Origin of the sequence: Azospirillum canadense (genome assembly GCF_025961225.1) — a bacterium.
GTDB classification, from domain to species: domain Bacteria; phylum Pseudomonadota; class Alphaproteobacteria; order Azospirillales; family Azospirillaceae; genus Azospirillum; species Azospirillum canadense.
In genome coordinates, this window is record NZ_JAOQNG010000001.1 from 1 (window position 1) to 112467 (window position 112467).

The 112467-nt window shown below is 68.8% G+C and carries 100 protein-coding genes and 1 riboswitch (1 of these 101 only partly in view); of the genes, 55 read left to right on the plus strand and 45 right to left on the minus strand.

Annotated elements, in window-relative coordinates; translation table 11 throughout:
• The 3 genes from M2351_RS00005 to M2351_RS00015 all read left to right on the plus strand — a co-directional run.
• On the plus strand, positions 1-1407 hold a 1407-nt coding region (locus M2351_RS00005; protein ID WP_264654134.1), incomplete at its 5' end, for an oligopeptide/dipeptide ABC transporter ATP-binding protein.
• Positions 1408-1538: 131 nt separating this feature from the next.
• Positions 1539-3530, plus strand: coding sequence for a methyl-accepting chemotaxis protein (locus M2351_RS00010; protein ID WP_264654135.1), 1992 nt, complete (start codon positions 1539-1541; stop codon positions 3528-3530).
• Between the two features lie 148 nt (positions 3531-3678).
• Positions 3679-5592 (plus strand): sensor histidine kinase, encoded by a 1914-nt coding sequence (locus M2351_RS00015; protein ID WP_264654136.1) that lies wholly within the window; start codon positions 3679-3681, stop codon positions 5590-5592.
• 229 nt (positions 5593-5821) lie between these two features.
• Here M2351_RS00015 and M2351_RS00020 read toward each other — a convergent pair whose 3' ends face one another.
• Positions 5822-6319, minus strand: coding sequence for a DJ-1/PfpI family protein (locus M2351_RS00020; protein ID WP_406567349.1), 498 nt, complete (start codon positions 6317-6319; stop codon positions 5822-5824).
• 685 nt (positions 6320-7004) lie between these two features.
• Entirely contained in the window at positions 7005-8282 is a 1278-nt protein-coding gene (aceA, locus tag M2351_RS00025) for an isocitrate lyase (RefSeq protein ID WP_264654137.1), read from the minus strand.
• A 196-nt stretch (positions 8283-8478) separates the two neighbouring features.
• Here aceA and M2351_RS00030 point away from each other — a divergent pair, with 196 nt between their 5' ends.
• The 3 genes from M2351_RS00030 (at position 8479) to M2351_RS00040 (ending at position 12955) form a co-directional block, all read left to right on the plus strand.
• Positions 8479-9921, plus strand: a complete 1443-nt coding sequence (locus tag M2351_RS00030) for a helix-turn-helix domain-containing protein (protein ID WP_264654138.1) — start codon at positions 8479-8481, stop codon at positions 9919-9921.
• A gap of 231 nt (positions 9922-10152) precedes the next feature.
• Complete coding sequence (locus tag M2351_RS00035; RefSeq protein WP_264654139.1) at positions 10153-10926, plus strand: ferredoxin--NADP reductase; 774 nt, start codon at positions 10153-10155, stop codon at positions 10924-10926.
• A gap of 220 nt (positions 10927-11146) precedes the next feature.
• Positions 11147-12955 carry a glycoside hydrolase family 17 protein gene (locus M2351_RS00040; protein WP_264654140.1) on the plus strand — a complete coding sequence of 603 codons (1809 nt, stop codon included), beginning with the start codon at positions 11147-11149 and terminating at the stop codon, positions 12953-12955.
• 75 nt (positions 12956-13030) lie between these two features.
• Here M2351_RS00040 and M2351_RS00045 read toward each other — a convergent pair whose 3' ends face one another.
• Positions 13031-13741, minus strand: a complete 711-nt coding sequence (locus M2351_RS00045) for an orotate phosphoribosyltransferase (RefSeq protein ID WP_264654141.1) — start codon at positions 13739-13741, stop codon at positions 13031-13033.
• 337 nt (positions 13742-14078) lie between these two features.
• On the opposite strand from M2351_RS00045, the gene M2351_RS00050 reads away from it, so the two are divergent.
• Positions 14079-15608, plus strand: a complete 1530-nt coding sequence (locus tag M2351_RS00050) for a response regulator (protein ID WP_264654142.1) — start codon at positions 14079-14081, stop codon at positions 15606-15608.
• An 81-nt stretch (positions 15609-15689) separates the two neighbouring features.
• Here M2351_RS00050 and M2351_RS00055 read toward each other — a convergent pair whose 3' ends face one another.
• On the minus strand, positions 15690-16772 hold the full coding sequence (locus M2351_RS00055; RefSeq protein WP_264654143.1) for a COX15/CtaA family protein: 1083 nt from the start codon (positions 16770-16772) through the stop codon (positions 15690-15692).
• Positions 16773-16946: 174 nt separating this feature from the next.
• Between M2351_RS00055 and M2351_RS00060 the strand changes: the two genes are divergently transcribed.
• Positions 16947-20441 (plus strand): FAD-dependent oxidoreductase, encoded by a 3495-nt coding sequence (locus tag M2351_RS00060; protein WP_264654144.1) that lies wholly within the window; start codon positions 16947-16949, stop codon positions 20439-20441.
• Positions 20442-20521: 80 nt separating this feature from the next.
• Here the strand turns inward: M2351_RS00060 and M2351_RS00065 are convergent, their stop codons facing one another.
• Positions 20522-20716, minus strand: coding sequence for a hypothetical protein (locus M2351_RS00065; RefSeq protein WP_264654145.1), 195 nt, complete (start codon positions 20714-20716; stop codon positions 20522-20524).
• Positions 20717-20819: 103 nt separating this feature from the next.
• Positions 20820-21248: an STAS domain-containing protein gene (locus M2351_RS00070; RefSeq protein ID WP_264654146.1), complete on the minus strand. Its 429-nt coding sequence runs from the start codon at positions 21246-21248 to the stop codon at positions 20820-20822.
• Between the two features lie 168 nt (positions 21249-21416).
• A riboswitch (SAM riboswitch) is annotated at positions 21417-21496 on the plus strand.
• Positions 21497-21573: 77 nt separating this feature from the next.
• On the opposite strand from M2351_RS00070, the gene metZ reads away from it, so the two are divergent.
• Together metZ and M2351_RS00080 are read left to right on the plus strand one after the other, a co-directional pair.
• Positions 21574-22782, plus strand: a complete 1209-nt coding sequence (metZ, locus tag M2351_RS00075) for an O-succinylhomoserine sulfhydrylase (protein WP_264654147.1) — start codon at positions 21574-21576, stop codon at positions 22780-22782.
• 131 nt (positions 22783-22913) lie between these two features.
• A complete protein-coding gene (locus M2351_RS00080; RefSeq protein ID WP_264654148.1) occupies positions 22914-23429 on the plus strand; it encodes a phasin family protein in 516 nt (171 codons plus the stop codon).
• Positions 23430-23471: 42 nt separating this feature from the next.
• On the opposite strand, the gene M2351_RS00085 is transcribed toward M2351_RS00080, so the two are convergent.
• Positions 23472-24488 carry a penicillin-binding protein activator gene (locus tag M2351_RS00085; protein WP_264654149.1) on the minus strand — a complete coding sequence of 339 codons (1017 nt, stop codon included), beginning with the start codon at positions 24486-24488 and terminating at the stop codon, positions 23472-23474.
• Positions 24489-24652: 164 nt separating this feature from the next.
• Here M2351_RS00085 and rsmI point away from each other — a divergent pair, with 164 nt between their 5' ends.
• From rsmI to gshB, 4 genes are read left to right on the plus strand one after another with little or no spacing between them, the layout of a single operon-like run.
• Positions 24653-25615 (plus strand): 16S rRNA (cytidine(1402)-2'-O)-methyltransferase, encoded by a 963-nt coding sequence (rsmI, locus tag M2351_RS00090; RefSeq protein ID WP_264654150.1) that lies wholly within the window; start codon positions 24653-24655, stop codon positions 25613-25615.
• On the plus strand, positions 25612-25980 hold the full coding sequence (locus M2351_RS00095) for a YraN family protein (protein WP_264654151.1): 369 nt from the start codon (positions 25612-25614) through the stop codon (positions 25978-25980). The genes rsmI and M2351_RS00095 overlap by 4 nt, the downstream gene beginning before the upstream one ends.
• 51 nt (positions 25981-26031) lie before the next feature.
• Complete coding sequence (locus M2351_RS00100; RefSeq protein WP_264654152.1) at positions 26032-26865, plus strand: SirB1 family protein; 834 nt, start codon at positions 26032-26034, stop codon at positions 26863-26865.
• Between the two features lie 33 nt (positions 26866-26898).
• On the plus strand, positions 26899-27855 hold the full coding sequence (gene gshB, locus M2351_RS00105; RefSeq protein WP_264654153.1) for a glutathione synthase: 957 nt from the start codon (positions 26899-26901) through the stop codon (positions 27853-27855).
• Positions 27856-27919: 64 nt separating this feature from the next.
• Here gshB and M2351_RS00110 read toward each other — a convergent pair whose 3' ends face one another.
• From M2351_RS00110 to rph, 5 genes are all read right to left on the minus strand, one after another.
• A complete protein-coding gene (locus M2351_RS00110) occupies positions 27920-28423 on the minus strand; it encodes a dihydrofolate reductase (protein WP_264654154.1) in 504 nt (167 codons plus the stop codon).
• A 30-nt stretch (positions 28424-28453) separates the two neighbouring features.
• The gene (locus tag M2351_RS00115; RefSeq protein ID WP_264654155.1) at positions 28454-30145 is read right to left on the minus strand and encodes a methyl-accepting chemotaxis protein; all 1692 of its coding nucleotides are present in this window, start codon (positions 30143-30145) and stop codon (positions 28454-28456) included.
• 195 nt (positions 30146-30340) lie between these two features.
• Positions 30341-31507, minus strand: a complete 1167-nt coding sequence (gene hemW, locus M2351_RS00120) for a radical SAM family heme chaperone HemW (RefSeq protein ID WP_264654156.1) — start codon at positions 31505-31507, stop codon at positions 30341-30343.
• A complete protein-coding gene (gene rdgB / locus M2351_RS00125) occupies positions 31495-32094 on the minus strand; it encodes an RdgB/HAM1 family non-canonical purine NTP pyrophosphatase (protein ID WP_264654157.1) in 600 nt (199 codons plus the stop codon). The genes hemW and rdgB overlap by 13 nt, the downstream gene beginning before the upstream one ends.
• Positions 32095-32251: 157 nt before the next feature.
• A complete protein-coding gene (gene rph / locus M2351_RS00130; RefSeq protein WP_264654158.1) occupies positions 32252-32971 on the minus strand; it encodes a ribonuclease PH in 720 nt (239 codons plus the stop codon).
• Between the two features lie 157 nt (positions 32972-33128).
• Between rph and hrcA the strand changes: the two genes are divergently transcribed.
• From hrcA to M2351_RS00145, 3 genes are all read left to right on the plus strand, one after another.
• Complete coding sequence (gene hrcA, locus M2351_RS00135) at positions 33129-34169, plus strand: heat-inducible transcriptional repressor HrcA (protein ID WP_209767870.1); 1041 nt, start codon at positions 33129-33131, stop codon at positions 34167-34169.
• Between the two features lie 76 nt (positions 34170-34245).
• Entirely contained in the window at positions 34246-34854 is a 609-nt protein-coding gene (gene grpE, locus M2351_RS00140; protein WP_264654159.1) for a nucleotide exchange factor GrpE, read from the plus strand.
• Between the two features lie 176 nt (positions 34855-35030).
• Positions 35031-35396 (plus strand): response regulator, encoded by a 366-nt coding sequence (locus tag M2351_RS00145; protein ID WP_264654160.1) that lies wholly within the window; start codon positions 35031-35033, stop codon positions 35394-35396.
• Positions 35397-35538: 142 nt separating this feature from the next.
• Here M2351_RS00145 and M2351_RS00150 read toward each other — a convergent pair whose 3' ends face one another.
• The gene (locus M2351_RS00150; RefSeq protein WP_264656807.1) at positions 35539-36429 is read right to left on the minus strand and encodes a DUF1848 domain-containing protein; all 891 of its coding nucleotides are present in this window, start codon (positions 36427-36429) and stop codon (positions 35539-35541) included.
• A gap of 95 nt (positions 36430-36524) precedes the next feature.
• Between M2351_RS00150 and M2351_RS00155 the strand changes: the two genes are divergently transcribed.
• Positions 36525-37013, plus strand: a complete 489-nt coding sequence (locus tag M2351_RS00155) for a hypothetical protein (RefSeq protein ID WP_264654161.1) — start codon at positions 36525-36527, stop codon at positions 37011-37013.
• Positions 37014-37070: 57 nt separating this feature from the next.
• On the opposite strand, the gene M2351_RS00160 is transcribed toward M2351_RS00155, so the two are convergent.
• On the minus strand, positions 37071-37274 hold the full coding sequence (locus M2351_RS00160; RefSeq protein ID WP_209767864.1) for a hypothetical protein: 204 nt from the start codon (positions 37272-37274) through the stop codon (positions 37071-37073).
• Between the two features lie 549 nt (positions 37275-37823).
• Between M2351_RS00160 and dnaK the strand changes: the two genes are divergently transcribed.
• The 3 genes from dnaK (at position 37824) to M2351_RS00175 (ending at position 42430) form a co-directional block, all read left to right on the plus strand.
• Positions 37824-39749 carry a molecular chaperone DnaK gene (gene dnaK / locus M2351_RS00165; RefSeq protein ID WP_264654162.1) on the plus strand — a complete coding sequence of 642 codons (1926 nt, stop codon included), beginning with the start codon at positions 37824-37826 and terminating at the stop codon, positions 39747-39749.
• A 193-nt stretch (positions 39750-39942) separates the two neighbouring features.
• On the plus strand, positions 39943-41103 hold the full coding sequence (dnaJ, locus tag M2351_RS00170; RefSeq protein WP_264654163.1) for a molecular chaperone DnaJ: 1161 nt from the start codon (positions 39943-39945) through the stop codon (positions 41101-41103).
• Positions 41104-41296: 193 nt separating this feature from the next.
• Positions 41297-42430 (plus strand): GGDEF domain-containing protein, encoded by a 1134-nt coding sequence (locus M2351_RS00175; protein ID WP_264654164.1) that lies wholly within the window; start codon positions 41297-41299, stop codon positions 42428-42430.
• 240 nt (positions 42431-42670) lie between these two features.
• On the opposite strand, the gene M2351_RS00180 is transcribed toward M2351_RS00175, so the two are convergent.
• The 3 genes from M2351_RS00180 to M2351_RS00190 all read right to left on the minus strand — a co-directional run bounded on the left by M2351_RS00180 (position 42671) and on the right by M2351_RS00190 (position 47004).
• Entirely contained in the window at positions 42671-43393 is a 723-nt protein-coding gene (locus M2351_RS00180) for a Bax inhibitor-1/YccA family protein (protein ID WP_264654165.1), read from the minus strand.
• A 158-nt stretch (positions 43394-43551) separates the two neighbouring features.
• Positions 43552-46077 (minus strand): ABC transporter permease, encoded by a 2526-nt coding sequence (locus M2351_RS00185; protein ID WP_264654166.1) that lies wholly within the window; start codon positions 46075-46077, stop codon positions 43552-43554.
• A gap of 168 nt (positions 46078-46245) precedes the next feature.
• Complete coding sequence (locus M2351_RS00190) at positions 46246-47004, minus strand: ABC transporter ATP-binding protein (RefSeq protein WP_264654167.1); 759 nt, start codon at positions 47002-47004, stop codon at positions 46246-46248.
• Positions 47005-47008: 4 nt separating this feature from the next.
• Here M2351_RS00190 and M2351_RS00195 point away from each other — a divergent pair, with 4 nt between their 5' ends.
• The 5 genes from M2351_RS00195 to M2351_RS00215 are packed head-to-tail and all read left to right on the plus strand — an operon-like array spanning position 47009 to position 51805.
• Positions 47009-47719 (plus strand): arylesterase, encoded by a 711-nt coding sequence (locus tag M2351_RS00195; protein ID WP_319801858.1) that lies wholly within the window; start codon positions 47009-47011, stop codon positions 47717-47719.
• Between the two features lies 1 nt (position 47720).
• Positions 47721-48938, plus strand: a complete 1218-nt coding sequence (locus tag M2351_RS00200) for an FIST signal transduction protein (protein WP_264654168.1) — start codon at positions 47721-47723, stop codon at positions 48936-48938.
• Between the two features lie 28 nt (positions 48939-48966).
• Positions 48967-50010, plus strand: a complete 1044-nt coding sequence (locus M2351_RS00205) for an NADP(H)-dependent aldo-keto reductase (RefSeq protein ID WP_264654169.1) — start codon at positions 48967-48969, stop codon at positions 50008-50010.
• A gap of 15 nt (positions 50011-50025) precedes the next feature.
• Positions 50026-50568 (plus strand): RNA 2',3'-cyclic phosphodiesterase, encoded by a 543-nt coding sequence (gene thpR, locus M2351_RS00210; RefSeq protein WP_264654170.1) that lies wholly within the window; start codon positions 50026-50028, stop codon positions 50566-50568.
• 43 nt (positions 50569-50611) lie between these two features.
• Positions 50612-51805, plus strand: a complete 1194-nt coding sequence (locus tag M2351_RS00215) for a sensor histidine kinase (RefSeq protein WP_264654171.1) — start codon at positions 50612-50614, stop codon at positions 51803-51805.
• 198 nt (positions 51806-52003) lie between these two features.
• Here the strand turns inward: M2351_RS00215 and M2351_RS00220 are convergent, their stop codons facing one another.
• Complete coding sequence (locus M2351_RS00220) at positions 52004-53254, minus strand: UbiH/UbiF/VisC/COQ6 family ubiquinone biosynthesis hydroxylase (protein ID WP_264654172.1); 1251 nt, start codon at positions 53252-53254, stop codon at positions 52004-52006.
• 312 nt (positions 53255-53566) lie between these two features.
• Here M2351_RS00220 and glnK point away from each other — a divergent pair, with 312 nt between their 5' ends.
• The 4 genes from glnK (at position 53567) to M2351_RS00240 (ending at position 59063) form a co-directional block, all read left to right on the plus strand.
• Positions 53567-53905, plus strand: a complete 339-nt coding sequence (glnK, locus tag M2351_RS00225; protein ID WP_209767847.1) for a P-II family nitrogen regulator — start codon at positions 53567-53569, stop codon at positions 53903-53905.
• A 385-nt stretch (positions 53906-54290) separates the two neighbouring features.
• The gene (locus tag M2351_RS00230; protein WP_264654173.1) at positions 54291-55523 is read left to right on the plus strand and encodes an aminotransferase class I/II-fold pyridoxal phosphate-dependent enzyme; all 1233 of its coding nucleotides are present in this window, start codon (positions 54291-54293) and stop codon (positions 55521-55523) included.
• A 193-nt stretch (positions 55524-55716) separates the two neighbouring features.
• Positions 55717-58263: a DNA translocase FtsK gene (locus tag M2351_RS00235; RefSeq protein ID WP_264654174.1), complete on the plus strand. Its 2547-nt coding sequence runs from the start codon at positions 55717-55719 to the stop codon at positions 58261-58263.
• 110 nt (positions 58264-58373) lie between these two features.
• The gene (locus M2351_RS00240) at positions 58374-59063 is read left to right on the plus strand and encodes a LolA family protein (protein ID WP_264654175.1); all 690 of its coding nucleotides are present in this window, start codon (positions 58374-58376) and stop codon (positions 59061-59063) included.
• A gap of 17 nt (positions 59064-59080) precedes the next feature.
• Here the strand turns inward: M2351_RS00240 and M2351_RS00245 are convergent, their stop codons facing one another.
• Positions 59081-59413 (minus strand): GYD domain-containing protein, encoded by a 333-nt coding sequence (locus tag M2351_RS00245; RefSeq protein WP_264654176.1) that lies wholly within the window; start codon positions 59411-59413, stop codon positions 59081-59083.
• Between the two features lie 209 nt (positions 59414-59622).
• Here M2351_RS00245 and M2351_RS00250 point away from each other — a divergent pair, with 209 nt between their 5' ends.
• The gene (locus M2351_RS00250) at positions 59623-60240 is read left to right on the plus strand and encodes an HdeD family acid-resistance protein (RefSeq protein WP_264654177.1); all 618 of its coding nucleotides are present in this window, start codon (positions 59623-59625) and stop codon (positions 60238-60240) included.
• Between the two features lie 35 nt (positions 60241-60275).
• Here the strand turns inward: M2351_RS00250 and speE are convergent, their stop codons facing one another.
• The gene (gene speE, locus M2351_RS00255) at positions 60276-61127 is read right to left on the minus strand and encodes a polyamine aminopropyltransferase (RefSeq protein WP_264654178.1); all 852 of its coding nucleotides are present in this window, start codon (positions 61125-61127) and stop codon (positions 60276-60278) included.
• Positions 61124-61633 carry an adenosylmethionine decarboxylase gene (speD, locus tag M2351_RS00260; RefSeq protein ID WP_264654179.1) on the minus strand — a complete coding sequence of 170 codons (510 nt, stop codon included), beginning with the start codon at positions 61631-61633 and terminating at the stop codon, positions 61124-61126. Before speD ends, speE begins: the two co-directional genes overlap by 4 nt.
• A gap of 210 nt (positions 61634-61843) precedes the next feature.
• Between speD and M2351_RS00265 the strand changes: the two genes are divergently transcribed.
• Positions 61844-62605, plus strand: a complete 762-nt coding sequence (locus M2351_RS00265) for a gamma-glutamyl-gamma-aminobutyrate hydrolase family protein (RefSeq protein ID WP_264654180.1) — start codon at positions 61844-61846, stop codon at positions 62603-62605.
• 106 nt (positions 62606-62711) lie between these two features.
• On the opposite strand, the gene M2351_RS00270 is transcribed toward M2351_RS00265, so the two are convergent.
• Positions 62712-63206: a MarR family winged helix-turn-helix transcriptional regulator gene (locus M2351_RS00270; protein ID WP_264654181.1), complete on the minus strand. Its 495-nt coding sequence runs from the start codon at positions 63204-63206 to the stop codon at positions 62712-62714.
• Between the two features lie 443 nt (positions 63207-63649).
• On the opposite strand from M2351_RS00270, the gene M2351_RS00275 reads away from it, so the two are divergent.
• The gene (locus M2351_RS00275; protein WP_264654182.1) at positions 63650-64333 is read left to right on the plus strand and encodes a fumarylacetoacetate hydrolase family protein; all 684 of its coding nucleotides are present in this window, start codon (positions 63650-63652) and stop codon (positions 64331-64333) included.
• A gap of 10 nt (positions 64334-64343) precedes the next feature.
• Complete coding sequence (gene xth / locus M2351_RS00280; RefSeq protein WP_264654183.1) at positions 64344-65138, plus strand: exodeoxyribonuclease III; 795 nt, start codon at positions 64344-64346, stop codon at positions 65136-65138.
• A gap of 151 nt (positions 65139-65289) precedes the next feature.
• Here the strand turns inward: xth and M2351_RS00285 are convergent, their stop codons facing one another.
• From M2351_RS00285 to M2351_RS00305, 5 genes are read right to left on the minus strand one after another with little or no spacing between them, the layout of a single operon-like run.
• Complete coding sequence (locus tag M2351_RS00285; RefSeq protein ID WP_264654184.1) at positions 65290-65874, minus strand: histidine phosphatase family protein; 585 nt, start codon at positions 65872-65874, stop codon at positions 65290-65292.
• Positions 65871-67007, minus strand: a complete 1137-nt coding sequence (locus M2351_RS00290; RefSeq protein WP_264654185.1) for a glycosyltransferase family 4 protein — start codon at positions 67005-67007, stop codon at positions 65871-65873. Before M2351_RS00290 ends, M2351_RS00285 begins: the two co-directional genes overlap by 4 nt.
• A gap of 40 nt (positions 67008-67047) precedes the next feature.
• On the minus strand, positions 67048-68052 hold the full coding sequence (locus M2351_RS00295; protein WP_264654186.1) for a GGDEF domain-containing protein: 1005 nt from the start codon (positions 68050-68052) through the stop codon (positions 67048-67050).
• Positions 68053-68097: 45 nt separating this feature from the next.
• Entirely contained in the window at positions 68098-69393 is a 1296-nt protein-coding gene (locus tag M2351_RS00300; protein ID WP_264654187.1) for a glycosyltransferase family 4 protein, read from the minus strand.
• 19 nt (positions 69394-69412) lie between these two features.
• On the minus strand, positions 69413-70657 hold the full coding sequence (locus M2351_RS00305) for a glycosyltransferase family protein (RefSeq protein ID WP_264654188.1): 1245 nt from the start codon (positions 70655-70657) through the stop codon (positions 69413-69415).
• A 247-nt stretch (positions 70658-70904) separates the two neighbouring features.
• Here M2351_RS00305 and M2351_RS00310 point away from each other — a divergent pair, with 247 nt between their 5' ends.
• From M2351_RS00310 to M2351_RS00350, 9 genes are all read left to right on the plus strand, one after another.
• Complete coding sequence (locus M2351_RS00310; protein WP_264654189.1) at positions 70905-73541, plus strand: ABC transporter ATP-binding protein; 2637 nt, start codon at positions 70905-70907, stop codon at positions 73539-73541.
• 90 nt (positions 73542-73631) lie between these two features.
• On the plus strand, positions 73632-74084 hold the full coding sequence (locus M2351_RS00315; protein ID WP_264654190.1) for a cyclic nucleotide-binding domain-containing protein: 453 nt from the start codon (positions 73632-73634) through the stop codon (positions 74082-74084).
• Between the two features lie 165 nt (positions 74085-74249).
• Positions 74250-75383 carry a glycosyltransferase family protein gene (locus M2351_RS00320; protein ID WP_264654191.1) on the plus strand — a complete coding sequence of 378 codons (1134 nt, stop codon included), beginning with the start codon at positions 74250-74252 and terminating at the stop codon, positions 75381-75383.
• Positions 75384-75646: 263 nt separating this feature from the next.
• On the plus strand, positions 75647-76459 hold the full coding sequence (locus tag M2351_RS00325) for a polysaccharide deacetylase family protein (protein ID WP_264654192.1): 813 nt from the start codon (positions 75647-75649) through the stop codon (positions 76457-76459).
• A complete protein-coding gene (locus tag M2351_RS00330) occupies positions 76460-76969 on the plus strand; it encodes a hypothetical protein (RefSeq protein ID WP_264654193.1) in 510 nt (169 codons plus the stop codon).
• Positions 76966-78876 (plus strand): ABC transporter ATP-binding protein, encoded by a 1911-nt coding sequence (locus M2351_RS00335; protein WP_264654194.1) that lies wholly within the window; start codon positions 76966-76968, stop codon positions 78874-78876. Before M2351_RS00330 ends, M2351_RS00335 begins: the two co-directional genes overlap by 4 nt.
• Positions 78876-80777 (plus strand): ABC transporter substrate-binding protein, encoded by a 1902-nt coding sequence (locus M2351_RS00340; RefSeq protein ID WP_264654195.1) that lies wholly within the window; start codon positions 78876-78878, stop codon positions 80775-80777. Before M2351_RS00335 ends, M2351_RS00340 begins: the two co-directional genes overlap by 1 nt.
• Before the next feature lie 193 nt (positions 80778-80970).
• Entirely contained in the window at positions 80971-81969 is a 999-nt protein-coding gene (locus M2351_RS00345; protein WP_264654196.1) for an ABC transporter permease, read from the plus strand.
• Positions 81966-83147, plus strand: coding sequence for an ABC transporter permease (locus M2351_RS00350; protein WP_264654197.1), 1182 nt, complete (start codon positions 81966-81968; stop codon positions 83145-83147). Before M2351_RS00345 ends, M2351_RS00350 begins: the two co-directional genes overlap by 4 nt.
• Before the next feature lie 15 nt (positions 83148-83162).
• Here M2351_RS00350 and M2351_RS00355 read toward each other — a convergent pair whose 3' ends face one another.
• Positions 83163-84191 (minus strand): DUF882 domain-containing protein, encoded by a 1029-nt coding sequence (locus tag M2351_RS00355; protein WP_264654198.1) that lies wholly within the window; start codon positions 84189-84191, stop codon positions 83163-83165.
• A 164-nt stretch (positions 84192-84355) separates the two neighbouring features.
• The gene (locus M2351_RS00360; RefSeq protein ID WP_264654199.1) at positions 84356-85240 is read right to left on the minus strand and encodes an MBL fold metallo-hydrolase; all 885 of its coding nucleotides are present in this window, start codon (positions 85238-85240) and stop codon (positions 84356-84358) included.
• Between the two features lie 301 nt (positions 85241-85541).
• On the opposite strand from M2351_RS00360, the gene M2351_RS00365 reads away from it, so the two are divergent.
• Complete coding sequence (locus M2351_RS00365; protein WP_264654200.1) at positions 85542-86318, plus strand: hypothetical protein; 777 nt, start codon at positions 85542-85544, stop codon at positions 86316-86318.
• On the opposite strand, the gene M2351_RS00370 is transcribed toward M2351_RS00365, so the two are convergent.
• Together M2351_RS00370 and M2351_RS00375 are read right to left on the minus strand one after the other, a co-directional pair.
• Complete coding sequence (locus tag M2351_RS00370; protein ID WP_264654201.1) at positions 86300-86989, minus strand: response regulator transcription factor; 690 nt, start codon at positions 86987-86989, stop codon at positions 86300-86302. The two genes, M2351_RS00365 and M2351_RS00370, sit on opposite strands and share 19 nt — an antisense overlap.
• 63 nt (positions 86990-87052) lie before the next feature.
• Positions 87053-87568, minus strand: a complete 516-nt coding sequence (locus M2351_RS00375; RefSeq protein WP_264654202.1) for a glycosyl transferase — start codon at positions 87566-87568, stop codon at positions 87053-87055.
• Between the two features lie 227 nt (positions 87569-87795).
• Between M2351_RS00375 and ribA the strand changes: the two genes are divergently transcribed.
• From ribA to M2351_RS00390, 3 genes are all read left to right on the plus strand, one after another.
• Complete coding sequence (gene ribA / locus M2351_RS00380; protein ID WP_264654203.1) at positions 87796-88941, plus strand: GTP cyclohydrolase II; 1146 nt, start codon at positions 87796-87798, stop codon at positions 88939-88941.
• Positions 88942-89222: 281 nt separating this feature from the next.
• Positions 89223-90266: a hypothetical protein gene (locus M2351_RS00385; protein WP_264654204.1), complete on the plus strand. Its 1044-nt coding sequence runs from the start codon at positions 89223-89225 to the stop codon at positions 90264-90266.
• Positions 90267-90328: 62 nt separating this feature from the next.
• Positions 90329-90844: a L,D-transpeptidase family protein gene (locus M2351_RS00390; protein WP_264654205.1), complete on the plus strand. Its 516-nt coding sequence runs from the start codon at positions 90329-90331 to the stop codon at positions 90842-90844.
• A 33-nt stretch (positions 90845-90877) separates the two neighbouring features.
• Here the strand turns inward: M2351_RS00390 and M2351_RS00395 are convergent, their stop codons facing one another.
• Entirely contained in the window at positions 90878-91606 is a 729-nt protein-coding gene (locus M2351_RS00395) for a YggS family pyridoxal phosphate-dependent enzyme (RefSeq protein WP_264654206.1), read from the minus strand.
• Positions 91607-91740: 134 nt separating this feature from the next.
• Between M2351_RS00395 and M2351_RS00400 the strand changes: the two genes are divergently transcribed.
• Positions 91741-92310 carry a hypothetical protein gene (locus tag M2351_RS00400; RefSeq protein WP_264654207.1) on the plus strand — a complete coding sequence of 190 codons (570 nt, stop codon included), beginning with the start codon at positions 91741-91743 and terminating at the stop codon, positions 92308-92310.
• Between the two features lie 94 nt (positions 92311-92404).
• On the opposite strand, the gene M2351_RS00405 is transcribed toward M2351_RS00400, so the two are convergent.
• Both M2351_RS00405 and M2351_RS00410 read right to left on the minus strand, forming a co-directional pair.
• On the minus strand, positions 92405-93553 hold the full coding sequence (locus tag M2351_RS00405) for a porin (RefSeq protein WP_264654208.1): 1149 nt from the start codon (positions 93551-93553) through the stop codon (positions 92405-92407).
• A gap of 316 nt (positions 93554-93869) precedes the next feature.
• On the minus strand, positions 93870-95090 hold the full coding sequence (locus M2351_RS00410) for a porin (protein WP_264654209.1): 1221 nt from the start codon (positions 95088-95090) through the stop codon (positions 93870-93872).
• 400 nt (positions 95091-95490) lie between these two features.
• Between M2351_RS00410 and M2351_RS00415 the strand changes: the two genes are divergently transcribed.
• From M2351_RS00415 to holA, 4 genes are all read left to right on the plus strand, one after another.
• Positions 95491-96033, plus strand: a complete 543-nt coding sequence (locus M2351_RS00415; RefSeq protein ID WP_209767811.1) for a DUF3576 domain-containing protein — start codon at positions 95491-95493, stop codon at positions 96031-96033.
• 103 nt (positions 96034-96136) lie between these two features.
• Positions 96137-98707: a leucine--tRNA ligase gene (gene leuS / locus M2351_RS00420; RefSeq protein ID WP_264654210.1), complete on the plus strand. Its 2571-nt coding sequence runs from the start codon at positions 96137-96139 to the stop codon at positions 98705-98707.
• Positions 98694-99275, plus strand: a complete 582-nt coding sequence (lptE, locus tag M2351_RS00425; RefSeq protein ID WP_264654211.1) for an LPS assembly lipoprotein LptE — start codon at positions 98694-98696, stop codon at positions 99273-99275. The genes leuS and lptE overlap by 14 nt, the downstream gene beginning before the upstream one ends.
• Before the next feature lie 36 nt (positions 99276-99311).
• Positions 99312-100334, plus strand: a complete 1023-nt coding sequence (gene holA, locus M2351_RS00430) for a DNA polymerase III subunit delta (protein ID WP_264654212.1) — start codon at positions 99312-99314, stop codon at positions 100332-100334.
• 9 nt (positions 100335-100343) lie between these two features.
• Here holA and M2351_RS00435 read toward each other — a convergent pair whose 3' ends face one another.
• The 8 genes from M2351_RS00435 to M2351_RS00470 all read right to left on the minus strand — a co-directional run bounded on the left by M2351_RS00435 (position 100344) and on the right by M2351_RS00470 (position 107323).
• Entirely contained in the window at positions 100344-101006 is a 663-nt protein-coding gene (locus tag M2351_RS00435) for a class I SAM-dependent methyltransferase (protein ID WP_264654213.1), read from the minus strand.
• Between the two features lie 3 nt (positions 101007-101009).
• Positions 101010-101927 (minus strand): ParB/RepB/Spo0J family partition protein, encoded by a 918-nt coding sequence (locus M2351_RS00440; protein ID WP_264654214.1) that lies wholly within the window; start codon positions 101925-101927, stop codon positions 101010-101012.
• On the minus strand, positions 101927-102721 hold the full coding sequence (locus M2351_RS00445) for a ParA family protein (protein WP_209767805.1): 795 nt from the start codon (positions 102719-102721) through the stop codon (positions 101927-101929). The genes M2351_RS00440 and M2351_RS00445 overlap by 1 nt, the downstream gene beginning before the upstream one ends.
• Positions 102722-102770: 49 nt before the next feature.
• The gene (gene rsmG / locus M2351_RS00450) at positions 102771-103385 is read right to left on the minus strand and encodes a 16S rRNA (guanine(527)-N(7))-methyltransferase RsmG (protein ID WP_264654215.1); all 615 of its coding nucleotides are present in this window, start codon (positions 103383-103385) and stop codon (positions 102771-102773) included.
• The gene (mnmG, locus tag M2351_RS00455) at positions 103385-105253 is read right to left on the minus strand and encodes a tRNA uridine-5-carboxymethylaminomethyl(34) synthesis enzyme MnmG (protein WP_264654216.1); all 1869 of its coding nucleotides are present in this window, start codon (positions 105251-105253) and stop codon (positions 103385-103387) included. The genes rsmG and mnmG overlap by 1 nt, the downstream gene beginning before the upstream one ends.
• Positions 105254-105347: 94 nt before the next feature.
• Complete coding sequence (gene mnmE, locus M2351_RS00460; RefSeq protein WP_264654217.1) at positions 105348-106682, minus strand: tRNA uridine-5-carboxymethylaminomethyl(34) synthesis GTPase MnmE; 1335 nt, start codon at positions 106680-106682, stop codon at positions 105348-105350.
• 33 nt (positions 106683-106715) lie between these two features.
• Positions 106716-107075: a (2Fe-2S) ferredoxin domain-containing protein gene (locus tag M2351_RS00465; protein ID WP_264654218.1), complete on the minus strand. Its 360-nt coding sequence runs from the start codon at positions 107073-107075 to the stop codon at positions 106716-106718.
• Entirely contained in the window at positions 107072-107323 is a 252-nt protein-coding gene (locus tag M2351_RS00470; protein ID WP_209767800.1) for a DUF6489 family protein, read from the minus strand. Before M2351_RS00470 ends, M2351_RS00465 begins: the two co-directional genes overlap by 4 nt.
• Before the next feature lie 153 nt (positions 107324-107476).
• Here M2351_RS00470 and M2351_RS00475 point away from each other — a divergent pair, with 153 nt between their 5' ends.
• Genes M2351_RS00475 through M2351_RS00485 form a run of 3 tightly spaced genes read left to right on the plus strand, consistent with a single transcriptional unit; the run spans position 107477 to position 111022 of the window.
• Positions 107477-109498: a thioredoxin domain-containing protein gene (locus tag M2351_RS00475; RefSeq protein WP_264654219.1), complete on the plus strand. Its 2022-nt coding sequence runs from the start codon at positions 107477-107479 to the stop codon at positions 109496-109498.
• A 4-nt stretch (positions 109499-109502) separates the two neighbouring features.
• Entirely contained in the window at positions 109503-110027 is a 525-nt protein-coding gene (locus M2351_RS00480; RefSeq protein WP_264654220.1) for a methylated-DNA--[protein]-cysteine S-methyltransferase, read from the plus strand.
• Positions 110028-110047: 20 nt separating this feature from the next.
• Positions 110048-111022, plus strand: coding sequence for a quinone oxidoreductase family protein (locus M2351_RS00485; RefSeq protein WP_264654221.1), 975 nt, complete (start codon positions 110048-110050; stop codon positions 111020-111022).
• Positions 111023-111067: 45 nt separating this feature from the next.
• On the opposite strand, the gene dnaQ is transcribed toward M2351_RS00485, so the two are convergent.
• The 3 genes in view from dnaQ to M2351_RS00500 are tightly spaced (at most 6 nt apart) and all read right to left on the minus strand, a layout consistent with a single transcriptional unit that may run on beyond the window.
• The gene (gene dnaQ, locus M2351_RS00490; protein WP_264654222.1) at positions 111068-111745 is read right to left on the minus strand and encodes a DNA polymerase III subunit epsilon; all 678 of its coding nucleotides are present in this window, start codon (positions 111743-111745) and stop codon (positions 111068-111070) included.
• Positions 111738-112382: a dephospho-CoA kinase gene (coaE, locus tag M2351_RS00495; protein ID WP_264654223.1), complete on the minus strand. Its 645-nt coding sequence runs from the start codon at positions 112380-112382 to the stop codon at positions 111738-111740. Before coaE ends, dnaQ begins: the two co-directional genes overlap by 8 nt.
• A 6-nt stretch (positions 112383-112388) precedes the next feature.
• Positions 112389-112467, minus strand: partial view of a shikimate dehydrogenase gene (locus M2351_RS00500; RefSeq protein WP_264654224.1) — the end only. Its footprint extends 761 nt past the window's final position; only the last 79 of its 840 coding nucleotides appear in the window; its start codon lies beyond the right edge, outside the window — the gene reads right to left on this strand; the stop codon is at positions 112389-112391.

Sequence of the window (112467 nt, forward strand, 5' to 3'; positions counted from 1 at the left end):
GCGCAGTTCGTCGAGCTGCTGCACCATCATCTGGGCGTCGACGAGCACACGGCCCTGCGCCGGGCGGTGGAGGCGCTGGAGTGGTTCCGGATGCCCGCCGCCACGCGCCGCCTTTCGCTCTACCCCCACGAACTGCCGGAGGCGCAACGCTGGCGCGCCGTGCTGGCGCTGGCGGTGGCGGCGCAGCCGGCGGTGCTGCTGGCCGACGCCCCGGCCGCGGCGCTGGACCCCACCCAGCGCGCCTGGATGCTGGACCGCCTGGCCGGCTGGGCGCGGGAACACGGGACGGCCCTGGTGCTCGCCGGGCGGACGGAGAAAGTCGTCGCCGGCCCCGCCGACCGCGCGCTGCTGCTGGAGGCGGAGCGGCTGCGTGCGGCGTCGCCGAGCCCAGCCACCGACGGGGCCGTGAACCGCGAACCACCGCCGGCCGGGGCTCCGGCCCTGTCGGTGCGGGACCTGCGCGTCGCCTTCCGGCTGGGCCGGACCTGGAAGGGGGAGGACCGCTGGCTGACCGTGGTGGACGGCGTCGGCTTCGATCTGGCCGAGGGCGACACGCTGGCCCTGATCGGCGAGTCGGGCAGCGGCAAGTCGGTGCTGGCGCGCGCCCTGCTGCGGCTGGTGCCACCGTCCGGCGGGCAGGTCGCGTGGCTCGGCCGCGACCTCGCCGGCGCGCCGCCGGACGCGATGCGCCGGGCGCGCCGCGATCTGCAGATCCTCTTCCCCGACCCTGCTGCCGCGTTCGACCCGGGCATGACCGTGGGCGCCCAGATGGCCGAGCTTCTGGAGACGCTGCGCCCGGACATCCCCGCTGCCGACCGCGGCCCGCGCATCGCCGACGCCCTGCGCGAGGTGGGGCTGCACGAGGCCGTCGCGGCCCTGTACCCCGCCGCCCTGGATACCGCGGAGGCCGCGCACGCCGGGCTGGCCCGCGCCCTGCTGTCGGAACCTCGCCTGCTGGTCTGCGACGAGCCCGCGGCGACGCTGGCCGGCGCGGACCGCGCGACCTTTCTGGCGCGGCTGATGGAGGTGCGCCGCCGCCGCCGGCTCGCCCTGGTCTACGCCACCGAAGACGCGGCCGACGCGCTGAAGGTGGGGCGGCGCGCGCTGGTCCTGCTTCTCGGCCGGATCGTGGAGGCTGCGGACAGCGCCTCCCTTATTGACGACGGGGCCGACGGGGCGCGCCACCCCCTCACCCGCGCGATGCTGGCGGTGGCGGGGGGCGGCGGGTCCGGGCTGCCGGGCGATCCGCCCTCCGCCCTCGCCCCGCCGTCCGGCTGCGCGTTGCGGCTCCGCTGCCCGCTGGCGCGCGATCACTGCGCCCAGGTCGCCCCTGCGCTTGATGGGGCGGCGGCCGGCCACCGGATCGCCTGTCACTACTGGGAGACAAACAGTCAGGGTGCGTCATAGGAGCGCATCGGCCTGCCGATATATTTCATTCGGTTTGACGCTTCGCGTCTGCACAATTTATTCATGCGCTTCGACGCTCCGGCTCGGCCCTTTATCGCCGTCCGCGGAGACTTTTGCTCCTCGGAGGTTGCATGACCACGCTTCTTTCACGGTTTTCCGTCCGTTTCCAGATCATGACCATCGCGGCGCTGGGCATGGTCGGGTTGCTGGTCGTGCTGGCGGTGTTCTGGGAAAGCCGAACGGTGCAGAACCGCATGGCGGCCATCGACCATGCGACCAGCGCCGCGTCCGACGCCTCGGAGAAGGTGGGCGACCATCTCGCCTCGGCGCGGGTCCAGACGAACATCTTCCTGGACAGCCGCACCAAGGACCCGCTCGACCGCCGCAACCGCGACGTGGCGAACGCGCTGGCCGGCATCGACGCGCTGACCGGGACGCTGACGAGCGACAACGCGCGCGCCAAGCTGGCCGCGTTGAAGCAGGCGGTCGTCGCCTGGAACGGCCAGTTCGACACGCTGGTCGCCACCATGCGCAAGATCGGGCTGACGGAGGGCGAGGGCCTGCACGCCGCGCTGAACTCTGCGGCGATAAACCTGGAGCAACGGCTTCAGGAGAATTACGAGCTGGATCCGGACGAAGCCACCCTGTCCCGCCTGCAGGTGCTGATCCTGCAGGTGCGGCGGTACGAGAGCGACCTGCTGCGGCGTTCCAAGCCGATCGACCGCGACGCGCTGCTGCGGAACCTGAAGGATTTCGGCGTGCAGCTGGCCGCGGCGAAGCTCGACTCGGCGGAACTGAAGGTCGTGGAGCGGCTGCGCGCCCAGTATGAGCAAGCCTTCGTCGCCTTCGCCGACACCTACCTGTCGCAGGTTCCGCAGAAGGAAGCGGTCCGCGCCGGCGGGGCCGCGATGGTGCCGCCGCTGGAGGCGCTGGTGGCCCTGCTGAACGCGGAGGCCGAGAGCGCCCGCGACGCCATGGCGGCCAACCGCGACGAGACGGTCACGCTGATGGTCTGGTCCATCATCGCCACGGCCGTGCTGGCCGGCCTGGCCAGCGTCGTGCTGGGGCAGAGCATCGCCGGGCCGCTCGGCCGGATGAGCGTCGCCATGCAGGCGATCGCCGCCAACGACCTGAATGCCGTCGTGCCGGCGCTGGAACGCCGCGACGAGATCGGCCGCATGGCCCGCACGCTGGAGGTCTTCAAGGCGGGTGCGGCCGACAACGAACGCCTTCGCGCCGAGCAGGAGAAGAGCCGCGCCGCCGCCGAGGTGGAGAAGCGCCGGATGCTGACCCGGCTGGCCGACGACTTCGAGGAGAGCGTCAACGCCATCGTGGAGGGCGTCGTCAACGCGGCGACGCAGACGCGCAGTTCGGCCGAGCAGATGACCGCCACCGCCATCCGCGCCAGCGAGCGCGCCGCCACCGTGTCCGCCGCGTCGGCCCAGGCGACCAGCAACGTCCAGACGGTGGCGACCGCGGCGGAGCAGCTGAGCGCCTCCATCCACGACATCGCCCGGCAGGTCTCGACCTCCGCGAACATCGCCGCGCAGGCCGAGCAGGAGGCCGAACTCGTCTCCGTCACCATCCGCAACCTGGCCGAGGCGGCGCGGCGCATCGGCGAGGTGGTGCAGCTGATCAACGCCATCGCCGCCCAGACCAACCTGCTGGCGCTCAACGCCACCATCGAGGCCGCGCGCGCCGGCGAAGCGGGCAAGGGCTTCGCGGTGGTCGCCAACGAGGTGAAGAGCCTCGCCAACCAGACCGCCAAGGCCACCGACGACATCGCGACCCAGGTCGGTGCGGTGCAGACGGCGACCGAGGCGGCCGTCTCCGCCATCGACGGGATCACCGGGATCATCGGCCAGATCAACGGCATCGCCGCCGGCATCAGCAGCGCGGTGGAGGAGCAGGGCTCCGCCACGCGGGAGATCGCCCGCAACGTCCAGGAAGCGGCCAGCGGCACCCAGGAGGTGTCGAGCAACATCGCCGGGGTCGAGGACGCGGCCAGCGAAACCGGCCGCACCGCGGAGCAGGTGCTGTCGGCCGCCGAGGATCTGATGAGCCAGTCCCGCACGCTGCGCGACCGGGTGGACGGCTTCCTCGGCACCGTCCGGGCGGCGTGACCGACAGACCGGCGGCGCGACAACCGGGGGCTTGCGGGGAGACGGATGGGACAACCGGGCGCAGGGGCGTGGACGCGGGCGCCCCTGTTCAGGCCGCCCCCATCTCTGGTAGATTGCTTGTCATGCCATCAACCGCGCTTCCTTCCCCATGACCGCCCTTCCGCTCGCCGAAGCGGAGATTGCCGGGCTGGAATTCCTGGAAGGGCTAGCCACGCCGTTGTGGCTCATCCGCCAGGACGGCGGGACGGTCTGGCTGAACGCGTCGGCCCGCGCGGCGCTCGACCTGCCGCCGGAGGGCCCGGCGTCCTTGCTGCATTTGGTTGAAACGGCGGAGTTGCGGCGCGCGATGGACGCCGTCGCGGCCGGCCATCGCGCCTCGGCGCGCATCCGTTTCCGGTGCGGCGGGCGATGGGAGGACGGCATCCCGGCGGAGGTGGACGTCCTGCTGGCCCCGGCGCCCTGTCGCGGCGGCCTGGTGCTGGTGGAGGCACCGGCCGACGGCGGCGCGAGGCGCGAGGCGATGCGGCTGAACGAACAGCTGGTCGCCCTCTCCTACGCCTACCCGGACATCCGGTTCGAGCTGCGGCGCGACGGCACCATCCTGGACTTCGCCGCGGCCAGCCCAGGCGACCTGAACGTCCCGGCCGAGCGCTTCCTGAACCAGCGCGTGCAGGAGGTTCTGCCCGAACCCGCGGCCGGCCTGATGGTCGCGGCGCTGGACCGGCTGAACGGGGGCGACCTGGTCACCGCGCTGGACTTCACCTTGCCGGCGCTGCCCAACAGCCGCGAGTCCGGCGACAAGTCCTTCGAGGCGCAGCTGGTCGCGCTGATGGACGGCGACCGCATCCTGTGCAGCATCCGCAACGTCACCGAGCGCGTGCGGGCCGAGCGCGAGGCGCGGCGCGCCCACGACCGGCTGCTGGACGCCATCGAGTGCATCACCGAGGGCTTCGTCCTCTACGACCCGGACGACCGGCTGGTGCTCTGCAACTCGCGCTACCGGGACCTGTTTTCCGACAACACGGACCTGATGACCCCCGGCACACCCTTCGAAACGGTGCTGCGCGTCGGTGCTGCGCGCGGCGTTTACCGGATCGCGCCCGAGGAGTTGGAGGGCTGGATCGCGCGGCGCATCAACCAGCACCGCACCGGCGGGCCGCCGATGGAGGTGCAGCTGGTGTCCGGCCGCTGGATCCGCATCGAGGAGTGGCGAACCAAGGAGGACGGCACCGTCGGCATCCGCGCCGACATCACCGACCTGAAGGCGCGCGAGGCGGATCTGCGCGCCGCCCGCGACGAGGCGGAGCGCGCCAACCGTCGCAAGTCCGACTATGTCCACCACCTGAGCCACGAGCTGCGCACGCCGCTGAACGCCGTGCTGGGCTTTTCCGAGATCATCCGCGACGAGATGATGGGGCCGAACAACCCACGCTACCGGGACTATGCGGGGCAGATCACGGCGGCCGGCGTCTACATGCTGGATCTCATCAACAATCTGCTTGACCTCGCGAAGATTGAGGCCGGCCGGATGGACCTGCACGAGGAGGCCTGCAACCTCGCCCTGCTGGTGGACCTGACCTTCGGCATGATGCACCCCCGGGCGGCCGAGGCGGCGGTCCGGCTGGTCATGGACATCCCCGACGACCTGCCGGGCGTGCACGGCGACGCATCGCTGATCCGGCAGATGCTGACCAACCTGGTCGGCAACGCCATCAAGTTCGCCCGGCCGCCCGGCAAGGGCCCTGAGCGGACCGCGCCCGAGCGCTGCGTCACGGTGCGCGCCGCGCGGACCGGCGACGGCGGGATTCTGTTGAGCGTCGCCGACAACGGCATCGGCATGCGGCCGGAGCAGATTCCGGCGGCACTCGACTCCTTCCGCCAGGTGCACCAAAGGGACATCGCGACGGAGCGCGGATCCGGCCTGGGCCTGCCGCTCACCCGCGCCCTGATCGCGCTGCATGGCGGCTCCTTCCGGATCGACAGCGCGCTGGGGATCGGGACGACGGTGTTCCTGGAATTTCCGGCGTCGCGGGTGTGCGAGAGCGACGGATTTTTCCAATAAGCCGTGTGTCGGTGGGCAGTGATTCACACGGATTATTTTATTGATATTATTATTGCTGGATTACGCTGTTCAAACAGTCGCCCAGAAAATATATCCGTGTAATCCGTGGAGATCTTGTGCTCCACGCCACGACTCTCCCCCATAACGCGAAACGGCCGCGCGCACGGGGAGTGCGGCGGCCGTCCACCCGCAGGAAAGACGGGTTCCTCAAAGGCGAGGCGCGGACCGGTCAGGCGGCCTTGCGAACGGCAGCGGCGTCCGAGAAGACCTTCACCACCTGCTCGACGAAATCGGCCAGCTGGTCGTGGCCGAGCGCCGTGATCGTCACGTTGTCCACCACCAGCGGCTCGTCGCTCAACTGGGCGCCGGCGGCTTCCAACTCGGCGCGGACGGCTTCCGGAGCGGCCAGTTGGCGGCCCTTCAGCTTGCCAGGAATGGCGAGGAGCTGGATGCCCTGGTCGATCGCGGCGATCGGCTTGCCGGCGTCCAGGAAGTGACCGACGATGCGGCGGGTGTGGGCGCTCTGCTGGAGCTTGGCGACGCTGCGCTCGCCACCCGGCAGCAGCAGCATGTCGTAGTCCGCGCCCAGAACTTCGCCGACCTGCTTGTCAACCGGGAAGTAATGGCCCCAGGACTTGCCGTGCCAGCCGTTCACCAGACCCTGTTCGGGAGAAATCGTACGCAGCGCAGCCCCGGTCTTGAGCAGAGCACGCTGCGGCTCCGTCATCTCAAGTTCCTCAAAACCGTTGGCCACGAGAATGGCAATGCTCTTTCCTGCGAGGGGTTGATCCATACTGTCGAGTCCTTTCATCGTTCAACCTGGATGTGCGGGCCGCCGGGGGAAAAAGAAACGGCGCTCGCCGCGCAAGGGTTTGCGCGGCGACGGGACCCGCAGCCGGTCCTCAAAGCTGAGAAGTCCGGCGCTGGGGCGTTCAGGCCCCTGATCGGTTTGTTGTGAGCATGGAACACAAGTGGCCCCAAAGAGGTCCCAAGTCAATGCCTTATTCCGCACCGCAACCAACGCCCAGCCGCCCGGGGCCACGTCGGCGCGCAAGGCGTTTTTGCGGCTGCGCTCAAGACTTAAGCAAGGATTTCCCGATGTGAGGAGCGGCACGGCGCAGATCAGCCATGCCGCGGCGGCGCGGCTTGAGGCTGTGTCATGGCCGGTGACAAAAACCGGGAACGAAAAAACGGCCGGGGAAGAGCCCCCGGCCGGTTGAAAGTCGATAGCGTCAGCCGTTCGAAGAGATCCGGCTCGCACACCGGATCGGGAACCAACCGGTCGTCGTGGCGGGCTCGGGGCGCCGCCACGGCGTCCGGGCAACAGCCGGTCGGGTGGGCGGCCGGCGTGAAACGGCCGCCCGGTGACCGGCGAACGCCGACCGATCAGGCGATCGGCCGGCGTGAACCGATCAATGGAACTGGTCGGCCTCCGTGGAGTCCTTGTAGGCGGTGGTGGAGGACTGGCCGCCCGACACCGCGGTCGCCACCAGGTCGAAGTAACCGGTGCCGACCTCGCGCTGGTGCTTGGTCGCGGTGTAGCCCTCGGCCTCGGCCGCGAATTCCGCCTGCTGCAGCTCCGAGTAGGCGGCCATGCCGCGCGCCGCGTAGCCCTTGGCCAGCTTGAAGGCCGAGTAGTTCAGCGAGTGGAAGCCCGCCAGCGTGACGAACTGGAACTTGTAGCCCATGGCGCCCAGTTCCTGCTGGTACTTCGCGATGGTCGCGTCGTCCAGGTTGGCCTTCCAGTTGAAGGACGGCGAGCAGTTATAGGCCAGCAGCTTGTTCGGGAACTCCTTGCGGATGGCCTCGGCGAACTTGCGGGCGTCGTCCAGGTTCGGCTTGGAGGTCTCCCACCACAGCAGGTCGGAGTACGGCGCGTAGGACAGGCCGCGGGCGATGCAATGCTCGACGCCCATGCCGGTCTTCAGGCGGTAGAAGCCTTCCGAGGTGCGGCCGGAGTCAAAGTCGATGAAGGGATGGTCACGCTCGTCGATGTCCGAGGTGATGAGCTGCGCCGACTCCGCGTCGGTGCGGGCGATCACCAGGGTCGAGGTGCCGCAGACGTCGGCGCCCATGCGGGCGGCGTTCAGCGTGCGGATGTGCTGCTGCGTCGGGATCAGCACCTTGCCGCCGAGGTGGCCGCACTTCTTCTCGGACGCCAGCTGGTCTTCCCAGTGCACGCCGGCCGCACCGGCCTTGATCATGGCCTTCATCAGCTCGAAGGCGTTCAGCGGGCCGCCGAAGCCGGCTTCCGCGTCGGCGATGATCGGCGCGAACCAGTAGGTGTCGCCCTTGCCCTCGGCCGTCTGGATCTCGTCGGCGCGCTTGAAGGTGTTGTTGATGCGCTCGACCACCGCCGGCACCGAGTTGGCCGGGTACAGGCTCTGGTCCGGGTACATCTGGCCGGCCAGGTTGGCATCGCCGGCGACCTGCCAGCCCGACAGGTAGATGGCCTTCAGGCCTGCCTTCACCGCCTGCATGGCCTGGTTGCCGGTCAGCGCGCCCAGCGTGTTGATGTACGGCTCGGTGTTCAGCAGCTCCCACAGGCGCTGCGCGCCCAGCTCGGCCAGCGTGTACTCGATCTTGACCGAACCGCTGAGACGCTTCACGTCGTCCATGGTGTAGTCGCGCTTGATGCCTTCGTAGCGAGAGGCGCGGAGGGCGGCCTTGGTCTTTTCGTCGAGCGACATGGTCCGATTCCTTGTTTGGTCGTCGTATGGCGCTGCTTTACAGCGCGTCCATGCCTTGACAGTTAAAACGGCCTTCGCTGCCTTGCAACAAGCCCTTGTTTGTAAAAGGGTCACCTTGTAAACTGCCGTTCAAAAATCTCTGTAAATCAGTAAATTTTGTAAATTTTCCGATGCTGTAAAACGGGGCTCGGGCACGATGGACAAGAAGGCGATGCTGGGCCCGAAGGTGCGGCGCCTGCGGCGCGACCACGGCCTGACCCAGGCCCAGATGGCCGAGCAGCTGGGCATCTCCCCCAGCTACCTGAACCTGATCGAGCACAACCAGCGCCCGGTCACCGTGCCGCTGCTGCTGAAGCTGGGCCAGAACTTCGGCGTCGATCTCCAGTCCTTCGCCGAGGACGAGGAGAGCCGGCTGGTCGCCGGCCTGCGGGAGGTCTTCGCCGACCCTCTGTTCGACGGTTCCGACATCAAGAACCAGGATTTCCGGGAACTGGCGGCGGTCGCCCCGACGCTGGGGCAGGCGGTGGTGGCGCTCTACCGCTCCTTCCGCACCAGCCGCGACGACCTGCAGGCGCTGGCCGAGAAGATGGCCGACCGCGAGAAGCTGCACCTTGTCCAGGGCGCCTCCTTCCCGCAGGAGGAGGTGCGCGACCTCTTCCAGGCCAACAACAACCATTTCGCCGAGTTGGAGGCCGCCGCGGAGGAGCTGTGGCAGGAAGGCCGGCTGGAGAAGGGCGACCTCTACCGCGGGCTGGTCGACTACCTGTCGAACAACCACAGCGTCCGCGTCCGGCTGCTGCCGTCGGACGTCATGGGCTACGCGGTGCGCCGATTCGACCGGCACGGCCGGCGCATCCTGCTGTCGGAGATGCTGGCCCCGTCGGGCCGCAACTTCCAGCTCGCCTGCCAGATCGCCCTGCTGCGCCACCGCGACCTGCTGAACCAAATCCTGGACGGGTCGAGCCTGTCGGGCGACGAAGCGCGACGGCTGGCCCGCATCGGGTTAGCCAACTATTTCGCGGCGGCGGTGCTGATGCCCTACGACCGCTTCTGGGACGCGGCAAAGCAAATCCGTTACGACATCGAAATATTGCGGCGCCGGTTCGACGCCTCGTTCGAGCAGGTCTGCCAGCGGCTGACCACCTTGCAGCGTTCCGGGGCCAAGGGCGTGCCCTTCTTCCTGATGCGGGTGGACAGCGCGGGCAACGTGTCGAAGCGTTTCTCCGGCGCCGGCTTCCACTTCGCGCGCTTCGGCGGCGGCTGCCCGCGTTGGATCGTCTACGACGCCTTCCGCACACCCGGAAAAATCCACAGCCAGCTCGCGCAGATGCCCGACGGCACGACCTATTTCTCCATCGCGCGGACGGTGGTGAAGGCCGGCGGCGGCTTCCGCAGCCCGCCGCAGCAGTTCGCCATCGCGCTTGGCTGCGATGTGCAGCACGCAGGGCAAATCACTTACGCCGACGGATTCGACCTGGAAAACACCGAGGCGGCGACGCCGATTGGTGTGAATTGCCGGCTCTGCCCGCGTCTGGACTGCTCGCAACGGGCCTTCCCGCCCTTGAACCACCGGCTGATCGTGGACGAAAACCTGCGCGGCCTGTCCCCTTACCTGTTCGCCCCGCCGGCCGGCGAATGAAGGCGCTTATTCCGCAATAACGCTTTGTGGTTAGGGAAAAACCACAACATTTTTGTAGGTATAAATTAGTGGCTTGTTGACTATTTCCCTGTTAATGACGCATGCCGCATTGCGGCACGGCTTGGCTTCTGAACACCGGCCCCTGACAGCAACGGACTGACAGCCACGGACGAGCCGGCCACCAAAACGGTTTTGGCGAAACGGATCTGGCGAAACGGACCTGCGGATCACATGAGCAACATTCTTCACGAACGCGTGCTGCGCGTTCACCACTGGACGGACACGCTGTTCAGCTTCACCACCACGCGCGATCCCTCGTTCCGTTTCGATCCCGGACAGTTCACCATGATCGGCCTGGAGGTGAACGGCCGGCCTCTGCTGCGCGCCTACAGCATGGTCAGCGCCAGCTATGAGGAGACGCTGGAGTTCTTCTCCATCAAGGTGCAGGACGGCCCGCTGACCTCGCGCCTCCAGCACCTGAAGGAAGGCGACACGCTGCTGGTCAACCGCAAGGCGACGGGCACGCTGGTCACCGACAACCTGCTGCCGGGCCGCAACCTGTATCTGCTCAGCACCGGCACGGGCCTCGCCCCGTTCCTCAGCATCATCAAGGACCCGGAGATGTACGCCCGGTTCGACAAGGTGGTGCTGACCCACACGACCCGCACGGTGGGCGAGCTGGCCTACAATGACCTGTTCACCAGCGTGCTGCCGGAGAACGAGTTCTTCGGCGAAGACGTGAAGCAGAAGCTGGTCTATTACCCGACCGTGACTCGCGAGCCCTTCCGCAACCAGGGCCGCATCACCGACCTGATCCGCAGCGGCAAGCTTTTCAGCGACGTCGGCCTGACGCCCTTCGACCGCGAGGTCGACCGCGTGATGATCTGCGGCAGCCCGGCGATGCTGGACGAGACCGCGTCGATCATGGACGGCATGGGCTTCAAGATGGGCCACAACGGCGAGCCCGGTCATTACGTGATCGAAAAGGCCTTTGTGGAGCGTTGATCCAATCCCCTCGCCCCTCTGGGGAGAAGGGCTTGCAGAATCCTCGGAATAAGCCGGAGCGGGATGGTGTTGGTGTCGACGTGACGATGGCACGTCATCAATCCTTGACCGGACCTTGACGGGCGCGCCTCCCACCGGGGGCGCGCCCTTTTCGTGTCATCGCACGGGCTACGGCCCACGCTGTTCCGCCACACCGCACTTTCGTGTAGACATCCCCCCCATGCGAATCATCAAGCTCCTCGCCGTGCTCGTGCTGGCCGGCCTCGCGAACTTTGCCGTCTGGTCGCTGTCCAACCAGCCGGTCCCGCTCGACCCGCCGCCCGGCGGCAAGCTGAAGAGCGTGTCCTTCGCGCCCTTCCGCGACGGGCAAAGCCCGCTGACCCACGTCTTCCCAACGACGGAGCAGATCGACGAGGATCTGGCGGCGCTCGCCCCGCAGGTGGCGGGCGTGCGCACCTACACCTCGTTGGAAGGGCTGGAGGTGGTGCCGGAGCTGGCGCGCAAGCACGGCATGACCGTCACCATGGGCGCCTGGCTGTCGTCCAAGCTGGACAAGAACGAGGCGGAGGTCGCGTCCCTCATCGACCTCGCCAACCGCTACCCGGACGTCATCACCCGCGTGATCGTCGGCAACGAGGTGCTGCTGCGCCGCGAGCTGACGGCGGAGCAGGTCGCCGGCTACATCGACCGCGTGAAGGCGGCGGTGAAGCAGCCCGTGTCCTACGCCGACGTGTGGGAATGGTGGCTGAAATACCCGCTGATCGCGGACCACGTCGATTACCTGACCATCCACCTGCTGCCCTATTGGGAGGACGTGCCGACCGACGTCGCCGGCGCGCAGGAGCGCATCCGCAGCAGCTACCGCACCATCGCGCAGCGCTTCCCCGGCAAGCCGATCCTCGTCGGCGAGACGGGCTGGCCGACCGCCGGCCGGTCGCGCGGGGCCGCGGTCACCGGGCTGGTCAACAAGGCGAAGTTTGTCAACGGCTTCGTCCGCCTCGCCCAGCAGGAGGGCTTCGACTACAACGTGATCGAGGCCTTCGACCAGGGCTGGAAGGCCAAGCTGGAGGGCACGGTCGGCGGCCATTGGGGCCTCTACACCGCCGACCGCGAGGCCAAGTTCTCGCTGGCCGGGCCGGTGGTGGAGAACAAGCGCTGGCCGCTGCTGTTCGGCATCTCCACGGCGCTGGCGGTCGTGCTGGTCGCCGGGTTGGGCGCGCGCGGGCGTACGCTGACCCTCGGGGCGTACGCGGCGTTCGCCTTCCTGGCGCAGGCGTTGTCCGGCCTGTACGTCCACGCGGTGTACGCGGCCATGCACGGCAAGCATTATTGGCAGGACGTGACGCTGGCCGGCGGCATGCTGGCGCTGACCGGCCTGTTGTCGCTGACGGTGTTGCTGGCCGTGCGGCGCACGCTGAACAGCGGGGAGCTGGCGCTGGAGCCGCTGGCGTCCTTGCGTGGCCGTCCGACCTTGACGCGTACGGAGTGGCTGGGCCGCGCCACGACCCTGGCGCTGACCGCGGCGGCGCTGGTCTGGTCCTTCCTGATTGTGTTCGACGGCCGCTACCGCGACTTCCCCAACCCGTACTTCGCGCTGCCGGCGCTCGGCTTGCTGGCGCTGGGGGCCACGCGGACCGTGCGCCGGCCGCCGGGCACCGGGGGGCTCACCGCCTGGGGCATCGGCGCGCTGTTCCGGCCGGCCGTTCCGGTCGCGGACATCCCGGCCCGCAGTCTGTGCGCCGCCGTCCGCCGCATGCCGGTGGAAGCCGCGCTGGCCGGCCTGCTGGTGCTGGGCGCGGTCCTGACAGTGATCGCCGAGGGCTTCGTCCCACTGGAGTCGCTGATCTACGGGCAGCTGCCCTTCCTGGAGGCGCTGCACGAGGTGGACTGGGCGCAGCCGAACCTGGAGGCGCTGGCCTGGGCCGGCTTGCAGCTTCTGCTGGCGATCCCCTACGGCGCGGCGGTCCTGTCCGCCCGCGTCCGCGAACCGGCCCGCGCCGGCCAGTGGGTGCGGGTCGCCGGGGAGTGACGACCAAACCCTCTCCCGCCACCGGCGGGAGAGGGTGTCTTCCCGGTCACGCCACCCCAATCACGCCACCCCCAATCACGCCACCTTGTGGCGGCCCCGTTTTTCCTGGTGTTCGGCGGTCCAGCGCTTGGGGTCGTGAAGGAAGGCGTGGATCTCGCCCTGGGCCTCGCCGTCCAGGTAATGGCCGCGGTTCGCCACCTCCAGCACATCCCACCAAGTCGCCAGTGCGTGCATGGTGATGCCGAGCGGGGCGAGGTGTTCGTGGATCTCGTCGAAGATCCCGTACTGGAACAGCACGAACACATCGCGCACGTCGCAGCCGGCTTCCTTCAGCGGCTGGGCGAAGCGGGCCTTGCGGTGGCCGTCGGCGGCCAGCTGTTCCACCAGCAGGACGCGCCAGCCGGGCTCTACCCGTCCTTCGATGCGGTGCTTGTATTCCTGCTGCCCCTCCGGCGCTTCCTTGCGCACGAAGACGAAGGGCAGGTCGAGACGGTCGGCGATCAGCGTCGCCCAGGGCACGCCGGCCCCTTCCCCCGCCGCGACGGCGTCCAGCTCGCGCCCGCCGATCTCCTGCTCGATCATGCGCACAGCGAAATCCAGGATCTCGTTGCGCGCCAAGGGGTAGGAAAGCAGGCGGCGGCCTTCCAGGTGGATCGGGCTGACCAGCCCCGAGCCGTGGCGGCAGAGATGGTGCGGATCGTACCGGACGCAGCCGGTCTCGATGAGATGGCGGGCCACGGTGCAGGCCCCTTCGCGCAGTTCGATGTCCCAGGCATCCGGTATCATGGCGTCCCCCTTCGCTGACGGTTGCGTGCCCCCCGATTTGTTCCCGATTGACTGCCCATTGCCGGTGGGCTGCAACCCCCCAACCCGCATCCCGGCGCGGGCGTTCGCGGTACCCCGAATCGGTGGTTCGGGGTCGCCCCAGACTCGCCCGCCCGTTGAGGTTCCGCTGTGTCGCACCCCGGCGCGGTTGACAAGGCCCGCTTAGCAAGCGGAGAAATGGCTCTTGAGACAAATTGTGTGTTTTCGGCGGATTTTGCGGGAGCGACGGCGATGGCGGACCCCCTGGACGACGGCGCCTTGGACGGCGACGACCTGCTGTTCGCCGACGAAGATCCTTATGGACGTCGCCGCCGCCCGCGCCGCGCGGGCGGTGAAGCCCTGGAAAATCCTGATTGTCGACGACGATACGGAGGTGCACGCGATCACGCGCGTGGTGCTCAGCGACGTGATGTTCGACGACCGGCCGCTGCATTTCCTGTCCGCCCATTCCGGGGCGGAGGCGCGGTCGATCCTGAGCGACCACGACGACATCGCCGCCGTGCTGCTGGACGTGGTGATGGAGACGGACGACGCCGGCCTGAAGCTCGTCCGCTTCATACGGGAGGAGATGGGCAACCGCCAGGTGCGCATCATCCTGCGCACCGGCCAGCCCGGCCAAGCGCCCGAGCGGCAGGTGATCGTCGCCTACGACATCAACGACTACAAGGCGAAGAGCGAGCTGACCGCGCAGAAGCTGTTCACCACCACGGTGGCGGCGCTCCGCTCCTTCCAGCACATCTCGACCATCGAGCAAAGCCGCCGCGGCCTGGAAACGGTGGTGCAGGCCGCCGACACGCTGTTCAAGCAGCGCTCCCTGCCGGGGCTGGCCGAGGGGATCGTGCAGGAGGTGGGCGGCCTGTTGCCGAACATTGACGGGGCGATCCTGTGCGTCCTGTCAGGCGAAAGCGGGGAGGCCGAAGTCCTCACCGGTTCCGGCCGCTTTGCCGACATGGCCGGCCATCCGGTTGGCGGGGTGGTGGAGGCGGCCGTGACCGCCGATGTCGCGACGGCGTTGCGGGACGGGACCAGCGTCTTCGACGCCCGGCACAGCGTGATCGCGCTGCGCACGCACGACCATGCGGCCGGCGCGCTGTGCCTGTGCGGCCACGTTCCCCTGTCGGACTTCGAGCGGCGGATGATCGAGATCTTCTGCAAGAAGGCCGCGATCGGCTTCGACAACGTCTTCCTGTACGAGCAGCTGCGGCTGGCCCAGCTGGCGACCGTGCACGCGCTCGGCAAGCTGGCGGAGTACAAGGACGAGGTCACCGGCGACCACGTCAAGCGCATCGGCCGATGGGCCACCGCCATCGCGCGGGAGCTTCAGCAGCGCGACAGCTACCCCGGCCTCGTCGACGATCGGTTCTGCGAGCTGATCGGCATGGCCAGCATGCTGCACGACGTGGGCAAGGTGGGCATCCCCGACAGCATCCTGGGCAAGCCGGGCAAGTTGGACGCCGAGGAGATGCGGCAGATGCGCGAGCACGCCGCCATGGGCGGGCGCATCCTGCGCGACGCCTCCGGCCTTGTCGGCGGGCGCAGCTACCTGACGCTGGGGGCGGAGATCGCGGAGACCCACCACGAGAAATTCGACGGCACCGGCTATCCCGGCGGGCTGGCCGGCGACGCCATCCCGCTGTCCGGCCGCATCGTCGCGGTGGCCGACGTCTACGACGCCCTGCTCCACCGCCGCCCCTACAAGGAGGCGTGGGAGCTGGCCGCGGTGCTGGACCTGATCCGCAACGAGTCGGGCAAGCACTTCGATCCGCGCGTGGTGGACGCCTTCGTCACCGTGCTGGAGCGCGAAGGCGTGCTGGCTGTGTCCCAGTAGGATTTTTTCACCACAGAGACACGGAGACACGGAGAAATCATTCCCTCTGTGTCTCCGTGCCTCTGTGGTTATCGCTTCCCCTCAGCGCCAGCGCGGCGGATTGGCGATGATGGGGCGAAGTTCGTGCAGCAGCCAGACCAGCCCCGACACCACCAGGATCGCGCCGGCCTGGTGGGCGGCGGCGACGGGGATCCACACGACGCTGAGCAGCGTGGCGATGCCCATGGCGATCTGCACCAGCACCATGCCGCCGGTCAGCAGCCCCGCCCGAGTCGCCCGCCCCGGCAGCCGGGCCAGCCACACGCGAAGCGCCAGCGCCAGCACCACCAGCCCGGTCAGCAGCGCCACCGCCCGGTGGGTCAGCTGGATCGCCGCGGTGTTCTCCAGCGGGTTGATCCACCAGGGCGACAGGTTGCCGACCTCCGGCGGGATCAGGTGGCCGTCCATCAACGGGAAGGTGTTGTAGGCGAAGCCCGCGTCCGTCCCGGCGACGAAGGCGCCCCAGACGATGGTCACGCCGACCAGCCCCAGCGCGACCCGCGCGTGACGGCGCAAGCGCCGCGACTCGGTGGCCCAGCCGGCGAGCGGCAGCGGGTCGAGGATGCCCAGCGCCGTGCGCAGCAGCAGCCCGTAGATCAGGATCGCGGTCGACAGGTGCAGGGCCAGCCGATAGTGGCTGACCGCCGGGCTGTTCACCAAGCCGCTCTTCACCATGTACCAACCGATCACGCCCTGGAGCCCGCCGAGCAGGAACAGCCCGGCCAGTTTCGGCCACAGGTCCTTCGGAATGCGCCCCTGCACCCAGAAGCGCAGGAAGGGGATCAGGAACACGAAGCCGATCAGCTGGCCCCAGAGACGGTGGAACCATTCCCACCAGAAGATGCTCTTGAAGGCCGCGAGATCCATGCCGGAATTGTAGACCCGGAATTCGGGTGTGGCCTTGTAGAGGTCGAAGACCCGGTTCCACTCCGTCTCCGACAGGGGCGGCAGGATGCCGATCAGCGGCTTCCATTCGACCATCGACAGGCCGGATTCGGTCAGGCGCGTGATGGCCCCGATCACCGCCATGGCCAGCACCATGGCGCAGCAGACCAGCAACCAATAGGCGATGGGCCGGGTTGAGGCGGAAGAACGGACGTCGTCAGAAGCGGTGATGGCGGTCAAGACGGGGTATTCCGGATGAAGGGGCGGGCGTCTTCCGGAATGTGGGGAAGGTCGCCGTCTGCGTCAAACGGACACGGGGTACCACCGGCACCACAAGCCCGGATTCGGGTGAAGGGCGGTGGTCCCGGTGTTACAAATGTCAGTGTGCCCAACAGCTTCCGAAGCGGAGCGGCGATGGCGGACCTTTCCCTGCCCTTTGGTTTGGTCTTCGAGGATCTGTACGACCACGGTGGTTTGGCGCGACTCGACCGCGCCTTCCTGGACTGTCTGGCGGAGGCCGACCGGGAGCTGGCCAACCGCCTGCTCGCCGCCCGCGCGGAGCCCGGCGCGCTGGACGGCAAGGCCGAAAGCGACCTGCTGATCGCGCTCGGCCCCCATCTGGAGGATTTCCTCGCCGCCCTCTTTGGCATCCGGGCCGAGTTGGAGGAGCTGCGCGGGCGCCACACAGCCCTGGCGCCGCTCTACACCGCCAAGCGCCTGTTCGTGCAGCGCCGCGCCGCGAAGGCGGTGAAGCCGGACGCGGTCGCCGGGCTGGATGGCGCGGAGCTGGCCGCAAGGCTGGAGGACTGGCTGGGCGCTCCCCTGACGGAGATCGGACTCGCCCGCCGGCTGAACGCCTGGATGGAGAACGAGGCGGCGCACGCCGCCCAGTTGGACACCGCCGCCCGCTACGCCGCCTGGGCGCTGTTCACCGAGGCCGGGCGCGCCAAGCACGGGGCCGGTGTGCTGTTCCAGCTGCCGCACAAGACCGACCCGCAGCACCTCGTGCCCGTGGAAACGGTGGAGCTGCACGGCGTCACCATGATGCGGCTGCCGGAGCAGGTCCAACGTGAACGGCAGGGGTTCGGGCTCACCGACCCCGGCACCGATCTGGCCGGGGCGCTGGACGAGGCCAACTACTGCATCTGGTGCCACAACCAGGGCAAGGACAGTTGCTCCAAGGGGCTGCGCGACCGCAAGACCGGGGAGTTCCAGAAGAGCGCCTTCGGCGTGCCGCTGAACGGCTGCCCGCTGGAGGAAAAGATTTCGGAGATGCACACCCTCAAGGCGGAAGGTGTGCCGATCGGCGCACTGGCCATGGTGGTGGTGGACAACCCCATGTGCGCCGGCACCGGCCACCGCATCTGCAACGACTGCATGAAGGCCTGCATCTACCAGCGGCAGGAGCCGGTGGACATCCCGCAGGCGGAAACCCGCACGCTGAAAGACGTGCTGGAACTGCCTTGGGGCTTCGAGATCTACAGCCTGCTGACGCGCTGGAACCCGTTGGACCTGCGCCGCCCGCTGATGCGGCCGGACAGCGGGTACAAGGTTCTGGTGGTCGGGCTGGGGCCGGCCGGCTTCACACTGGCGCACCACCTGATGAACGACGGCCACACGGTGGTGGGCGTCGACGGCTTGAAGATCGAGCCGCTGCCCGCGGGCCTGTCCGGCGTGCTGCCCGGCGGCAAGCGCGTGCCCTTCCGCCCGATCCACGACGTGCACGACCTGTTCGACCGGCTGGACGAGCGGGTGATGGCGGGATTCGGTGGGGTGGCCGAGTACGGCATCACCGTGCGCTGGAACAAGAACTTCCTGAAGGTCATCCGGCTGCTGCTGGAGCGGCGGTCGCGCATGTCCATCATCGGCGGCGTGCGGTTCGGCGGCACCTTGACCATCGACGACGCGCTAGATCTCGGGTTCGACCACATCGCCCTGTGCATGGGAGCCGGCAAGCCGACCGTCATTCCCATGGCGAACGGGTTGGCCCGCGGGGTGCGGCAGGCGTCGGACTTCCTGATGGCCTTGCAGCTGACCGGGGCGGCCAAGGCGGACAGCATCGCCAACCTGCAGGTCCGGCTGCCCATCGTCGTCATCGGCGGTGGCCTGACCGCCATCGACACGGCGACGGAGGCGCTGGCCTACTACCCCGTGCAGATCGAGAAGTTCCTGGCCCGCTTCGAGGCCCTGGCGGCCGAAAAGGGCGAAGCCGCCGCTCGCGCCCGCTGGACCCCGGCCGAGGCGGAACTGGCCGACGAGTTCCTGGCCCACGCCCGCGCCATCCGCGCCGAGCGCGCCGCCGCCCTGGAGGAAGGGCGGGAGTCGCGCGTGCTGGCGCTACTGCAAGGCTGGGGCGGCTCGACCATCGCCTACCGCCGCCGCCTGATCGACAGCCCCAGCTACACCCTGAACCACGAGGAGGTCGCGCACGGGCTGGCCGAGGGCATCCGCTTCCTGGAATGCGCGACCCCGCGCGGTGTGGAGATCGACGAGACGGGGGCGGCCCAGGCCATCCACCTGGCGATCAACCCGGTCGGGCCAGACGGGGTGGTAGCGCCGGCCGCGCTGGACGCGCGCATCCCCGCCCGCACCATCCTGGTCGCCGCCGGCACCCAGCCCAACACCGTGCTGGCCCGCGAGGAACCGGAGTGGGTGGAACTGGACGGCCGCACCTTCCGCGCCATCGACGAGGACGGCCACCCGGTGACGCCGGAACGGCTGTGCAAGCCGGCCGAAGCCCGCGTGCTGATGGCCCGTGCGCCGGACGGCCGCTACCTCAGCTTCTTCGGCGACCTGCACCCCTCCTTCTCCGGCAACGTGGTGAAGGCGATGGGCGGGGCGAAGCAGGGCTACCCGGTGGTCAGCCGCGCGCTGGCCCGCCGCGCGCCCTCCCCCGTGCCGGCGACGGAGTTGGTCCGGCGGCTGAACGCCGACCTACGGCCGACCGTGCACACCGTTGCCCGCCTGACCCCGACCATCGTGGAGGTGGTGGTGAAGGCCCCGGCCGCCGCACGTCGTTTCGAACCCGGACAGTTCTACCGCCTGCAAAACTTCGAAACGCTGTCGCAACGGGTCGACGGGACTACGCTGGCGATGGAAGGACTCGCCCTGACGGGCGCCTGGGTGGACAAGGAGGCCGGGCTCCTGTCGATGATCGTGCTGGAGATGGGCGGCTCGTCCGACCTCTGCGCCGTGCTGAAGCCTGGCGACCCGGTGGTCGTGATGGGGCCGACCGGTACACCGACCGAGATCCCGGAGGGGGAAACCGTCTGCCTCGTCGGCGGCGGACTCGGCAACGCGGTGCTGTTCTCCATCGGGCAGGCCTGCCGGGCACGCGGCAGCAAGGTCGTCTATTTCGCCGGCTACAAGCGGATCGAGGACCGCTACAAGGTGGACCAGATCGAGGCCGCCGCCGACCGCGTGGTCTGGTGCTGCGACGAGGCCCCGGGCTTCATCCCCACCCGCCCCGGCGACAAGGCTTTTGTCGGTAACATCGTGGAAGCCATGCGCGCCTTTGCGGTCGGCGAGCTGGGGCCGGTTGATTTGCGGCTGGAGGATGTGGACCGCATCGTCGCCATCGGCTCCGACCGCATGATGGCGGCGGTGGGGTCGGCGCGGCACGGGGTGCTGAAACCCTTCCTGAAGCCGGGCCATGTCGGCATCGGCTCCATCAACTCCCCCATGCAATGCATGATGAAGGAGATCTGCGCCCAGTGCCTGCAACGGCACACCGACCCGGCGACGGGGAAGGAGACGGTGGTCTTCTCCTGCTTCAACCAGGACCAGAGCCTTGACCGGGTGGATTTCGCGAACCTGAACCAGCGGCTTCAGCAGAACGCCGTGCAGGAAAAGCTGACCGCGCAATGGATCGACCGCTGCCTGCGCCACGCCGGGCTGCGGAAGGGGTGACGCGGGGATTTCACCACAGAGACACGGAGACACGGAGGCATCCACCCCTCTGTGTCTCCGTGTCTCTGTGGTGATGTCTGTTATCGCGCCGCTTCGACGCCACCGTCTTCCCGGGCGTCCTCCACGGGCGCGCCGCGGTCCTGGATGGTGGTGACGTGGCGCGCGTGGCGCAGCTTTTCCTCGACGGCCTCGTTCACGAACTGGTCGAGCGAACGGCCCTCGCGCGCGGCAGCCTTCGCGGCCTCAGACTTCAGCGTGTCCCGAAGATGAACCATCCTATGCCTCCCCCACATGGAACGGACATGTCCGAATTCCGGACGAATTCCGCACATGGGGACCGTGCCGACACGGCGCGAGTCCCCTATCCGGAAGCCCCGGCTACCGTGCGGCGGTGACCTTCAGCGCGCGGGCGGCGACGGCCAGCGGGTCCTCGCCGGGGGCGCAGGGGTGGGCCTTGGCCAGCGCGGCTTCCGGCACGTTGACGGCGATGTAGTCCCCGACCGTCTCGAAGACCGGGATGATCATGGCGATCCGCGTCAGCTCGATGGTTTTCCGCACCTGCCCGCCCGCCGATAGCATGGCGAGGTGCTTGCCGGCCGAGGCGGCCTCCCCGTTGATGACCAGCAGCATGCCGATGCCGGCGCTGTCGATGAACTCCAGCCCCGTGAGGTCGAGCAGGCAATGGCGCGCCTGTCCCTGCTTCAGGTCGGCGATCACCCGGCGCACCGGGTCGGCGTCCAGGCCGGTGAAGCGGCCGGTCAGCACGAGGCGGGCGAAATGCTCCTCGTTGTCCAGGCGATACTGCATCGTTGCACTCATCCTGGTCGGTGAGCCCCGGTCGGTAGGTCCTATGATCCCGCCGCAACCCGCAGCGGGCAAGGGACGCCGGGCGCATACGCCTGCGGGTTGTTGACGCAGCCCCGCGCAACAAACCCCGCGCTTCGGTCTTGACGGCGGGACGCCCCCGGTCCTAAAAGCGATGCACGTGGTGATTTGGTCGACCGGCTTGCGGGCCACGTAAAACAATCCGCTAAAAAGGTCCGAGCCGCATCCGCGCCTCGACCCGAACGGTCGGGGCGTTTTTTGTTTTGGCCGGTCGGCCCCGCCGGCGGACAAAGGGAATCAAGCGGTCATGGCACGCACCGATCATCGCACTCCGAACGTCGCCGGGCTCCGTCCCCGTTCCAAGCTGGTCCACGGCGGCATCCGCCGGTCCGGCTTCGACGAGACCTCCGAGGCGCTGTTCCAGACCTCCGGCTACGTCTACGGCTCGGCCGAGGAGGCGGAGCACGCCTTCGCCAACGACGGCAGCCGCCACGTCTATTCGCGCTTCCGCAACCCGACCACCGCCATGTTCGAGGACCGGCTGGCCGAGTACGAGGGCGCGGAATGGGCCTACGCCACCACCACCGGCATGGCCGCGGTGCACGCCGCGCTCTGGTGCAACCTGCGCCACGGCGACCGCATCGTGGCGCCGCGCTCGCTGTTCATCTCCTGCTATTGGGTGATCAAGGAGCTGTCGGCCCGCTTCGGGGTGGAGGCCGTGTTCGTCGACGGCACCGACCTCGCCCAGTGGGAGACCGCCCTGTCCAAGCCGACCCAGGCCGTGTTCCTGGAAACGCCGAGCAACCCGGGCCTTGAGGTCGTGGATCTCCGCGCCGTCAGCGCGCTGGCGCACAAGGCCGGGGCCAAGGTGGTGGTGGACAATGCCTTCGCCACGCCCGTGCTCCAGCGCCCGTTCGAGATGGGCGCCGACGTGGTCGTCTATTCGGCCACCAAGCACATCGACGGCCAGGGCCGCTGTCTGGGCGGCGTCATCCTGACCAACGACAAGAAGTACGGGGCGGAGGTGATCCATCCTTACCTGCGCCACACCGGCCCGACCATTTCGCCCTTCAACGCCTGGATCCTGCTGAAGGGGCTGGAGACGCTGGAACTGCGCGTCGCGGCGCAGAGCGCGTCCGCCCTGAAGGTGGCGGAGTTCCTGGAAGGCCACGCGAAGGTGGAGCGCGTGCTCTATCCGGGCCTGGTCAGCCATCCGCAGCACGACCTCGTCCGCAGCCAGATGACCGGCGGCGGCACGATGCTGTCGATCTTCCTGAAGGGCGGCAAGGCGGAGGCGTTCCGCGCGCTGAACGACCTGGGCATGGTGATGATCTCCAACAACCTGGGCGACGCGAAGAGCCTGATCACCCACCCGGACACCACCACCCACTCCAAGCTGACGCCGGAAGAGAAGGTGGCGGCGAACATCACGCCGAACCTGCTGCGCCTGTCCGTCGGGCTGGAGGACGCCCAGGACATAATCGAGGACCTGGACCGCGCGCTCGCCGCGATCTGACGCCGACCGCGCGCTGCCCAACCGCGCGCTGGACGCGCGGGCGCATATCATTGTAAGGATCGACCCGGAACCAAATGCTGCAGTGCAGCGTTGGCTCCGGGTCTTTTCTTTTCCGGATGAGGTGCAGGGTTATGGCGAGACGCAAGGCCGGCAACGGCGAACCGACGGAACGCCTGCTCGCGGTGGCGGGGGACTTGACCCGCACCAGCGTCAAGACCGGGGAAATGGGCGTCGCCGCCGCCCAGACCATCGGCTATCGCACCGCCATGATGGCCGCGGCGCTCGGCAACCCCATCGATTTCGCCAACCCGGAGTTCGTCCGCATGGGCTCGGAGAAGGTGGAGGCGATGGTGGAGGCCACCCACGCGGTCGCCACGGGCGTGGGCGAGGCGCATCAGGCCTGGTTCGCCCTGGTCCAGGGACAGTTGCAGACGGCGATGCACCTGGTCACCGGGCTCGGCCAGTGCCGTTCCCCAGCGGATTTTGTCGAGCTTCAGCGCCGCGCCCTGACCGAGTCCTTCGAGGCCGGCCTGCACGCCGCCATCTACATGGTCGAGTCGGCGGCCGCCCTGACCCACGCCGGCATGACCCCGGCCTACCGCACCGTACGCGCCAACGCCCGGCGGCTCGCGCGGGTGAACTCCTAGCAAGCCCAGCCCTTCTCCTCCGGAGAGGAGAAGGGCTTTCCCTTACTGCCCCAGCAGCTCGAAGCTGGACGGCGCCGGGTCGAGGACGCGGGCGCCGTTGGGGGCGACCTCCAGCACGGCCAGCGCGCGCTCCACCTGCCCGTTCGGGCGCAGGCGGAACAGGCCGTCCATGCCTTCGAAGCCGCTGGGGTTGGTCAGCGCCGTGCGGTCGAATGGGGCCGCGGCGTTCATCTTGGTCAGCACCGCGGCGATCGCCGTCGCGTCGTAGGACAGCGTCGCGATGCGCGGCGGCTTGTGCCCGTAGGTCTGCTCGAAGCGCTGTTCGAAGTCGGCGCGGGTCTGCGGCGCCGGGGCGGCGAACCAGGCACCGTTCAGCGCCGGCTCCTGCCCGAGCGTCGGGTCGTCCCACAGGCCGGTGCCGAGCAGCCGCACCTGCTGCGGGTTGACGCCGTTGGCGGCCAACGCGTTGGCCAGCCCCTGGGCGCGCGGGCCGCCTTCGGCCAGCATCACCGCCTGCGGCTGCACGCCCGCCTGGGTCACCTGCTTCGCCGGCAGGCTGAGGTCGGTCACCGCCGGGTCGTAGCGTTCCACCTGCGCCACCTGCCCGCCGAGCTGCCGGGTCGTGTTCTGGAGCGCGGTGACCACCGCGTCGCCGTAGGCGTTGCGCGGGGCGAGCGCCACGTAGCGGGTGACCCCGCGGGAGCGGGCGAAGCCAACCACGCGGTTCACCTGGTCGCCGGGCACGAAGCCCATGACGTAGGTGCCGTTGCCGGCCTGGGTCCAGTCGTTGGTGAAGGCCAGGACCTCCACGCCCGCGTTCTGCGCGATGGGCCGCACCGCCGCCACGTCGGCGGCGAACAGCGGGCCGAGGATCAGGCGGGCACCCTCCGCCACCGCCTGCCGGGCGGCGTCGGCGGCGCCGTTCGGCGTTCCCTTGGTGTCGCGGGGCAGCAGCTCGAACCGGTCGCCGGCGAGGTCGAACAGCGCCATCTGCGCCGCTTCCAGCAGGGACTGGCCGATCTGCGCGTTGGGGCCGGACAGCGGCAGCAGGATCGCCACTTTGGCGACCTGCGGTTCAACGGGAAGCACCGGGGCGGCTGGAGGCGCTTGAGTCACCGGCGCCGGGGCCTTTACATTCGACGAGCAAGCCGAAAGCATGCCAACAACCAACAGTGCGGCGGCAGCGTGCCGCCCCCGAGCGCGCGAGAAAGGTGTTGTCAAGCGTGCCACCGACGATCTCCACATCCGGTCCGGCGCAGGATCCCGCCAAGGGACCCCAGGCCTCTAGTGACGCTGAAGGTAGCGAGCCGAGGGCCGCAAGTAAACTCGGCGCCGGCCTTTATGTCGTCGCGACCCCCATCGGCAACGCCGCCGACATCACGCTGCGCGCGCTCGATGTCCTGAAGCGCGCCGACGCCATCGCCTGCGAGGACACGCGGGTGACGGCCAAGCTGATGGGCATCCACGGCATCCACACGCCCTTCGTCTCCTACCATGAACACAACGCGGCCAAGATGCGTCCGGTCCTGATCGGTCGCATGAAGGCGGGCGAATCCATCGCGCTGGTCACCGACGCGGGCACGCCGCTGGTCTCCGACCCCGGCTACAAGCTGGTGCGGGAGTGCGTGGCGGAAGGCGTGGCGGTCACCACCCTGCCCGGCGCCTCGGCCCCGCTGGCGGCGCTGGTGCTGTCGGGCCTGCCGACCGACCGCTTCCTGTTCGCGGGCTTCCTGCCCAACAAGAGCAGCGCCCGCCGCGCCGCCGCGGGGGAGCTGAAGGGCGTGCCGGCCACGCTGGTCTTCTTCGAGTCGCCGCAGCGGCTGCCCGAATCGCTGGCCGACCTCGCCGACATCCTGGGCCCGCGCGAGGCCGCCGTGGCCCGCGAGCTGACCAAGCTGTACGAGGAGGTGCGGCGCGGCCCCCTGCCCGAGCTGGCCGCCCACTACGCGGAGCATGGCCCGCCCAAGGGGGAGGTCGTGCTGGTCATCGGCCCGCCCGGCGAGGAGGCCACCCCGACCGAGGCCGACGTCGACGCCCTGCTGCGCGAGGCGTTGACCCGCCTGTCCGTCCGCGACGCCGCCGCCGACGTTGCCGCCCGCACCGGCCAGCACAAGCGCGCCGTGTACGCCCGCGCGCTGGAGCTGGCGCGGGCAGGGAAAGAGGAGAAGAAGGGGGAGACGCCGTGACCGCCCCCACCGCGCTGCGCCGCCGGGCCGAGGGCTACGGGCGCTTCGCCGAGCAGCTGTGCCGGCTGGCCCTGCGGCTGAAGGGATACCGCATCCTGGACAGCCGCCTGCGCACGCCCATGGGCGAGATCGACATCGTGGCCCGGCGCGGCAAGACGCTGGCCGTGGTGGAGGTGAAGGCGCGCGCCGACTGGGCCAGCGCCAGCGAGGCGGTGAGCGCCCGGCAGCGCGGCAGGCTTGCGCGCGCCGCGCATGTCTATCTGGCGGCGCACCCCCAATATGCGGGCTATGCCTTGCGCTTCGACGTCATGCTCGTTACCCCTTGGTCCTGGCCGCGCCACCTTGAGGACGCCTGGCGCGTTTAGGACCGGAATGCCCACCCTTTCTGGCCCCGTTTGATCGAGAAGGACGCTCCTTTGACCAGCCGCGCCGAAGCCCGCGAGATCCTACGCCGCGTGGGGCAGCAGCCGGACGACGAGATCGACCTGGCGGAGGCCGCCCTGGCGCTCGGCAGCCTGGAGCTGCCCAACGTTGCGCTGGAGGATTACCGCCGGCACATCGCGGTCCTCGTGGACGACCTGGCCCAGCGCAACAACCCCGCCGCCGACAGCCTGGAGACGCGCATCGCCCTGCTGCACGAGGTGATCGTGGAGCGGCACGGCTACGGCGGCGACCACGACACCTACGACGATTTGCAGAACGCCAACCTGCTGCGCGTCATCGACCGCCGCCGCGGCCTGCCGGTGGCTCTGGGCATCCTGTTCATGCACGCCGCCCGGTCGCAGGGCTGGCCGATTCTGGGCCTGAACTTCCCCGGCCATTTCCTGGTGCGCATGGACGCCGACGGCGCCCGCGCCATCCTGGACCCCTTCAACGAGGGGCAGGTGCGCACCGCCGTGGACCTGCGCGACCTGCTGAAGGCCACCGCCGGCAGCGCGGCGGAGCTGGAGCCCGGCCATTACCAGCCCGTGTCGAACCGCGACGTGCTGCTGCGGCTTCAGAACAACATCAAGCTGCGCCATCTCTCCGCCCACGACGTCCCCAAGGCGCTGGAGGTGCTGGAGGCCATGCGCCTGTTCGCGCCCAGGGAGCCGTCGCTGTGGCGCGAGACCGGCCTGCTGGAGGCGCACAGCAACAACCTTGGCGCCGCCATCGCGGCGCTGGAAACCTTCATGGAGCTGACCGACAGCGACCGGCACCGCCACCAGACCGCCGCGCTGATTCAGCAGCTGAAGAACCGCCTGAACTGATTCCCTAATACGTCCGTTTCGGAGATTGCCCGCATGAGCCTTGCCGTCGCCTTCCAGATGGACCCCATCGAGTCCATCAATATCGACACGGACTCGAGCTTCATGATGGCGCTGGAGGCGCAGAAGCGCGGGCACACGCTGTACCACTACCACCCGCGCGACCTCAGCCTGACCGGCAACAAGCTCACGGCCCGCGTGCGGGAGATGAGCGTCGTCCGCCAGAAGGGCGCCCACTACACGCTGGGTGAGTCCAAGCTGGTGGACCTGTCGACCATGGACGTGGTGCTGATGCGCCAGGACCCGCCCTTCGACATGGCCTACATCACCGCGACGCACCTGCTGGAGCACATCCAGCCCAAGGTGCTGGTGCTGAACGACCCGGCCGAGGTGCGCAACGCGCCGGAGAAACTGTTCGTCACCCACTTCCCCGACCTGATGCCGCCGACGCTGATCACCAGCGACAAGCAGGCCATCCTGGACTTCCGCGCCCAATACAAGGACATCATCGTCAAGCCGCTGTTCGGCAACGGCGGCGCCGGCGTCTTCCACCTGAAGCCGGACGACGAGAACCTGGGCTCGCTGCTGGAACTCTTCACCCAGCTCTACCGCGAGCCGGTGATCGTGCAGAAGTACCTGCCGGAGATCCGCCAGGGCGACAAGCGCATCATCCTGATCGACGGCGAGCCGGCCGGCGCCGTCAGCCGCATGCCCCAGGACGGCGAGGCCCGCGCCAACTTCCACGCCGGCGGCAGCGCCAAGAAAACCGACCTGACCCCGCGCGAGCAGGAGATCTGCAAGGCCATCGGCCCGGTCCTGCGCAAGAAGGGCCTGCTGTTCGTCGGCATCGACGTGATCGGCGACTACATGACCGAGATCAACGTAACCTCGCCCACGGGCATCCAGGAGATCAACCGCCTGAACGGCTCAGCGCTGGAAGCCACGCTGTGGGACGCCATCGAGCGGCGGCATCGCGAGAACAAGGCCGCGTAAGGGCCTTCTCCCTCGATCCCCCATCCCAACAGGCGTTTTCCCTCTCCCCGGAGGGGAGAGGGGACTATTGGGCGGGGTTTGGTCTGCGCACGCAGTCCACGTAGCGGTAGGGGAGGCCGTTTTCGGTCTGGAGTGGGCCGGAGTGCATTTCCGTCCAATCCGGGCCGAGGGGGGGCATGTGGGTGTCGCCTTCCACGTCCTGTTCGACGCGGGTCAGGTGGATGAGGTCGGCGAGCGGCAGGGTTTCGCGGAAGAGTTCGGCGCCGCCGATCACGCTGACCTCGGGGACGCCGCGGTCGCGGCACCAGGACAGCGCCGAGTCGAGATCGCCGAACCAGACGGCGCCGTCGTGCTCCCCCGCCGGGTGGCTGCGGCTGACAACGAGGTTGTCGCGGCCGGGGAGCGGTTTGCGGGGGAGCGAGTCCCAGGTGCGGCGGCCCATCAGGATGGGCTTGCCCATGGTCAGTTCCCGGAAGCGCTTCAGGTCGCCGGGCAGGTGCCAGGGCAGGGTGCCGTTGCGGCCGATCACGCCGTTGCGCGCCACCGCCACCACGAGACTGATTCTCATCCCTGCCCTCTCCTTCTTCTCAAACCCACCTTACGCCGCGCGCAGCTGCTCCAGGAAGCCGCCAACTTGGCGGTGCAGCGTGTCCAGTTGATGGCCGAGCTGGCGCGACATCTCCAGCACGTCGCGGGCGGTTTCGCCGCTCTGGGTGGCGGCGCCGGTGACGCCGGAGATGTTGGCCGAGACCTCCTGCGTGCCGCTGGCCGCTTCCTGAACGCTGCGGCTGATCTCGCGGGTCGCCGCCCCCTGCTCCTCAACAGCGGAGGCGATGGAGGTCGCGATCTCGTTCACGCGGACGATCACCTGGGTGACGCCCTGGATCTCGCCGACCGCCTCGCCGGTCACCGTCTGGATGTTGGAGACCTGGGCGGCGATCTCCTCCGTCGCCTTGGCGGTCTGGTTGGCAAGCGCCTTCACCTCCGACGCGACGACGGCGAAGCCCTTGCCGGCCTCCCCGGCCCGCGCCGCCTCGATGGTGGCGTTGAGCGCCAGGAGGTTGGTCTGGCTGGCGATGTCGTTGATCAGCTGCACCACCGCGCCGATCTTCTGCACCGCCTCGGCCAGACCGCCGACCTTGTCGTTGGCGCGGCCGCTGAGCCCGACCGCCTCCGCCGCGATGCGCGACGACTCGGCGACCTGGCGGCTGATCTCGTGGATGGAGCTGGACAGCTCCTCCGACGCGGCGGCCACGGTCTGGACGTTGGCGGAGGTCTGCTCGGTCGCCGCGGCGACGGTCGTCGCCAGCTGGTCGGTCTGGCTGGCGGCGCGGGACATCTCCGCCGCACGGGCCTCCATGGTCGCCGCCGAGTCGGAAACGGTGCGGACCACCGCGCCGACGCTCTGCTCGAAGCGGGCGGCCAGCGACAGCATGGACTGGCGCTTCTCCTCCTCCGCGCGGCGGGTGGCTTCGGCCTGCCCGGCCTCCAGCCGCTCCTTGTCTTGCGCGTTGCGCTGGAAGACCAGGGCCGCCTGAGCCATGGCGCCGATCTCGTCACCGCGCTCGGCCTCCGGGAAGCGGGTGGTGAGGTCGCCGTCGGCGAGCGTGCGCATCTTGGCGCCCAGGGCGCGCAGCACGCGGCTGAGGTCCGCGCCGACCCAGGCGATCAGGCCGATGGCCGGCAGCGCCAGCACCGCGATGACCGCCGCCAGCGTCCAGAGCTGGTCGAGAAAGGCTGTCCGGATGTCGTCGACGAAGATGCCGCTGCCGATGAAGACATTCCACGGCGCGAAGCCACGGACGTAGCCGACCTTCAGCGCCAGGTCGGTGCCGCCGACCGTGCGCGGCCAATCGTATTCCAGCACGCCTTCGCCGGTCGCGCGGACCAGGCGGATGAACTCCTCGATCATGTGGACGCCGTTGGCCGACTTCAGCGGCTTGACGTCGGCGCCGACCATCTTCGGGTTGATGTGGGCGAAGCCGAAGCCGTCCATCGTGTGGGCGAAGATGTATTCCTTTCCGCCCGCGTAACGGATGCCGGCCGCCGCGGCGCGGAAGCGCGCCTGCGCCTCGTCGCGGGTGATCTTGCCGGACGCGGCGTCGGCCTCCAGCGTGGTGGCCAAGGTGACGCCCAGTTCCACGACCGCCTTCAGCGTGTCCAGCCGGTCCTGGTACATCCGGTGATAGTTGAGGTAGAGGCCGGCGCCGGCGATGGCAAAGGCGGCGACGGAGGCTGCGGCCACGAGGCCCCACAGCTTGGCCCGGATGGAAAGCTTGGTCAGGATCATGGGTTTTGCTCTGTCTTTTCCCGCGGCCGGCTTCTCGGCCGGACGACGTCACAAGTCAGAGCTTTTGCGTACAAACTTTAAACGTATGTTGACGAAGCGTAGCCGGATACCGCACCGGACACAATGTCACAGGCGGCGCGGGGTCACAGGCGGCGTCCGGTTTTGTCGCTTGGGCTCGTCTTTCGGCGGCGCCCCTCAGGCCAGCAAGGTCCCCAGCACCGCGTTCAGCCGCTGCCGCCCGTCGTGCGTGGCGCGCAGGGTGGTGTCGGTCACCTCCAGGAAGCCGCCGAAAACCAACCGGTCGAGCGCGCGGGCGTCCACGAGGTCTGGCAGGTCGCGGCCCGTCTCCTCCACCAGACGGGCGCGGGCAACGCCCTCGCTGAGGCGCAGCCCCATCATCAGAAGCTCCGACCCGCGGGCGTCGCGACCGATGGGGTCGGGGGTGGCGGCGCCGTGGCCGTCGCGTTCCACGCGCTCCAGCCAGATCTCCGGGGCGCGGTGGGCGCGGGTGGCGAATTTGGCGCCATCCAGCGTCAGCCGGCCGTGCGCGCCGGGGCCGACGCCGACGTAATCGCCATAGCGCCAATAGGTTAGGTTGTGGCGGCTCTCCTCGCCTGGACGGGCGTGGTTGGAGATCTCGTAGGCCGGCAGGCCGGCGCGGTTCAACAGGCTGTGGGTCGCCTCGTACAGGTCGCCGGCCAGATCCTCGTCGGGCAGGACCAGCTCGCCCCGCGCGTGCAGGGGGAAGAAGGCGGTGCCCTCCTCGATGGTCAACTGGTAGACGGAGAGGTGGCCGACGGCGTAATCGAGCGCGCGGGTCAGCTCCGCCTCCCACGCCGCGACGGTCTGGCCGGGGCGGGCGTAGATCAGATCGAAACTGAAACGATCGAAGGTCTTCGCGGCCAGCGCGATGGCGCCGGTGGCCTCCGCCGCGTTGTGCTGGCGGCCGAGGAACTTCAGCGAAGCGTCGTCCAGCGCCTGGATGCCCAGCGAGACGCGGTTGATCCCGGCGGAGCGGAAGGCGCGGAACTTGTCGGCCTCCACGGAGGTCGGGTTGGCCTCCAGCGTCACTTCCAATCCGTCGGCGACCGGCCAGCGCGCGGCGATGCGCTCCAGCACCGCGGCCACCGTCGTCGGCTCCATCAGCGAGGGCGTGCCGCCGCCGAAGAAGACGGAGGTTACCTTGCGACCGGCCGTTGCGTCCGCGTAATGGTCAAGCTCCCGCAGCAGCGCGCTGCGCCAGCGGTCGTGCTCGATCCGCTCGCGGACATGGCTGTTGAAGTCGCAATAGGGGCACTTCGACTTGCAGAAGGGCCAGTGGATGTAGATCCCGAACCCAGGATCAGCTGTCACTTGAAGCATCGCTCCACAAGCTGGCGGAAGGCGTCGGCCCGGTGGCTCATCTCGTGCTTCTTGGCCGGGTCCATCTCGCCGAATGTGATGCCGTGCCCGTCCGGTTTAAACATCGGATCGTAGCCGAACCCTTTTTCGCCCTGCGGCGGCCAGACCAGCGTGCCGGTGCAGCGGCCCTCCACCGTCTCCACATGGCCGTCCGGCCAAGCGAGCGACAGCGCGCAGACGAAATAGGCGGAGCGGTCGGCGTTTCCCGCAAGACCGTCCTCCACCTTTTGCATCGCCATCGCGAAGTCCTTGGACGGGCCGGCCCAGCGGGCGGAGTAGATGCCGGGGTCGCCGTTCAGCGCCGGGACCACCAGCCCACTGTCGTCGGCCAGCGCCACATGACCGGCCCCGGCCGCGGCCAGCGCCTTCAGCTCCGCGTTCGCGACGAAGCTCGTGCCCGTCTCCTCCGGCTCCGGCAGGCCGAGGTCGCCGGCGGAGGTGAAGGTGGCGACATAGGGGCCGAGCAGGTCGGCGATCTCGCGCACCTTGCCCTTGTTGTGGCTGGCGATCACGAGCGTGTCGCCGGTGAAGCGGCGGGGGGTGGTCATTGGGGGGATGTCCTTACGTATCGCGGGCGCTTGCCCCCACCCTAGCCCTCCCCCGCTGGGCGGGGGAGGGGACTGCCGCCGGCTTCGCAAACAGGCCCTCCCCCGCCCAGCGGGGAGGGAGGGACCCGCGAAGCGGGAGGGTGGGGAAAACGGAGCCTTACTTCTTCCGGACGGCGTCCTTCTGCAGGGCGACCAGCTCGTCGATGCCCTTGCGGGCGAGCGCCAGCAGCTCCATGAACTGCGGCTCGGCGAAGGGCTTCTCCTCGGCGGTGCCCTGGACCTCGACGATGCCGCCGTTGCCGGTCAGCACGAAGTTGGCGTCGGCCTGGGCGTTGGAATCCTCGGCGTAGTCGAGGTCGAGCACGCTGGTGCCCTTGTAGATGCCGCAGGACACGGCCGCGACATGGTCGGTCAGCGGCATGGTCTTGATGGCGCCGATCTCCAGCAGGTGCTGGAAGGCCAGGTGCAGGGCGACGAAGCTGCCGGTGATCGCCGCGGTGCGGGTGCCGCCGTCGGCCTGGATGACGTCGCAGTCGACCTTGATCTGCTTCTCGCCCATGGCGGCGCGGTCGGTGACGGCGCGCAGCGCGCGGCCGATCAGGCGCTGGATTTCCTGCGTGCGGCCGGACTGCTTGCCCTTGGCCGCCTCGCGGTCGGTGCGGCTGTGGGTGGAGCGCGGCAGCATGCCATATTCGGCGGTAACCCAGCCGAGACCCGTGTTCTTCAGGAAGCGCGGCACGCCCTCGTCCACGCTGGCGGTGCAGAGCACGTGCGTGTCGCCGAAGCGCACCAGGCAGGAGCCCTCGGCGTATTTGCTGAAGTGGGGCTCAAGGGACACGGTGCGCAGCTGGTCGTGGGCGCGGCCGGAGGGACGCATCGGGCATATCCGCAGGTCTGTTGAAAACGGCCGGCAAGCTAACGCCCGAAGCGCCGTCCGTCCAGCGCGCAACCGGGGCGCACGTTGATTCGGGGGGAATACCTGCCTAAATTCGGGACGCCGCAACCCTTCATGCCGTCCGGTTACAATCCGACCCATGATCACCGAGCTGAACCAACGGTCCCGCGAGATCTTCCGGCTGATCGTCGACGCCTATGTGGCGACCGGCGAGCCGGTGGGCTCGCGCACGATCTCGCGGAGGCTCGGCATGGCCCTGTCCCCCGCGACCATCCGCAACGTCATGGCCGACCTGGAGGAGCAGGGGCTGCTGTACGCCCCCCACACCTCCGCCGGCCGCATCCCGACGGAGGCTGGCCTGCGCCTGTTCGTCAACGGCCTGCTGGAGATCGGCAGCCTGACGGAGGACGAGCGCGAGTCGATCGAGGCGAAGGTCTCCTCCTCCGGCCGGTCCCTGCAGGACGTGATGCGGGAGGCGTCCGGCATGCTGTCGGGCCTGTCGCACTGCGCCGGGCTGGTGCTGGCGCCGAAGACCGACCGGCCGCTGAAGCACATCGAGTTCGTGTCGCTGGCTCCCGGCCGGGCGCTGGTCGTGCTGGTCAACGAGGACGGGCTGGTCGAGAACCGCGTCATCGAGGTGCCGGTCGGCGTCCCCGCCTCCACCCTGCAGATGGTGTCCAACTTCCTCAGCGCGAAGCTGGTCGGCCGCACGCTGGACGAGGCGCGCCAAGCCGTCCTGCGCGAGATTGAGGAGCAGAAGACCGAGCTGGACGAATTGTCGCGCCGGGTGGTCGCCGCCGGGCTCGCCACCTGGGCCGGCAGCAGCAGCCAGGACGGCGGCCACCTGATCGTGCGCGGCCAGGCCAAGCTGCTGGAGGATGTCACGGCGCTGTCGGACCTGGAGCGCGTGCGCTCCCTGTTCGAGGCGCTGGAGACCAAGGAGACCATGCTGCGCCTGCTGGACGCCACCGGCCAGGGCGATGGCGTGCAGATCTTCATCGGTGCGGAGAACGTGCTGTTCAACCACTCCGGCTGTTCGCTGATCATCTCGCCGTTCCAGAACAGCCGCGAGCAGGTCATCGGCGCCATCGGCGTGATCGGCCCGACCCGCATCAATTATGCCCGCATCATCCCGCTGGTGGATTATACAGCGAAGGTCATCAGCCGCCTCGTCGGATAGACGGGGTTCCGCTGACGGCCGCTTCCCCACGCTTCGAATGACCAGACGATCCATAAGAGACGATTGCGAGAGAGCCATGAGCGAAGAGCAGAACAAGCCCGCCGAAGCCGAGGTGGATACGACCGAGACCGCCAACCAGGGTCCCGAAGGTGCCGCCCAAGCCGCCGGCGATGCCGGTGACCGCGTCGCCAAGCTGGAGGCCGAGGTCGCCAGCCTGAAGGACCAGCTGCTGCGCCAGATGGCCGAGGTGGAGAACACCCGCCGCCGCGCCCAGCGCGACCGCGAGGACGCCAGCAAGTTCGCCGTGTCCAGCTTCGCCAAGGAGTTGGTCACCGTGGCCGACAACCTGCGCCGCGCGCTCGACGCCGTGCCGGCGGAGGGCCGCGAGAAGGACGAGATGCTGAAGGGCCTGGCCGTCGGCGTCGAGGCGACCGAGCGCCAGCTGTTCGCCGCCTTCGACCGCGCCGGCATCAAGAAGATCGACCCGACCGGGGAGCTGTTCGACCCGAACTTCCATCAGGTGATGTTCGAGATCGAGCACACCGGCAAGCCGGCCGGCACGGTCGTTCAGGTGCTGCAGCCCGGCTACACCATCCACGGCCGCCTGCTGCGCGAGGCCATGGTCGGCGTCGCCAAGGGCGGCCCGAACGAGGCCGGCGGCCAGCACGTCGACACGAAGGCCTGATTCGGGGCCTGATTGCACGACGATCCATCCGAGGGCCCGCCATCATGGCGGGCCCTTTGCGTTTCAGGGCTTGGCGCGGCGCATTGCCGCGGTTCGTCCTTCCCCGAGTTGACGCAACGGCGCAACATGCCTAAGGCATCCTTACGCACCGCACGCGCGAACAGGGAACCGGAACCGTGCCCAAGAGCATCCTGACCGTCGACGATTCCAAGACCATCCGCGACATGGTCTCCTTCACGCTGCAGAAGGCCGGCTACGCCGTCACGGAGGCGGCGGACGGCGCGGCGGGACTGGCGCAGGTCAACAAGCAGAAGTTCGACTGCATCATCACCGACCTGAACATGCCGGGCCTGGACGGGCTGGCCCTGACCAAGGCGATCCGCACCAGCGCGCTGAACCGCGCCACCCCGGTGCTGCTGCTGACGACCGAAGCCGACCCCGCCAAGAAGACCGCGGGCCGCGAAGCCGGCGCCACCGGCTGGCTGGTCAAGCCCTTCAACCCCGACAAGCTGGTCGAGACGGTGAAGAAGGTTTGCCCGTAACTCCACCCCGTTGGAGAAGCACTCAATCTTCACGGATTTCGCGGATTTTGCCGCGGATGACCGGATTTTTCATGAGCTTTGGGCGCGATCATCAATCTTTATTCCTGAAATCCGCGCTCAAATCCGCGAAATCCGTGAAGAATTAGTACGTCCCACTCGCCCCTCCCCGTGCCACCAGGAATTCCCCCTCAGGATCATGCGCCGTGAACCGCTTCTGCGCCGTGGCGCGGTTGGCGACGGCGTAGCAGTAGACGCAGCCGTGCGGGCAGCTGTCGTAATCGCCGATGTCCCGGCTTTCGGCGCAGAAGCAGCCGGGCCGGTTGCCCTTTTCCCGGGCCGCGATCGGACGTCCGGCGACGTCGGACAGGCGTTGCGCGTCGACGCAGCGCGTGGGTGCCACGCCGGGCACGCCCGCCAACTCCGGCTGGGTGCAGAGCGTCAGCGCCATGCCTTGGTCGGCGGCGATCGCCGCGAGCGTGCTCAGCAGGGCGCGCTTCTCCTCCGGGTCCGGGTCGCGCCAGGGCTGGCCGGCGGCGTCCAGGTTGCGGGCGGTCTTGCGGTAGGGCTGGAGGAAGGACACCACCGCCTCGTCCGTCACGCCGCGCAGGCGGGCGGCCATGCGGGCGAAGGTGTCACGGTGCCAGGACGGTGGCGTCGAGTCGCTGGTGAGGATGGGATCGTAGCGCCAGACCACGGCGCGCGGCCCCCAGCGGTCGCGCACCCGCGCCATATGCTCCGCCGCCCGCTCCCAGTCGGGGACGGAGCGTTCCAGCGCCCTGGGCAGGCCGGTCGCGCTGTGCTGCACGACGAAGGGGAAGCCACGCTCCGCCACCACGTCGAGCGCGTCGAGGAAGGGGCCGACGTTCTTCGTCCAGAAGACGAAGCCATCTACGGCCGGACGCGTCAGGTCGATCCGGTAGGTCTGCCCGCCGTAAGGATTCACCATGCGGCAATATCCGGCCTCCAGACGATTGAGGAACCAGCGGCCGTAGAAGGCGGGGATGTCGGTCTTGTAGCTGGCGGAGATGATCATCGCCGAAACGATGGGGTGGTGCGTGATTCCGATCAAGGCTGGATTCGGGCCCGACTCGGCCTAAAGTGCCGGGCAATGGACAACAGGAGGACGCCGTGACCGGCGAACAGGATCGCGTGTTCGAATGGAACGAGGTGGTGCGCTTCCGGCTGCCCACCGATTGGCGCCCGGACGTGGAGGAGCATGAGGGACACCCCGTGGCCGCCTTCCACCCGCCGGCCCCGGCTGGCGGAACGCTGCGGCTCGTCACCGACCGGGTCGCGCCCAAGGAGGGTCCGGACGGGGTGACGGCGGTGCTGCGCGAGATGGCGCTGCGATTCGTGCGCCCGGACGACCAGCGCGCCAGCGACCGCACGGTGGAACCGTGGGGCGAGGACGGCGTGCTCGCCCAGGCGGTGATGCTGACGGAGGAGGACGGCCGGACCGACGCCCACTACCTGTGGTTGGTCGGTGCCGAGCGCGCGGGAATGGCGGCCGTCGCCATGTTTAGCTATGGCCTGCCGGTGATTATGGATGGCGACGAATCCTGCGCCGCGACCTTGGCGTTGCTGGACAAGGCCATCAAGTCGGCCGAGATTCTGTAGGAAACACGCCCCATGAAACGGCAAAGCCGCCCGGCGGGGGCGGCTTTGCGGGGGCCGTCAGCAGTGGCCGGCGCCGCCGGCCATCAGCGCCTTCAGCTGCATGGCCTTCGGGTCGAAGGTCATGGCCGCTTCCTCGGCCGCCATGGCCGCCAGGCTGATGAAGCGGGCGAGATCATCCAGATCGCACTTCGTCGCATCGTCCATCAGGCTGTCGAGGCAAGACTTGATGGCCAAGGCCACGTCGCGACGGTCGTCCATCATGTTGATCCCCCTTGAAATACCGGTGTGAGTCCCCGCGATTGGCCGCTCCGCCTGCGAACAAGAACGGCGGCCTACTCCGAACGGATATAGCATAGTCCTTCGGCTTGTTCACTATTAGATTCTTGCGACATCAAATAAAAGGAGCAACCGCAAATTGATCGGCGCGATAAATGCACACCGTTACTTGTTAATGAAAAGTTAACAGCCCAGTCGACTCCAGCAAACCCCTGTTAAAGTCTTGTAACACAACGGCATGCGCCAGCGAGGCGGGGTGAATATCCGGGTATATACGTCGGAGTTCTTTGATTACGAATGTATTCTCTTGCGACGCGAGTGGACCGGCGCGACAATATGCCCTGGCGTGCCGGACACGAATTCTCCTTTTGACGGTTGAGTGGACGACCGGGGCGTTGCAGCCCGAAACGCACCTGCCTATATCTCCGGCGACAGTCGTGATCTGACCCACCCGTATCCACTGACCCCATGGGGATCGCGGCGGTGCCGGAACAGACGGGCCGCCACGAATCTGCCGAACAACAGAGGCTGAACATGAGCAAAGTCATTGGCATCGACCTCGGCACCACGAACTCCTGCGTGGCCGTCATGGAAGGCTCCGCCGCCAAGGTGATCGAAAACGCCGAGGGCGCCCGGACCACCCCGTCCATGGTCGCCTTCGCGCAGAATGGTGAGCGCCTGGTCGGCCAGCCGGCCAAGCGTCAGGCGGTGACGAACCCCGAGAACACCCTCTTCGCGATCAAGCGTCTGATCGGCCGTCGCTACGACGATCCGCTGACCAAGAAGGACCAGGGCCTCGTCCCGTACAAGATCATCTCCGGCGACAACGGCGACGCCTGGGTGGAAGCCGTCGGGAAGAAGTACAGCCCGTCGCAGATCAGCGCCTTCATCCTGCAGAAGATGAAGGAGACGGCCGAGAACTATCTGGGCGAGAAGGTGACCCAGGCGGTCATCACCGTCCCGGCCTACTTCAACGACAGCCAGCGCCAGGCCACCAAGGACGCCGGCAAGATCGCCGGCCTGGAAGTCCTGCGCATCATCAACGAGCCGACGGCGGCAGCGCTCGCCTACGGCATGGAGAAGAAGGGTGCGGGCACCATCGCGGTCTACGACCTCGGCGGCGGCACCTTCGACATCTCCGTGCTGGAGATTGGCGACGGCGTGTTCGAGGTGAAGTCGACCAACGGCGACACCTTCCTCGGCGGTGAGGACTTCGACGCCCGCATCATCGACTACCTCGCCGACGAGTTCCAGAAGGAGCAGGGCATCGACCTGCGCAAGGACCGTCTGGCCCTGCAGCGCCTGAAGGAAGCGGCGGAGAAGGCGAAGATCGAGCTGTCCTCGGCCATGCAGACCGAGGTCAACCTGCCCTTCATCACCGCCGACCAGTCCGGCCCGAAGCACCTGAACGTCAAGCTGACCCGCGCCAAGCTGGAAGCCCTGGTCGACGAGCTGGTCGCCCGCACGATCGAGCCCTGCAAGGCCGCGCTCAAGGACGCCGGCCTGAAGGCCAACGAGATCGACGAGGTGATCCTGGTCGGCGGCATGACCCGCATGCCCAAGGTCATCGAGGCGGTGAAGCAGTTCTTCGGCCGTGAGCCGCACCGCGGCGTGAACCCGGACGAGGTGGTCGCCATCGGCGCCGCCATCCAGGGCGGTGTGCTGAAGGGCGAGGTGAAGGACGTCCTGCTGCTCGACGTGACCCCGCTGTCGCTGGGCATCGAGACGCTGGGCGGCGTGTTCACCCGCCTGATCGACCGCAACACCACGATCCCGACCAAGAAGTCCCAGACCTTCTCGACCGCCGAAGACAACCAGAACGCGGTGACCATCCGCGTCTTCCAGGGCGAGCGCGAGATGGCCGCGGACAACAAGCTGCTCGGCCAGTTCGACCTGGTCGGCATCCCGCCGGCCCCGCGCGGCGTGCCGCAGGTGGAGGTGACCTTCGACATCGACGCCAACGGCATCGTCAGCGTCACGGCGAAGGACAAGGCCACCGGCAAGGAGCAGCAGATCCGCATCCAGGCCTCCGGCGGCCTGTCGGACGCCGACATCAACAAGATGGTGAAGGACGCCGAGTCGCACGCCGCCGAGGACAAGAAGCGGCGCGAGCTGGTCGACGCCCGCAACCACGCGGACGCGCTGATCCACACGACCGAGCGGACCATCAAGGAGAACGGCGACAAGATCCCGGCCGCGGACAAGACCGCCGCCGAGACCGCCGTCGCCGAGCTGAAGTCCGTCCTGGACGGCGACAATCTTGAGGCCGTGAAGGCGAAGACCGAGGCGCTGGCCCAGGTCTCCATGAAGCTGGGCGAGGCCATGTACAAGGCCGGCCAGGGCGAGGCCCCGGGTGCCGGTGCCGCCGGCGCCGCGGGTGCCGGTGCGGCCCCGAACGAGCCGGGCGTGGTCGACGCCGACTTCGAGGAAGTGGACGACGACAAGAAGAAGTCGGCGTAAGCGTTCGAAGCTTGTGTCCATCGATGCCTTGTGTCCATTGAAGGGCAGCCATCGGTGGACACAGGTGTCACAGCCGGGGAAACCCGGCCCCAGGCAGTATCGTCCGGCCCGTCATCCTTTCAGCGGTGGCGGGCCGGAGATATGCTGGGTTGGTTGTTGGTTTTCTTGGTGCATGTGAAGGCGGTCGGGGCCCATGGCGAAACAGGACTATTACGAGCTGCTCGGGGTGGCAAAGGGCGCCAGCGCGGACGAGATCAAAAAAGCGTACCGCAAGATGGCGATGCAGTATCACCCGGACCGCAACCAGGGTGACAAGGACGCCGAGCACAAGTTCAAGGAAGTCAGCGAAGCCTACGAGATTCTGAAGGACGAGCAGAAGCGTGCGGCCTACGACCGCTTCGGCCACGCCGCCTTCGAGAACGGGCGCGGTGGCGGCGGCGGCTTCGGCGGCGGCGGAGGCTTCGGCGGCTTCGACTTCGGCGGCGGTGGCGGCGGCTTCGCCGACATCTTCGACGAGATGTTCGGGGAGTTCATGGGCGGCCGGCGCGGCGGCGGCGCGGCCTCCGGCCGCGGCCAGGACCTGCGCTACAACCTGGAGATCAGCCTGGAGGAGGCCTTCAAGGGCACCCAGGCCACGGTCCGGGTTCCCACCACGGTCGCCTGCGACGGCTGCAACGGCTCCGGCGCCGCGGCGGGCACCCAGCCCGTCACCTGCCCGACCTGCCAGGGCCACGGCAAGGTGCGCGCGCAGCAGGGCTTCTTCACCATCGAACGCACCTGCCCCGGCTGCCATGGCCAGGGCCGCGTGATCAAGGACGCCTGCAAGACCTGCGGCGGCCAGGGCCGCCTGCGCAAGGAAAAGACCCTCCAGGTCAACATCCCCGCGGGTGTCGAGGACGGCACGCGCATCCGTCTGGCCGGCGAGGGCGAGGCGGGCCTGCGCGGCGCGCCGCCGGGCGACCTGTACATCTTCCTGGCGATTGCCCCGCACCCGATCTTCCAGCGCGACACCGCCAACATCCACTGCCGCGTGCCGATTCCCATGGCCACGGCGGCGCTGGGCGGCACGGTGGAGGTGCCGACCATCGAGGGCAGCCGCACCAAGGTGACGGTCCCGCCCGGCACCCAGTCCGGCCACCAGTTCCGCATCAAGGGCAAGGGCATGTCGGTGCTGCGCAGCCAGCAACGCGGCGACATGTACATCCAGGCCGTCGTCGAAACCCCGGTCAACCTAACCAAGAAGCAGCAGGAATTGCTGCGCGAGTTCGACAAGGCCGGCAAGGAAGGCTCCCACCCGCAGTCCGAAGGCTTCTTCGCCAAGGTCAAGGAGCTGTGGGAGGACCTGAAGGACTGAGGGCGCGCCTCTGCCACGCCCTGCGGTTTCCGAAAAGGCCCGGCGATCTCCGCCGGGCCTTTTTCATGCCCGCCTGCCACATACGGACGCACCGTGGGTCCTCAAAGGAATTGGCGTTGCCCGGGAGCACCCCCGCGTGCAACAAAAGGCCCTTGATCCCCTGAGGCAAGGTGTAAGGCGGGCGGTCCAGGCCGTGAGTGGCGAATTCTCCCTCGAGCAGTTGCGCGACTTGATGCATCCGGCTCGTCACACGCCGATCATCCAGCGCCGCCGCGCCATCCTGATCCATTCGCGCGTGCGCATGGTGGCGGCGGCCTTCGCCGTGCTGACGCCGCTGTGGGTGGCGATCGACGTGGTGATCTTCCCCTGGCCCCTGTGGGGCTGGCTGGCCGGCCTGCGCTTCGTGGCGAGCGCGGCCTTCGGCGCGCTGGCCCTGCGCTACCGTGTCAGCGACGAGATCAGCAGCGCGTGGCGGGGGCTGGCGCTGCTGCTGGCGGTGCCCACGGTCTTCTTCCTCGCCTCACACCCCATGCTGAACGACGGGGTGATCGCCGGCAGCGCCGCCGCGGTGGCGGCCGGCTACGCCTTCCTGCCCTTCGTCATGGTGGCGGGGCTCAGCGTCTTTCCGCTGACGGCGGTGGAGGGCATCCTGTTCGCCCTGCCTCTGTTGTCGGCCCATATGGTGGCGGGCGTCTACGGGTCGCTGGTATTCCCCTTCCCCTCATACCTCGGGGCGCTGTGGCTGCTGCTGCTGATCATGGCGGTGGCGGCGCTGGCGGCGATGAGCCAGCTGCATTTCATGATGGCCCTGGTCGACCAGGCCTCGCACGACGGGTTGACCGGCGCCTTCTCCCGCCGCATCGGGGAGGAGCTTCTGCGCGTGCAGTTCGCCCACGCCCAGCGGGCGGACCTGCCGCTGTCGTTGGTCTTCGTCGACCTGGACAACTTCAAGGCCATCAACGACCGGCACGGCCACGACCAGGGCGACAAGGTGCTGGGCCGCGCCGCCGAGTCGATCCGCGGCATGCTGCGCCAGTCCGACGTTCTGGTGCGCTGGGGCGGGGAGGAGTTCCTGGTCATCATGCCGAACACCCCACGGGACGGCGCCCTGATCGCGGTGGAGCGGCTGCGCATCAAGGGCTTCGGCGCCCGCCCGGACGGCTCCACCCAGACGGCCAGCGTCGGCATCGCCGAATACACCGCCGACCGCCGCCCCACGGACTGGGGGGATCTGGTCGAATTGGCCGACCACCGCATGTACATGGCCAAGCAGAACGGCAAGGACCGCATCGTCGCGTCGGACCGGGTGCTGGAACCGGCGGAGTGATCCGAGCCTGGGGATGAGTGCCGGGGGAAGCACTGATTCTTCACGGATTTCGCGGATTTGAACGCGGATTTTCCGGATTTCGATTGTCTGGATTTCGAAATCGGCGGATCCGCGTCATCCGTGCCAAAATCCGTGAAATCCGTGAAGACTTGGTTCTTATCCAATGCCACCGACGCCCAAAACAAAACCGCCCGGAAGCGAAAGCCTCCGGGCGGTTCGTTGTTTCAAGCGACGGTGTGGTTACTCGTCGCGCTGACCCAGGAACTGCAGCAGGAACTGGAACAGGTTGATAAAGTCCAGGTACAGCGTCAGGGCGCCCATCAGGGCCAGCTTGCCCTGGCTCTCGCGGTCGTAGCCTTCGGCGTACTGCTCCTTGATCGCCTGGGTGTCGTAGGCGGTCAGGCCGGTGAAGATCACCACGCCCAGCACCGAGATGGCGAACTGCAGGGCCGACGACTGGAAGAACAGGTTCGCCAAGCCCGCGATGATGATGCCGAACACGCCCATCATCAGGAAGGAGCCCATCTTCGTCAGGTCGGTCTTCGTGGTGTAGCCGTAGAGGCTCATCGCCAGGAAGGTCGCGGACGTCACGAAGAAGGTCAGCGCGATGCTGGACCCGGTGAAGACCAGGAAGATCGCCGACATCGACAGGCCCATCGCCGCGCAGTAGGCCCAGAAGACCGCCTGTGCCGACGCGAAGGACAGCCGGTTGATGCCGAAGGACAGCACCATCACGAAGGCCAGCGGCGCCAGCATGACCACCCACTTCAGCGGGGTCATGAAGATCGTCTGCATCAGCGCCGGGCTGGTGGACACCATGAAGGCGACCAAGCCCGTCAGCACCAAGCCGGCGCCCATGTAGTTGAACACGCGCAGCATGTGCTGGCGCAGGCCCTCGTCGAAGTAACCCCGGTCGAACGCGCGGTCCGCGTTTGCGTACCGGTTAAAGGTCGGATCAGCCATGGGTCGTCCTCGAACCAATGTTATTCCCTTTGGCTGAACATATTGGCGAAAGACCCCGTCCGTTCAACAGGAATCGGAAGCGGGGCCGTTGCGTGACAAAGCTTTCACGCGACTGTCACCCTACTTTTTCGGCCAGCCGGAATTCTGCGAATTGGTCCCTATTCGTTGCGCAGAAGGGGTGCGGCCGGTTGTCCCAGCGCGCGCCACGTCCCGAAGAAGCCGAAGGCCAGCGTGATCGCGGTGCTGAGCAGCGCCGTGGTGACCACCGCCGACGGGATGAAGGTCCACTCCCAATGCATCAGCCGGGTCAGCACCGCCCAGGCGGTCACTGTACCGATGATCCCGGCGATGACGGCGGTCAGGATGCCCAGCAGCCCGTATTCCAGCAGGAATGCCTTCAGCACGTCGCCCCGCGTGGCGCCCAGCACCTTCAGCACCACGGCGTCGTAGACGCGGCGGCGGTGCCCGGCGGCCACGGCCCCGGCCAGCACCAGCGTGCCGGCGGCCAGCGTGATGCCGGCGGTCAGGCGCACCGCGGTGCCGATGTTGGTCAGCATGCCGTTCACCGTGTCCAGCGCGTCCTTCACCCGCACCAGCGTGACGTTGGGAAAGCGCTGGAGCACCGCGCGCTGCACCTCCGCCTCTGCCGCGGGGGTGCTGCGGACGGTGGCGATCCAGGTCTGCGGCGCCTTTTCCAGAGTGCCCGGCGCGAAGACCAGCGTGAAGTTGATGGCCAGCGTGGAGAAGTCGGCGGCCCGCACGTTGGCGACGGTCGCCTCGATGGTGCGGCCCAGGATGTTGACGCCCATCTTGGCGCCTGGCCCGATGCCGAAGGCGTTCGCCACGCTCTGGTGGATGGAGATCAGGGGCGGACCCTGATAGTCCGGCGCCCACCAGGAACCGGCGACGATCTCCGAATGCTCCGGCAGCTTGGCGGAGTAGGTCAGGCCGCGGTCGCCGGACAGCACCCAGGCCTGGTCGGGGTTGGACAGCGCCTGCTCCGCCGGCTTGCCGTTCACCGTCTCGATCCGGCCGCGCAAACTCGGCACCGCCTCGAAGTCACGGGTGCCGGGCACGCCGGTGACCAGCTGTTTCAGCGGGTCGAACTGGTCGGGCTGGATGTCCACGAAGAAGAAGCTGGGCGCGTCCTTCGGGATCGTCTCGTTGACCCGGCGGGAGAAGTTGCCCTCGATCAGCGCGATGGCGACCAGAACGGTAAGGCCGAGGCCGAGCGACAGCACCACTGTCCCCGTCGGGTTGCCCGGCCGGTGCAGGTTGGACAGGGCCAGCCGGATGCCCGGACGCTTCGGGCGCCCGGCCGCCGCGGCCCCCTTGGTCACCAGCCAGGCCGCCGCGCGGAAGGCCATGAAGGTGGCGATGGAGCCGCCGACGAACCACGCTGCGAAGCCGCGGTTGTCCGCCGTCAGAATGGCGAGCGCGGCCAGCGCCGCGACGGTCAGCGCGGTGGCGAGGATGTAGACCGCGCGCGGACGGCCGCCGGCCGGGGCCACCACGTCGCGGAACTGAGCCGCCGCCGGCACCTCCCGCGCGCGGCCCAGCGGCCAGAGCGAGAAGGCCAGCGCGGTCAGCACGCCGTACAGCGCCGCCAGCGCCAGCGCGCCGGGATAGACGCCGATGCGCGCCGAGACGGGCAGCAGATCCTCCAGCAGCTTGCCGAGCCCGATCGGCGCCACCGCCCCCAGCACCAGCCCGAACAAGATGCCCAGCGCGGCCAGCGCCAGGATTTGCAGCAGATAGACCTGGAAGACCAGCGGCCCCGGCGCGCCCAGGCATTTCAGCGTGGCGACCGTGCGCGCCCGCGAATCGAGATGGCTGCGCACCGCGTTGCCCACCCCGACGCCGCCGACCAGAAGCGCGGTCAGTCCAACCAGCGTCAGGAACAGGGTCATGCGCTCGATGAAGCGCTCCACCTGGGGCGAGGCGTTGGTGTAGTCGCGCACCCGCCAGCCCGCGTCGGGGAAGCGCGCCTTCAGCGCCGCCTGCCACGCCGTGGCGTCGGTGCCCGCTTTCAAGGCAACCTTGTCGGTCCAATAGACGATGCTGCCGGGCTGGAGCAGGCCGGTGCCCTCCAGCGCCGGCAGGGCAACCATCAGCCGCGGCCCCAGCGTGAAAGCGCCGGAGGCGGCGCGGTCCGGCTCCCGCGCCAGGACGCCGCGGATGGTGACGGTCCCGTCGCCGAGTCGCACCTGGTCGCCAACCTTGGCGCCCAGCCGGTCGAGCACGCTTTCCTCAACCACCGCGCCCCACTGCCCGTCCTTGTTGGCGAGCGCGTCCTGGAGGTCGCCCGGCGGCCGCACCGTCGCCTCCCCATAGAGCGGGTAGAGCCCGTCCACCGCCTTCAACTCGATCAGGGTGGAGCGCTGGTCGTCAGCGGAGCGCGCCATCGCGCGCATCTCCACGGAGCGGGAGACCCGGCCGGACTGGTCCAGGAAGGCGCGCTGCTCGGCCGTGGGCGGCGCGTAGATCTGCCGCACCGACACGTCCCCACCGAGGATCGCGCGCCCGTCGGACCGCAAGCCGTCCAGGATGCCGCCGGACACCGACTGCACCGCAGCGATGGCCGCAACGCCCAGCGTCAGGCAGGCCAGGAAGATCCAAAAGCCCTTCAGCCCCCCGCGCAGCTCGCGGCGGGCAAGGCGGATGGCGAGGGAAAGGTTGGTCATGTTTGCTTTGTGCTGAAGTGCGGGAGCAGGGCCCCCCTCCCAACCTCCCCCCACTTCGCGGGGGGAGGGGCTTAGCGTCGAAGCGGCGGCAGTTCCCTCCCCCGTCGAAGATGGGGGAGGGTTAGGGTGGGGGCCCAACTCCCGCACTCACCCCACCCCAAACCACCCTCAATCCCCCGCAACCCTCACCCGCTCGGCGCGGGCGGCGTGGCCGCCATCAACGCCGCCTTCAACGCCATCGTCGGCGATGCGGCCGTCCATCAGGCGCACCGTGCGGTCGCAGCGCTGGGCCAGAGCGGGGTCGTGGGTGATCAGGACCAGCGTCGTGCCGCGCCGCTCCGCCAGATCGAACAAAAGCTCCACGATGGTGGAGCCGGTGTCGATGTCCAGGTTGCCGGTAGGCTCGTCGGCCAGGAGGAGCGACGGCTCGGCGACGAAGGCGCGGGCCAGCGCCACGCGCTGCTGCTCGCCGCCCGACAGCTGGCCGGGGTAGTGGGTGAGGCGGTGGCCGAGCCCGACCGCCACCAGCCCGTCCCGCGCGCGGTCGAAGGCGTCGGCGGCCCCTGCGAACTCCAGCGGGATCGCCACGTTTTCCAGCGCCGTCATGGTCGGGACGAGGTGGAAGGCCTGGAAGACGATGCCGACATGGTCGCGGCGAAAGCGCGCAAGCCCGTCCTCGTCCAGGGCGCCGAGGTCCTGGCCGGCGACCCGGACGGACCCGCCCGTGGGCCGTTCCAGCCCGGCCATCACCATCATCATTGTCGACTTGCCGGAGCCCGACGGCCCGACGACGCCGACCCGCTCCCCGGCCTCGACGCGGAGATTCAGTCCCCTCAGGATGTTGACGGGTCCGGCCGCGCTGTCCAATCTCAAGTGCACATCGTCGAGTGCGACGATGGGAGTGGCCACGGAATCGGGTCGGGACATTGGCATGCGTCTCACAATCAAGCGGGGAAGCGGGCGGGACAGCCTTTCGCCATATGGCATGGGCCGTCGCAGTTTCAACGCGGCGCTGGCGGCGCTCATCGTCGCAGCGGGGCTGGGCATGACGGGTTCGGCCCAGGCCGCGAACGGCCCGCTGAAGCTGCTGGCGTTGGGCGATAGCCTGACCGCGGGGTATGGCCTGCCGGAACCGCTGGGCTTCGTCCCCCAGCTGCAAGGCGCGCTGCGCGCCAAGGGTTACGACGTCACGATCATCAACGCCGGCGTGTCGGGCGACACCACGGCGGGCGGGCTGTCGCGACTCGACTGGGCGCTGGCCGACAAGCCGGACGCCGTGCTGGTGGAACTGGGCGCCAACGACATGCTGCGCGGGCTCGACCCCGCGGCGGCGCGCAACAACCTGGACGGCATCCTGAAGCGGCTGACGGCGGCAAAGCTGCCCGTGCTGCTCGCCGGGATGGTCGCGTCGCCCAGCCTGGGACGCGCGTACGGCGAGAAGTTCAACGCCATCTACCCGGACCTCGCCCACGCGTACGACGTACAGCTCTATCCCTTCTTCCTGGACGGCGTGGCGGCCGACGCCGCGCTGAACCAGGGCGACGGCATCCATCCCAACCCGGCCGGGGTGAAGGCGATCGTGGAGCGCATCACGCCCTACGTCGCCCGTCTCCTGGACACCGCATCGAAACCCGGAGGCTGACATGGCGACCCTGGCCGGCCCAAACCCGCCCGACACCACACCACCCAACACCACCTTGCCTGATGTCTTCTTCAAGGCCGCCTCGGCCACCGGCAGCGACCCCACGGGCGCTGACTGGGGGCAGCTGGTCAAGGCGTGCCTGGACGAGTTGGGGCCGGTGGAGGGCTGCAACCTCGGTTTCCTCTACATAACCGACGCGCTCGCGGAGCACGCGACCAGCATCGTCACACTGCTGCGCGGCGTGACCGGCATCCGCGACTGGGCCGGAACGGTGGGCATCGGCGTCTGTGCCAACGACGAGGAGTTCTTCGACCAGCCGGCGATATCCGTGATGGCTGCCCGCCTGCCGCCGGACAGCTTCCGCCTGTTCCCGGTGGTCAGCGGCGACCTGGAGCCGCTGCGCCGCATGGCCGGCGGCTGGCTGGACAAGCACGGCGCGTCGCTGGCGTTGGTCCACGCCGACCCGCGCCACCAGGATCTCGCCGGCCTGGTCACCACGCTCGCCGACTCGACCTCCGGCTTCCTGGTCGGCGGGCTCAGCGCGTCGCGGTCGGAGTTCCCCCAGTTCACCATCCCCGGCAACACCGCCACCATGACCAGCGGGCCGGTCGGGGACGGCGGCGTGTCCGGCGTGCTGTTCGCGCCGACGCTGGCGGTTGCCACCGGGCTCAGCCAGGGCTGCACGCCCATCGGCCCGATCCGCACCATCACCGCGGCCGAGGACAACGTGATCCTGGAGATCGACGGCCGCCCGGCCCTGGACGTCTTCAAGGAGGACATCGGGGAGATCCTGGCCCGCGACCTGCGCCGGGTGTCCGGCTATATCTTCGCCGGCCTGCCCATCCGCGGGTCGGACACCGCCGACTATTTGGTCCGCGACCTGATCGCCATCGACCCGCGCGCGGGCTGGATTTCCGTCGCCCACCGGGTGCAGAGCGGACAGCCCATCCTGTTCACCCGCCGCGACCAGCAGAGCGCCGAGGCCGACATGCGGCGCATGCTTGCCAATCTGAAAAAACGCGTGAAGACCACGCCCAAGGGAGCCATCTACGTCAGCTGCATCGCCCGCGGCCCAAGCCTGTTCGGCGACGGCAGCCAGGAGTTGGCGATGATCCGCGAGACCTTCGGCGACATCCCCTTGGCCGGCTTCTTCGCCAGCGGCGAGATTTCCCACAACCGCCTGTACGGATACACGGGCGTGCTGACCCTGTTCCTTTAAGCCCTAATTCCTTGAGGACTTCACACTGATGCAATACCGTCCGCTCGGCCGCACCGGCCTGTCGGTCAGCGCCATCGGCCTGGGCACCATGACCTGGGGCCGCCAGAACACCGAGGCCGAAGGCCACGAACAGATGGACTACGCGCTCGACCAGGGCGTGAATTTCTGGGACACGGCGGAGATGTACGCCATCCCCCCGACCGCCGACACGTACGGACGTACGGAGGCGGTGATCGGCAACTGGTTCCAGGCGCGCGGCAAGCGCGACAAGGTCATTCTGGCGACCAAGATCATCGGAGGCGCCGACGGCGGCTTCGCCTGGATCCGCGGCGGCCAGTCCAAGCTGGACCGCGCCAACATCTTCGCCGCCGCCGAAGCGAGCCTGCGCCGGCTGAAGACCGACTACATCGACCTGTACCAGCTGCACTGGCCCGACCGCGCCACCAACCGCTTCGGCACCCGCAACTACGTCCACCGGCCGGAGAAGGACGGCACGCCGATCGAGGAGACGCTGTCGGCGCTGGACGAGCTGGTGAAGTCCGGCAAGGTGCGCCACGTCGGCCTGTCCAACGAGTCGCCCTGGGGCGTGATGCAATTCCTGAAGCTGTCCGAGCAGAAGGGTCTGCCACGCGTCGCCTCCATCCAGAACGCCTACAACCTGCTGAACCGGACCTTCGAGCAGGGCTTGGCCGAGGTGTCGATGCGCGAGGATGTCGGGCTGCTCGCCTATTCCCCGCTGGGTGCGGCGACGCTGACCGGCAAGTACCTGGACGGCGCCGTACCGCCGGGCACGCGGCGCGCCATCGACCACCGCAAGTCGCGCTACGCCACCGTCAACGCCGACGCGGCGACCCGCGAATACCTGGAGGTCGCGCGGCGCCATGGCCTGTCGCCGACGCAGATGGCCATCGCCTTCACGCTGCACCAGCCCTTCGTGGCCTCCTCGCTGGTCGGCGCGACCACGCTGGATGACCTGAAGTCCAACATCGCCGCCATCGACGTCACGCTGTCGGAGGAGGTGCTGAAGGACCTGAACGCCGTGAACGAGCGTTACCCCGACCCCTGCCCGTAAAGGCACGCTGATCCCATGATCCGCCTCTTCGTCGCGCTCGATTTTCCGGAGGATGTCCGCCAACGGCTCACAGGCCTTGGCGGCGGCGTCCCCGGCGCGCGCTGGACCGAGGCGGAGAACCTTCACCTGACCCTGCGCTTCATCGGCGAGGTGCCGGAGGACCAGGCGGCCGAGATCGACAACTCCCTGTCGCAGATCTCGGCCCCGGCCTTCGACGTGACCCTGGACGGGGTGGGCGTGTTCGGCAGCGGCCGCAACGCCCGCGTCCTCTGGGCCGGGGTGGAGCGCAGCGACGCCTTGTCGCACCTCCAGTCCAAGGTTGAATCGGCGCTGGTCCGCTGCGGCCTGCCGGTGGAGGAGCGCCGATTCTCCCCCCACATCACGCTGGCCCGGCTGAAGGACGCGCCCAAGGACCGCATCGGCCGCTTCATTGAGGAACGCGGCCTGTTCCGCGCCGGCCCGATCCGGATGGGCCACTTCACGCTGTACCGCAGCCACTTGGGCAAGGGGGCCGCGGTGTACGAGGCGTTGCGCGAGTATCCGCTCGCCAGGGGGTAGCCCACCGCGGAACCGGGGGCACCGGTCCGGGTTGTACAGCACCATGACCACACCGGACGACACAGCCCAGGACCGGGATTCCGCGCCCAAGGAATCGGACATCGCGCGGATCCGGCGTTATCAGGGCATCCTGAACGATTTCAGCCGTATGGCGGGCGAGACACGGGAACTCAACGCCCTGCTCCAGGTGGCGTGCGTCCAGGCGGCGCGCGGGATCGGGATCGGGCACAGCAAGGTGATGCGCTACCGCCTGACCAAGGGCGACCTGCTGGTCGAGGCCGGCATCGGCTGGAAGCCGGGGGTGGTCGGCCGGCTGGCCCTGGGGGCCGACATCGCGTCGCCGGCCGGGCGCTCGCTCCAGTCCCGCCAGCCCGTGCGCATCGACGACATGCCCTCCAGCACGGAATTCCGCTACCTGCACGTCTTGCAGGAGCACGGCATCGTGTCGCTGCTGAACGTCCCCGTCTCGCTGGACGGTGTCGTCTGGGGTGTGCTGGAGGTGGACAGCGCGACTCCGCGCCACTTCAGCGAGGACGACGTCACCTTCCTCGGCACGATGGCGAACATGCTCGGCCTTGCCCTGCGGGACAAGCTGCGCGAACGGCAGCTCACCGAGACTATGGCGAAGGCGTCGGCGGACCTGGAGCAGCAGAAGATGCTGATGCGCGAGTTGGCGCACCGGGACAAGAACGACTTCCAGATGATCATGTCCATCCTGCTGCTGCAGAAGAACAAGCAGCAGGATGCCGACGCCATCCGCGGGTTCAAGCACGCCCTGGACCGGGTCGCCGCCATCAGCATGGCGCACGACCAGCTGACCATGCGCCCCGACCGCGGGACGCTCGACGTCGCGGCCTACCTGGGGGCGCTGTGCGGCAACCTGGGGCACCGGGGGGACGGCGTTGCCATCGAGACGCAGTTCGACAAGGCCGAACTGTCGCACGAACGCGCCGTGTCGCTGGGCCTGATCACGAACGAGTTGGTGACGAACGCCCTGAAATACGCTTTCCCCAACGGCAGCAAGGGCACCGTGCGGGTCGAGTTCACCGCCGACCCGGCGACCGGCCAGGCCTGCCTGACCGTCGCCGACAACGGCGCCGGCATGGGACCGATGCGGCCGGGCGGCTCCGGCCTGCAATTGGTCGACGCCCTGGCCCGCCAGATCGGCGCCAACGTCGACCGGCCGCCGACCGACCAGGGAACGACCTTCCAAGTGTGTTTCCTGATCGTGCGGTGAGGTTCCTGCCCATTCGGTGGGCAATGTTTCACACGGATTTCACGGATTTAGACACGGATAACACAGATTTTTTCCGACTTGCCCAGTCATTGCTGATCGAGAAGCACAAGGCTACGCACGATCAAAAAGATCCGTGAAATCCGCGCCCAAATCCGTGAAATCCGTGAAGACTGTGTTGTCCCCCAAGAATCCCGAACCTTACAGCGGCACGCCTTTGATCATGCGCGGCAGTTCGCCGACCACGCCCATGGCGTGGCGCATGAAGAAGCGCTTCAGCGGCGGCAGGCGGTTGACCACGGCCATGCCGATGTCGCGGGCCAGCCGGATCGGCGGGATGTTGTTGGAGAACAGGTGCACCAGCCCGTCGCACACCGCGGCCAGCAGCACCGTGTCGAAGCGGCGCCAGCGCTGGAAGCGGGCCAGCACCTCCGGCGAGCCGACGTCGAGGCCGAGGCGGTGGGCGTCCACGATCACCTCCGCCAGCGCCGCCACGTCGCGCAGGCCCAGGTTCAGCCCTTGGCCGGCGATGGGGTGGATGGCGTGGGCCGATTCGCCGACCAGCGCCAGACGCTCCGCGATGAAGCTCTCGGCCAGCAGGACCGACAGAGGCCAGGCCTCCCGCCGGGTCAGGATCTCGATGTCGCCGAGATAGCCGCCGGAGCGGCGGGTCAGTTCGTCGATGAACTGGTTCTCGGGCAGCTTCACGTACATGTCGGCCAGGGACGACTTCTCGCTCCACACGATGGAGGAGCGGTTCTCCGTCATCGGCAGCACGGCGAAGGGGCCGTTCGGCATGAAATGCTCCACCGCCACGCCGTTGTGCGGCTCCGAATGCCGGATGGTGCAGATGATGGCGGTCTGGTCGTAGGCCCAGCGCCGCACCCGGATGCCGGCGCTCTCCCGCGCCAGCGAGCGGCGGCCGTCGGCGCCGACCACCAGCCGCGCCTTCACCACCCGCCCATCGGCCAGCGTGATCGCGGCACCGCTGCGCGACCGCTCGACCTTCACGGCCTGCGCGGGAGCGAGGTGCACCAATCCCGGCAGTTCCGCCGCGCGGGCGAACAGGGCGCGGCGCATGTCCTTGTTGTCGAGGATCCAGCCGAAGGGCTGGTTCTTGCCGTCCACCATCACGTCAGTGTGGTCGTAATGCACGAACAGCGGCGAGAACTGGTCGGCGACACGGATGTCCAGGATCGGGCCGGCGTGCTGTTCCATGTGCTGCCACACGCCCGCCCCTTCCAGCACCTTCATGGAGGCGTAGGCGATCGCCGTGGTGCGGATGTCGAAGCCGTCGGCCGCGTGATGGTCGGGGCTGTCGCGGTCGATGCAGACCACCGGCACACCCGCGGTGGCGAGTGCCGCCGCCATGCTGAGCCCGGCGAGCCCCCCGCCCAGCACCACAACCTCGGTCGTGATCTCCTGCGCTGCGGTGCTGCCCGAATCGGTCATGATGACGCTGCCTTCCGTAAGTGTACGCGGACCGGAACAATCGTCCCCCCGCGGGCGGATGTCCAGTGGCGGGTCGTCGCGGCCCTCTGAATGCCTATATTTTCATCACGATCTGCCCAAGGCCGCGCCGTTGGACGCGGATTTGTCCGCAAAGCGCGGCTTCTGCAACCGGCACGGTTTTTGAAACCGTTGATTTTTGCGGTCGGGGCGAACACGCTCGATGCATGTTCGGGCTGTTCCTCCCGCCGGGCGGAACAACCAACCAAACGAGCGACCGTCAAGGCCGGCACACACGCTTTAAGGGGAAGCGACATGAAACTGGTTATGGCCATCATCAAGCCGTTCAAGCTCGACGAAGTGCGCGAGGCGCTGACGTCGCTCGGGATCCAGGGCCTGACGGTGAGCGAGGTTAAGGGCTTCGGCCGCCAGAAGGGTCAGACCGAGATCTACCGCGGCGCCGAGTACTCCGTGAGCTTCCTTCCCAAGGTGAAGGTCGAGGTCGCCGTCTCCGACGACCAGTACGAGCAGGTGGTCGAGGCGATCCAGAAGGCCGCCAACACCGGCCGCATCGGTGACGGCAAGATCTTCGTCATGGAGATCGCCCAGGCCGTCCGCATCCGCACCGGCGAGACCAACGCCGAAGCGCTGTAAGGAGCTTCGCCCTTCGTTCCGGGTCCGTCCGTCCGGCGGACCCCGAACGCGCGGCCATGCCCGCACCTATGCCCGCTGGGGGCGAAGGGGCTGCCACTTCTTCTTGGGCCGGCTGGTCTTCTTGGACAGGGCGGACGGCAACTTCGTTCGGGCACCGCCAATCACGGCCAATGCTTGATCCACCGCCGCGAACCCGCCGGTTTGCGCGGCCTTTGCTTTTCCCATTGCTTCTCATTGTCCGGTTTTGTTCCCTTGTGCGGGGAGTCCACCGCCGGTAGGATCGTTTCCGATTCGTACGGGTCACGCCGTATGGGTGCAGTTGCCCGTTCGGCCGGGCGTGATGCCCGCAAATTGGGCCAAACTGATGGGAAGGATTCTCGGCGGCATGTCCATTCCGGACCTCGGCACCTTCGCACTCGTCAACGACCGGCTCGACCGGCTGTCCGACTATCCCTTCACCCGGCTGGCGACCCTGCTGTCCGGCGTGACGCCGCGCGCCAACGTCGAGCCGATCCTGATGTCGGTGGGCGAGCCGCAGCACCAGCCGCCGGCCATCATTGACGAGACGCTGCGCGCCAACGCGCACCTGTGGGGCAAGTACCCGCCGGTCGGCGGCACGCCGGAGTTCCGGGCCGCGGTCGGCGACTGGCTGACGCGCCGCTACGCCCTGCCCGCTGGGCTGTTCCACGCCGACAGCTCCGTCCTGCCCGTCTCCGGCACGCGGGAGGCGCTGTTCCTGCTGGCCCTGCTGGCCGTGCCGACCTCCAAGGCGGGCCGGCAGCCGGCCGTGCTGATGCCCAACCCCTTCTACGCCCCGTACGAGGGCGCCGCCCTGCTGGCCGGGGCGGAGCCGGTGTTCCTGTCGGCAACGCGGGAGAGCGGCTTCCTGCCCGACCTCGACGCCCTGACGCCGGAGTTGCTGGAGCGCACCGCGCTGTTCTACCTGTGCACCCCGGCCAATCCGCAGGGGGCCGCCGCCGACGCCGCCTACCTGAAAAAAGCCATCGGGCTGGCGCGCGAGTACGGCTTCATCCTGGCGGTCGACGAGTGCTACGCCGAGATCTACCTGGACACGCCGCCGGTCGGCGCGTTGCAGGTCGCGTCCGGGCTGGACCATGGCGGGAAGCCTTGGGCGAACCTGCTGGTCTTCCATTCCCTGTCCAAGCGGTCGAGCGCCGCCGGCCTGCGCTCCGGCTTCGTGGCCGGCGACCCGGAGTTGGTGTCGCGCTTCTCCCGCGTGCGCAGCTACTCCAACGCCGGCATGCCGCTGCCCGTCCTGGCGGCCAGCGCCGCCCTGTGGCGGGACAAGGCGCATGTGGAGGAGAACCGCGCGCTCTACCGCGCCAAGTTCGACGCGGCGGAGGCCGCGCTGAAGGGGCGCTTCGGCTATTACCGGCCGGCCGGCGGCTTCTTCCTGTGGCTGGACGTCGGCGACGGCGAGGAAGCGACGCGCCGCCTGTGGGCGGAGGGCGCCATCCGCGTGCTGCCCGGCGCCTACCTGTCGCGCAGCAATCCGGGCGAGCCGAACCCCGGCGACCGCTTCATCCGCGTGGCGCTGGTGAACGACACCGAGACCGTCGCCAACGCCTGCGCCGCCATCGCGCGGATTCTGGGGTAGAAGGATTTACACCACCAAGGCACCAAGACACCAAGAGTCCACGCCGTGCCGGGCACGATGATTCTTGGTGCCTTGGTGTCTTGGTGTCTTGGTGGTGAATTCCCTTCGGTTTCCGACCGCCTTCTTGTCTCAACCCTTCTCCCATTTTCCGGGGGAGAAGGGGCCTTGTTCAGCACATCAGGACCCCTCGCCCATGGCACGACCCGCAAGCTCCCGCAGCGGAAGCGGCAAGACCTCCGGACGGTCGGAGAAGCCGCCCTTCTTCTCGCCCGCCACGCGCGCCTTCGTGGTGGCGCGGGCGCGCGAGCTGGCGGGCTTCGCGTTCGGGATGGTCGGACTGGTCCTGATGGTCATCCTGGGCAGCTACAGCGAGCACGACCCGTCCTGGAACTCGGTGCCCGCCGCCGGGGCCAAGGTGCAGAACCTGTTCGGCCTGTTCGGCGCCTATCTGGCCGACCTGATGATCCAGTCGCTAGGCTGGGCCGCCTATCTGCTGGCGTTGGCGCCGATGGCCTGGGGCTGGCGCCTCAGCCTCCAGAAGAACATCCGCCACCCGCTGTTCCGCTGCGTGCTGCTGGTCTGGGGCGTGCTGCTGATGGCCATGCTGCTGGCCGGCTGGGCGGTGCCGGACGACATGGACCCGCTGCACATCCGCCCCGGCGGCAGCTTCGGCAAGGTGCTGCTGGACGGGGTCAGCAACATGCTGTTCGGCGGCGGCCAGCCGGTGGTCGCCACCACCGCCGGCGCCTTCGGCGGGCTGATCCTGTTCATCGCCATGGGCCTGTCGATCAGCGAGTGGGCGGCCAGCCTGCGCCAGCTCGGCGGGACGGTCGGCCGCCTGTTCGGCGGCCTGTCCCGCGGCGCCCGCGCCGGCGCCTCGCTGATGCGGACGCGCGGCGATGCAGCTGTTTCAGGGGCCGTGAAGGGCGCGGCGCGGCGCATCGGCGACGCCGCCCGGCGCGAGCCGAACCTCGCCGACGGCAAGGACGCGGAGCGCGGCAACCGACGCGCGCCGGCCTTCGAGGAGGACGAGGATGAGGGCGCCTCCCTGCGCGCTCCCTCGCGCGGCCGTGCCGCCGGGCGCACCGAGCCGGCGATCGAGCCGCGCTTCGACGACAAGTCGCGCTCCGTCTCCGTGGTGACGCCCGGCACCGCCAAGGCGAAGACGGCGGAGCCGAAGCAGCGCGAAGTGCCGCGCCAGGCCGCGCTGCACCTGGAGGAGGACGACGGCTACGAACTGCCGCCGCTCGACCTGCTCCAGGTCGTCCCCACCGGCAGCCGCGGCGAGAAGGTGGACGAGGCCGCCCTGCGCGAGAACGCGGTGAAGCTGGAAGGCGTGCTGTCCGACTTCGGCGTGCGCGGCGAGGTGCAGAAGGTCCACCCCGGCCCGGTCGTCACGCTGTACGAGCTGGAACCGGCGCCCGGCACCAAGTCGTCCCGCGTCATCGGGCTGGCCGACGACATCGCGCGGTCGATGAGCGCCGTGTCGGTGCGCGTCGCCGTGGTGCCCGGCCGCAACGTCATCGGCATCGAGCTGCCCAACGCCAAGCGCGAGACCGTGCTGCTGCGCGAGCTTCTGGCCGCCGACGCCTTCGACAAGAACGCCGGCAAGCTGGCGCTGGCGCTGGGCAAGGACATCGGCGGCCAGCCGATCGTCGCCGACCTCGCCCGCTTCCCCCACCTGCTGGTCGCCGGCACGACGGGCTCGGGCAAGTCGGTGGCGATCAACACGATGATCCTGTCGCTGCTCTACCGCTTGGCCCCCGACCGCTGCCGCTTCATCATGATCGACCCCAAGATGCTGGAGCTGTCGGTCTATGAGGGCATCCCGCACCTGCTGTCGCCGGTGGTGACCGACCCAAAGAAGGCGGTCGTCGCGCTGAAGTGGACGGTGCGGGAGATGGAGGACCGCTACCGCAACATGTCCAAGCTGGGCGTGCGCAACATCGAGGGCTACAACGCCCGCCTGCGCGAGGCCCGTGCGGACGGCGAGTCGCTGACCCGGCGCGTGCAGACCGGCTTCGACCCCGACACCGGCAAGCCGATCTTCGAGGAGCAGCCGCTCGACCTGAAGGAGCTGCCCTACATCGTGGTCATCGTGGACGAGATGGCCGACCTGATGCTGGTGGCCGGCAAGGACATCGAGGCGGCGATCCAGCGCTTGGCCCAGATGGCGCGCGCGGCCGGCATCCACCTGATCATGGCGACGCAGCGCCCGTCGGTGGACGTCATCACCGGCACCATCAAGGCCAACTTCCCGACCCGCATCAGCTTCCAGGTCACCTCCAAGATCGACAGCCGCACCATCCTGGGCGAGCAGGGCGCGGAGCAGCTTCTCGGCCAGGGCGACATGCTCTACATGGCCGGCGGCGGCCGCGTGACCCGCGTGCACGGCCCCTTCGTCTCCGACCAGGAGGTGGAGCATGTCGTGAAGTACCTGAAGACCCAGGGCGAGCCCGCCTACGTCGACGCCATCACCGAGGAGGACGACGAGGATCTGTCCGCCCTTGACGACGGCGGGTCGGGGGCCGGCGGCGGGTCGGGCGACGACCTGTACGACAAGGCGGTGGCGGTGGTCTGCCGCGAGCGCAAGGCGTCGACCAGCTTCATCCAGCGCCAGCTGCGCATCGGCTACAACTCCGCCGCCCGCCTGATCGAGCGCATGGAGGTGGAGGGCGTCGTCAGCAAGCCCAACCACGCCGGCAAGCGCGACGTGCTCGCGCGGAACATCGAGGAGTAGCGGTTCCAAGCCCCTCCCCTAGCGAGGCTGGGAGAGGGAAATTTCGGCGAGCTTGGATCCGCTCCCCGTCCGCCCCATTTCCGCCCGGAACGTTCCGTAGAAGCTGGACCATGACCATCCTTCGCACCCTCAGCCGCCGCACCCTGGGCCGCCGCATCCTCGCCGCTTCCGTCCTGTCCGTCGCCCTCGTCGGGGGCGTCACGGCCATCCCGGCGCAGGCCGCCGCGCCGCGCGCCGCCGCGCTGTCGCCGCAGGAGCAGTCCATTGTCGCGCGCGTCGAGGAGTACCTGAACGGCGTCCGCACGCTGCAGTCCAAGTTCGTGCAGATCAGCCCCAACGGCCAGCAGACGACCGGCACCTTCTACCTGTCGCGGCCGGGCCGCATGCGGCTGGAATACGACCCGCCGGTGAAGGACTTCGTCGTCGCCGACGGCAGCTTCATCTTCTACTGGGACGGCGAGATGCGGCAGCAGTCGAGCGCGCCCATCGGCTCCACGCTCGCCGACTTCATCCTGCGCAAGGACATCCACCTCAGCGGCGACGTCACGGTCACCGGCATCTATCAGGCACCGGGCGTGGTGGAGGTCAGCCTGACTGAGAGCAAGGACCCCGGCAAGGGCACACTGACGCTGGTCTTCGAGGACCGGCCCTTCCAGCTTCGCAAGTGGCGGGTCCTGGACGCCCAGGGGCTGACGACGGAGGTGGCCTTGCTCAACCCCCACAGCGACGTCCAGTTCGACCGCAACCTGTTCTACTTCGTCGAGCCCAAGAAGGGGTCGGAGTTCGGGCGCGGGAACTGATCCCTTCCCGGCTCAATTCACGTGACCGCGGGCCGGTAGTTCGACGAGGTCCGGCCGGCCCGCTCGAAGGCGCGCTTGCCTTCCTCGGGTTCGATCAGCGGAGTCGTTCGGAACGCCGTCGCGCCGCCCTTCGCCGCGACCATCGACAGGAAGGCCACACAGGATTCCTGGTCGGGGAATTCCGCGATCAGGACTCCGTCATACTCCCCGAAGGCGAAATAATAGTGGTGGAGCGTGCCGCCGAAGGGCTCCATGCCGCTCCGCACCGTGTCGACCCGTGAGTCCGGGTTCTGCACCAGACTTTTGAAGTTGTTGGGCGTAAACCGCCATTGGACCATGTAGTGTGGCATTGTCGGATCCTCCCTGTGCCACCCCACCGGTTAAGATAAATCCTTTCGTCCAGAGAGTTCAGCGAGCAAAGGGCGCATCATCGGCGCATTTCGCGGAGCCTATCCCCCTTCTTCCCGCCAGGACGCCGGGCCGGCCTGTTGTAGCCTGCGTGCGGTGCACCGGAATCCTTTCACGCGTCACTCGACGACTGGGAAGAAGGAGACGAACCATGGCCGAAGCACGGGTTTACGACGCCCAGCGTATCCAGGACATGAACGATCGGTTGGCGAGCAACTGGTGGGCGCTGGCCCTGCGCGGGGCCGTCGCGGTGCTGCTGGGACTGCTCGGCTTCCTGATGCCTGGGGTGACGGTGGCGACGCTGGCAATTCTGCTGGCGGCTTATCTGCTGGTGGACGGCGTCTTCGCCATCGTCGGCGGCATCCGCGCCGCCCGCGCGAACGAGCGCTGGTTGCCCTTCATCCTGGAAGGCGTGGTCAGCCTGATCGCCGGCGTGATCGCCGTGGCATGGCCGGCGGCGAGCCTGTTCGCCCTGGTCTGGCTGGTCGCCGCCTGGTCGGTCGTCACCGGCTTCGCCGAGATCATGAGCGCCTGGCGCATGCACCGCAGCCACGGCAAATGGGCCTGGGGCATCGCCGGCGCCTTGTCGGTGCTGTTCGGGCTGGGCATGTGGGTCATGCCGGCCTTCGGCCTGCTGGCCATCGCCTGGAGCGTGGCGGGCTACATGATCGCCTTCGGCGTGCTGGCGCTGGTCACCGCCTTCCGTCTGCGCCGCTGCCACCAGGACCACATGCACCACGGCGACCACGGCACCGCCGTCCCGGCATAGCCCCGACGTACGAAACACCGGGCCGCATCACTGGGTCAGCGCAGGGCGTCCTGCATGAAGGCCGGCAAGGCGAAGCTGGCGGCGTGGATGTCGGGGGTGTAGTAGCGGGTCTTCAGCCCCGCCGCGGCGAAGCGCGGGCGGATGGCGTCGGCCGTCTGGCGGCGCAGCGCCGGGTCGTCGGTCGCCCAGCCGAAGGCCATGAAGCCGCCGTAGTAGCTGGGCACCGGCGCCACGAAGAAGCTGGCGTCGGCGAACAGGCGCCCGAGTCGCCGGTGGCTGGTCTTCAGCTCGTCGGGCTGGAGGAACGGCACGCCATTCTGCGTGACCAGCACGCCGCCGGGCGTCAGGCGCGCCCTGCAGTCGGCGTAGAACGCTTCGGTAAACAGCACCGCCCCCGGCCCATGCGGGTCGGTCGAATCGACGATGATGACGTCGAAGCGCTGGTCGGCGTCCTTCACGAAGGCGCAGCCGTCGGCGATCACCAGATCGGCGCGCGGGTCGTCGAACGCCCCGGCGCTGATCGACGGCAGGTGTTGGATGGAGAGGTCGACCACCGACCGGTCGATCTCCACCATCGTGACGCGCTCGACGTCCCGGTGCTCCAGGCAGCGGCGCAGCATCCCGCCGTCGCCGCCGCCGACGATCAGCACGCGGCGGACGCGCCCATGCGCCAGGATCGGCACATGGGTCAGCATCTCGTGATAGACGAACTCGTCCCCCTCCGTGGTCTGGACAACCCCGTCCAGCGCCATGACGCGCCCCAGGACCGGGTTTTCGAAGATCACCAGATCCTGGAGGGCGGTCTTGTCGCGGTACAGGACGCGGCCCATGCGGAACCGTTGGGCGACGTCCGGATAGAGGGTCTCGTCGTACCACGGGTCGGTCATGGCGCGGTCTCGCCGCGCAGCAGCTCGTCGCACTTCACCGTCGCGGGGCGGAAGGCGCGCTCCAGCACCGGGATGGCCTTCATGGGCTGGGCGTCGCCGCACATGAAGATGTCGAGCGCCGCGTAGCCGCGCTCCGGCCAGGTGTGAATGCTGATGTGCGACTCGGCCAGCACCGCCACGCCGGAGATGCCGCCGTTCGGCGTGAAATGGTGCAGGTGGATGTGCAGAAGGGTCGCCCCAGCAACCTCCACCGACTCGACCAGTGCAGCGCGGACATGGTCCAGCTCGTCCAGCCGCTCCGCCCCCCAGAGATCGACGATCAGGTGCGTGCCGGCATAGACCTTGCCATCGCGCGCGATGAAATGGTCCTTGCGGTCGTCCTGGACATCCTTCCAAGGTCCCGTCGTGACGTTTGTCTTGTCGGCGGTTTGGCCTTCCGTTTGGGCTTTCCTTGGAGCGTTTCCCAAGTCCATCCCCAATTGGAAGAGAGAAGCGGTCTTCGCCATCGTCCTCCCCCATCAGCAGATGTTCCGCAAGGTCCGCGGAGAGGGGCGGCATATGAGGCAAAGCGCCCCCCGATTCAATGCAAATCTCCCATTTGCCTCTGTTTTGCCGCTCCCTTTTTTGCCGCGGGCCCGGTCTCTGGCGGAACCCTCTTCTCCCGCGCATAATCCTTTGGTGAACCGTCCCGTTCCCGTGCTGGAGTCAGACCGCACATGAACCGCAAACCCCTGATCGGCGTTCCCGCCTGTGCCCGCATGATGGGCGAGCATCCCTTCCACGTCGTCGGCGACAAGTATGTGCGGGCCGTGTCCGACGGGGCCGGCGGCATGCCGCTGCTGATCCCCGCGCTGGGCACGGCGCTGGACATGGAAGAGGTGACGGCGCGGCTCGACGGCCTGCTGGTGACCGGCAGCAAGTCCAACGTGGAGCCGCACCGCTACGGCGGCGCGCCGAGCGAGCCCGGCACGATGCACGACCCGGACCGCGACGACACCACCCTGCCGCTGATCCGCGCGGCGCTGGAGATGGGGGTGCCGCTGCTGGGCATCTGCCGCGGCTTCCAGGAGCTGAACGTCGCGCTGGGCGGCACGCTGCACCAGTCCGTGCACAGCATCCCTGGCTACGACGACCACCGCGAGGACAAGCAGGCGCCGTTGACCGTCCAGTATGGGCCGGCGCACACCGTGCGGCTGGCGCCCGGCGGCGTGCTCGCTGGTCTTGCCGGCGGGGCGGCGGAGGTGCGCGTCAACTCCCTGCACGGGCAGGGCATCGACCGGCTGGCGGACGGGCTGCTGGTGGAGGCGACCGCCCAGGACGGGCTGGTCGAGGCCGTGCGGGTGGCCGGGGCGCCGGCCTTCGCGCTGGCGGTGCAGTGGCACCCGGAATGGCGCTTCTGGGAGAACCCGCTATCGGCGGCGCTGCTGCGGACCTTCGGCGCGGCCGCGGCCGAGCGGGCGCACCGCCGCGTCGTGTGATCGCCTGGGCGACCGAGTCGGCAAGCGCAAAAAGGCCGGCGCGCCCGCGCGTGGGCGGGCACGCCGGCACAAGCAGCGCGGCACGGGCAAACTGGACGCGGACGGGTCAGCCGGCGCGCGAGATGCGGCGCAGGAAGTCGATGAGCTGGCCCTGCTCCTCCTCGGAGAGGTCCTTCACCATCGCCTTGTCGTGGGCCTCAATCCGCGGGATCAGCTCGTCCAGCAGCTTCTCGCCTTCCGGCGACAGGCGCAGGGCGTAGGACCGGCGGTCGTTCGGCGACGGCGCGCGGATCACGAGGCCGCGCGACTCGAGCCGGTCGATCACCGCGACCATGGTGGAACGGTCGATGCCCACCGCAGCGCCGAGGTCGGACTGCGACAGACCCTCGTTCTCCTTGATCATGATCAGCACGCCGAACTGGCCCGGCGTGATGTCGTGCGGCGCAACGGCGTTCTGGAAGCTTTGGAAGACGGCCACCTGCGCCTTGCGCAGGTTGTAGCCGACCAGCTCCGGCAACGGGCCGAGAGCCATCCTTCCGGACTTGCCGGGGCGCTGGCGGCTGCGCCGGTCCCCGGAGGTGGAGCGGTCGATGTCTGTCAACGGGGGGCCATGCTTTATTGAATTGTCTATTGGTCGGATAAAATGAAGGCAGGTGCTACTTTTGTCAGCAAGAACAACTCAATCCGCCTCATTTGCATAGCACATATTCGCTCTACGCATTGGTGGCGCCCCAAACCGGGGCCACCTCTACCTCTAAGAAGTGACCGCGTCCCCCTCCCGCAGGGCTATGCCTGACGCGGTTGCCCGTCCTTGGTTTTCCCCTGCCATCGGCGGGATCCCAAAAGGAGCTTCCGACGCCCGGTCCCCCCCAGACCGGGCGTCTTCGCGTCTGCGCTCCGCTCATATCAGACCCGCTTCCGCGCGAATCGTCCGCGGGGTCAACCAAGCTTTATGGCGGGGCTTGGTGGCCGGCCCGGATTCCTATAGGTGTTGGCGCATCGCTGTCGGAATGCCCAAGCCCCAACCCTGACAAGAGGCGCGCCATGGCCTACGCCATTCCCCTGTGGACCCAGCCCACCGTTCCGGTCGTCGGTGGCGATCCCTTCCCGGTCCGCCGCATCTACTGCGTCGGCCGCAACTACGCCGCCCACGCGCGCGAGATGGGCGCCGATCCGGACCGCGAGCCGCCCTTTTTCTTCATGAAGCCGGCCGACGCCATCGTCCCGGACGGCAGCACCATCCCCTACCCGCCCAAGACCGCCAACCTGCACCACGAGATCGAGCTGGTCGCCGCCATCGGCACGGGCGGCCGCGACATCCCGGTGGAGTCGGCGCTCGAGCACGTCTACGGCTACGCCGTCGGGCTGGACATGACGCGCCGCGACCTGCAGAACGCGGCCAAGAAAGAAGGCAAGCCCTGGGACATGGGCAAGGGCTTCGACCAGTCCGCCCCCTGCGGCCCGATCCGCCGCGCCGCCGACATCGGCCATCCCGACAAAGGTGCGGTGACGCTGTCCGTGAACGGTGCGGAGCGCCAGCGGGGCGACCTGTCCGACCTGATCTGGTCCGTGGCCGAAACGATCAGCTACCTGTCTGGCCTCGTAGAGCTTCAGCCCGGTGACCTGATCTACACCGGCACGCCGGAGGGCGTTGGCGCCGTGGTGTCCGGCGACAAGCTGGAGGGCGCCGTGGAGGGCGTCGGCACCATCACCATCACGATCGGCTGAGGCGGGGCGGATGCGCATCGCCACCTGGAACATCAACTCCGTCCGCATGCGGATGGAGTTGCTGCTGCGCCTGATCGACGAGGCGCAGCCCGACGTGATCTGCCTGCAGGAAACCAAGGTCGTGGACGCGGATTTCCCGTTCGCGCCGCTGGCCGAGAAGGGTTTCACCCACGCCCACGTGCACGGGATGAAGAGCTACAACGGCGTCGCCATCCTGGCGAAGCGGCCGTTCGTCTCGCGCGACGTGCAGCACTGGTGCAAGAAGCAGGACTGCCGCCACGCCATCGCCGAGCTGCCGGGCGGCATCGAGCTGCACAGCGTCTACATCCCGGCGGGCGGGGACATTCCGGACCCGGAACAGAACGACAAGTTCGCCCACAAGCTTCAGTTCGTGGACGAAATGACCGAGTGGTGGGCCACGAAGCGCGGCCCCGACCGGCGGATGGTGATGGTCGGCGACCTGAATATCGCGCCGCTGGAGCACGACGTCTGGAGCCACAAGGAACTGCTGAAGATCGTCTCGCACACGCCCATTGAGGTGGAGAAGCTGACGGCCATGCAGAACTCCATCGGCTGGGTGGACGCGGTGCGCCACTTCGTTCCGCCCAACGAGAAGCTTTACACTTGGTGGAGCTACCGCGCGAAGGACTGGGCGGCGTCGGACCGCGGCCGGCGGCTGGACCATGTCTGGGTGACGCCGCCGCTGAAGGACAGCCTGAAAGGCCACCAAGTCCTCCGGGATGCCCGCGGCTGGGACCCGAAGCCGTCCGACCATGTGCCGGTGATCGTGGATTTGGATGTGTAAGGGTTGAAATAGGGAAGCGATTCACCACAAAGACACTAAGACACAAAGAATTTCACGAAGGGGCGCCGGCTTCGTCGTAGATTATCGGATAAGCCGAACCTTCTTTGTGAAAATCTTTGTGTCTTAGTGTCTTTGTGGTGAATAGTTTTTCTTATTCTCCCACCATCGGCACGTTCATCGCAACTACGCTCGGCGTGCCGTCCGCGGCGATGCGGAAGCGGTGGAAGCAGCCGTCGGTCAGGCGGTGCGCCGGCTTGGCGACCATGTCCCAGCCGGTGGCCAGCGCGTAGAGCGCGCGCATCACCCCGTTGTGGGCCACCGCCCCGGTCGGCCGGCCGTCCACCGCGATCTCCGCCAACCAGGGCTTCAGGCGGTTCTGGACGTCGCGCGGGCTCTCCCCGCCCGGCGCGTGGAAGTCGAGGCCGAGTCGTTCCCGCTCCGCGGTCAGGGCGCCGCTGGCCCGCAGCTCGTCCAGCAGGCGGCCTTCCCAGTCCCCCCAATTCATCTCCACCAGCCGGGGTTCCGGTTCGGGGGCGAGGCCGAGCAATTGCGCCGTCTCCCAGGCTCGGCGCTTCGGGCTGGCAACCCAGCGGTAGGCCGGGGCGTCCGCCGGCAAACGCCAAGTTGCGACTCGGACGCGGCCGGCGTCGGACAGCGGCTCGTCGACGCTGCCCTGGATGCGGCCGGCGGCGTTCCAGGCCGTGGGCCCGTGGCGCAGGATGATCAGGTCGGTCATGGTGCTCCCGTGCGTGCGACGCGGCGGACCAGATGGTCCAGGTCCCGCACCGCGGTGGCGAAATCATGCTCCTCGGCGGCGACTCGGCGTGCGGCCTCCCCCATGGCCCGGCGGCGGTCGGGGTCGCGAAGCAGCGACTCGACCGCGGCGGCGAAGGCCGCGGCGTCGCCGACCGGCGGCAGCAACCCGCCGACGCCCTCGCGCACCACGTCCGGCACGCCGCCCGTCCGCCCGGCGACCACCGGCAGCCCGGCCGCCTGCGCCTCCAGCAGCGCCATGCCATAGGCCTCGTTCACCGCCGGCCAGACCATCAGGTCGGCCGCGGCGTACAGCGCGGCAAGGTCGGGGAGGGATTGCTGGCCGAGGACGTGGACGGGCATCTCGGCGAATAGCGACTCGACTCGGGGGCGCGCGGGGCCGTCGCCGACGATGAGGAGGTGCGGCTGGAGCATAGTCAGCAACGCCATCGCTTCCGACAGAATCCCGTACGACCGCTCCTTGTCGCCGTTGCGCATCATGCCGACGGCGAGCAGCCAGGGGGCGTCGAGGGGAAGGCCGTACCGCGCGGCGAGGGCGGCGCGGTGGCGGTCGCGCGCATCGGCCGCGGCGGCGAAGGGGACGGTGTCGACGAAGGGGCGCAGGCGGACGAGGCGATCCGGCGCCTCGAGAAGGGGCAACACGCCCTCCGCATCGTGGCCGGCGAGGGTGACGACCGCGGCGGCTTGGCGGATCGCCGCCTCCGCCGCGCGGTGGCCGGCGGCGAAGGGGCCGGTCGCCCGCTTGGCCGCGAAGGAGGCCTCCGCCACCACGTAAGGAAGGCCGAAGCGCCGGCACAGCGCCGGGCCGATCCAGTCCGGGGCCTTGTGGTAGAGGTGGTAGGTGAACCAGAGGTCCGGCGGCCCCTCCCGGTCCCAGCGCGCGGCCAGCCGGTCGGCGCAGCGCGCGCCGAGCGCGGCCAGCCGTTCCGCCCGGCCGGGGGTGCGGCCGTCGTCCCAGCTGCGCAGGGTGGATGCCAGCGTCACCTCGTGCCCGGCGGCCTCCAGCGCCGCCATCAGCAGCCGGGCCATGCGGCGGTCGCCCGAGGGCACCGGGTGGGTCGGCGCCTTCAAGGGCGCGTAGAAGGCGATGCGCATGCCCGCCCAGGCACTCCGTTCCGCGACGACAGGGCGGCGCTCAAAGAGCCAGCGCGTCCGCCGCGGCGATCACGCGGTTCCGGCCCGCCGCCTTCGCAAGATACAGCGCCTCGTCCGCGCAGGACAGCATGGCGTCGACCGACCGCTCGCCCGACCGGCAGGAGGACACGCCGATGGACACGGTTATGCAGACGTCACCTGTGCCCGCACTGGTCCCTGGGGCGACCGCCAGCTCTGCCGTGCGGCCGCGGATGCGCTCCGCCACCATGTGGGCGCCGGCCATGTCGGTTTCCGGCAGCAGGATGGCGAACTCCTCCCCGCCCATGCGGCCCAGCAGGTCGTTGCTGCGCAGGATGCCGCGGCAGGTGTCGGCGAACAGGCGCAGCGCCTCGTCCCCCACGGCGTGGCCGTGGGTGTCGTTGATGCGCTTGAAGTGGTCGATGTCCAACGCCAGCAGGCTGGTCGCCCGGCCATAGCGGCGGGCGCGCGCCAGTTCCTGCTCCGCCACCTCGAAATAGTGGCGGCGGTTGAACACGCCGGTCAGCGGGTCGGTGATGGACAGCTGGCGCAGCCGCTCCTCGCTCTCCTTCAGGGCGGTGACGTCGTTGATCAGCACGTAGATGACCGGCAGCCCGTCCCAGGGCAGCGGCGACATGCTGACCTGCGCGCTGGTGCGCCGCCCGTCCACGGCCAGGATCACACCGTCCTGCGAGCGGACCAGTTCCCGCCCCTTCAGGCAGCGCAGGAAGGCGTCGCGCTGCGCGTCGGCGTCCGCCTCCTCCACGAAGTCGAGGAAATGGCGCCCGATCAGCGCATCGCCGCCCAGGCCCAGGATGCGCCCGGCCTCCTGGTTGGCGAAGACGATGCCCATCTCCTGGTGGATCAGCAGGCCGGCCGGCAGCAGGTCGAGAAGGTCGCCGAGCTTACTGCGCGTGTCCGACAGCTCATGGCTGGTGACGACGGCGTCGGTGTCGGCGTCGGTGCCGGTGTCCAACTCGAAAAAGTTGAGGGGGGCCGGAGCGCCGGTGTCGGAGGTGAGAGCCATGATGTCGCGTAGGTGGCGCAGCGGCCACACACTATCGCGCGGCGGTCAGCCGTGCAACGCGCAACAGGCCGCAGCCCCTACAAAAGACATACGCCCATAGTCGAAACTATCCCCGCCGGTGAAGCGGGCGAACAGCCGGTCGATGCCCGAGTCGCAGCCGAAATCCCGCCGCACACGTTCCGCACCGGCGTTGCCCAAGGCCATGCGCTCGGCCGGATCGCGGATCAGCCGTTCCAGCGCCGCGGCCAGCGCCGGGACGTCGTCGGGCGGCACCAGCCGGCCGGTGGCGCCGTCCTCGATCAGCTCCGCGACCGCGGCGGCGCGGGTGGACAGGCAGGCCAGCGCCTGCGACTGCGCCTCCATCAGCACGTTGGGCAGCCCGTCGCGGTCGCCGTCGCGCGCGGTCCGGCAGGGCAGCACGAACAGGTCGGCGCGACGGTACTGGGCGATGACCGCGTCCTGCGCCCGCGCCCCAAGCCAGTCGATCCGGTCGGAGAGGCCGAGCCGGGCCGCCTGCTCCTTCAGCGCCGCCAGCCGGTCGCCGCCGCCGACGTGGACCCAGCGCCAGTGCAGCCCGGCCGGCAGCCGGGCCAGCGCGTCGACCAGCAGGTCGAAGCCCTTCTTCTCCACCGCCCGCCCGACCGACAGCAGGACCACCGGGTCGGCGGGGTCGGACCCGTCGCGCGCCGGCCGGGACGCCGGCGGGTCGGGGAAGCGGGAGAAGTCCAGGCCATGATAGAGCAATTCCACATGTCCCCGTCCTTTGCCAGGCTCCGGCGCCAGCGCCTGGAGATGGGCGTGGCCCAGCGCGGTGCAGGTGACGCCCCAGCGCGCCTCGGCCAGCTTCTCGCGCAACTCCCACTCCGGCGAGGTCCAGATGTCCTTGGCGTGGGCGGAGAAGCTCCAGGGCAGGCCGGTCAGCAGGGCGGCGTAGCGGGCCACGCTGGCCGGGGTGTGCAGGAAATGGGTGTGCAGCCAGGTAACGTCGGCCGGCAGCTCCGCCGCCAGCACGCAGGCCTGGCCGAAGCGGCGCGCCCGGTTGCGGGTCGGGTCGCGGCGCAGGTCGGCGATCCAGGCGGCCCGCGCCGCCCGCCAGCCCGGAAGGCGCCGCGCGACGGCCAGCGCGCGCAGCACCCGCGCCGGTTCCTGGTGCAGGTATTCCGGCAGGTAGGTCACGGGGGCGGCGACGTGGCGGTTCAGGTCGTGCACCGCCTTGTCCGTCGGTTGACGCAGGCTGACGATGACTTGACGCAACCCGCGCTGCTCCAGCCCCAGGATCTCCTGCGCGATGAAGGTTTCCGACAGGCGCGGCCAGCCCTTCACGATGACCGCGACAGTCATGGGACGATCACCGCGACGGTCACGCCCACTCCCCAGCGGCCAAGCGGCGGATCGGCTCCACATTGGCGGGGACGCAGGTCGCCTTGTGGACCGGCAGATGCCGGCCGGCAAGGCGGTTGACGCTCTCCAGCCCGTCCAGCAGGCCCGGCACCACCACCGCGGAGGGCGGCGCCTGCCAGGGCAGCCGGCGCAACGCGGCGGCCATGGCCCCGGCGTCGCGTACGCCGTCGTCCATCAGGACGGAGACGAGCCCCAGTTCCTCCGCCCGGGCGGCGCGGATGGTCTGCTCCCGCCGCGGCGTTTCACGTGGAACGATCAGCGCCTTCTTGTCGAAGGACAGAATCTCGCAGAAGGTGTTGTAGCCGCCCATGGCGACCACGCCGACCGCGCCTTGCATCAGCCGCTCCATCCGCGACTCGAAGGCGGTGGCCTCCACCTTGCCCAGCGCCTCGGCGCGCGCCATGAACTCCGCCTGCAGGTCCGGCTGCATGAAGGGGCCGAAGACCAGCACCGCGCGGTAAGGGATGCCGGGGTCGCTCTCGTAGGCGCGCAGCACCCAGTCGACCAACGCCTCCCCGTCGCCGCCGCCGCCGGCGGTGACCAGGATGTAGGGCTCCTCCGGCAGGCCGGCGCCGTGTGGCAATGCTGCCGGCACGGTGCGGTGCAGATAGCCGGTGTAGACCATCTTGTCGCGCACCGACTGCGGCACCTCGATGCCCTCCAGCGGGTCGCAGACCTGCGGCAGGCCGTACACCCAGATCTCGTCGTACAGGTTCTCCAGCGCCGGCAGGACCTTCTTGCGCTCCCATTCCGGTGCGAGCAGGGCCGGCTCGTCCATGACGTCGCGCAGGCCCAACACCAGCGGCACGCCGCGGCGCTTCAGATCCTCCAGCGTTTCGCGCACCTCGCCGCGCAGGCCCAGCGGCTCCTTGTCCACGATGAACAGGTCGGGCTGGTAGATCTCCGCCGTGTGGCGGATCAGCGAGGCACGCATGGACAGGATCTCGTCGATGTCCAGGTGCAGGTTCAGCGCGGTGTATTCCCCGTTGCGCAGCTTGATCACACCGGGGATGCGCACGAAGTCCACGCGCGTCCGGAAGTCGAAGCTGCCCACGATGGGCGATCCGGAGAGGATCAACACGGACAGGTTATTGTATCGTTCCACCAACGCGTGCGCGATGGCGCGGCAGCGCCGCAGGTGGCCAAGCCCGAACGTGTCGTGGCTGTAGATGAGCACGCGGCCCGAGGTCGGACGTTCACTCATGAGCTTCCTTCCTCTTTTGATTGACCGCTGGGGTCTAGACCGGGTGTGCTCGAAGGACGGGAACGCGTCATGCTGCCCTTACGGTTCTAGCAGATGGGGGACATATGAACCATGCGGATAGAAGGCATACGAACCCTGACCTTGGTGGTTAAGGCCTTTCCGGCCATCTTCTTGGCAGCCGTGCCGCGGAGGGGGTAAGGTTTCTGCCTCCACCGCGCATTGGCGCCCCCTTGCGTAGAATGGCGCCATGGAATCCAGCATCTTTCAGTTCATCCTTCGCCACAGCACGCGCCATCAGGTCGTCCTGACCATCATGACGCTGGCGTCGTTCCCGTTCTTGTACGCTTCTCTGGATTTGCCGAAGCGGATCGTCAACGAAGCCATCGCCGGCAAGAAGCTGCCGGAGACGTTCCTCGGCTTCCACCTCGATCAGGTTTCCTATCTGTGGGTGCTGTGCGGCCTGTTCCTGATCCTGGTGGTCCTGAACGGCTGGTTCAAGTACATCATCAACACCTACAAGGGCCGGCTGGGCGAGCGGATGCTGCGCCGGCTGCGGTACGAGCTGTATGTGCGGGTCCTGCGGTTCCCGCTGCCGCGTTTCCGCAAGATGTCGCCGGGCGAGATCATCCCGATGATCACCGCGGAGGTGGAGCCGCTGGGCGGCTTCATCGGGGACGCCATCGCCATCCCGGTCTTCCAGGGCGGCACGCTGCTGGTCTACATCGCCTTCATCTTCATCCAGGACCCGGTGCTGGGGGCGGCTGCGGTATCGCTCTACCCCTTCCAAGGGTGGCTCATTCCACGGTTGCAGCGCAAGGTCAACCAGCTTGGCAAGCAGCGCGTACGTGCCATGCGCCAAATCGCCGACCGCATCGGCGAGACGGTGTCCGGCATCCAGGAGGTGCACACCCACGACACCGCCGCCTGGCATCTGGCCGACCTCAGCCACCGGCTGGGCGACGTCTACGACATTCGTTTCGAAATCTACCAGCGCAAGTTCTTCGTCAAGTTCCTCAACAATTTCATCAACCAGCTGACGCCCTTCTTCTTCTACGCGATCGGCGGCTATCTGGTGATCCACGGCCGGTTGTCCTTCGGCGCGCTGGTGGCGGTGCTGGCCGCCTACAAGGACCTGGCCGCCCCCTGGAAGGAGCTGCTGGACTGGTACCAGCAGAAGGAAGACAACCGGATCAAGTACGAGCAGGTGGTGGAGCAGTTCCACGTCCCCGACCTGCTGGAGGACCGGCTGCTGAGCGCGGAGGAGGACCTCCCCCTGCGCGGCACGCTGACCTTCCAGAACGTCGGCTTCGGCGAGGACGGCGGCAGCCGGGTGCTGGAGGCGGTCAGCTGCGACATCCCGCTGGACGGCCACACGGCGGTGATCGGCATCGGGTCCGGCCGGGACGAACTGGCGCAGCTGGCCGCCCGGGTGCTGCTGCCCAGCTCCGGCCAAATCCGGCTGGGCGAGACCGACTACACCAGCCTGCCGGAAAGCGTGACCGGGCGGCGCGCCACCTATGTGGGGGCGACGCCCTACCTGTTCTCCGCTTCGCTCTACGACAACCTGGTCTACGGCCTGCGCCACCGCCCCATGCGCGCCGGGGAGCATGAGGAACCGCCGGAGCGCCGCCGCAGGCGCCTGTCGGAATCGATGCTGTCCGGCAACGCCACCTACGACACGCGTGCGGATTGGATCGACTACGCCGCCGCCGGCTGCGACGGTCCGGCCGACCTGAAGGCGCGCATCCTGAAGGTGCTGACGCTGGTGAACCTGGACGACGACGTCTACGCCATGGGCCTCAGCCGCACCGTGGATCCGGAGCAGCGGCCGGAGGTCGCCTCCGCCGTGATGGAGGCGCGCGAGGCGATGCGCGCCATGCTGGAGGAGAACCCGGACCTCGGCCGGCTGGTCGAACGGTTCGACCCCGCCCGCTTCACCATGAACTCCAGCGTGGCGGAGAACCTGCTGTTCGGGACGCCGGTCGGTCCGATCTTCCAGCCGGACGCGCTGGCCTCCAATCCTTACGTGCTGCACGTGCTGGACAAGGTCGGGCTGACCGACCGCTTCCTGGAGATCGGCCACAAGGTGGCGGAGACCATGGTCGAGCTGTTCGCCGGCCTGCCGCCGGGGCACGAGTTCTTCGAGCGCTTCTCCTTCATCGGCTTCGCCGAGCTGCCGGAATACCAGGCGCTTCTGGCGCGCACCGCCAAGGACGGGCTGGGCGCCTTGCGGCCGGCGGAGCGCACGCGGCTGATGTCCCTGCCCTTCCGCCTGATCCCGGCCCGCCACCGCCTGGGCCTGATCACGCCGGAGGGCGAGAAGCGGCTGCTGGAGGCGCGGCGCGTCTTCGCCGAGGATCTGCCGGCGGACCTGCGCGGCGCCGTCGCCTTCTTCGAGCCGGACACCTACAACGCCGCAGCCAGCATCCAGGACAACATCCTGTTCGGGAAGCTGGTCTACGGGCAGGCCCAGGTCCATTCCAAGGTCGGGCGCATCCTGGCGGATCTTGTGAACCGGCTGCACCTGCGCGATATCGTGATGGAGGTCGGGCTGGACCACCCCGTGGGCGTGGCAGGCTCCCGCCTGTCCGCCGCCCAGCGGCAGAAGGCGGCGCTGGCCCGCGCCATGCTGAAGCGGCCCGACGTGCTGATCCTCAGCGAGGCGACCAGCGGCCTGGACACCGCCAGCCAGAACAAGGTGCACAGCGCGATCATGGAAGACCGGAAAGGCTGTGGACTAATCTGGGTTCTGCACCGCGCCGCCTTGGCACGCGCCTTCGACCGCGTCATTGTGCTGAAGGACGGACGAATCGCCGAACAGGGACGCTTCGAGGACTTGAGCAAACCGGGCACTGTTCTTCATGAGATGATGGCCGCCGAGTAGCGCGGCTTGGACGAGATGATCGCCGCCGGGTGGCGGCTTGGGCGTGATGATCGCCGCCTGGCGGCGGCGTGGACGATGGAGACCGATGGCATGAGCATCGCCGAAGAAGTGGAATGCCTGCGGAGGATTCCGCTGTTCGCCAACATCGACACCTCCAAGCTGAAGCTGCTGGCCTTCACGAGCGAGCGGATGTCCTTCCGCGCCGGCGACGTGCTGTTCCACCAGGATGACACCGGCACCTGCGCTTACATCCTGATGAGCGGCGAGGCGGAGGTGATGGTCAACGGCCCCGGCGGCCCGGTTCCGGTCGCCACCCTGGCCTCCAACGAGATCGTCGGGGAGATCGCCATCCTCTGCGACGTGCCGCGCACCGCCACCGTCCGCGCCGCGACGGACCTGGAGACGCTGTGCGTGCCGAAGGACCACTTCTTCCAGCTGATCACCGAGTTCCCGCAGATGGGCCTGGAAATCATGCGCGTCCTGGCCCACCGCCTGGAACAGACCACACTGCGCCTGCGCGAGGTGCTGAGCGGGCAGAGGTAAAGCCCTTGCATTGGGCCTCCACCCTAACCCTCCCCCACTGACGCGGGGGAGGGAACTCCGCCGCCCGATGCCTAAAGCCCTCCCCCGTCGAAGATGGAGGAGGGTTGGGTGGGGGCCCAAAGCGACCACTTAAGTCGCCACCCACCCTCCACCACCCGGGTTCCCATGCGCGTCCTCTTCCACGTCCAGCATCTGCTCGGCATTGGGCACGACCGGCGCGCGGCGCTGATCGCGCGGGGGCTGTCAGCGGCCGGGATGGCGGTGACGGTGCTGCGCGGCGGGCATCCGGTGCCGGGCATCGACTACGGCCCGGCCGAGATCGTCCAGCTTCCCCCCGCCCGCGCCGCCGACGAGACATTCAAGACCCTGCTGGACGAGCATGACCGGCCCATCGACGAGGCGTGGCGCGCCCGGCGGCGCGCGGCGGTGCTGGAGGCGTTCGCACGCGTCCGGCCCGACGCGCTGCTGGTCGAGTCCTTCCCCTTCGGCCGCCGCGCCTTCCGGTTCGAGCTGCTGCCCCTTTTGGAAGCCGCACGCACCGCCGGCGTTGCCACCGCCTGTTCCGTCCGCGACATCCTGGTCACCAAGACCAACCCGGAGCGGCTGGAGGAGACCGTGTCCACGGTGGAGCGGCTGTTCGACCGCGTCCTCGTGCACGGCGACCCGGCGCTGATCCCCTTCGAGGCCACCTTCCCCGCAGCCGGGCGCATTGCCGACCGCATCCGCTACACCGGCTACGTCGCCGCCCCACTTTCCCCAGATGTCGAGTCGGCGGACGGCAAGGGCGAGGTGATCGTCTCGGTCGGTGGCGGAGCGGTCGGGCTGCCTCTGCTGCGGGCGGCACTGGGCGCCCGCGCGCTCGGTCCGCTGGCCGGCACCCCTTGGCGCCTGCTCGCCGGGCCGGACGTACCGGAGGACGCCTTCCGCGCCCTGTCCGCCGAAGCGCCGCCGGGCGTGGTCGTGGAGCGCGCGCGGCCGGACTTCCCTGCCCTGCTCCGCCGCTGCCGCCTGTCGATCAGCCAAGCCGGCTACAACACGGTACTGGACCTGCTGCAAGCCGGCTGCCGCGCCGTGGTCGTTCCCTTCGCCGCGGGCAGCGAGACCGAGCAAGCCACCCGCGCCCGCCTGCTGGAAGGCCGCGGCCGGCTGGTCGTCGTGGAGGAAGCGGGGCTCACCCCGCACACCCTTGCCGACGGCGTGGCGCGGGCGCTGGCCCTGCCCCCGCCCCCCGCTGTCCCCATCCGTCTGGACGGCGCCGCCACGATCGCCTGCCTGTTGACCGAAGCTGTGCGCCGATAGGGCCGGCATTCTTGTGGAGCAACTACTTTCACAGGGATTTCACGGATGTTTTTGATCGTGCGCAGGTCGCGCCCTGACTGATCAGCAATTGCTGAGCAAGCCAAAAAATCCGTGTCATCCGTGCTCAAATCCGTGAAATCCGTGTGAAAGTGGTTGCCCGACGAGAATCCTGCACGCCCACCGCTAAACCAATCGAGACGCTTGGATTTGTCACAGTCGCGCGCCATGCTGGGGTTCGACTCACGTCTCGGCAGGCCTTCGCGATGACGACCACCGCTCCTGTCCGCCCCAGGGTCGTCCCTCCGCGCGCCACATGGCACGATTTGGACGGGGAGCTGGACGCCTGGGCCGACTCCGGCCTCGCCGCCACCTTCTGGTGGCGCGACGACGACGCCGCCGCCACGACGCCCGCGCTGGCGCGGATGGCCGGCTTGTCCCAGTCCATGGCTGTGCCATTGGCGCTGGCGGTCGTCCCGGCGGAGGCCCACACGGACCTCGCCGCCACCCTGGACCGTCACCCCACCGTCACCGTGCTCCAGCACGGATGGTCGCACGTCAACCACGCGGCACCGCCCGCCAAGAAGTGCGAGTTGGGTCTCGACCGTCCCGCCGACGCCGTGCTGGCGGAGTTGGCCGAAGGGCGGCGGCGGCTGGAGCGGCTGTTCGGGCCGCGCGCCCTGCCCGCCCTGGTGCCGCCCTGGAACCGCATCGCGCCGGAGGTCGCCGGACGGCTGGCGGAGGTCGGCATCCGCGGCCTGTCCACCTTCGGACCGCGCCACTTGACACACCCCAACGTCGCTTGTGTCAACACGCACGTCGATCCCATCGCCTGGAAGGATGGAAAGCGTTTCCTGGGCGAAGCGGATTCGCTGGGCATGGCCGTGGCGCACCTGCGGGCGCGGCGCAGCGGCGCTGTTGACACAACAGAGCCCACCGGGCTGTTGACGCACCATCTGGTCATGGACGACGAAACATGGGCGTTCACAGAGCGTTTGCTGTCCAAGGTCCGGCATCACCCGGCAGCCCGCTGGCTGCCGGCCGACACCCTGTTCGGGGCCGAGAAGGGAGCCCATTGAATGGCCGAGACGCTGCGCTATCCCCCCAACGTCCTGTTGGGCGACTACGCCCGGGCGGTGGCGGGGCTGGCCCTGACGGCGCTGCCGCTGGCGCTCCTCCAGGTCACGCCCTGGATCGCCGGGCCGCTGGCGCTCTGCGCGCTGCTGTTCGCGGTCTTCGCCGCGCGCACTGCCCAGCGCCAGATGACCCGCGTCCGCATGGACGAGGACGCCTTGCATGCCGAGGGGCCGCTGGGTGCGGTGATCCGCTGGGACGAGCTGTCGGACCTGCGGCTGCGCTACTACGCCACCAAGCGCGGCCGTGACGACGGCTGGATGCAGGCAACCCTGATCGGTCGGGGCGGCAAGATAAGGATCGACTCCAACCTCGACGGCTTCGACGCGGTGATCGAGCGCGCGGTCGCCGCGGTGCGCGCCAACGGCCTGCGGCTGAGCCGGGTCACCATCGACAACCTGCTGGCACTGGGCATAACACCACCTGAGCTGTTGCCTGAGGAAAACGCATCATGAGCCGCACGCTGCTGCGCGTGGAGGACCTGAAGGTCGATTTCCATGTTCCGGGCGGCCTGGTCAACGCGGTGCGCGGCGTCTCCTTTCGCGTGAAGGCGGGCAGCACGGTGGCGCTGGTCGGCGAGTCGGGATCCGGCAAGTCGGTGGCCGCGCAGTCAATCCTGCGCATCCTGCCCCGCTCCGCCGCCATCACCGGCGGGCGCATCCTGTTCGATGACGGGATGGTCAACGAGGGCGTCGGCCCGGTCGACATCGCCGGCCTGAAGGCCGACGGCACGACGATGCGCGCCCTGCGCGGCGGCCGCATCTCCATCATCTTTCAGGAGCCGATGACCTCCCTGTCGCCGCTGCACACCATCGGCGACCAGGTGGGCGAGGCCGTGCAGCTGCACCAGCGCGTCACGGCCAAGCAGGCGCGGGCGCTGGCGGAGGATATGCTGCGCCGGGTGCGCTTCCCCGACCCTCGCCGAGCGCTCGACACCTACCCGTTCGAGCTGTCGGGCGGCCTGCGCCAGCGCGCGATGATCGCCATGGCGCTGGTTTGCCGCCCCGCCCTGCTGATCGCCGACGAACCGACCACCGCGCTGGACGTCACCATCCAGGCGCAGATCCTGAAGCTGATCAAGGATCTCCAGGCCGAGCTGGGCATGGCCGTGCTGCTGATCACCCACGACCTGGGCGTCGTCGCCAACCTCGCGGAGGAGGTGGTGGTCATGCACCGCGGCCGGGTCATGGAATCCGGCACGCGGGAGGACATCTTCGCCGACCCCCGCCATCCTTACCTGAAGGCGCTGCTGAACGCGGTGCCGCGCTTCGACATGGCGCCCGGCGAGCGGCTGATGCCGATCCGCTCCATCTCTATTGGGGACACCTCCACCGGCGGCAGCCTGCTGGAGAAGGACCACCAGCCCTGGGCGCCCGCCGCCGACGAGGCCGGGCCGCTGCTGGCGGTGGACGGCATCTGCAAGCGCTACGGCGCGCGCAAGTCCGGCTGGTTCGGCGCCAAGGCCGGGGCCGGCGTGCTGGCGGTGGACGACGTCAGCTTCGCCATCAAGCGCGGCGAATGCGTCGGGCTGGTCGGCGAGTCGGGCTGCGGCAAGACCACCCTGTCGAAGATCCTGATGCGCGCGCTGACGCCGGACCACGGCACCGTGCGGTTCAACGACCACGGCCGGATCGTCGACGTGCTGGGGCTGGAGGGCGACGCCCTGACGGCCTTCCGGCGCAAGGTGCAGTTCGTCTTCCAGGACCCCTACGGCTCCCTGAACCCGCGCATGCCCGTCTACGACATCATCGAAGAGCCGCTGGTCATCCACGGCATCGGCGACGAGGCGGAGCGCAAGGCCCGCGTGAAGGAGTTGATGGGGCTGGTCGGGCTGGACGTCCGGCACCTGCGCCGCTACCCGCACAGCTTCTCCGGCGGGCAGCGCCAGCGCATCGGCATCGCCCGCGCGCTGGCCCTGCGGCCGGAGCTTCTGCTGCTGGACGAGCCGGTGTCGGCGCTGGACGTGTCGATCCAGGCGCAGGTGCTGAACCTGCTGAAGGACCTGAAGGAGCGGCTGGGCCTGACCTACCTGTTCGTCAGCCACAACCTGGCGGTGGTGGACTACATGGCCGACCGCATCCTGGTCATGTGCCGCGGCCGGATCGTCGAGTCGGCCCCGCGCGAGGCGCTGTTCCGCAACCCGGTCCACCCCTACACCCGCGCCCTGCTGGCCGCCGTGCCGGAACCGGACCCCAGCCGCCCGCTGTCCCTGACCGACCTGGAGGAGGGCCGCGCCTCCGACCCCGCGCGCTGGCCAGCGCCCTTCACCATCGACGAGGCGCACCAGCCGCACCTGGTCGACCTCGGCAACGGCCACTGCGTGCGCGCCGACGCCTCGGTGCGGGTGAAGGAGGTGGCGTGATGAAGGTCCCCGCCCTCGCCTTCCTGGCGCCGGCCCTCTTCCTACTGGCGGCCTTCACCAGCATCGAGCCGCCGATCCTGGAGAACGCGGTCGGGTCCGGCACGCTGCCGCCGGTCGAGAAGCGCCTGCCGGAAAACCCCTCCGTCGTGGCCATGGACTGGCCCTGGCAGAAGCCGGGGCGGCATGGCGGCGACCTGAACATGCTGATGGCGCGGGTCAAGGACACCCGGCTGATCTACGTCTACGGCTACGCCCGGCTGGTCGCGCTGACGCCCGACCTGAAGATCGTCCCGGACATCCTGGAATCGATCGACGAGACGGACAGCCGCGTCTTCACCTTCCACCTGCGCCGCGGCCACCGCTGGTCGGACGGCCAGCCCTTCACCACCGAGGACTTCCGCTACTGGTGGGAGGACATGGCGACCAACTCCAAGCGCTACCCCGGCGGGCCGCCGGCGGAGATGTTGGTGTCGGGCGAGAAGCCGAAGGTGGAGATCCTGGACGAGGTCACCGTCCGCTATTCCTGGAGCCGCCCGAACCCCTTCTTCCTGCCCATGCTGGCCGGGGCGAAGCCGGTCGAGATCTACGCGCCGGCCCATTACCTGAAGCAGTTCCACCCCCGCTACACCGACGAGGCCACGCTGAAGCAGCGGGTGGAGGAGGCGCACCAGAAGAGCTGGCAGCAGCTGCACAACCGCAAGGACAACCTGACGGAGTTCGACAACCCCGACCTGCCCACGCTCCAGCCCTGGGTGCCGGTCACCGCCCCACCGGCGGAGCGGTTCGTCTTCGTGCGCAATCCTTACTTCCACCGCGTGGACGCGGCTGGCCGGCAGCTGCCCTACATCGACCGCGTCATCATGACCGTCGCGGATTCCAAGATCATCCCGGCCAAGACCGGCGCGGGCGAAAGCGATCTCCAGGCGCGCTACCTGCGGTTCGACAACTACACCTTCCTGACGCAAGGGGCGAAGCGCAACGACTATCGGGTGAAGCTGTGGCGCACCGGCATCGGGGCGCAGATGGCGCTGTTCCCGAACCTGACCTGCAACGACCCGGTCTGGCGCGCGTTGAACCGCGACGTCCGCTACCGCCGCGCCCTGTCGCTGGCCATCGACCGGGAGGAGTTGAACCAGGTCATCTACTACGGCCTCGCCACCCCGTCGAACAACACGCTGCTGGAGGCCTCTCCCCTGTGGAAGGCCGACTACCGCGACCGCTGGGCCAACTACGACGTGCGCGAGGCCAACCGGCTGCTGGATGCGGTCGGCCTGACCAAGCGCGACGTGAACGGCGTGCGCCAGCTGCCCGACGGCCGCCCGCTGGAGATCGTCGTGGAATCGGCCGGCGAGAGCACGGAGGAGACCGACGCGCTGGAGCTGATTGCCGACAGCTGGCGGCGCATCGGGGCGCGGCTGTACATCCGCACCTCGCAGCTGGACGTGTTCCGCAACCGCATCTTCGCGGGTGAGACCTGCATGTCCATCGCGCGCGGCCTGGACGACGCCATCGCCACCGCGGACATGAGCCCGGCGGAGATGGTCCCCGTGGACCAAGCCAAGTACCAGTGGCCGAAATGGGGCCAGTACCACCAGACCATGGGCAAGGACGGCGAGGCGCCCGACCTGCCCGCGGGGAAGGAGCTGCTGGACGCCTACCGCGCTTGGCGCGACGCCACGGAGGAGGAAGGCCGCGCCGCGGCCTGGGAACGCATCCTGACCATCAACGCCGACCAGGTCTTCACCATCGGCACCGTCGCCGGCGTGCCCCAGCCGGTGGTTGCGCGGCAATCCCTGCGCAACCTGCCCGCCGAGGGCCTGTTCAATTACGATCCCGGCGCGCATTTCGGCATGTACCGGCCGGACACCTTCTGGTTCGAGGCGAAGGAGAACGGCGGGTGATGAGGGCGCATGCGTTCATACCCTCTCCCTTCCGGGGAGAGGGAAGGGTGAGGGGGCAATCCCTCTCCCCTCTGGGGAGAGGGTGGCCCGAAGGGCCGGGTGAGGGGGTTCACGGGGGACCGGAGGCGCAGGCGATGCGAGACCCCCTCACCCCGACCCTCTCCCCGGGGGGGAGAGGGAGAAAGGACGCGCCATGCTGGGCTATGTGATTCGCCGCATCCTGATCATGATCCCGACGCTGCTGGCGATCAGCGCGATCACCTTCGTGATCATCCAGCTGCCGCCCGGCGACTATCTGACCTCCATGGTCAACGAGATGCAGAGCCGGGGCGAGAGCATGGACCAGGGCCGGCTCGCCATGCTGCGCGAGACCTACGGGCTCGACCGCCCGATGATCGAGCAGTACGCGCTGTGGGTGGCCGGCATGCTGCGCGGCGACTTCGGCTATTCCTTCGAATACAACATGCCGGTGTCCGACGTGGTGGGCGACCGGCTGGTGCTGACCGCGGTGATCTCGGTCGCCACGATCATCTTCATCTGGGGCGTATCCTTCCCGATCGGCATCTATTCCGCCACACACCAGTACAGCCTGGGCGACTACACCCTGACGCTGCTGGGCTTCCTGGGGCTGGCCGTGCCGAACTTCCTGCTGGCGCTGGTGCTGCTGTATTTCGCCAACGTGTGGTTCGGCACGTCCATCGGCGGGCTGATGGATCCCCACTATCTCGGCCAGCCCTGGAGCGTGCCCAAGGCCATGAGCGTGCTGGAGCACATGTGGATCCCGGTCATGGTCATCGGCACGTCGGGCACCGCCGCCATGATCCGCCGCCTGCGCGCCAACCTGCTGGACGAGCTGCACAAGCCCTACGTCGTCACGGCGCGGGCCAAGGGCCTGCCGCCCGGCCGGGCGTTGTGGAAATACCCGCTGCGCGTGGCGCTGAACCCCTTCATCTCCGACATCGGCAACCTGCTGCCGCACATCGTGTCCGGCGCCGCGGTGGTGTCGGTGGTGATGTCGCTGCCCACCACGGGGCCGATGCTGCTGCAGGCGCTGCGCAGCCAGGACATGTACCTGGCCGGGTCCTTCCTGATGTTCCTGGCCGTGCTGACGGTGGTGGGCGTGTTCCTGTCCGACCTGGCGCTGGCCGCGCTCGATCCACGCATCCGCCTGGGCGGAGGGAGCCGGCGATGACCGACACCACAGACGACCGGGTGGCAACCGACCGCCTGCCCCACCGGGTGGACACCGCCCCCTGGGATCCGGAGGAGGTGGAGCACCTGTCGCCGGAGCAGGAGCGCTTCACCACCGCGTCCCAGTGGTGGATGGTCTGGTGGAAGCTGCGACGCCACCGGCTGGCGGTGATCTCCGGCGTGATCCTGCTTCTGCTCTACGCCTCCACGCTGGTCAGCGAGGTGCTGGCGCCCTACGCGGTGGACAGCCGTCATTCCCGCTTCATCCACGCCCCGCCGCAGGCGGTGCACCTGTTCCACGAGGGCCAGTTCGTCGGGCCCTTCGTCTACGGCTACCACTACAACCTGGACCTGGAGACGCTGCGGCGCGAATACACGCCCGACCCGGCCAAGGTGCAGCCGATCCGCTTCGTCTGCCGCGGCGATCCTTACCAGTTCTGGGGGCTGGTGGAGACCGACTGGCACCTCGCCTGCCCGGCCGAGGGCGGGACGCTGTTCCTGCTGGGCACCGACCGGCTGGGCCGCGACCTGCTGTCGCGCATGATCTACGGCACCCGCATCTCGCTGACCATCGGCCTGATCGGCATCACGGTCAGCTTCGTGCTGGGCATCACCATCGGCGGCATCGCCGGCTATTACGGCGGCTGGGTGGACAACCTGATCCAGCGCCTGATCGAGATCATCCGCTCCTTCCCGGAGCTGCCCTTGTGGATGGCGCTGTCCGCCGCCCTGCCCGTCACCTGGAACCCGATCTTCGTCTATTTCGGGATCACGGTGATCCTGGGCCTGCTGGAATGGACCGGCCTCGCCCGCGCCGTGCGGTCGAAGCTGCTGGCGCTGCGCGAGGAGGACTTCACCACCGCCGCCCAGCTGATGGGCGCCAAACCGTCCCGCATCATCGGGCGTCACCTGCTGCCGAGCTTCATGAGCCACCTGATCGCGTCCGCGACCCTGGCCATCCCCGGCATGATCCTGGGTGAGACCGCCCTGTCCTTCCTGGGCCTTGGCCTGCGCCCGCCGATCACCAGCTGGGGCGTGCTGCTGACCGAGGCGCAAAACATCAACGTGGTGGCGCTTTACCCCTGGCTGATGCTGCCGGTGGTCCCGGTGATCGTTACCGTGCTGAGCTTCAACTTCCTCGGCGACGGCTTGCGCGACGCGGCAGACCCGTATCGGTGATGCTGGAAGCCCTGATCAGGGCTTCCGCTTCGCCACGGCCAGGATCGGCGCCGGCTGGTCCTTGAGTTGGGCGAGCACGTAGCGGACGCGGGCCAGGTCGGGTTCGGCCTTGCTGCCCGGAGCGGCGCGCGCGGCCACGATGTTGACCGAAGCCGGGGCCGGCTTGCGGGGCGCGGGGGCCTGGGCCGCAACGGTGACCGGGGCTGCGGCCGGGGCGGGCGCCGGGACGGGGTCGGCCTCCGCAACCGAGTCCACCAGCTTGTCCAGATCGGCCTGGGCGACCTGCGTCTCCCGCGCGGCGGGGGCCGGGGGCGGGGCGACGGCCGGGACTGGGGCAGGGGCCGGCTGCGGAGTCTCGACCTTGGCAACCTCGACCACCGGTGGGAGGGCCGGCGGCAGGGCCGGCGCGGTCTTCGAGGCCGGCGGCTTGTAGGGGGTGTTGACCCGCGCCTCCAGGATGGCCGGGGGCAGGCGCTGTTCGCCGCCCTTCGGAACCCAGGTGCGGAAAGGGCCGGTGTCCACATGGACGTGGCCGGTGTGGGCGTAGAGCGCGTAGCCGCCGCGCTGCATGGCCGCTGCTTCGTCGGCCAGCCCGCGGGGGGCGACGCCGGGCATGTAGATGTCCGCCGCCTGGGCGCGCATGTGGTAGCTGTGCTCGGCCACGTTCCCGTTGCTGCGGGCCAGCGCGGCGTTGGTCGCCTGCGACCGGAAGCCGGAGGTCAGGTAGATCGGCGTGTCGGCCGGCGCGCCGCAGCGCTGCCGCAGTTCCACCAGCATGTCCACCAGCGCCGGATCGACGGGGATGGTTTCCCCCGTGCGGCGGTCGCGGAACAGGGCCGAGATCTGCTGCATGGCCGCGCGATCGTAGCCGTCCGGGCGCCAATAGGTCACGCTGACCGCCTCGCCGCTGGCGGGATGGTAGAGCGTGATCGATCGCTGGTCGCCGGCGAGCGTCACCTGGGGAGCCGGAGTGGAGGCGCAGCCGGCAAGACAACCGCCAGCAAGCAGGCCAAGCACGGAAAGCCGCAGAAAAGACCGCATCATTCTCCCCAGAGTTCCCCCTGCGGTTGCATGCGGTCTTGAATACCATAATTGTCACACGATGCAGCAGTGACAAGTCACCGCGCGACTGTGCGAATTGCTTGTTTGTGGCGGAAAAACATCACTGCCGAGCGTCATACGACCTTGACGCGCGACGACGGTACCGGTCAGGGCGACAGCACCATGCCTTCGCGGGCGACCAGGGTGCCGGGGCGGGCGGCCTCGGCAGCGGCGGCGATGACGTCCAGCTCATCGTCCGTGCGCTTGGGGTCGTGGTGGAAGATCACCGCGCGGCCGACCCCCGCGGCGTCGGCGACGCGCAGTGCCTCCTGCCAGGTCGAATGGCCCCAGCCGGCATGGGCCGGGTATTCCGCGTCGGTGTAGGTGCTGTCGTAGATCAGCAGGTCGGCGCCGCGCGCCAGCTCCACCACCGCCGCGTCGCGCCCCTCCGCCGGATGTTCCGTGTCGGTGACGTAGCAGAGGCTGCGGCCGGCGAACTCCACACGGTAGCCGGTCGCCCCATCGGGGTGGTTCAGCCGGCCGGTGCGCACGGCGACGCCGGGCTTCGGGTGCAGCGTGTCGCCGGCGACGAAGTCGTGGAAGCTGCAATCGGCCCGGAAGATCTCCACCGGCACCGGGAACAGCGGCGACGCCATCATGCATTGCAGGACGGAGCGGATGGTCCGCCCAGGTTCCAGGTGGCCGGCGCTGATGCGCAGTTTGCTGCCGGCGTGGAAGGCCGGCGCGAAGAAGGGCAGGCCGCAGATGTGGTCCAGGTGGCTGTGCGTCAGCAGCAGGTCGATGTCGGTGGCACCCTGGCGCACCAGCACCTCGCCAAGCGGCCGGATGCCGGTGCCGGCGTCCAGGATCAGCAGGGCACCGCCGCAGCGCACCTCGATGCAAGGGGTGTTGCCGCCGTAGCGGAGCGTGTCCGGGCCGGGGGATGCGATGCTGCCGCGGACGCCCCAGAAGCGCGCCGTAAAATCCGGGTGGGTGGAGTCCCGCGCCGCAGAAGGCCGGGCGGCGGTGTCGGACACGATGTGGGCCGTCATGGTACCACCAATTTGGCGGGGTGGGCGGCCCAAGTCGAGTGAAAAGGATAATTGCGCCCACGGACATTTTGTGAACGGTTAATCGAAGACCTCGGGAGTGCCGGGGGCGTCGTCTCTCGCGTTTTTCATGGCCGGCTAACGCCATGGGCGAACCACATCGGGGACAATAAACCCGAAAAGCTACAATCGAAGGAGGTTCACCACCGACGACATGTGGAGGTGCCGAATCCGATCGGATGTGGTAGACAGAAGCTCTCGCGCCGACCGGCGCGATGACCCGCCTCCGGACCCCGATCGACGGATGGATCCTGACAAGCTCGCCAAAGTTCTCGCCATGGCCGAGTCGGACCACCAGGGCGAGGCGCTGTCCGCCTTGCGGGCAGCCCGCATCATGCTGTCGCGGGCCGGGATGTCCTTCCGCGATCTGGCCCGTGGTGCCGCCGGTCCGGCCCCGGCCGCCGCAACGGCCGCATCCGCCGCGACGTCCTCGGCACCCCCCGACCGGCCGCCGCCGCCCGACCAGCTGGTCCAGGGCCTGCGCCGGCAGGTGCGCGACCTGGAACTGGAGATCGCCGGGCTGAAGCGGCAGCTGGAGAAGTCCAGCGGCGACACGGAGCGGCACCGGGAAGAGGCCGACCGCTGGCGCACGCTGGCCCGCGAGACGGCGGAGAAGCTCTGGGATCTCGGCAAGGCGCTTGAGCGCAAGCACAGCCGCCACACCAGCGCCGACAAGCGCCGCGCGATCCTCGACCAATTGCAGGACCCGGGCAGCGCCCTTCTGGCCGACCACGAGATCGCGCGCCGGGTCGGCACTTCGCCGAAGCTGGTGGCGCATTGGCGTCGGCGGCTGGCCATCGTCGGGCGGAAGATCCGGCTGTTGCCGGTGGTGCCGCGCGGGCGCGGCCTGTGGGGCAGCGGTCCCGGGCGGCACGGCCAAGTGGCGAAACCCGGAGGCGCCCTGCACGGCCCGCGGCGGCGCTGGATGGGCTATCCGGTCGCGGTCACCATCTCGGATCGCGCGGGCTCCGATCGCTCAGGATTGGACCGTGTGGGCGACCGTCACGGAACCAGACGGTAGCCGCCGGGCTCGGTCACCAGGATTTCGGCGTTGGACGGGTCGCGCTCGATCTTCTGGCGCAGGCGGTAGACGTGCGTTTCCAGCGTGTGGGTGGTGACCGCGGCGTTGTAGCCCCAAACCTCGCCCAGCAGAGTCTCGCGCCCGACCACCGCGTCGCCGGCCCGGTACAGGTATTTCAGGATCGCCGTTTCCTTCTCGGTCAGGCGGATCTTGCGGTTCTTGCCTTCCTCCAGCAGCAGCTTGGCCGCCGGGCGGAAGCTGTAGGGGCCGATGGCGAAGACCGCGTCCTCCGTCTGCTCGAACACGCGCAGCTGCGCGCGCAGCCGGGCCAGCAGCACGCCCATGCGGAAGGGCTTGCTGACATAGTCGCTGGCCCCGGAATCGAGCCCCAGGATGGTGTCGGCGTCCGACGCGGCGGCGGTCAGCATGATCACCGGGCAGCGCACGCCCTCGCGCCGCAGCAGGCGGCACAGGTCGCGCCCGTCCATGTCGGGCAGCCCGACGTCGAGCAGGATGGCGGAGAAGCTCCCCTCCCGCGCAACGGCCAGCGCGGACGCGCCGTCGCCGGCCTCCACCGTGTCGAATTCCTCCAGGAGCTGGAGCTGTTCGGCGAGGGATTGCCTCAGGGCGACGTCGTCGTCGACGAGGAGGATGCGTTTCGCAAGCGTCATGCGGAGGTGTTCACCGTTGGCTCGGGCCGGACCTTACCACGGGGTCCGCGCGCTTGTCTTCGCTCACGCGTCGAGCAGCGCGGCCAGCCGCCGGGCACCATCGCCATCGGGCGAAACCACGGTGACGGACTCGCCCGGCAGGCCGAGCGCGGCCACCTCCGTCGCGACGGCGGGGGAGGGCACCAGGACGCGGCGCATCAGCGCCAGCGCGCCCTGCTCCAGGTTGCGCAGGGCCGTCGCCTCATCCGCCGTCAAGCCGGGATCGCGCCACAGCGGCCGCTCCACCAGCGCGACGAACCGCAGGCGGCGGCTGTCCGCGGCGATGCCGCCGGCCAAGCCGGGCAGGGCGAGCCCGTCCACCAGCACCCAGGCTCCGTCCGGCAGGCGGGTCAGGGCGATGTCCGCGGCCAGGATGGCGGACTGGTCCACGCGGGGGTAGGGGCCGGGCAGGGCGGTCTGGGCGACACGCCAGTCTCCGGCCGCCAGCGCGTCGACGAGGGTCTGGCCGTAGGTGCCGGCGGGCCGGCCAGCCAATGACGGATCCGGCGACAGGTGGTGCAGGACCGGACGATCCGGCATGGCGAGCGCTTCCTTCAAGACAGGTCGGGCGGCATCATAGCGCGGCCCGGGATCGGCTGCACAGGGCGGCATTCACCCCGCCTCCGGCGCTCGTTGCGCGTTCAGCAACGGTGTTGCGCGCGGGATTCGCTGGACAGGGGTGCGCCTCCTGCGCTTTGCTTCCGCCGCAACCGAGCCTATGTCTCGGTTTTTCGCCCCGCTCCAGCGCGTCTCAAGCGAAGTCCCCCATGCAGGCCGAACTGACCACCGAACCCGCCCTTCCCATCGACGAAGCCGCCATGCGCGCGGTCGACCGGGCGCTGGCCGCGATGCGCCGGGGTGAGGTCGTCGCCATCGAGACGGCCGACGGCTCCGTCGGCGCCGCCGTCTCCGTGGAATCCGTGGCGATCGACGCGGTGGACCGCTTGAAACGGCTGACCGGCGGCACGCCGCTGCTGGCCGTCACGCGGCGCCGGGCCACCGTGCTGAAGCTGATGGAGGAGGGGACGGGCGTCGTCGCTCTGTCGCTGCCCCGCTGCCTGACCGCGGACGAGGCGCACGCGCTGGCCGACCCGGAGCACACACCCTACGGCGCCCTGCCCGCCGGCCTGACCGCCGCAGCGGTGGAGCCCGGATCGCGCGAGGCGGCGGCGGTCGACCTCGCCCGGCTGGCGCGGCTGCTGCCCGCCGCCGTGGTCGCGCACGCCGCGGCAGAACCGCGCGGCTCCGCCGCGGACTGGGCCGCCGAGCATGACCTGCTTCTGGTGCGCGCCCGCGACATCGCAGACTACCGCATCCACGTCGTGCGCACCCTGCGCAAGGTGGCGGAGGCCCGCGTGCCGCTGTCCGGTGCGGAGAACACGCGCATCGTCGCCTTCCGCCCGATCGACGGCGGGCCGGAGCATCTGGCCATCATCATCGGCAACCCGGCCCCGGACCAGCCGGTGCTGGCCCGCCTGCATTCGGAATGCTTCACCGGCGACCTGCTGGGCTCCCTTCGCTGCGACTGCGGGGAGCAGCTGCGCGGCGCCATCGCGGAGATCGCGCGGCAGGGCAGCGGCGTTCTGCTGTACTTGGCGCAGGAGGGGCGGGGCATCGGGCTGGTCAACAAGCTGCGCGCCTACCGCATTCAGGACCGCGGCTTCGACACGGTCGACGCCAACGAGATCCTGGGCTTCGAGGCCGACGAGCGCGTCTACCTGCCGGCGGCGGAGATGCTGCGCCAGCTGGGCTTCGCCGGCGTGCGGCTGATGACCAACAACCCGGAGAAGCTGCGCCAGCTCGCCCGCTGCGGCATCGAGGTGGTGGAGCGCGTCCCGCACATCTTCCCGGCCAACGGCCACAACGAAGGCTATCTGCGCACCAAGGCCGAGCGCAGCGGGCACATGTTCTAAAGCGAACGTCCGTTCGCTTTAGATTCACATGGCCTCATTCACCGGCCGGGCTTCGGCCGCATGGGCGGCCGGGCCCGCCGTCGCGGTCCAAAGCGGATCGCAATCCGCTTTAAGGCAATCCTTCGACTCTCCATGGGGTAGGAATGAACCGGCACCCGGCAGCCTTTGCCGGGCCGGCAGCGGATTCCCCACGATCGGCCGGGAATCCGCAGCGGAACAGCCCATAATCCTGGCACGCCGGTTGCTTACCCGGTGATGGACTCAGTGCCGGGAGACCGACCATGGCCATCGACGCCACGACCATCGACACCGCCGCCGCGGCCCCCGGGGCCGTCGCGCGTGCGGTGCCGCGCGAGCGGCCGCCGTCCCCCGTCATCAGCGACGGCCACAACGGCCGCGGGGTCGAGATCCGCGGGGAGATGTCCTTCGACGACTTCCTGGACGTCATCAACCCGCTTCAGCACCTCCCCATCATCAGCAACATCTACCGCGAGCTGACCGGCGACACGATCAAGACCTCCTCGAAGGTGATCGGCGGCATCCTGTATGGCGGCGTGGTCGGCGGCATGGCCTCCATCGCCAACGCGGTGGTGGAGGAAGCCCAGGGCAAGGATCTCGGCGACCAGATCATGGCCTCGCTCGGCTTCGGCGGCGATGCCCCCGCTCTGGGCACCGCCACGGAGGTCGCGGCGAAGCCGGAGGACACCGCCGTCGCCGGCGCGCTGGCAGCGGTCCAGGGATCCTCCGCTGCGGCGGCCGCCCAGCCGACCGGGTCGGACCGGCCGGTCCGCCTGAACGCCAGCGCAACGCCGCCGGCGGCGGCCCATCCCATGGGCGCGGCGAGCGCCGCAGCGCTCGGGCTCCAGGCGGGTGCCCAAGCCGGGACCCAGGCGGCCGGTGCCCAGCGCCTGGCCGGCGGAACGCCGCGCGACGCTCTCGGCGGAGCGCCGGGGCCCTCGCGCATGCCGACGCGCGACACCCCGCTCGCCAACTCCATGATGGCCAAGCACGCGGCACCCCGCTTCGCGGCGCCCATGCCCGGCTCCACCCTGGCCAACGCCCAATCCGCGCCGCTCCAGGCCGGCCGGACACAAGCCGGGAAGGACGGCGCGAAGGCGCAGGGCGCCGACACGGCCGGCGCAGCGGACAGCAGCGCCCCGAACCCCGCCCTGAAGCTGGAGGTGCAGGACGGCGCATCCCCCAACGCCATGACACCGGTGTCGCCGGACATGCTGTCGGAGACGATGATGCGCAACCTCGCCAAGTACGAGCAGAGCCGCCGCGCCGCCCAGTCCGCCGCGCCGAGCCTGCGCGTGTCGAGCTGACGGGACGCTATCCGGCGTTTTCGGGTTGATCAGGGCGAACGGGACGGGTGGGCGAGCGCGCCATGGACATCATCGTGCATCCGGATGGCCGGCTGAACGAAGGCCGGCTGGTGTGGCCGGGCGGATCCTTCCGTTGCGCGCTGGGGCGCGGCGGGGTAAGGGCCGACAAGCGGGAAGGGGATGGGGCCACACCCGTCGGCCGCTATCCCCTGCGCCGCGTGCTGTGGCGCGCCGACCGGCTGCCGCGGCCGGAGACGGGCCTGCCAACTTCTCCCATCGCGCCGGACGACGGCTGGTGCGACGCCCCCGCGGACCCCGCCTACAATCGGCCGGTCAAGCGCCCCTTCGCGGCCAGCCACGAGGAGTTGTGGCGCGCCGACGGCGTCTATGACGTGATCGTGGTGATGGGCCACAACGACGACCCGGTGGTGCCGGGGCAGGGCAGCGCCGTCTTCATGCACGTCGCCCGCCCGGACTGGGAACCGACTGCCGGCTGCGTCGCGCTGCACCTGCCGGATCTGCTGCGCCTGCTGAAGGACTGCGGGCCGGACACGTCACTGACGGTGCTGGCAGGGTGAACGAACGCCGTTGCGGGCAACGGCGTTCAACACTCACCCCGCCGCCGGATACGGCCGCGCCCCGAAGATCGCCGTACCGACGCGCACGTGGGTGGCCCCGAAGCGGATGGCCGTCTCGAAGTCGCCGCTCATCCCCATGCTGACCTCGGCCAAGCCGGCGCGGCGGGCCATGTCGGCCAGCAGGGCGAAGTGCATGGCCGGTTCGTCGTCCACGGGCGGGATGCACATCAGCCCGGTCACCGGCAGGTTCCAGGTCTCGCGGCAGGCCGCCAGGAAGCCCTCCACCTCGCCCGGGGCGATTCCGGCCTTCTGCGGCTCCTCCCCGGTGTTGACCTCGATCAGACAGCGCGGGCGGCGGCCGGTCTTCGCCATGGCGTCGGCCAGGGCTTCCGCCAGCTTCGGTCGGTCCAGCGTCTGGATGACGTCGAACAGGAGCACGGCCTCCTTCGCCTTGTTGGTCTGCAGGGGGCCGATCAGGTGCAGCTCCAGGTCCGGGAAACGCTCGCGCAGGGCAGGGAACTTGCCCTTGGCCTCCTGCACGCGGTTCTCGCCGAAGACGCGCTGGCCGGCCGCCAGGGCCTCCTCCACCGCGTCGGCCGGGTGGGTCTTGGAGACGGCGACCAGCGTCACCGACCCGGCCGGGCGGCTGGCGGCGGCGCAGGTGTCGGCGATGGACCGGCGGACCGCCTCCAGCCGGGCGGTCACGGTGTCGCCGGCCAGATTTGCGCTGGATTGTGAAGCGATGCTGTGCGGTTCGTTCATGGCAGCCCTCCCGGTCTTCGGCCACGTCTTTGGCCCTGGCCGGCGCTTTTGCCGACGCGCGTCAGTGTACAGGGACCGGACGGCGTGGTAACGGACAGACCCATGAAACGCAAGCACCCCGAGGAGAACACGGCATGCGTGGTTGGATGCGCTGGATGAATCCGACGGCAATGGTTTTGTCGGCTCTTGTACTGGCCTCCGGCACTTTGGCCGCCGGCGGCGCCTCTGCACAGAACAGCGGCAAGCCTGCGGCGCCGACGGCCCCGCAGGCTGCCCCACAAGCTGGCCAGGCGACTCCGCCCGCCGCCTCGGGCACGCCCAAGACGATGGCCGGGTCCCCGCTGACCCAGGTGCCCTTCGACGAGCAGCCCTTCCCGCTGATGGACGACGGCACCTACAAGAATTTCCTGGCCAAGGTCGCCACCGACGTCGGCCGCCGCTGCGGCAAGCAGGAAAGCTACGGCTGGGAGTTCCGCAAGGGCGACCAGCAGAAGATGGACCACATCTTCCAGAGCACCATGGACAATTTCGGCAAGACCGGCTGGTCGGTCGGCCAAGCGAAGTCGAAGTCCGTGGCCGACCCGGAGACGGCGGTCTACACAGCCGACAAGGACAAGCGCCGCATCCTGCTGGTCTGGGTTCCCATGGCCGACGCCGCCATGCTGCTGCTGTGCGAGACGGAAGTGGCCGTTCCGAAGAAGTAGGATAGGGCGGCACTTTCAACAGGGCCACACACACACGAAAACGGCGGCGGACCCTGGTCCGCCGCCGTTTCTCTTTGACCGTCCGCCGGTGCGCTTAGAACGCGAAGCGGGTGTCCAGCATGATGATGTGGGCGCGGTCGTCGGGATTCACGCCACCGTTCTGCGCCGTCGTCAGCTTGGAGTCGAGGTCCAGGTAGCTGTACTCCAGGCCCGTGGTCAGGCCGGGCGCGATGGTGTAGGTCACGCCGGCCTGGTACAGGTTGGCCTTGACCGGGGCGACGAAGCCGGTGTTCGGGCTGGTGCCGTTGGAGCGCGAATACTGGTAGTCGACGGCGAACACAAGCGGGCCGGTGGTGTACTGGGCGCCGGCGATCCAGACGTCCTGCTTCTCCTTGACGGTCAGCGACTTGTCGTAACCGCTGTCGCCGCTGTAGGCGTAGCTGCCGCCGACCTTGAAGCCGCCGTAGCCGACGTTGGCGCCGACATGGACCGAGCTGAGGTTCTCGAAGCTGGTGGCGCCCAGGCTCTGCGTCTTGCCGAACTGGTAGAAGGCGCTCGCCTCGACCGAGAAGTCGCCGAACTCGTTCTTGTACAGGCCGCCAAGCTCCACGACGTCCTGGAAGTTGCCGTTGTTCTTGATGCGGTTGACCGACTGGTTCACGTCACCGGTCTGCGGCATGTAGGAGATGCCGCCCTGGAAGCCGGCGATGACCGGGGTCAGGTACAGGATCTTGGTGCCGGTGTCGCCGGAGACGAAGGTGCGGAAGTTGTTCGTCGTCGTCGGCAGCAGGGCGTAGGTGGGCGAGCCGTTCAGGAAATAGACGGTGTTGTTGTCCGGGCCGCCGGCGATGCCTTCGACGTTCGGGCCGATGATGCCGAACTCGTCCGACAGGCCGTTGACCACACCGGCCTGGATCGTGCCGAAGGTGGTGTTGGCGAACAGGAAGGCGCGGTCGGCGGTGACTCCGGTGCCGGTGACGGGCGAGCCGTTGCCGGTGCGCAGGCGGATGCGGCCGCCGTATTCCATGCCGTTGTCGGCGGTGGCCTTCGGCGTGATGTTCAGGCGGAAGCGGTTCTGGAATTCGGTCGAGCGGAGACCGGTGTCACGGTCCTGGTTCACATAGCCGACCTGGAAGAACGCGTCGCCACCGATGACCACGTCGAACTTGGACTGGGCCGACGCCGTGCCACAGCCGGCGGCGAGGGCAAGAGCGGCGCAGCCGATGACGAGAGAACGCTTCATGGATGTTCCATCCTTCTGACAGGCGACCCCGAGAGGGGTTGAACGGTTGTGCTTCCCAACCGCGAGTTAACTCCCAGTCTCGATGGCCGGCAAGCCGGTTTCCACACCCGTAAGTGTCCTCGTGATACACCGTGGCAATTTAAGCACACGCCTAAATACCTGTTATTCAATGATAATTCGTGTCTGCTGCAAATATAGAACATCTCGCGCCCAGGGATTAGGCGATCCGCACAAAGCTTGTGCAACTTTTTGCGCACAAAAAAAGAGCGGTGGCCGAAGCCACCGCTCTCCTTTTTCCGTCGCGAACGACCTTGGCTTAGAACGCCAGGACCGAGCGGACGAGGACGACGTGACCCTTGTCGTCCGGCGAACCGGAAGCGGCAGTGGCGGTCTTGTCGCTCTTGGCGTCGAAGTAGTCGTACTGAGCCTGCAGGGTCAGGCCCGGGGCGACGGTGTAGCCGGCGCCGACTTCGTAGACGTTCAGGTGACGGCTGCCCGGCAGGGTGGTCGAGCCGGCGTCAGCACCGAACTTGTAGTTGAAGCCGACGACGATCGGGCCGGTGGTGTACTGAACGCCAGCGGTCCAGTTGCGGGTGTCCTCGGTGAAGTTGCCGAGGATCTTGTTCTGGCCCGACTTGCCGTAGTCGGTGTAGCTGCCGCCGACGGAGAAGCCGGCGTAGCCGACCTGCGCGCCAACCTGCCAGGCGTTCAGGTCCTCGTAACGGTCGCCAGCGACGCCGCGGCCCAGGGCATCACCCCAGAAGTAGCCGGCGCTGCCCTTGACGGTGAAACCGGCGAAGGTGTTGCTGTAGTTCGCACCAACTTCGATCATGTCCTGGAAGTTCGCCGTGGCGGCGGCGGTCGCCGTCGTCGCGATCTTCAGGCGGTCAACGTCCTGGTTGACCGAGTCGTTGCGCGGGGTGTAGCTGGCGCCGAGCTGCAGGCCGGCGAAGCGCGGCGAGAAGTAAACGATCTTCGTCGCGTTGCCTTCCATGGCCAGCGACGGCCACACGATCGAGTTGCCGGTGACGGTCGGGGCAATGCCGCCGTTGACGTCGGCGCCCGAGTACGGGACAGCGCCGCCACCCAGCTGCGCACCGGCGGTGCCCGGCGCGCCACCGATCCAGTTGACGACGCGGTCAACGAGGGCCAGCGGCAGGTAGTCGGTCGGCGTCGAGATGTAGGTCTCGTCGTTGAACGAGTTGGTCACACCGAGGCGGACCTGACCGAACGCGCCCTGCGCGAAGATGTAGGCGCGGTCGCCGGACACGTTCGTGTTGGCGCCGGCGGCGCGGATACGGACGCGGCCGCCGTACTCGAGGCCGTTGTCAGCCTTGGCGGTCGGGATGATGTTGACGCGGAAGCGGTTCTGGAACTCCGTGGAGCGCAGGCCCGAATCCTTGTCCTGGCTCACGTAGCCAGCCTCGAAGTAGGCGTCGCCGCCGACCTTGACCTCGAACTTGGCCTGGGCGTTGGCCGCGCCGGCACCCATCGCCAGAGCAACGGCGGCGCAGCCCGCCAGCAGATACCGATTCATGATTGTTGCCTCCATCCTGGCAGCAGAATTTTCAGCCGGATTAACTTCCTGGCTGGGAATGTCGTACGCAGAAGGCGGGACGCCAGCAAGCCGGAAATCGACAAAATGCTGCTTTGATGGAACAGTGTGTCGAACGGAGCACACTTCAGAAAGGCGGCAGTGCTCGTCCGCCGCGGGCAAGCGACAATTGGCGGGCATCGGTTGCGGAGACTGGATGACATTCGCCGCCGCCCGTCCGCACCGGCCGGAAATGCGGGGGAAAGGCAGCCCCGGCGCGCCCGCGCGACGCCGGCGACCCGCATCGCCTGTTGCGCGTTGGCGGTCTTTTATGGTCTTTTCACCGGCACCCGCCGCACTCTCGTGCGCGGTACCTCAATTTTATTGACCCAGGTTCCCGACCATGCGCCGTTCCCGTGCCCTCCGCCTTGCCCCCGTCGTGATCGCGGCGTCGCTCGCCGTGGCCGGCTGCTCCAGCTGGGGCGGCAAGACGGAAACGCTCGACGACCAGATGAAGAACAAGGAGTACAAGTTCGGCAGCCTGCTGGGCACCGACGGCGGCTTCAACCTGTTCGGCAAGAACAAGCGCAACGGCAGCGACCAGGGCGACCCGAACGGCATCGGCGTCAACAGCTTCCTGTGGCGCGCCTCGCTCGACACGCTGTCCTTCATGCCGATCGTCTCGGCCGATCCCTTCGGCGGCGTGATCCTGACCGACTGGTACTCCCCGCCGGACGCGCCGAACGAGCGCTTCAAGGTGAACCTGTACATCATGGACCGCCAGCTGCGCGCCGACGGCGTGCGGGTGTCGGTGTTCAAGCAGCAGCGCACCGGCAACGACTGGCGCGAGGCGCCGGTGGAACCGGGGACTTCCGGCACGCTGGAGGACGCGGTCCTCACCCGGGCCCGGCAGCTGCGCGTCACCCAGAGCGCCTCGGCGCGCTGATCCGGGTGACATCGCTGGGGACAGCGTCGGCGCCGCCTTTCGGACGGCCGCCGACGCCTTACCTTTAGTGCCTTCGACACACACCAGAACGGCGTCTGCGGTCATGTCGCGTTACAATGTCAAGGAAACCGAGGCGAAGTGGCAGGGCGTGTGGGAGCAGCAGGGCTGCTTCACCGCGCGCGAGGACGCCGCTCGCGAGAAGTATTACGTGCTGGAGATGTTCCCCTACCCGTCGGGGCGCATCCACATGGGGCACGTCCGCAACTACACCATCGGCGACGTGATCGCGCGCTACAAGCGCGCGCGGGGCTTCAACGTCCTGCACCCGATGGGCTGGGACGCCTTCGGCCTGCCGGCGGAGAACGCCGCGCTGGAGAAGAAGACCCACCCCGCCAAGTGGACGCGCGAGAACATCGCGACCATGCGCGGCCAGTTGAAGACGATGGGCCTGTCCATCGACTGGAGCCGCGAGATCGCCACCTGCGACGTGGAGTATTACCGCCACGAGCAGAAGATGTTCCTGGATTTCCTGAAGGAAGGCCTGGCCTACCGCAAGGAGTCCTGGGTCAACTGGGATCCGGTGGACAACACCGTGCTGGCCAACGAGCAGGTGATCGACGGCCGCGGCTGGCGCACCGGCGCACTGGTGGAAAAGCGCAAGCTGTCCCAATGGTTCCTGAAGATCACCGCCTTCGCGGAGGAGCTGCTGCAGGGGCTGGACACGCTGGACCGCTGGCCGGATCGCGTCCGCCTGATGCAGGAGAACTGGATCGGCAAGTCCACCGGCGTGCGCTTCCGCTTCGACATACGCGGCCGCGACGATAAGCTGGAGGTCTTCACGACCCGCCCGGACACGCTGTTCGGCGCGTCCTTCGCCGCCATCTCTCCGAACCACCCGCTGGCCGCCGAGCTTGCCGCGAGCAACCCCGCCCTGGCGGAGTTCATCGCCGAGTGCAACCGGCTGGGCACCAGCGAGGAGGCGATCGAGACCGCGGAGAAGCGGGGCTTTGACACCGGCCTGAAGGTCGTGCACCCCTTCGACCCGGCCTGGGAGCTGCCGGTCTTTGTGGCCAACTTCGTGCTGATGGAATACGGCACCGGCGCCATCTTCGGCTGCCCGGCGCACGACCAGCGCGACCTGGACTTCGCCCGCAAGTACGGCCTGCCGGTCATCCCGGTGGTCGTGCCCGCGGACGCCGACCCGGCCACCTTCACCGTCGGGGACGAGGCCTATACTGGCCCCGGCCTGCTGCGCAACTCGCGCTTCCTGGACGGCATGGAGGTCGAGCCCGCCAAGCAGGAGGTCGGCAAACGCCTGGAGGAGATGGGGAAGGGCGAGCGCACCACCCAGTACCGCCTGCGCGACTGGGGCGTGTCCCGCCAGCGTTACTGGGGCTGCCCGATCCCGGTCATCCATTGCGAGAGCTGCGGCATCGTCCCGGTGCCGGCGCAGAACCTGCCGGTCGTGCTGCCCGACGACGTGACCTTCGACAAGCCCGGCAACCCGCTGGACCACCACCCGACCTGGAAGCACACGACCTGCCCGACCTGCGGCAAGCCGGCCGTGCGCGAGACCGACACCTTCGACACCTTCATCGAGTCGAGCTGGTACTTCGCCCGCTTCTGCTCGCCGCAGGTCGAGGACGCGGCCTTCACGCGGGAGGCGGTGGACTATTGGCTGGCGGTCGACCAGTACATCGGCGGCATCGAGCACGCCGTGCTGCACCTGCTCTACTCCCGCTTCTGGACGCGGGCGCTGAAGCAGTGTGGCTACCTGAACGTGGAGGAGCCCTTCGCCGGCCTCTTCACCCAGGGCATGGTCAACCACGAAACCTACAAGGACGCGGCGACCGGCGCCTGGCTGGCCCCGACCGACATCCAGAAGAACGACCTCGGCGACTACATCCGCACCGACAACAACGGCGCGGTGACCGTCGGCCGCGTCGAGAAGATGTCGAAGTCCAAGAAGAACGTGGTGGACCCGGCCCACATCATCGGCACCTACGGCGCCGACGCCGCCCGCCTGTTCATGCTGTCCGACAGCCCGCCGGAACGCGACCTGGAGTGGACCGAGGCCGGCATCGACGGCGCCTGGCGCTACATCAACCGCCTGTGGCGCATGATCACGGAGGCTCCGGTGGACCTGCCGCCGGCCGGCTCGCCCAAGCCGGGCGCGCTGAGCGGCAAGGCCGAGGCAACCCGCCGCCTGGTCCACAAGACCATCGCTGGCGTGTCGGAGGACCTGGAGAAGTTCCGCTTCAACAAGGCCGTGGCCCGCGTGCGCGAGCTGTCCAACGCCCTGGCGGAGCTGGACGGCAAGGGTGAGGGCGAGGCCTGGGTCCTGCGTGAGGGGTTCGAGGCCATCGTCCGCCTGGTCGGTCCGATGATGCCGCACCTGGGCGAGGAGCTTTGGGCCCAGCTGGGCCACGCCACGCTGTTGGTGAACCAGCCCTGGCCGCAGGCCGACGCGGCGCTGGTGGTGGAGGACTCGGTCACCGTCGCGGTGCAGGTCAACGGCAAGCTGCGCGCCACGCTGGAGCTGCCGCGCGACATGGCCAAGGACGCTGCGGAGCAAACCGCGCTGGCCGACCCGAACGTCCAACGCGCCCTGGAGGGCAAGCCCGTGCGCAAGGTCATCGTCGTGCCGAACCGGGTGATCAATGTCGTCGTCTAAGCCGGCCCACCCGCCCATTGGCCCGCGCGGGCAGACGCGGCGGTGGCTGCTGGCCCTCGCCGTGCTGGCGCCCGTCGCCCTGGGCACCGCCGCCTGCGGCTTCCAGCCGCTGTACGGCGGTCGGGGTGCTGCGAACGTCAGCGCGAAGCTGCAGGAGGTCGACATCGGGATGATCTCCGACCAGTACGGCCAGAAGCTCCGCAACCTGCTGATCGATCGCTTCTACAAGGACGGCCGGCCGGCGCAATCGCAATACCGCTTGCTGACCAGCCTGACCGCGTCGGAGCAGAAGCTGGCCCTGCAGAAGGACGCCACGGCGGTCCGCGCGCAGCTGGTCGTCAGCGCGCCGTACCAGCTGGTGGACACCAACACCGGCAAAGTCGTCCTGTCGTCCAGCTCCCGCTCCTTCGTCAGCTACAACGTGCTGGAGCAGCAGTACGCCGGCCTCGTCACGGTTGAGAATGCCTACGACCGCGCGCTGCTGGAAATCTCCAACGACATCACCGCGCGCGTCGCGATGTACCTGAACCGGCCGCAGGAAGCGACGGCCGGTGATGCCAAGCCGTAACGGCGTGACCGCGCCGCGGGCTGGGGAGATCTCCCCATGAAGCTTCAACCGAAGGCCGTCGACGGCTTCCTGCGCAGCCCGGATCCCCGCATCCGGGCCGTGCTGTTCTATGGCCCCGACAACGGCCTCGTGCGCGACCGCGCGATGACCGTAGGGCGCACTGTCGTCCAGGACCTTTCCGATCCGTTCCGGGTGACGGAGATGCTGGGCCGCGCCGTCGCCGACGACCCGGCGCGTCTGGCCGACGAGGCCGCCGCCATCGCCTTCACCGGCGGGCGCCGGCTGATCCGCGTGCGCGAGGCGGAGGACAACACGACGTCCGCCTTCACGGCCTTCTTGGCCGACCTGCCGCCCGGCGACAGCCTCGTGGTGGTGGAGGGCGGCGACCTCGCCAGCCGGTCGAAACTGCGCACCCTGTTCGAGGGCGCGGACGCCGCTGTGGCCATCCCCTGCTATGTGGAGGAGGAGGCGTCGCTTGGCCGGGTGATCGCCGACATCCTGCACGGACACGGCCTGAGCGCCGATCCGGACGCGCTGACGTTCCTGGCCGGCAACCTCGTCGGCGACCGCATGGTCGCGCGCGGCGAGGTGGAGAAGCTGGCACTCTACATGGGCGGCGAGAAGCGCGTCCGGCTGGAGGACGCGCAGGCCTGCGTCGGAGACAGCGCGGCCCTGTCGCTGGACGAGCCGATTTGGGCGGCGGCGGAGGGAGACTTCCCGACGCTCGATCGTTCGCTGGCGCGCCTGTTCGCGGAAGGCATGGCGGCGGTGGCGATCCTGCGCACCGCGCAGCGGCATTTCCAGCGCCTGCAACTCGTTGCGGGCCAAGTCGCTGCCGGCAAGTCGCCGGACGCGGCCGTGGAGTCGCTGCGCCCGCCGGTGTTCTTCAAGATGAAGCCGCGGCTGGTCAACCAGGCGCGCCGCTGGTCGGCGCCGCTGGTGCGTCAGGCGCTGGAACGGCTGGTGGACGCCGAGGCCGACTGCAAGCGCACCAACATGCCGGACCAAACCATCTGCGCCCGCGTGCTCTTCCAGCTCGCCTCGCTAGCCCGGCGGTAGGGCGGGGCGTCAGTCGGCGAAGGCGCGGAACACGGCGACGCAGCCGACCAGGGCCACGTCGTGGCGCGGGAAGCGCGTCGCCAATTCCCGGTCGAGCGCCTCCACGGTGTCCTCCCGGTTCGAAAAGACACCTTTGGCGTTGTAGAGGTCCATCAAGCGCCGCGCCATCGGGCCGCGCGGCGCGGATCCCTGGACGATCGTCGCGCCGAACAGGACCGCCCTGCGGTTCAGCAGCGGGCGCAGGTGGTCGAACACCACGGCCTTGTCCGCCATGGCTCCCGGCAGGCAATGCAGCAGATACATCATCCCGACCGAGTCGAAGCCTGGATCGTCGAAGTGAATCGGTTCCAGCACGTTGCGGCGGTGGGTTTCCGGCCGGTAGCGCGCGACCCGCCGCGCCGCGAAGGCAAGGCTGTTCTCATTCAGGTCCATCAACGCCAGCCGTGGCTCCAGGTCCGGAAAGCGGCAGTGGTCCAGGTACCAGCCCGTGCCCACCCCGACGTCCAGGTGGTTGCTCGTCACGTTGGCGTCATAGAGGTCGAGCAGCCGCGCGGTCGGGCACTTCCAGAGGCGGTGGTTGGAAAAGCCGAGGACGAGCCCGTCATAGACCCATTTCAGGATCCAGCCTGTGTAGGCCGCCTGTCCGGCGCGGACCGCCTCGGCGTCGGGCACGCGCTACTCCCCGCCGCCGAGTCGGCGCAGAACGTCGTCCAGCTGGTCGAGCGTCTGGTAGTGGATGGTCAGCGTGCCGCCCTTGCCCTGAGGGACGATCGCGACCTTCAGGCCGATCCGGGCGGAGATTTCCTCCTCCAGATTGACCAAGTCGACATCCTTCAGCGTGGGGTCGGAGGCCGGGGAACCGCCGCCACCGTTCTTCTTCGGCTTGGGCGGGGCGTTGCCGCGCATCAGGTCTTCGGTCTGGCGGACGTTGAGGCCGCGCTTGACGACCTCGCGCGCGACCGAGACGGGGTCGGAGGCGGTGAGCAGGGCGCGGGCGTGGCCGGCGCTGAGCGCCCCGTCCTGCACCATGCCCTTGACCGGGTCGGGGAGGGCCAGCAGGCGCATCATGTTGGCGACATGGCTGCGGCTCTTGCCGACCGAGCGCGCCAAGTCTTCCTGCGTGTGCTGAAACTCCTCCATCAAGCGCCGGTAGCCTTCCGCCTCTTCCAACGGGGTCAGGTCCTGGCGCTGGATGTTTTCGATCAGCGCGATTTCCAGCGCTTCGCGGTCGGTCAGCTCGCGGACGACGACCGGCACCTCGTGCAAACCGGCGATCTGGGCGGCGCGCCAGCGGCGTTCGCCGGCGATCAGCTCGTAGGAGTTGGTCGAATCGGGGTCGCGGCGGACGAGCAGGGGCTGGAGGATGCCCTTGTCGCGGATCGACTCGACCAACCCTTGCAGCGCCTCGTCGTCGAAGTTCCGCCGCGGCTGATACTTGCCGGGGTGGATAAACTCGATCGGCACCTGCTTGGACTGGCGCACCTTGTCGATGGCCGAATAGTCGTCGGCCGCCTCGCCGAACAGGGCGGACAGGCCACGGCCCAGGCTGGCACGGCGGGCGGCGCCGCCTTCGGAACGTTTGGTCTCCTCCATCACGCGCTCAGCCTCTTCTCACGGCGCAGCACCTCGCCGGCCAAATGAATGTATGCCTGCGACCCGGGGCAGCGCATGTCGTAGATCAACACCGGCTTGCCGTGGGATGGCGCCTCCGACACTTTCACGTTCCGTGGGATCACGGTGTCGTAGACCTTCTCCCCGAAGAAGCCACGGACGTCGGCGGCGACCATGTCCGACAGGTTGTTGCGCTTGTCGAACATGGTGAGCACGACGCCATGGATGTCGAGGTCGGGGTTGAAGCTGCGCTTCACCCGCTCGATGGTGCGGACGAGGTGGCTGAGACCCTCCAGCGCGTAGAACTCGCACTGCAAGGGAACCATGACGGCGTGCGAGGCGACCAGCGCGTTCAGCGTCAGCAGGCCGAGCGCCGGCGGGCAGTCGATCAACACATAATCGTATTCCAAGGCGCTCTTGCCGACCGCGTCACGCAGGCGGAACTCGCGGTTGTCGGCGGCGACCAACTCGATCTCCGCGCCGGACAGGTCGACGGAGGAGGTGATGATCGACAGGTTCGGCACCGCCGACACCACCGCCGCATCCTCCAGCGCCATGCCGTCGAACAGCACGTCGTAGATGCCGAATCGACGGTCGGCACGCGGAATGCCGAGACCGGTGGAGGCGTTGCCCTGGGGGTCGAGGTCGATCACCAGCACCCGCTTGCCGATGGCGGCGAGCGCGGTGGCGAGGTTGATCGTCGTCGTCGTCTTGCCAACGCCACCCTTCTGGTTGGCGATGGCGATGACGCGGGCGGCGGGCAGGGCGGCGGGCATGGCAGCCTCTCGGGAAGCCTCGGAGCGGGGTAGTCGCGGGGTCGCGGGGTCAGACACGGTCGATGCCACTCACACGCAGGATGGTTCCGGTCGGATCGGTGCGGCTGTCGAAGCGCTCGGTGCGCATCTTCCAATATTTGGTGGTATCGGTCAATTCTTCCGCCACATTTTGGCCCTTCGGAAAGACCGCGATACCGCGATTTCCGATGAACGGGTGCGCCCAGGCCAGCAGATCGGACAGCGGGGCGAGGGCACGCGCGGTGACCACGTCGGCCTCCATGCCGGTGACGGCCTCGATCCGCTTGTTGTGGACGGTGACCTTTGCGTTCGACGCGCGGGCGGCTTCGCGCAGGAAGGCGCACTTGCGCGCGTCGCTCTCCACCAGATGCACCTCCGCCACTCCCATGATGGCGAGCACGAGGCCGGGGAAACCGGCGCCACTGCCGAGGTCGACAAGCACGCGGGCCGACTCCGGGATCAGCGGGAAGAGCTGGGCGGAGTCGAGGAAGTGCCGGCGCCACGCGTCGGGGAGGGTGGACGGGCCGACGAGGTTGATCTTCGGCTGCCACCTGCGCAAAGTCGCCTCGTAGGCGGCGAGGCGGTCAAATGTTTCACGTGAAACACCGGTTTCAGCCTGAAAGGCCACAGCGTCAAAGCCGCACATCAGACCGCCACCTTCACATCGCGCCGCTTCACGTGGCGGAGCAGGGCGACCAGCGCCGCCGGGGTCATGCCGGGGATGCGGGCTGCAGCGCCGAGTGTCGCCGGTCGCGCCTGCCGCAGCTTCTGCCGGATTTCGGCGGAGAGGCTGCCGATGGCGTCCGGATCCAGATCGTCGGGAAGCTCCAGCGCTTCGTCCTTGCGGAAGGCGCGGATGTCCGCTTCCTGTCGGTCGAGATAGCCCGCGTATTTGCCGTCGATTTCCAACTGCTCGGCGATGTCCGCGGGAATCTCCGTCAACTCCGGCCAGAGACGGACGAGGGTGGACAGATCAAGGTCCGGATAGCGCAGCAGGTCGGCCGCAGAGCGCCGCACGCCATCCTGGTTGACCGCGATGCCCTGGCGCTGAAGCTCAGCCGGGGTCGCCTGAAGAGTGCGCACCAAATCACGACCGGTGGACAAAGCCGCCGCTTTCGCCGTGAAGGCGTCCCGCCGCTCCGACCCCACGCAGCCGATGGCGAGCCCTTTGGGCGTCAGCCGCTGGTCGGCGTTGTCGGCGCGCAGCAGCAGGCGGTACTCGGCGCGCGAGGTGAACATGCGATAGGGCTCGTTGGTCCCGCGCGTGATCAGGTCGTCGATCAGGACGCCAATGTAGGCGTCGGCGCGATCGAGGACGAAACCCGCTGCGGAGCACCCGGCGACCATCGCAGCGTTGATCCCGGCCATAAGGCCCTGGGCCGCCGCTTCTTCATAGCCGGTCGTGCCGTTGATCTGGCCGGCGAAGAACAGCCGCGGGACGCGGCGGGTCTCCAGTGTCGGCTTCAGCTCGCGCGGGTCGACGTAGTCGTATTCGATTGCGTAGCCCGGGCGGATCATCGCCGCGCGCTCCAGCCCCGGCATGGTCTTCAGGAAGGCCAGCTGCACGTCGCGGGGCAGGGAGGTGGAGATGCCGTTCGGGTAGACCGTGTCGTCATCCAGCCCCTCCGGCTCCAGGAAGATCTGGTGCCGTTCCTTGTCGGCGAAGCGCACCACCTTGTCCTCGATGGACGGGCAATAGCGCGGGCCGGTGCTCAGGATCTGGCCGGAGTACATCGGCGCCCGGTGGAGGTTGCCGCGGATCAGCGCGTGCATCTCCGGCGTCGTCCATGTGATCGCGCAGTCGATCTGCGGCGTGTCGATCCGGTCGGTCAGGTACGAGAAGGGCGGAGGCGGCAGATCGCCGGGCTGCTTTTCCAGCGCATCCCAGTCGATGGTCTTGCCGTCGAGGCGCGGAGGCGTGCCGGTCTTCAGACGGCCGAGCGGGAAGCCGGCGCGGGCCAGCGTGTCCGACAGGCCGATGGAGGGTGCCTCGCCGACGCGCCCAGCCGGCGTGGTTTCCTCGCCGATGTGGATCAGGCCACGCAGGAAGGTGCCGGTGGTCAAAACCACCGCGCCCGCGGCGATGGTTTCCCCCGCGCCGGTCACCACGCCTGACACGCGCCCGTTCGCGTCGATCGTCAGATCTTCGGCGCCGCCAGCCTCGATGGCCAGGTTCTCCTGTTCCGCCAGGATCGCCTGCATAGCCTTCTTGTAGAGCTTGCGGTCGGCCTGGGCGCGCGGCCCGCGAACGGCGGGCCCTTTGCTGCGGTTCAGGATGCGGAACTGGATGCCGCCGCGGTCGATAGCCCGGGCCATGACACCGTCCAGCGCGTCGATCTCGCGCACGAGATGCCCCTTCGCCAACCCGCCGATGGCCGGGTTGCACGACATTTCGCCGATGGTCTCGACCTTGTGGGTGAGGAGCAGCGTGCGCGCACCCATGCGCGCCGCAGCGGCCGCAGCCTCGCATCCGGCGTGGCCACCGCCGACAACAATGACGTCGAACGTTCGCATGCGCCGCACTCTAGTGAGGAACGGCCCTCAAGCCAAGCGACAGTTTCCCAAAGAGCACGCTTGTTTCACGTGAAACACGGGTGCTTGTGCCGGCTCACTTGCCGATGCAAAAGTCCCGGAAGATCACGTCCAGCAAATCCTCCACATCCACCCGCCCAGTGATGCGCCCAAGCGCCCGGCTGGCCAAGCGGACATCCTCAGCCATCAACTCCGGAAGAGGAGCGTCCAGAGCGCGACGAAGGGCATCGCGGCATTCCTCCAGCGCCGAACGGTGCCGGGCGCGGGTCAGCGCCGGAACGCCGCTGCTGGCGAGCCGGTCCGCAGCAAAGGCCGTCAGGCGCTTCTCCAGATCCGCAAGACCGGCCCCGGTCCGGGCGGACACCGACAGGGCGCCTTGTCCCACAACGACGATGCCGCCATGATCACTCGCCAGGTCCGTCTTGTTCAGCACCACCACCGTGTCGCCATCGACCAACGCCACGGTGGCTGCATCGAGCGCCGGCAGGGCCGTCGCGTCGAACACCGCCACCTTCACGTCGGCGTGCGCCGCGCGGTCGCGGGCACGGCGGATGCCTTCCTCTTCCACTTCATCCGCCGCGGCTTCGCGCAGGCCGGCGGTGTCCGCCAGCACGACCGGATAGCCGCCCAGGTCCAGATGCACCTCAATCACGTCGCGGGTTGTGCCGGCGCGGGCCGAAACGATGGCCGCGTCCCGGCGGGCAAGCGCGTTCAGCAAGCTCGACTTACCGGCGTTCGGCGCGCCGACAATGGCGATGTGCAGCCCCTCGCGCAGACGCTCGCCACGGCCGTTGTCGTCCAAGTGCGTGTCGATCTCCGCCGCCAACGTCGCCAGAACCGGTCGGGCGGCGTCGGACACGCTGGAAGGCAAATCCTCGTCGGGAAAGTCGATGTCCGCCTCGATGTGGGCCAGCGACCGGGTCAGCCGCTCCCGCCAACCGTCGTAGAGCGTGCCGAGCGCGCCCTCCATCTGCCGCAGCGCCTGTCGGCGCTGGGCAGAGGTCTCGGCGTCCACCAGATCGGCGACGGCCTCCGCCTCGGTCAGGTCGAGCTTGCCGTTCTCGAAGGCGCGGCGTGTGAACTCGCCCGGCTCGGCGACGCGCAGGCCGGGCAGGGCGCCCAGCGCCTCCACCACCCCGGCGACCACGGCGCGCCCGCCGTGCAGGTGCAGCTCCACGACATCCTCGCCGGTGAAGCTGCGCGGGGCGGTGAAGTACAGGACCAGTGCGTCGTCCAGCACCTCGCCAGACTTTGGATCGCGCAGCTTCACGAGTTTGGCTTCACGCGGACGCGGCAGGGCTTTGCCGGTCAGTGCGGCCAGGGCGTCGCCGGACGCGAGGCCTGAAATGCGAACCACCGCCACACCGGCGCGGCCGGGGGCGGTGGCAAGGGCGAAAATCGTGTGGATCATCACAAATGGATCATTACAAAGAGGCTGGGGCGCTCAGCCGGCCTGTTCCGGCCGCAGCTCCCTCTGGTCGGTGTCGAGCATCAGACGTTCGACGCGGCCACCCTTCACCAGATGGGTGTTCAGGATCTCATCAACGTCGGCCGGGGAGTGGTAGGTGTACCAGACGCCTTCCGGGTAGATGACCATGGTCGGCCCCAGCTCGCAGCGGTCCAGGCAACCAGCGGCGTTGACCCGCACCTTGCCGTCCAGGCCCAGTTCCCGCGCACGGGCCTTCATATAGTCGCGGAGCTTTTCGGAACCGTGGGCGGCGCAGGAGCCGCGCTTGTGCCCATCGGGGCGTCGGTTGGTGCAGCAGAAGACGTGGGCTTCGAAATAGGGCTTCGGATCGGTCACTTGCGTCCATCCTGTCCCATGGCGGCGGCCATCTGGGACCAAAACATTTTCTGCAGCTGCTCCATGCCCTGGATGCCCGCCGGCAGCCAAGTCTTCATCATCGTCTCCGGGTCCATGGCGTGCAGGCTGGCCGTCATGCGGTCCTGGATTTCCTGCATCATGGCGTCCTGCATCGGCTTCACGTCGGGCAGGCCCAGGAAGTGACGCGCCTCGTCGGGTGTGCAATCGATGTCGATGGTGATCTTCATGGCCCCATTCCCTCGGAAAGCGCGTGGTACGCGGGAAATTAAGGGTTGAGCGCCGCTTCGGCTCATGCCCCACTATACAGATAGGGAGAACTGGTGCAACGGCACCGCCGCGCCAGTTTAATACGGAACGCTCCAGCAAACGGAAACGCCCACATGCCCGAGAATCAGCTCGGCCGGGAGACCAGCCCCTACCTGCTCCAGCACAAGGACAACCCCGTCCATTGGATGGCCTGGGGCTCGGATGCCTTCGAGCGGGCGAAGCGCGAGAACAAGCCCATCCTGCTGTCGGTTGGCTACGCCGCCTGCCACTGGTGCCACGTCATGGCGCACGAAAGCTTCGAGAATCCCGAGGTCGCCGCGGTGATGAACGACCTGTTCGTCAACATCAAGGTGGACCGGGAGGAGCGGCCGGACGTCGACCAGATTTATCAGTCGGCCCTCGCCCTCCTGGGGCAGCAGGGCGGCTGGCCGCTGACCATGTTCCTGACGCCGGAGGCGGAGCCCTTCTGGGGCGGCACCTACTTCCCGCCGACGTCCCGCTACGGCCGGCCCGGCTTCCCCGACGTGCTGCAGGGGGTGGCGGACACTTACCGCACAAAGCCGGAGAACGTGACGCGCAACGTCACGGCCCTGAAGGACGCGTTGGCCAAGCTGTCGGAGAACAAGGCCGCCGGCGCCATCGACATGGCGCTGATCGACCAGATCGCCGAGCGGCTGGCGCGGGAGGTGGACCCCTTCAACGGCGGCATCGGCAGCGCGCCGAAGTTTCCGCAGGTGCCGATCTTCGAGCTTCTGTGGCGCGCCTGGCAACGGACGGGGAAGGAGCCCTACCGCGCCGCCGTGCTGAACACGCTGGCCCACATGAGCCAGGGCGGCATCTACGACCATGTCGGCGGCGGCTTCGCCCGCTATTCGGTCGACGAGATGTGGCTGGTCCCGCATTTCGAGAAGATGCTCTACGACAACGCGGAGCTTCTCGACCTGCTGACGCTGGTCTGGCAGGAGGAGCGGGAGCCGCTGTTCGAGGACCGCATCCGCGAGACGGTCGGCTGGCTGCTGCGCGAGATGATCGCGGAGGGCGGGGCCTTCGCCGCGACGCTCGACGCCGACAGCGAGGGGGAGGAGGGCCTCTTCTACGTCTGGAACGAGGAGGAGATCGACCGGCTGCTCGACGGCCCGGACGCAGCACTCTTCAAGCGGATCTACAACGTCACGCCCCAAGGCAACTGGGAAGGCGCCACGATCCTGAACCGCCTGCACCGGATCGAGCGGCTGGACGACGAGACGGAGGCCAAGCTGGCGAGCCTGCGCGCCGTCCTGTTCCGGGAGCGCGCGACGCGGGTCCGGCCGGGCTGGGACGACAAGGTGTTGGCCGACTGGAACGGCCTGATGATCGCGGCACTGGCCCACGCCGGGATGGCGCTGGACGAGCCGGATTGGATCGCCGCTGCCCAGCGCGCCTTCGCCTTCGTGCGCGACCGCATGCAAGAGGGCGGTCGGTTGCGCCACAGCTGGCGGGCCGGACAGCTGAAGCACGCGGCGACGTTGGACGACTACGCCCACATGACGCGGGCCGCCCTGGCCCTGCACGAGGCCACCGGTGATCCGGCGACGCTGGAGCAGGCGCGGGCCTGGGTGGCGGCGCTCGATCGGCATTTCTGGGACGGGGGGGCGGGCGGCTACTTCTACACGGCCGACGACGCGACCGACCTGATCGTCCGAACCAAGTCGGCGCACGACAGCGCCATCCCCAGCGGCAACGGCACGATGCTGGCTGTGCTGGCGACGCTCTATCACCGCACGGGCGAGGACGCCTACCGCGAGCGCGCCGACGCGCTGGTCGCCGCCTTCTCCGGGGAGCTGGGCCGCAACTTCTTCCCGCTGCCCACCTTCCTGAACGCCGTGGAGCTGTTGCAGAACGCGGTGCAGGTGGTGATCGTCGGCGATCCGGACGGGGCGGACACGCGGGCGCTGCGCCGCGCGGTGCTCGACCAATCGCTGCCGAACCGCATCCTCAGCCTGGTTCAGCCGGGAACGGATCTGCCGGCCAGCCACCCGGCGCACGGCAAGGGCATGCAGGGCGGCGCGGCGACCGCCTACGTCTGCACCGGCATGACCTGCTCGCCGCCGGTGACCAAGCCCGACGCCTTGGCCGACGCCCTGGACCGGAGGTGAGACCATGGGACGCCTGACCATCGACAGCCCGCTCGGGCCGCTGACCCTGACCAGCGCCGATGGCGCCATTGTGGCCCTTGATTGGGGGGCCCTGGACTGGGGACGGCAGGGGGACGACGCGCCGGACCCGGTGCTGGAGGAGGCCGCCCGGCAGCTCGCCGACTATTTCGCGGGCAAGCGGACGGGCTTCGACCTGCCGCTGGCGCCACGTGGAACGGCCTTCCGCCAGAAGGTCTGGGCGGCAATGCTGGCCATCCCGCCCGGAACGGTGCTGACCTACGGCGACGTCGCCCGCATGCTGGACAGCGCGCCGCGCGCGGTCGGCGGAGCCTGCGGGGCGAACCCGATCCCGGTCATCATTCCCTGCCACCGCATCGTCGGCAGCGGCGGCGCGCCGGGCGGTTATTCCGGCTTCGGCGGGTTGGAGACCAAGGACTGGCTGCTCCGGCACGAAGGCTTCCGGGGGAAGGCCGGCAGGGCGGTGACAGGCACCGCGGCCGGCGATACGCTGACGCTTCAGCTTTTATAAGAAGGGGGGAGGGAGCCACCATGGTTCACGCGATCCGCATCCATGAATACGGCGGACCCGAGGCGCTGCGCTGGGACGAGGTCGAGGTGGGCGATCCTGGCCCCGGTCAGGTGCGGCTGCGCCAGACCGCCGTCGGGCTGAACTACATCGACACCTATCACCGCTCCGGCCTCTACAAGCTGCCGCAGCTTCCGGCCGTGATCGGCACCGAAGGCGCCGGCGTGGTGGAGGCCGTGGGGCCGGATGTCACGACGCTGAAGGTCGGCGACCGCGTCGCCTACGCGCCGCTGATCGGTGCCTATGCGGAATCGCGGCTCGCGCCCGCCGACCGGCTGGTTCCGCTGCCGAGCTGGATCGAGGACAAGCAGGCCGCCGCCATGATGCTCCAGGGCATGACGGCGCAGTTCCTGATCCGCTCGACCTACGCGGTGCAGCCGGGCGACACCATCCTGGTGCAGGCGGCGGCCGGCGGCGTCGGGCTGATCCTCTGCCAGTGGGCGAAGCATCTGGGCGCCACGGTCATCGGCACGGTCAGCAGCGACGAAAAGGCGGAGTTGGCCCGCGCCAACGGCTGTGACCATCCCATTGTCTACACCCGCGAGAATTTCGTGACCCGGGTGAAGGACATCACCGACGGGCAGGGCGTGCCGGTCGTCTACGACGGCGTCGGCAAGACGACCTTCATGGACAGCCTGGACTGCCTGCGCCCGCGCGGCTTCATGGTGCTGTTCGGCGCGGCGTCTGGCCCGGTGCCGCCGCTCGACCTGCAGCTTCTGGCCGCCAAGGGCTCGCTCTACGTCACGCGGCCGACGCTGTTCACCTACGTCGCCAAGCGCGAGGACCTGATGACGAGCGCGGCCGACCTGTTCGAGGTGGTGCACACCGGCGGGGTAAACATCAACGTCCGCCAGACCTTCTCGCTGCGCGACGCGGCGGAGGCCCACCGGGCGCTGGAGTCCCGCGGCACGACGGGGTCGACGGTGCTGTTGCCGTAAGGCGATTCAACCCTCTCCCGGCCCCGCCGGGAGAGGGGATTGACGTCACTCCGCAACCCACAGCGGGTTCTTCAACTTCCCCAGAAGCTCCGCGTGGGCCGACAGCTCCTCCTCGCTCGGGGCGTGGGGGCGGGGGGCGCGGTAGGGGCGGTCGATGCGGATGGAGGTCCCGCCGGTGCCCAGCGGGCCGGCGGATAGGGCGAGGCCCGCTTGGCGGCCACCCAGCAGCTCCAGATAGACCTCGGCCAGCAGCTGCGCGTCGAGCAGAGCGCCGTGGTAGGTGCGGCTGGAATTGTCGATGCCGAAGCGCTTGCAGAGCGCGTCCAGGGTGGCCGGGGCGCCGGGGAATTTCTGGCGCGCCATCATCAGCGTGTCGACGGCGCGGTCCCTGGGCATCACCGGGTAGCCGGCGATCTTCAGCTCCCAGTTCAGGAAGTTCATGTCGAAGGCCGCGTTGTGGATCACCAGCGGGGCGTCGCCGATGAACTCCACGAAGTCCGCCACCACGGCGTTGAACAGCGGCTTGTCCGCCAGGAACTCCCCGGTCAGGCCGTGCACCGCCACGGCGTCGGCCGGCACGTCGCGTTCCGGGTTGATGTAGCGGTGGAAGTTTCGGCCGGTCGCAACGTGGTTGACCAGCTCGACGCAGCCGATTTCGATCAGCCGGTGCCCTTCTTCAGGCTTGAAGCCCGTCGTTTCGGTATCGAGCACGATTTCACGCATGACTCACCTGTCCCGGCTGGTAACCCCGCGGTGGCCAGTGCCGGCCGCGGAGACGTTTCACGTCCGCAATGATCTTCCCCAGGGCCCGTCGGGTGCGAAGGCGGCCGTCGCCGGTGTTCACGACGTAATCGGCGCGCCGGCGCTTCTCCGCGTCGGGCGTCTGCCGCAGGAGAATAGCGGCGAACTTCTCCGGCGTCATGCCCGGCCGCGCGAGGACCCGCGCCTTCTGCACCAGGAAAGGGGCGGTGACCACCACGGTGCGGTCCACACGCCGCTCGCCGCCGGTTTCGAACAGCAGAGGGATGTCGAGCACCGCGACGCGGACGCCGCGCCGGGCCGCGCGAGCCAGGAAAACGCGCTGCGCCTCCCGCACGGCGGGGTGCAGGATGGCCTCCAGCCGCTTCAGCGCCTCCGCGTTGCCGAAGACCGCGGCGCCCAGCGCGCGGCGGTCGACCGCGCCGTCGCGGACCACGCCGGGGAAGGCGGCGTCGATGGCCGGTACGGCGGCGCCGTGCTTGGCCAGCAGCCCATGCACCACGGCGTCGCTGTCGCACACCGGCGCGCCCATGCGCTTCAGCATGCGCGCCGCCGTGCTCTTGCCCATGCCGATGGACCCCGTGAGGCCAAGTACGATCATGGCGCCTCAGCCCGCAAGCACGACGCGGCGCAGTTCCTCGGTCACCTCGGGTTCGGTGCCGAACCAGGCAGCGAAACCAGGGCGG

What these genes read in the sequence shown, in the direction of transcription:
- rdgB (WP_264654157.1), bottom strand. Translation starts at nt 32,094, where the DNA reads ATGACCACCCCCCGCCGCTTCACCGGCGACACGCTCGTGATCGCCAGC.
- M2351_RS00360 (WP_264654199.1), bottom strand. Translation starts at nt 85,240, where the DNA reads ATGACGGCCCACATCGTGTCCGACACCGCCGCCCGGCCTTCTGCGGCG.
- lptE (WP_264654211.1), top strand. Translation starts at nt 98,694, where the DNA reads ATGTCGTCGTCTAAGCCGGCCCACCCGCCCATTGGCCCGCGCGGGCAG.
- M2351_RS00240 (WP_264654175.1), top strand. Translation starts at nt 58,374, where the DNA reads ATGACCATCCTTCGCACCCTCAGCCGCCGCACCCTGGGCCGCCGCATC.
- M2351_RS00205 (WP_264654169.1), top strand. Translation starts at nt 48,967, where the DNA reads ATGCAATACCGTCCGCTCGGCCGCACCGGCCTGTCGGTCAGCGCCATC.
- rsmG (WP_264654215.1), bottom strand. Translation starts at nt 103,385, where the DNA reads ATGTGCGGCTTTGACGCTGTGGCCTTTCAGGCTGAAACCGGTGTTTCA.
- M2351_RS00060 (WP_264654144.1), top strand. Translation starts at nt 16,947, where the DNA reads ATGGCGGACCTTTCCCTGCCCTTTGGTTTGGTCTTCGAGGATCTGTAC.
- gshB (WP_264654153.1), top strand. Translation starts at nt 26,899, where the DNA reads ATGAGCCTTGCCGTCGCCTTCCAGATGGACCCCATCGAGTCCATCAAT.
- hrcA (WP_209767870.1), top strand. Translation starts at nt 33,129, where the DNA reads ATGATCACCGAGCTGAACCAACGGTCCCGCGAGATCTTCCGGCTGATC.
- thpR (WP_264654170.1), top strand. Translation starts at nt 50,026, where the DNA reads ATGATCCGCCTCTTCGTCGCGCTCGATTTTCCGGAGGATGTCCGCCAA.
- M2351_RS00375 (WP_264654202.1), bottom strand. Translation starts at nt 87,568, where the DNA reads ATGCCGGATCGTCCGGTCCTGCACCACCTGTCGCCGGATCCGTCATTG.
- M2351_RS00190 (WP_264654167.1), bottom strand. Translation starts at nt 47,004, where the DNA reads ATGTCCCGACCCGATTCCGTGGCCACTCCCATCGTCGCACTCGACGAT.
- M2351_RS00480 (WP_264654220.1), top strand. Translation starts at nt 109,503, where the DNA reads ATGGGACGCCTGACCATCGACAGCCCGCTCGGGCCGCTGACCCTGACC.
- rph (WP_264654158.1), bottom strand. Translation starts at nt 32,971, where the DNA reads ATGCGTCCCTCCGGCCGCGCCCACGACCAGCTGCGCACCGTGTCCCTT.
- M2351_RS00315 (WP_264654190.1), top strand. Translation starts at nt 73,632, where the DNA reads ATGAGCATCGCCGAAGAAGTGGAATGCCTGCGGAGGATTCCGCTGTTC.
- M2351_RS00035 (WP_264654139.1), top strand. Translation starts at nt 10,153, where the DNA reads ATGAGCAACATTCTTCACGAACGCGTGCTGCGCGTTCACCACTGGACG.
- M2351_RS00390 (WP_264654205.1), top strand. Translation starts at nt 90,329, where the DNA reads ATGGACATCATCGTGCATCCGGATGGCCGGCTGAACGAAGGCCGGCTG.
- M2351_RS00445 (WP_209767805.1), bottom strand. Translation starts at nt 102,721, where the DNA reads ATGCCCGCCGCCCTGCCCGCCGCCCGCGTCATCGCCATCGCCAACCAG.
- M2351_RS00045 (WP_264654141.1), bottom strand. Translation starts at nt 13,741, where the DNA reads ATGATACCGGATGCCTGGGACATCGAACTGCGCGAAGGGGCCTGCACC.
- M2351_RS00415 (WP_209767811.1), top strand. Translation starts at nt 95,491, where the DNA reads ATGCGCCGTTCCCGTGCCCTCCGCCTTGCCCCCGTCGTGATCGCGGCG.
- M2351_RS00410 (WP_264654209.1), bottom strand. Translation starts at nt 95,090, where the DNA reads ATGAATCGGTATCTGCTGGCGGGCTGCGCCGCCGTTGCTCTGGCGATG.
- M2351_RS00355 (WP_264654198.1), bottom strand. Translation starts at nt 84,191, where the DNA reads ATGATGCGGTCTTTTCTGCGGCTTTCCGTGCTTGGCCTGCTTGCTGGC.
- M2351_RS00110 (WP_264654154.1), bottom strand. Translation starts at nt 28,423, where the DNA reads ATGAGAATCAGTCTCGTGGTGGCGGTGGCGCGCAACGGCGTGATCGGC.
- M2351_RS00265 (WP_264654180.1), top strand. Translation starts at nt 61,844, where the DNA reads ATGAACCGCAAACCCCTGATCGGCGTTCCCGCCTGTGCCCGCATGATG.
- M2351_RS00050 (WP_264654142.1), top strand. Translation starts at nt 14,079, where the DNA reads ATGGACGTCGCCGCCGCCCGCGCCGCGCGGGCGGTGAAGCCCTGGAAA.
- M2351_RS00030 (WP_264654138.1), top strand. Translation starts at nt 8,479, where the DNA reads ATGGACAAGAAGGCGATGCTGGGCCCGAAGGTGCGGCGCCTGCGGCGC.
- speE (WP_264654178.1), bottom strand. Translation starts at nt 61,127, where the DNA reads ATGACCGACCCGTGGTACGACGAGACCCTCTATCCGGACGTCGCCCAA.
- M2351_RS00295 (WP_264654186.1), bottom strand. Translation starts at nt 68,052, where the DNA reads ATGGCTCTCACCTCCGACACCGGCGCTCCGGCCCCCCTCAACTTTTTC.
- xth (WP_264654183.1), top strand. Translation starts at nt 64,344, where the DNA reads ATGCGCATCGCCACCTGGAACATCAACTCCGTCCGCATGCGGATGGAG.
- M2351_RS00195 (WP_319801858.1), top strand. Translation starts at nt 47,009, where the DNA reads ATGCGTCTCACAATCAAGCGGGGAAGCGGGCGGGACAGCCTTTCGCCA.
- M2351_RS00470 (WP_209767800.1), bottom strand. Translation starts at nt 107,323, where the DNA reads ATGAAGATCACCATCGACATCGATTGCACACCCGACGAGGCGCGTCAC.
- ribA (WP_264654203.1), top strand. Translation starts at nt 87,796, where the DNA reads ATGCAGGCCGAACTGACCACCGAACCCGCCCTTCCCATCGACGAAGCC.
- M2351_RS00485 (WP_264654221.1), top strand. Translation starts at nt 110,048, where the DNA reads ATGGTTCACGCGATCCGCATCCATGAATACGGCGGACCCGAGGCGCTG.
- M2351_RS00300 (WP_264654187.1), bottom strand. Translation starts at nt 69,393, where the DNA reads ATGACTGTCGCGGTCATCGTGAAGGGCTGGCCGCGCCTGTCGGAAACC.
- mnmE (WP_264654217.1), bottom strand. Translation starts at nt 106,682, where the DNA reads ATGATCCACACGATTTTCGCCCTTGCCACCGCCCCCGGCCGCGCCGGT.
- M2351_RS00070 (WP_264654146.1), bottom strand. Translation starts at nt 21,248, where the DNA reads ATGCAGTATCGCCTGGACAACGAGGAGCATTTCGCCCGCCTCGTGCTG.
- M2351_RS00370 (WP_264654201.1), bottom strand. Translation starts at nt 86,989, where the DNA reads ATGACGCTTGCGAAACGCATCCTCCTCGTCGACGACGACGTCGCCCTG.
- M2351_RS00335 (WP_264654194.1), top strand. Translation starts at nt 76,966, where the DNA reads ATGAGCCGCACGCTGCTGCGCGTGGAGGACCTGAAGGTCGATTTCCAT.
- M2351_RS00290 (WP_264654185.1), bottom strand. Translation starts at nt 67,007, where the DNA reads ATGCGCATCGCCTTCTACGCGCCCTTGAAGGCGCCGACCCACCCGGTG.
- M2351_RS00235 (WP_264654174.1), top strand. Translation starts at nt 55,717, where the DNA reads ATGGCACGACCCGCAAGCTCCCGCAGCGGAAGCGGCAAGACCTCCGGA.
- dnaQ (WP_264654222.1), bottom strand. Translation starts at nt 111,745, where the DNA reads ATGCGTGAAATCGTGCTCGATACCGAAACGACGGGCTTCAAGCCTGAA.
- M2351_RS00245 (WP_264654176.1), bottom strand. Translation starts at nt 59,413, where the DNA reads ATGCCACACTACATGGTCCAATGGCGGTTTACGCCCAACAACTTCAAA.
- hemW (WP_264654156.1), bottom strand. Translation starts at nt 31,507, where the DNA reads ATGCTTCAAGTGACAGCTGATCCTGGGTTCGGGATCTACATCCACTGG.
- M2351_RS00015 (WP_264654136.1), top strand. Translation starts at nt 3,679, where the DNA reads ATGACCGCCCTTCCGCTCGCCGAAGCGGAGATTGCCGGGCTGGAATTC.
- M2351_RS00350 (WP_264654197.1), top strand. Translation starts at nt 81,966, where the DNA reads ATGACCGACACCACAGACGACCGGGTGGCAACCGACCGCCTGCCCCAC.
- M2351_RS00395 (WP_264654206.1), bottom strand. Translation starts at nt 91,606, where the DNA reads ATGAACGAACCGCACAGCATCGCTTCACAATCCAGCGCAAATCTGGCC.
- coaE (WP_264654223.1), bottom strand. Translation starts at nt 112,382, where the DNA reads ATGATCGTACTTGGCCTCACGGGGTCCATCGGCATGGGCAAGAGCACG.
- M2351_RS00285 (WP_264654184.1), bottom strand. Translation starts at nt 65,874, where the DNA reads ATGACCGACCTGATCATCCTGCGCCACGGGCCCACGGCCTGGAACGCC.
- M2351_RS00365 (WP_264654200.1), top strand. Translation starts at nt 85,542, where the DNA reads ATGGATCCTGACAAGCTCGCCAAAGTTCTCGCCATGGCCGAGTCGGAC.
- M2351_RS00200 (WP_264654168.1), top strand. Translation starts at nt 47,721, where the DNA reads ATGGCGACCCTGGCCGGCCCAAACCCGCCCGACACCACACCACCCAAC.
- M2351_RS00150 (WP_264656807.1), bottom strand. Translation starts at nt 36,429, where the DNA reads ATGATCATCTCCGCCAGCTACAAGACCGACATCCCCGCCTTCTACGGC.
- M2351_RS00020 (WP_406567349.1), bottom strand. Translation starts at nt 6,319, where the DNA reads ATGACGGAGCCGCAGCGTGCTCTGCTCAAGACCGGGGCTGCGCTGCGT.
- M2351_RS00115 (WP_264654155.1), bottom strand. Translation starts at nt 30,145, where the DNA reads ATGATCCTGACCAAGCTTTCCATCCGGGCCAAGCTGTGGGGCCTCGTG.
- M2351_RS00325 (WP_264654192.1), top strand. Translation starts at nt 75,647, where the DNA reads ATGACGACCACCGCTCCTGTCCGCCCCAGGGTCGTCCCTCCGCGCGCC.
- M2351_RS00340 (WP_264654195.1), top strand. Translation starts at nt 78,876, where the DNA reads ATGAAGGTCCCCGCCCTCGCCTTCCTGGCGCCGGCCCTCTTCCTACTG.
- dnaJ (WP_264654163.1), top strand. Translation starts at nt 39,943, where the DNA reads ATGGCGAAACAGGACTATTACGAGCTGCTCGGGGTGGCAAAGGGCGCC.
- M2351_RS00065 (WP_264654145.1), bottom strand. Translation starts at nt 20,716, where the DNA reads ATGGTTCATCTTCGGGACACGCTGAAGTCTGAGGCCGCGAAGGCTGCC.
- M2351_RS00275 (WP_264654182.1), top strand. Translation starts at nt 63,650, where the DNA reads ATGGCCTACGCCATTCCCCTGTGGACCCAGCCCACCGTTCCGGTCGTC.
- M2351_RS00385 (WP_264654204.1), top strand. Translation starts at nt 89,223, where the DNA reads ATGGCCATCGACGCCACGACCATCGACACCGCCGCCGCGGCCCCCGGG.
- M2351_RS00330 (WP_264654193.1), top strand. Translation starts at nt 76,460, where the DNA reads ATGGCCGAGACGCTGCGCTATCCCCCCAACGTCCTGTTGGGCGACTAC.
- M2351_RS00345 (WP_264654196.1), top strand. Translation starts at nt 80,971, where the DNA reads ATGCTGGGCTATGTGATTCGCCGCATCCTGATCATGATCCCGACGCTG.
- M2351_RS00475 (WP_264654219.1), top strand. Translation starts at nt 107,477, where the DNA reads ATGCCCGAGAATCAGCTCGGCCGGGAGACCAGCCCCTACCTGCTCCAG.
- M2351_RS00040 (WP_264654140.1), top strand. Translation starts at nt 11,147, where the DNA reads ATGCGAATCATCAAGCTCCTCGCCGTGCTCGTGCTGGCCGGCCTCGCG.
- mnmG (WP_264654216.1), bottom strand. Translation starts at nt 105,253, where the DNA reads ATGCGAACGTTCGACGTCATTGTTGTCGGCGGTGGCCACGCCGGATGC.
- M2351_RS00320 (WP_264654191.1), top strand. Translation starts at nt 74,250, where the DNA reads ATGCGCGTCCTCTTCCACGTCCAGCATCTGCTCGGCATTGGGCACGAC.
- M2351_RS00185 (WP_264654166.1), bottom strand. Translation starts at nt 46,077, where the DNA reads ATGACCAACCTTTCCCTCGCCATCCGCCTTGCCCGCCGCGAGCTGCGC.
- speD (WP_264654179.1), bottom strand. Translation starts at nt 61,633, where the DNA reads ATGGCGAAGACCGCTTCTCTCTTCCAATTGGGGATGGACTTGGGAAAC.
- holA (WP_264654212.1), top strand. Translation starts at nt 99,312, where the DNA reads ATGAAGCTTCAACCGAAGGCCGTCGACGGCTTCCTGCGCAGCCCGGAT.
- leuS (WP_264654210.1), top strand. Translation starts at nt 96,137, where the DNA reads ATGTCGCGTTACAATGTCAAGGAAACCGAGGCGAAGTGGCAGGGCGTG.
- grpE (WP_264654159.1), top strand. Translation starts at nt 34,246, where the DNA reads ATGAGCGAAGAGCAGAACAAGCCCGCCGAAGCCGAGGTGGATACGACC.
- glnK (WP_209767847.1), top strand. Translation starts at nt 53,567, where the DNA reads ATGAAACTGGTTATGGCCATCATCAAGCCGTTCAAGCTCGACGAAGTG.
- M2351_RS00305 (WP_264654188.1), bottom strand. Translation starts at nt 70,657, where the DNA reads ATGAGTGAACGTCCGACCTCGGGCCGCGTGCTCATCTACAGCCACGAC.
- M2351_RS00010 (WP_264654135.1), top strand. Translation starts at nt 1,539, where the DNA reads ATGACCACGCTTCTTTCACGGTTTTCCGTCCGTTTCCAGATCATGACC.
- M2351_RS00215 (WP_264654171.1), top strand. Translation starts at nt 50,612, where the DNA reads ATGACCACACCGGACGACACAGCCCAGGACCGGGATTCCGCGCCCAAG.
- M2351_RS00180 (WP_264654165.1), bottom strand. Translation starts at nt 43,393, where the DNA reads ATGGCTGATCCGACCTTTAACCGGTACGCAAACGCGGACCGCGCGTTC.
- dnaK (WP_264654162.1), top strand. Translation starts at nt 37,824, where the DNA reads ATGAGCAAAGTCATTGGCATCGACCTCGGCACCACGAACTCCTGCGTG.
- M2351_RS00405 (WP_264654208.1), bottom strand. Translation starts at nt 93,553, where the DNA reads ATGAAGCGTTCTCTCGTCATCGGCTGCGCCGCTCTTGCCCTCGCCGCC.
- M2351_RS00160 (WP_209767864.1), bottom strand. Translation starts at nt 37,274, where the DNA reads ATGATGGACGACCGTCGCGACGTGGCCTTGGCCATCAAGTCTTGCCTC.
- metZ (WP_264654147.1), top strand. Translation starts at nt 21,574, where the DNA reads ATGGCACGCACCGATCATCGCACTCCGAACGTCGCCGGGCTCCGTCCC.
- aceA (WP_264654137.1), bottom strand. Translation starts at nt 8,282, where the DNA reads ATGTCGCTCGACGAAAAGACCAAGGCCGCCCTCCGCGCCTCTCGCTAC.
- M2351_RS00250 (WP_264654177.1), top strand. Translation starts at nt 59,623, where the DNA reads ATGGCCGAAGCACGGGTTTACGACGCCCAGCGTATCCAGGACATGAAC.
- M2351_RS00440 (WP_264654214.1), bottom strand. Translation starts at nt 101,927, where the DNA reads ATGGAGGAGACCAAACGTTCCGAAGGCGGCGCCGCCCGCCGTGCCAGC.
- M2351_RS00080 (WP_264654148.1), top strand. Translation starts at nt 22,914, where the DNA reads ATGGCGAGACGCAAGGCCGGCAACGGCGAACCGACGGAACGCCTGCTC.
- M2351_RS00220 (WP_264654172.1), bottom strand. Translation starts at nt 53,254, where the DNA reads ATGACCGATTCGGGCAGCACCGCAGCGCAGGAGATCACGACCGAGGTT.
- M2351_RS00400 (WP_264654207.1), top strand. Translation starts at nt 91,741, where the DNA reads ATGCGTGGTTGGATGCGCTGGATGAATCCGACGGCAATGGTTTTGTCG.
- M2351_RS00310 (WP_264654189.1), top strand. Translation starts at nt 70,905, where the DNA reads ATGGAATCCAGCATCTTTCAGTTCATCCTTCGCCACAGCACGCGCCAT.
- M2351_RS00230 (WP_264654173.1), top strand. Translation starts at nt 54,291, where the DNA reads ATGTCCATTCCGGACCTCGGCACCTTCGCACTCGTCAACGACCGGCTC.